Annotated in this window: 86 protein-coding genes and 4 tRNA genes (1 of these 90 running past the window's edge); 13 read left to right on the plus strand and 77 right to left on the minus strand. The window is 43.4% G+C overall.

Going from position 1 to position 115,343, the window contains the following annotated elements; translation table 11 throughout:
- Positions 1 to 202: 202 nt before the first annotated feature.
- The 30 genes from G4D82_RS00005 to G4D82_RS00150 all read right to left on the minus strand — a co-directional run bounded on the left by G4D82_RS00005 (position 203) and on the right by G4D82_RS00150 (position 45,125).
- Positions 203 to 2,125: a T9SS type A sorting domain-containing protein gene (locus tag G4D82_RS00005; protein ID WP_166333131.1), complete on the minus strand. Its 1,923-nt coding sequence runs from the start codon at positions 2,123 to 2,125 to the stop codon at positions 203 to 205.
- Between the two features lie 299 nt (positions 2,126 to 2,424).
- A complete protein-coding gene (locus tag G4D82_RS00010) occupies positions 2,425 to 7,860 on the minus strand; it encodes a T9SS type A sorting domain-containing protein (RefSeq protein WP_166333133.1) in 5,436 nt (1,811 codons plus the stop codon).
- 483 nt (positions 7,861 to 8,343) lie between these two features.
- Positions 8,344 to 15,033: a hypothetical protein gene (locus G4D82_RS00015; RefSeq protein ID WP_166333136.1), complete on the minus strand. Its 6,690-nt coding sequence runs from the start codon at positions 15,031 to 15,033 to the stop codon at positions 8,344 to 8,346.
- A 436-nt stretch (positions 15,034 to 15,469) separates the two neighbouring features.
- Positions 15,470 to 15,784 carry a DUF3467 domain-containing protein gene (locus G4D82_RS00020; protein WP_166333138.1) on the minus strand — a complete coding sequence of 105 codons (315 nt, stop codon included), beginning with the start codon at positions 15,782 to 15,784 and terminating at the stop codon, positions 15,470 to 15,472.
- Positions 15,785 to 15,787: 3 nt separating this feature from the next.
- Positions 15,788 to 20,095 carry a DNA-directed RNA polymerase subunit beta' gene (rpoC, locus tag G4D82_RS00025; protein WP_166333140.1) on the minus strand — a complete coding sequence of 1,436 codons (4,308 nt, stop codon included), beginning with the start codon at positions 20,093 to 20,095 and terminating at the stop codon, positions 15,788 to 15,790.
- Positions 20,096 to 20,208: 113 nt separating this feature from the next.
- Complete coding sequence (rpoB, locus tag G4D82_RS00030) at positions 20,209 to 24,021, minus strand: DNA-directed RNA polymerase subunit beta (RefSeq protein ID WP_166333142.1); 3,813 nt, start codon at positions 24,019 to 24,021, stop codon at positions 20,209 to 20,211.
- A 248-nt stretch (positions 24,022 to 24,269) separates the two neighbouring features.
- On the minus strand, positions 24,270 to 24,653 hold the full coding sequence (rplL, locus tag G4D82_RS00035) for a 50S ribosomal protein L7/L12 (protein WP_166333144.1): 384 nt from the start codon (positions 24,651 to 24,653) through the stop codon (positions 24,270 to 24,272).
- A gap of 65 nt (positions 24,654 to 24,718) precedes the next feature.
- Positions 24,719 to 25,234, minus strand: coding sequence for a 50S ribosomal protein L10 (gene rplJ, locus G4D82_RS00040; protein WP_166333146.1), 516 nt, complete (start codon positions 25,232 to 25,234; stop codon positions 24,719 to 24,721).
- Between the two features lie 10 nt (positions 25,235 to 25,244).
- The gene (gene rplA, locus G4D82_RS00045) at positions 25,245 to 25,934 is read right to left on the minus strand and encodes a 50S ribosomal protein L1 (RefSeq protein WP_166333148.1); all 690 of its coding nucleotides are present in this window, start codon (positions 25,932 to 25,934) and stop codon (positions 25,245 to 25,247) included.
- Between the two features lie 3 nt (positions 25,935 to 25,937).
- Entirely contained in the window at positions 25,938 to 26,384 is a 447-nt protein-coding gene (rplK, locus tag G4D82_RS00050) for a 50S ribosomal protein L11 (protein WP_166333150.1), read from the minus strand.
- A 63-nt stretch (positions 26,385 to 26,447) separates the two neighbouring features.
- Entirely contained in the window at positions 26,448 to 26,999 is a 552-nt protein-coding gene (nusG, locus tag G4D82_RS00055) for a transcription termination/antitermination protein NusG (RefSeq protein WP_166333152.1), read from the minus strand.
- 10 nt (positions 27,000 to 27,009) lie between these two features.
- Entirely contained in the window at positions 27,010 to 27,210 is a 201-nt protein-coding gene (gene secE, locus G4D82_RS00060) for a preprotein translocase subunit SecE (protein WP_166333154.1), read from the minus strand.
- A 10-nt stretch (positions 27,211 to 27,220) separates the two neighbouring features.
- Positions 27,221 to 27,291: transfer RNA gene (locus G4D82_RS00065), tRNA-Trp, on the minus strand.
- A 60-nt stretch (positions 27,292 to 27,351) separates the two neighbouring features.
- Positions 27,352 to 28,545, minus strand: a complete 1,194-nt coding sequence (gene tuf, locus G4D82_RS00070; RefSeq protein WP_166333156.1) for an elongation factor Tu — start codon at positions 28,543 to 28,545, stop codon at positions 27,352 to 27,354.
- Between the two features lie 57 nt (positions 28,546 to 28,602).
- A tRNA-Thr gene (locus tag G4D82_RS00075) sits at positions 28,603 to 28,674 on the minus strand.
- 274 nt (positions 28,675 to 28,948) lie between these two features.
- Positions 28,949 to 29,029, minus strand: a tRNA-Tyr gene (locus G4D82_RS00080).
- 32 nt (positions 29,030 to 29,061) lie between these two features.
- Positions 29,062 to 29,135 (minus strand) — tRNA-Thr (locus G4D82_RS00085).
- 93 nt (positions 29,136 to 29,228) lie between these two features.
- Positions 29,229 to 29,531, minus strand: coding sequence for a ribosome hibernation-promoting factor, HPF/YfiA family (gene hpf, locus G4D82_RS00090; RefSeq protein ID WP_166333158.1), 303 nt, complete (start codon positions 29,529 to 29,531; stop codon positions 29,229 to 29,231).
- Positions 29,532 to 29,562: 31 nt separating this feature from the next.
- Positions 29,563 to 30,459 (minus strand): tyrosine-type recombinase/integrase, encoded by an 897-nt coding sequence (locus tag G4D82_RS00095; RefSeq protein WP_166333160.1) that lies wholly within the window; start codon positions 30,457 to 30,459, stop codon positions 29,563 to 29,565.
- Between the two features lie 68 nt (positions 30,460 to 30,527).
- Positions 30,528 to 30,722, minus strand: a complete 195-nt coding sequence (gene rpsU / locus G4D82_RS00100; protein WP_166333162.1) for a 30S ribosomal protein S21 — start codon at positions 30,720 to 30,722, stop codon at positions 30,528 to 30,530.
- Between the two features lie 331 nt (positions 30,723 to 31,053).
- Entirely contained in the window at positions 31,054 to 32,223 is a 1,170-nt protein-coding gene (locus G4D82_RS00105) for an acyl-CoA dehydrogenase family protein (RefSeq protein ID WP_166333165.1), read from the minus strand.
- Between the two features lie 25 nt (positions 32,224 to 32,248).
- Entirely contained in the window at positions 32,249 to 33,115 is an 867-nt protein-coding gene (locus G4D82_RS00110) for a helix-hairpin-helix domain-containing protein (protein ID WP_166333167.1), read from the minus strand.
- Between the two features lie 67 nt (positions 33,116 to 33,182).
- Positions 33,183 to 33,410, minus strand: coding sequence for a PspC domain-containing protein (locus G4D82_RS00115; RefSeq protein ID WP_166333169.1), 228 nt, complete (start codon positions 33,408 to 33,410; stop codon positions 33,183 to 33,185).
- Between the two features lie 144 nt (positions 33,411 to 33,554).
- Positions 33,555 to 34,916 (minus strand): pyridoxal-phosphate dependent enzyme, encoded by a 1,362-nt coding sequence (locus G4D82_RS00120; RefSeq protein ID WP_166333171.1) that lies wholly within the window; start codon positions 34,914 to 34,916, stop codon positions 33,555 to 33,557.
- 252 nt (positions 34,917 to 35,168) lie between these two features.
- Entirely contained in the window at positions 35,169 to 37,112 is a 1,944-nt protein-coding gene (locus tag G4D82_RS00125) for a putative porin (protein WP_166333173.1), read from the minus strand.
- Positions 37,113 to 37,238: 126 nt separating this feature from the next.
- Positions 37,239 to 38,588 (minus strand): T9SS type A sorting domain-containing protein, encoded by a 1,350-nt coding sequence (locus tag G4D82_RS00130; RefSeq protein ID WP_166333176.1) that lies wholly within the window; start codon positions 38,586 to 38,588, stop codon positions 37,239 to 37,241.
- A gap of 99 nt (positions 38,589 to 38,687) precedes the next feature.
- A complete protein-coding gene (locus G4D82_RS00135; RefSeq protein WP_166333178.1) occupies positions 38,688 to 39,545 on the minus strand; it encodes a hypothetical protein in 858 nt (285 codons plus the stop codon).
- Positions 39,546 to 39,592: 47 nt separating this feature from the next.
- Positions 39,593 to 40,135, minus strand: a complete 543-nt coding sequence (locus tag G4D82_RS00140) for a hypothetical protein (protein WP_166333180.1) — start codon at positions 40,133 to 40,135, stop codon at positions 39,593 to 39,595.
- 10 nt (positions 40,136 to 40,145) lie between these two features.
- Positions 40,146 to 41,918: a SusD/RagB family nutrient-binding outer membrane lipoprotein gene (locus tag G4D82_RS00145; protein ID WP_166333182.1), complete on the minus strand. Its 1,773-nt coding sequence runs from the start codon at positions 41,916 to 41,918 to the stop codon at positions 40,146 to 40,148.
- 3 nt (positions 41,919 to 41,921) lie between these two features.
- Positions 41,922 to 45,125: a SusC/RagA family TonB-linked outer membrane protein gene (locus G4D82_RS00150; protein ID WP_166333184.1), complete on the minus strand. Its 3,204-nt coding sequence runs from the start codon at positions 45,123 to 45,125 to the stop codon at positions 41,922 to 41,924.
- Positions 45,126 to 45,320: 195 nt separating this feature from the next.
- Here G4D82_RS00150 and G4D82_RS00155 point away from each other — a divergent pair, with 195 nt between their 5' ends.
- Positions 45,321 to 45,917, plus strand: a complete 597-nt coding sequence (locus G4D82_RS00155; RefSeq protein WP_166333186.1) for a ribonuclease HII — start codon at positions 45,321 to 45,323, stop codon at positions 45,915 to 45,917.
- A 34-nt stretch (positions 45,918 to 45,951) separates the two neighbouring features.
- Here the strand turns inward: G4D82_RS00155 and lipB are convergent, their stop codons facing one another.
- Positions 45,952 to 46,650 carry a lipoyl(octanoyl) transferase LipB gene (gene lipB, locus G4D82_RS00160; protein WP_166333188.1) on the minus strand — a complete coding sequence of 233 codons (699 nt, stop codon included), beginning with the start codon at positions 46,648 to 46,650 and terminating at the stop codon, positions 45,952 to 45,954.
- Between the two features lie 276 nt (positions 46,651 to 46,926).
- Here lipB and lysS point away from each other — a divergent pair, with 276 nt between their 5' ends.
- Positions 46,927 to 48,636, plus strand: a complete 1,710-nt coding sequence (lysS, locus tag G4D82_RS00165; RefSeq protein WP_166333190.1) for a lysine--tRNA ligase — start codon at positions 46,927 to 46,929, stop codon at positions 48,634 to 48,636.
- 132 nt (positions 48,637 to 48,768) lie between these two features.
- On the opposite strand, the gene G4D82_RS00170 is transcribed toward lysS, so the two are convergent.
- The 4 genes from G4D82_RS00170 to G4D82_RS00185 form a co-directional block, all read right to left on the minus strand.
- Positions 48,769 to 49,719: a transporter gene (locus G4D82_RS00170; protein WP_166333193.1), complete on the minus strand. Its 951-nt coding sequence runs from the start codon at positions 49,717 to 49,719 to the stop codon at positions 48,769 to 48,771.
- A 12-nt stretch (positions 49,720 to 49,731) separates the two neighbouring features.
- A complete protein-coding gene (locus G4D82_RS00175) occupies positions 49,732 to 50,769 on the minus strand; it encodes a cytochrome-c peroxidase (protein ID WP_166333195.1) in 1,038 nt (345 codons plus the stop codon).
- Positions 50,770 to 50,954: 185 nt separating this feature from the next.
- Positions 50,955 to 51,740 carry an MbnP family protein gene (locus G4D82_RS00180; protein WP_166333197.1) on the minus strand — a complete coding sequence of 262 codons (786 nt, stop codon included), beginning with the start codon at positions 51,738 to 51,740 and terminating at the stop codon, positions 50,955 to 50,957.
- 112 nt (positions 51,741 to 51,852) lie between these two features.
- A complete protein-coding gene (locus G4D82_RS00185; RefSeq protein WP_166333200.1) occupies positions 51,853 to 52,230 on the minus strand; it encodes a hypothetical protein in 378 nt (125 codons plus the stop codon).
- 119 nt (positions 52,231 to 52,349) lie between these two features.
- On the opposite strand from G4D82_RS00185, the gene G4D82_RS00190 reads away from it, so the two are divergent.
- Positions 52,350 to 52,796, plus strand: coding sequence for a hypothetical protein (locus tag G4D82_RS00190; protein WP_166333202.1), 447 nt, complete (start codon positions 52,350 to 52,352; stop codon positions 52,794 to 52,796).
- 70 nt (positions 52,797 to 52,866) lie between these two features.
- Positions 52,867 to 53,193 carry a hypothetical protein gene (locus tag G4D82_RS00195; RefSeq protein WP_166333204.1) on the plus strand — a complete coding sequence of 109 codons (327 nt, stop codon included), beginning with the start codon at positions 52,867 to 52,869 and terminating at the stop codon, positions 53,191 to 53,193.
- Between the two features lie 50 nt (positions 53,194 to 53,243).
- Here the strand turns inward: G4D82_RS00195 and hemL are convergent, their stop codons facing one another.
- The 4 genes from hemL to G4D82_RS00215 are packed head-to-tail and all read right to left on the minus strand — an operon-like array spanning position 53,244 to position 58,345.
- Entirely contained in the window at positions 53,244 to 54,530 is a 1,287-nt protein-coding gene (hemL, locus tag G4D82_RS00200) for a glutamate-1-semialdehyde 2,1-aminomutase (RefSeq protein ID WP_166333206.1), read from the minus strand.
- A gap of 1 nt (position 54,531) precedes the next feature.
- On the minus strand, positions 54,532 to 55,593 hold the full coding sequence (locus tag G4D82_RS00205; RefSeq protein ID WP_166333208.1) for a glucosaminidase domain-containing protein: 1,062 nt from the start codon (positions 55,591 to 55,593) through the stop codon (positions 54,532 to 54,534).
- Positions 55,586 to 56,491, minus strand: a complete 906-nt coding sequence (locus G4D82_RS00210; RefSeq protein WP_166333210.1) for a 1-aminocyclopropane-1-carboxylate deaminase/D-cysteine desulfhydrase — start codon at positions 56,489 to 56,491, stop codon at positions 55,586 to 55,588. Before G4D82_RS00210 ends, G4D82_RS00205 begins: the two co-directional genes overlap by 8 nt.
- Before the next feature lie 3 nt (positions 56,492 to 56,494).
- The gene (locus tag G4D82_RS00215; protein ID WP_166333213.1) at positions 56,495 to 58,345 is read right to left on the minus strand and encodes a T9SS type A sorting domain-containing protein; all 1,851 of its coding nucleotides are present in this window, start codon (positions 58,343 to 58,345) and stop codon (positions 56,495 to 56,497) included.
- 177 nt (positions 58,346 to 58,522) lie between these two features.
- On the opposite strand from G4D82_RS00215, the gene G4D82_RS00220 reads away from it, so the two are divergent.
- Positions 58,523 to 61,174 carry a beta strand repeat-containing protein gene (locus tag G4D82_RS00220; protein ID WP_166333215.1) on the plus strand — a complete coding sequence of 884 codons (2,652 nt, stop codon included), beginning with the start codon at positions 58,523 to 58,525 and terminating at the stop codon, positions 61,172 to 61,174.
- On the opposite strand, the gene G4D82_RS00225 is transcribed toward G4D82_RS00220, so the two are convergent.
- Positions 61,171 to 61,497: a hypothetical protein gene (locus G4D82_RS00225; RefSeq protein WP_166334252.1), complete on the minus strand. Its 327-nt coding sequence runs from the start codon at positions 61,495 to 61,497 to the stop codon at positions 61,171 to 61,173. The genes G4D82_RS00220 and G4D82_RS00225 overlap by 4 nt on opposite strands.
- 20 nt (positions 61,498 to 61,517) lie before the next feature.
- Here G4D82_RS00225 and G4D82_RS00230 point away from each other — a divergent pair, with 20 nt between their 5' ends.
- From G4D82_RS00230 to G4D82_RS00240, 3 genes are all read left to right on the plus strand, one after another.
- The gene (locus G4D82_RS00230) at positions 61,518 to 61,685 is read left to right on the plus strand and encodes a DUF5522 domain-containing protein (RefSeq protein WP_166333217.1); all 168 of its coding nucleotides are present in this window, start codon (positions 61,518 to 61,520) and stop codon (positions 61,683 to 61,685) included.
- A 163-nt stretch (positions 61,686 to 61,848) separates the two neighbouring features.
- A complete protein-coding gene (locus tag G4D82_RS00235; RefSeq protein ID WP_166333219.1) occupies positions 61,849 to 63,840 on the plus strand; it encodes a urocanate hydratase in 1,992 nt (663 codons plus the stop codon).
- 111 nt (positions 63,841 to 63,951) lie between these two features.
- On the plus strand, positions 63,952 to 64,479 hold the full coding sequence (locus G4D82_RS00240) for a DUF4136 domain-containing protein (RefSeq protein ID WP_166333221.1): 528 nt from the start codon (positions 63,952 to 63,954) through the stop codon (positions 64,477 to 64,479).
- Positions 64,480 to 64,582: 103 nt separating this feature from the next.
- Here G4D82_RS00240 and G4D82_RS00245 read toward each other — a convergent pair whose 3' ends face one another.
- The 33 genes from G4D82_RS00245 to alaS all read right to left on the minus strand — a co-directional run bounded on the left by G4D82_RS00245 (position 64,583) and on the right by alaS (position 104,988).
- Positions 64,583 to 65,017 carry a VOC family protein gene (locus G4D82_RS00245; RefSeq protein WP_166333223.1) on the minus strand — a complete coding sequence of 145 codons (435 nt, stop codon included), beginning with the start codon at positions 65,015 to 65,017 and terminating at the stop codon, positions 64,583 to 64,585.
- 356 nt (positions 65,018 to 65,373) lie between these two features.
- A complete protein-coding gene (locus G4D82_RS00250; protein ID WP_166333225.1) occupies positions 65,374 to 65,817 on the minus strand; it encodes a PaaI family thioesterase in 444 nt (147 codons plus the stop codon).
- Between the two features lie 4 nt (positions 65,818 to 65,821).
- On the minus strand, positions 65,822 to 67,885 hold the full coding sequence (locus G4D82_RS00255; protein ID WP_166333227.1) for an alpha-ketoacid dehydrogenase subunit alpha/beta: 2,064 nt from the start codon (positions 67,883 to 67,885) through the stop codon (positions 65,822 to 65,824).
- A gap of 171 nt (positions 67,886 to 68,056) precedes the next feature.
- Positions 68,057 to 69,124 (minus strand): branched-chain amino acid aminotransferase, encoded by a 1,068-nt coding sequence (locus G4D82_RS00260; protein ID WP_166333229.1) that lies wholly within the window; start codon positions 69,122 to 69,124, stop codon positions 68,057 to 68,059.
- Positions 69,125 to 69,134: 10 nt separating this feature from the next.
- Positions 69,135 to 70,403 carry a dihydrolipoamide acetyltransferase family protein gene (locus G4D82_RS00265; protein WP_235924275.1) on the minus strand — a complete coding sequence of 423 codons (1,269 nt, stop codon included), beginning with the start codon at positions 70,401 to 70,403 and terminating at the stop codon, positions 69,135 to 69,137.
- 151 nt (positions 70,404 to 70,554) lie between these two features.
- Positions 70,555 to 71,151, minus strand: a complete 597-nt coding sequence (locus G4D82_RS00270; protein ID WP_166333231.1) for an acyltransferase — start codon at positions 71,149 to 71,151, stop codon at positions 70,555 to 70,557.
- Between the two features lie 68 nt (positions 71,152 to 71,219).
- Positions 71,220 to 71,969, minus strand: coding sequence for an enoyl-CoA hydratase/isomerase family protein (locus G4D82_RS00275; protein ID WP_166333233.1), 750 nt, complete (start codon positions 71,967 to 71,969; stop codon positions 71,220 to 71,222).
- Between the two features lie 154 nt (positions 71,970 to 72,123).
- A complete protein-coding gene (gene paaZ / locus G4D82_RS00280; RefSeq protein WP_166333235.1) occupies positions 72,124 to 74,628 on the minus strand; it encodes a phenylacetic acid degradation bifunctional protein PaaZ in 2,505 nt (834 codons plus the stop codon).
- Positions 74,629 to 74,828: 200 nt separating this feature from the next.
- Positions 74,829 to 76,037, minus strand: a complete 1,209-nt coding sequence (pcaF, locus tag G4D82_RS00285; protein ID WP_166333238.1) for a 3-oxoadipyl-CoA thiolase — start codon at positions 76,035 to 76,037, stop codon at positions 74,829 to 74,831.
- Between the two features lie 84 nt (positions 76,038 to 76,121).
- On the minus strand, positions 76,122 to 76,526 hold the full coding sequence (locus tag G4D82_RS00290) for a PaaI family thioesterase (protein ID WP_166333240.1): 405 nt from the start codon (positions 76,524 to 76,526) through the stop codon (positions 76,122 to 76,124).
- Positions 76,526 to 77,674, minus strand: coding sequence for a 3-hydroxyacyl-CoA dehydrogenase NAD-binding domain-containing protein (locus G4D82_RS00295; RefSeq protein ID WP_166333243.1), 1,149 nt, complete (start codon positions 77,672 to 77,674; stop codon positions 76,526 to 76,528). The genes G4D82_RS00290 and G4D82_RS00295 overlap by 1 nt, the downstream gene beginning before the upstream one ends.
- Positions 77,675 to 77,777: 103 nt before the next feature.
- The gene (locus G4D82_RS00300) at positions 77,778 to 78,563 is read right to left on the minus strand and encodes an enoyl-CoA hydratase-related protein (protein WP_166333245.1); all 786 of its coding nucleotides are present in this window, start codon (positions 78,561 to 78,563) and stop codon (positions 77,778 to 77,780) included.
- Positions 78,564 to 78,599: 36 nt separating this feature from the next.
- Positions 78,600 to 79,100 carry a 1,2-phenylacetyl-CoA epoxidase subunit PaaD gene (gene paaD, locus G4D82_RS00305; RefSeq protein WP_166333247.1) on the minus strand — a complete coding sequence of 167 codons (501 nt, stop codon included), beginning with the start codon at positions 79,098 to 79,100 and terminating at the stop codon, positions 78,600 to 78,602.
- Between the two features lies 1 nt (position 79,101).
- Positions 79,102 to 79,854: a 1,2-phenylacetyl-CoA epoxidase subunit PaaC gene (paaC, locus tag G4D82_RS00310; protein ID WP_166333250.1), complete on the minus strand. Its 753-nt coding sequence runs from the start codon at positions 79,852 to 79,854 to the stop codon at positions 79,102 to 79,104.
- 1 nt (position 79,855) lies between these two features.
- Positions 79,856 to 80,137 carry a 1,2-phenylacetyl-CoA epoxidase subunit PaaB gene (gene paaB, locus G4D82_RS00315; RefSeq protein WP_166333252.1) on the minus strand — a complete coding sequence of 94 codons (282 nt, stop codon included), beginning with the start codon at positions 80,135 to 80,137 and terminating at the stop codon, positions 79,856 to 79,858.
- Positions 80,138 to 80,206: 69 nt separating this feature from the next.
- Positions 80,207 to 81,160: a 1,2-phenylacetyl-CoA epoxidase subunit PaaA gene (paaA, locus tag G4D82_RS00320; RefSeq protein WP_166333254.1), complete on the minus strand. Its 954-nt coding sequence runs from the start codon at positions 81,158 to 81,160 to the stop codon at positions 80,207 to 80,209.
- A gap of 30 nt (positions 81,161 to 81,190) precedes the next feature.
- Positions 81,191 to 82,264 carry a 1,2-phenylacetyl-CoA epoxidase subunit PaaE gene (paaE, locus tag G4D82_RS00325; RefSeq protein ID WP_166333257.1) on the minus strand — a complete coding sequence of 358 codons (1,074 nt, stop codon included), beginning with the start codon at positions 82,262 to 82,264 and terminating at the stop codon, positions 81,191 to 81,193.
- A gap of 219 nt (positions 82,265 to 82,483) precedes the next feature.
- Positions 82,484 to 83,053, minus strand: coding sequence for a TetR/AcrR family transcriptional regulator (locus G4D82_RS00330; protein ID WP_166333259.1), 570 nt, complete (start codon positions 83,051 to 83,053; stop codon positions 82,484 to 82,486).
- Positions 83,054 to 83,136: 83 nt separating this feature from the next.
- Positions 83,137 to 86,709 (minus strand): Ig-like domain-containing protein, encoded by a 3,573-nt coding sequence (locus G4D82_RS00335; RefSeq protein ID WP_166333262.1) that lies wholly within the window; start codon positions 86,707 to 86,709, stop codon positions 83,137 to 83,139.
- 68 nt (positions 86,710 to 86,777) lie between these two features.
- Positions 86,778 to 88,241, minus strand: coding sequence for a formylglycine-generating enzyme family protein (locus G4D82_RS00340; protein ID WP_166333264.1), 1,464 nt, complete (start codon positions 88,239 to 88,241; stop codon positions 86,778 to 86,780).
- Between the two features lie 97 nt (positions 88,242 to 88,338).
- Entirely contained in the window at positions 88,339 to 88,962 is a 624-nt protein-coding gene (locus G4D82_RS00345) for a DUF4230 domain-containing protein (RefSeq protein WP_166333266.1), read from the minus strand.
- A 33-nt stretch (positions 88,963 to 88,995) separates the two neighbouring features.
- Positions 88,996 to 89,643, minus strand: coding sequence for a response regulator (locus tag G4D82_RS00350; protein ID WP_166333268.1), 648 nt, complete (start codon positions 89,641 to 89,643; stop codon positions 88,996 to 88,998).
- A gap of 12 nt (positions 89,644 to 89,655) precedes the next feature.
- Positions 89,656 to 91,584 (minus strand): tetratricopeptide repeat-containing sensor histidine kinase, encoded by a 1,929-nt coding sequence (locus G4D82_RS00355; RefSeq protein ID WP_166333270.1) that lies wholly within the window; start codon positions 91,582 to 91,584, stop codon positions 89,656 to 89,658.
- Positions 91,581 to 93,503, minus strand: coding sequence for a tetratricopeptide repeat-containing sensor histidine kinase (locus G4D82_RS00360; RefSeq protein ID WP_166333271.1), 1,923 nt, complete (start codon positions 93,501 to 93,503; stop codon positions 91,581 to 91,583). The genes G4D82_RS00355 and G4D82_RS00360 overlap by 4 nt, the downstream gene beginning before the upstream one ends.
- A gap of 65 nt (positions 93,504 to 93,568) precedes the next feature.
- Complete coding sequence (locus G4D82_RS00365; RefSeq protein WP_166333272.1) at positions 93,569 to 93,853, minus strand: hypothetical protein; 285 nt, start codon at positions 93,851 to 93,853, stop codon at positions 93,569 to 93,571.
- Between the two features lie 80 nt (positions 93,854 to 93,933).
- Positions 93,934 to 95,352, minus strand: a complete 1,419-nt coding sequence (locus G4D82_RS00370; RefSeq protein WP_166333273.1) for a PD40 domain-containing protein — start codon at positions 95,350 to 95,352, stop codon at positions 93,934 to 93,936.
- Between the two features lie 354 nt (positions 95,353 to 95,706).
- Positions 95,707 to 97,542, minus strand: coding sequence for an outer membrane protein assembly factor BamB family protein (locus G4D82_RS00375; protein WP_166333274.1), 1,836 nt, complete (start codon positions 97,540 to 97,542; stop codon positions 95,707 to 95,709).
- Between the two features lie 36 nt (positions 97,543 to 97,578).
- Complete coding sequence (locus tag G4D82_RS00380; RefSeq protein WP_166333275.1) at positions 97,579 to 97,950, minus strand: hypothetical protein; 372 nt, start codon at positions 97,948 to 97,950, stop codon at positions 97,579 to 97,581.
- Positions 97,951 to 97,959: 9 nt separating this feature from the next.
- Complete coding sequence (locus G4D82_RS00385) at positions 97,960 to 98,469, minus strand: hypothetical protein (protein ID WP_166333276.1); 510 nt, start codon at positions 98,467 to 98,469, stop codon at positions 97,960 to 97,962.
- 78 nt (positions 98,470 to 98,547) lie between these two features.
- Complete coding sequence (locus G4D82_RS00390; RefSeq protein WP_166333277.1) at positions 98,548 to 99,507, minus strand: GSCFA domain-containing protein; 960 nt, start codon at positions 99,505 to 99,507, stop codon at positions 98,548 to 98,550.
- Positions 99,508 to 99,598: 91 nt separating this feature from the next.
- Entirely contained in the window at positions 99,599 to 100,792 is a 1,194-nt protein-coding gene (locus G4D82_RS00395; RefSeq protein ID WP_166333278.1) for a DUF6252 family protein, read from the minus strand.
- 110 nt (positions 100,793 to 100,902) lie between these two features.
- The gene (locus tag G4D82_RS00400; protein WP_166333279.1) at positions 100,903 to 102,282 is read right to left on the minus strand and encodes a peptidoglycan DD-metalloendopeptidase family protein; all 1,380 of its coding nucleotides are present in this window, start codon (positions 102,280 to 102,282) and stop codon (positions 100,903 to 100,905) included.
- A 72-nt stretch (positions 102,283 to 102,354) separates the two neighbouring features.
- Complete coding sequence (gene alaS, locus G4D82_RS00405; protein WP_166333280.1) at positions 102,355 to 104,988, minus strand: alanine--tRNA ligase; 2,634 nt, start codon at positions 104,986 to 104,988, stop codon at positions 102,355 to 102,357.
- A gap of 265 nt (positions 104,989 to 105,253) precedes the next feature.
- Here alaS and G4D82_RS00410 point away from each other — a divergent pair, with 265 nt between their 5' ends.
- The 5 genes from G4D82_RS00410 (at position 105,254) to G4D82_RS00430 (ending at position 108,517) form a co-directional block, all read left to right on the plus strand.
- Positions 105,254 to 106,231 carry a M23 family metallopeptidase gene (locus tag G4D82_RS00410; RefSeq protein ID WP_166333281.1) on the plus strand — a complete coding sequence of 326 codons (978 nt, stop codon included), beginning with the start codon at positions 105,254 to 105,256 and terminating at the stop codon, positions 106,229 to 106,231.
- Positions 106,231 to 106,563: a MerR family transcriptional regulator gene (locus G4D82_RS00415; RefSeq protein WP_166333283.1), complete on the plus strand. Its 333-nt coding sequence runs from the start codon at positions 106,231 to 106,233 to the stop codon at positions 106,561 to 106,563. Before G4D82_RS00410 ends, G4D82_RS00415 begins: the two co-directional genes overlap by 1 nt.
- 56 nt (positions 106,564 to 106,619) lie before the next feature.
- Positions 106,620 to 107,201: a LemA family protein gene (locus G4D82_RS00420; protein ID WP_166333285.1), complete on the plus strand. Its 582-nt coding sequence runs from the start codon at positions 106,620 to 106,622 to the stop codon at positions 107,199 to 107,201.
- An 87-nt stretch (positions 107,202 to 107,288) separates the two neighbouring features.
- A complete protein-coding gene (locus G4D82_RS00425; RefSeq protein WP_166333287.1) occupies positions 107,289 to 107,729 on the plus strand; it encodes a TPM domain-containing protein in 441 nt (146 codons plus the stop codon).
- A 35-nt stretch (positions 107,730 to 107,764) separates the two neighbouring features.
- A complete protein-coding gene (locus G4D82_RS00430) occupies positions 107,765 to 108,517 on the plus strand; it encodes a TPM domain-containing protein (protein WP_235924289.1) in 753 nt (250 codons plus the stop codon).
- A 116-nt stretch (positions 108,518 to 108,633) separates the two neighbouring features.
- Here the strand turns inward: G4D82_RS00430 and G4D82_RS00435 are convergent, their stop codons facing one another.
- From G4D82_RS00435 to G4D82_RS00450, 4 genes are all read right to left on the minus strand, one after another.
- Entirely contained in the window at positions 108,634 to 110,010 is a 1,377-nt protein-coding gene (locus G4D82_RS00435; RefSeq protein ID WP_166333292.1) for an alpha/beta hydrolase-fold protein, read from the minus strand.
- Between the two features lie 60 nt (positions 110,011 to 110,070).
- The gene (locus tag G4D82_RS00440; protein WP_166333294.1) at positions 110,071 to 112,857 is read right to left on the minus strand and encodes an outer membrane beta-barrel protein; all 2,787 of its coding nucleotides are present in this window, start codon (positions 112,855 to 112,857) and stop codon (positions 110,071 to 110,073) included.
- 156 nt (positions 112,858 to 113,013) lie between these two features.
- The gene (locus G4D82_RS00445) at positions 113,014 to 114,804 is read right to left on the minus strand and encodes a 3-coathanger stack domain-containing protein (protein WP_166333296.1); all 1,791 of its coding nucleotides are present in this window, start codon (positions 114,802 to 114,804) and stop codon (positions 113,014 to 113,016) included.
- Between the two features lie 30 nt (positions 114,805 to 114,834).
- Positions 114,835 to 115,343, minus strand: the final stretch of a protein-coding gene (locus tag G4D82_RS00450; RefSeq protein ID WP_166333298.1) for an autotransporter outer membrane beta-barrel domain-containing protein. Its footprint extends 583 nt past the window's final position; 509 of the gene's 1,092 nt are visible here — the last part of the coding sequence; its start codon lies off the right edge, out of view; it ends in the stop codon at positions 114,835 to 114,837.

Genomic DNA, 115,343 nt, shown 5'->3' on the forward strand with positions numbered 1-115,343 from the left:
ACCCACGCCTACTGAAATTGCTTCGGTAACTAACACCAAAACTCGTTGAACTTACACTTTTTTCAAATCTGAAGTATTTCGGCTAAAAAAAGTGCATTTCGTGGAGCATTTTGCTGCTGCTAGGCGGTGAATGAACCTTTTTTAGACACAAAAAAACCTTTCCGTATCCGAAAAGGTTTCTTTTATTTAAATCAACTACAAGTTAACGCTTTACTATCCTAAGGGTTTTGACTTGTTGACCTTGTGAAACGATTACATTGTATACACCAGACGGATAACCTGCTCCGAGTTCATTTTCAGTAGCTAAAGCTAAACTTAGCGATTTGACCTCCACTTCTCGACCTAACATATTATATACTTTCAATCCAATAGCTTCATCACTGGAAGTATTGACAGACAGCTTAAAGGTGTCAGAAAACGGATTTGGATAAGATTTTACCTCAAACATCTCAACAGCCTGATTGGTTTGTCGAACCGCAGTAGGCAATATATTTAAAGTACACCATTGCAAGCCGGGCACATAACTGTTATCATAAAGCACATCGACACGAATAGTATAAGTAGTTCCGGGTATCGGGCCGCCAGGAATGCTGTGAATGCTAAACGAAGTACTCGATGTGACAATCTCATGGAATTGCACTCCGTTGTTAATCACAAATTTATAGCCTTGAGCACCGGTCACCGGAACAGCAAAAATCGTGGTCCAGAGGTTATTGGTGCTGCTACCACAACTCGGACTAGTCACTCGAGACGGGCTTGGTGTGGGTGGCGTTACAATCACGCAAGAATTGCCGTATTCTGTATCAGGCCGCCAAATGCCATTAATTTGCAACAAAACATCAACAGTGTAGGCTGTAGCAAAAGCCAGATTGTTGATTCCCACATTGGGTAAATTAAATCGATTCAAGGTAGTATCAAAAGTACCTATTAGGGTCGATCCTAATCTTACCCTAAATCGATAACCAGTAGCGCTTGGAATATTGTAACAAAATATGGTATTCCAGATATCATTCAGAAAAGAGCCACAAGCCGGACTGCTAATAGATGTAGAATTGGGAACCGGCTGAGTCGTCACAATACAAGGCGCGCCATAGGAACGCCAATAGCCATTGGTTTTAACCGCTACTCTCACCGAGTTTACCGTGCTAGTAGTTGAGTAAGTTACTCCAGGTGTAATATTAAGCAAATTAAAACGGCTTAGGGTAGTTTCATAAACGCCAATCGAGGTTCCGTTGGTGACTTCAAAACGATAACCTTGTGCACCTGATACAGACTGCGCAAACAAAGTAGCATTCAAATCTGAAATCGTTACTCCACAACTAGACGATATTAAGTTGGAAGTTGTAGTAACTTCATCGATTACGCCATCGCAATTATCGTCAATACCATTACCCAATACTTCCACCGCATTCGGATTCACGGTATTGTCGGTATCATTACAATCAGTACCGATATTTACAGCCGTATATCCGGTGGGAATAGCTGCTCCGTAACACATAGCGGCTGCCGGAAAACCATTATTATAACCATCCAAATCTTGATCGATGAATAGATTAGAACTTTTCCATTTATTAGGATCTGTTGGAGCACAATCGGTATTGTTGGTAGAAGTACCTGCGGGTTGCCCTGTACAAGAAACCGTTGCTACACCCGAACCATAGCCATCACCGTCGGTATCAGCATAATAATTGGTTCCTGAACTCACTGCTATGTAAATCACTTTGAGCGTAGAACCGCAAGGATTCACCAATATCACAGTGTAATTGCCCGAAACGTCTTCCGTAGGGGTTCCGCTGATGGTTCCGTTAGTCATGTTAAAACTCAAACCGGTAGGCAAATCTGGGCTGATGGTAATGCTTGTATATGTGGATCCGGAATAACTCAACACATTGGGAGTAATCGGAATGCCTGTGCAATAAAACGCATTATTCACACTGTAAGTCATGCCACTAGGAGCGACACAAGCTAATTCTGAATGCCTATCGTGGGTTGGTTCAAGATAGTTTTGCGCATTTTTAGACAACGGTGTTTGCGCCATGACTGTACTCCAAAAAGCAAAGAATAATAGAGCAGCTAGGGCGTTTCTGCCGGAATCTAAAACTACTAGAAAGGGAGACTTTAGCATTGTAGTAATTTTTGGTTCCTGTGTTCCTTAATCAGTTAAGGAAGTGAATGATTGACAACAAGTGTTAGGGCACTTGTGCTATCAAATTCAATTCAACAAACAAATCTATAACTATTTAGTTTGTACTGTAACTTAAAACATAAGAATAATTAAAAGTTTATCAACAATTAACCTATTGATAATGAAATTTATGAGATTTAACTCCTTGGAAATGATTTGCGCCTTTTAAAACAGATAAAACATCAAGAAAAAATAAAGCGCTCCGATTAAGAAGCGCTTCATTTCTATTGAATTAATAATTATCTTTTTATCACACGTAAGGTTTTAGTTTGCTCGTCTTGGCTGACAATCACATTGTAAACACCAGACGGATATTGTGAACCGATTTCAATTGTAGTCATCAAGTCAAGATTTCCTGATTTAGATTCTACTTCACGGCCTAACATATCGTAAACTTTTATGCTAACCGGGCCTTCATCTGAAGTATTGATGCTCAACTTGAATGACTCTGCACAAGGATTCGGATATGTAGCCACTTCGAAAATACGCAACACTTGGTCGATTTGACGACTCGCTGTTGGCAAAGTTGTAATGCTGCAAGTCGAAACACCTTCAACATAACTGCTGTTGTATAACACATCCACGCGAATGGTGTAAGTGGTGTTTGCCGCAGCAAAACCAGGAAGATTACGCAGAGAGAATCTTGGATGTGGCGTTGCATATTCTCTGGTCTGCACCCCATTGCTCACCACAAACTTATAGCCTTGTGCTCCCAAAACTTGTTGCGCAAAAATTGTAGTCCAGAAGCTATTAATGGTCGATCCACATGTAGGCGCAATGACTCTTGATGTAGCCGGAGTAGCCGGAGTTGTAATCAGGGCAGTTGGGCCGTACTCGCTATCGGGTCTGAATTGGCTGCCGAATTTCAACAACACATCAACAGTATATGTAGTTCCGAATTGAATGTTGGTAATTCCCAAATTCACTAAAGAGAAACGGTTGGTGTGACTGTTGTAAGTTCCTACTACAGTTTCGCCATTTCTTACTCTGAATCTGTATCCTGAGGCTGAAGGCACCATTCTGCAGAAAATGGTATTCGAGATATCGCTCAACGTACTTCCACTAATTGGATCTGTAATGTATGTGGCATTAGGTACAGCCGGAGTAGTCACGATACAAGGAGAACCATAGGCTCTAAAGTATCCACCTGTTTTGGCCGAAACCTCAACAGTATAAGCAGTTGCATAAGCTGCACCTCCCGGCAAATCAGACAATCTAAATCTACTTTCATTAGTAGTATAAACTCTCACATTCGAACCATCGGTCACTCGGAATCGATACCCTTGTACTGGACCAAGTTCGTTCATAAAATTGGTCAATTGGTAAGCAAAAAGAGTATGTGATAAACTTTGTAAAGTCACATTACAATTACTTTCGATTAAATAGGAAGTTGGAGTTACTTCATCAATTACACCATCGCAGTTGTCATCGATACCATTACCTAATACTTCTGAAGCATTCGAATTGATAGCCGCAGAAGCATCGTCACAATCGGTTCCGAAGTTCACCGCAACATATCCTGCAGGAATTGAAGCGCCGTAGCAGACTGGTATAGCAGGGAATCCGTTATTGTATGAATCGCCATCTGCATCGATAAACAAATTACCGGTTCTCCATTTAGCAGCATCATCCGGAGCACAATCGGTATTGTTAACGGAAGTATTTTCAGGTTGACCGCTGCAAGATAAGATTGCTGCACCTGAACCATATCCGTCGCCATCAGTATCCGCATAGAAAGTTTCTGGAGCTGTGTTAACTGTCAAGTTCAAAATCGCAGTATTACAACCTACAGTATGCATGTAGATTCCGCTTGAAGTATAGGTTTGTCCGTTTTCAGCCCATGTATAAGAAATACAAGCAGTTTCAGTAAGACTTCCGTTGGTAGTGCTTGGCGTTACCGTTAAATCTAGAGTTGCTGTGTTACAACCTACTACATGAGTATAAACTCCGCTAGTTGTATAGGTTTGACCATTTTCTGACCAAGTGTAAGAATCACATACTGAAGTAGTCAAGCTACCGGCAGTCGTACTTGGGGTAACCGTTAAATCTAAAGTAGCTGTATTACAACCTACAACATTTGTATAAACGCCGCTAGTAGTATAAGTTTGACCGTTTTCAGCCCATGTATAAGTATCACATACCGAAGTAGTCAAGCTACCGAAAGTAGTACTTGGTGTAACGGTCAAATCTAAAGTAGCTGTATTACAACCTACCATGTGAGTATAAACACCTGTTGAAGTATAGGTTTGACCATTTTCAGCCCAAGTATAAGTATCGCAAACTGAAGTAGTCACGTTACCGTTGGTAGTGCTTGGAGTAACCGTTAAATCTAAAGTAGCTGTATTACAACCTACAACATTTGTATAAACGCCGCTAGTAGTATAAGTTTGACCGTTTTCAGCCCATGTATAAGTATCACATACCGAAGTAGTCAAGCTACCGGAAGTAGTACTTGGTGTAACGGTCAAATCTAAAGTAGCTGTATTACAACCTACCACGTGAGTATAAACACCTGTTGAAGTATAGGTTTGACCATTTTCAGCCCAAGTATAAGTATCGCAAACTGAAGTAGTCACGTTACCGTTGGTAGTGCTTGGCGTGATAGTCAAATCAAGTGTGGCAGTATTACATCCTACAGTATGAGTGTAAATACCAGTTGCGGTATAAGTCTGTCCGTTTTCAGCCCAAGTGTAGGTATCACAAGCTGAAGCTGTCAAGCTACCATTAGTAGTTGTAGGATTAATGGTTACGGACAATTCGCTGGTTAAATTGTATGTCACATCGAGTTTAGGTGCATTGGCTCCTGATGAAAAACCAAAGAAATTATAGATGGCAGTTCCACCTCTAGCCAATCCCATGGCAATATAACCTTCATTGTCATATCTAGATTGGATATCAGCTATCGCATTGGCACCCAAAGTAAGATTTACGGTTCCGGTATTGCTCCAGTTGGTACGGCTATAAAAAGTACCACTGTTTTGAACACCGATTGCATTAAACAAAGTCGATGCAGTAGCAGTAGTTGGATCGGTATTTCCTAATGGTTTAATATCGTTGTTGGCCGAACTCAAAGTAGTGCTGGAATTGTTTACCAAACTCAAAGTCGACGAAACAATGGTAGCACCGCTTGGAATCGCTGTTAATGGGAACTTCACAAAACCTCTGCGTTCACCGCCTCCATTATTACATTGAATCCCATTTGAAGTCTTCGTGGAACTAGTCGTAAAACCGGTATTATTGGTTGCGTTCACAGGGAAGATACTAACGGTTTGCGTAGTTGTATTACCACAAGAATTGCTTGCTACTACTGCCACACTTCCTGTTCCGGCTCCGGCAGCTGTAGCGGTAATTGTAGTCGTTCCTTGACCATTAGTAATGTTCCAACCTGATGGCACAGACCAAGTATAATTGGTAGCGTTTGGAACGGCATCGATGCTATAAGTTAAAGAAGTTTCACCTGCACAAACCGATGCTGAACCCGTAATTGTTCCGGGAACCGCTGGTGCAGCTGGGCTTACAATTACTGAATAAGTCGCTGTAGCCACCGTACATGGGCTATTGGTAACCGTCATAGTTAAAGTTACTGTATTTCCGGCATCGCCCGCTACAGAAGTATAAGTTGGGGTTAATGAGGTTCCGCCGGCTGTAATTGAACCCGCGCCATCCTCTGTCCACGAGATAGTTCCATTAGAAGAAGACGCGCCACTAACTACAGTTGCCGTTCCCGGACAAATAGTAGCCGAACCACCGGCACTAGCTACAGGAGCCAATCTAATAGTGATAGTCATTGTATCAGAAACCGCATTACAAGGTCCGTCAGGATCATTTGTAGTTAAGGTGAGGACGACATTTCCTCCAGCTAAAAATTCTGCCTCAGAAGGCGTGTAAATTGCATTTAAAGTAGTGTTATCAGGACTAAATGTCCCAGAGCCTCCAGACCATGTAGCCGATGCAGCGCTTCCGCCAATCACACCTGCTAACTGCACATTTGGAGTAGTGGCACAGATAGTTTGTGCAGCTCCAGCATCGACAGTAGCTAAAGGATTTACTGTAATGGTGTAAGTATCGGTATCAGAGCTACAACCTGCTGCGCTTACCGTCATAGTCAAAGTGACCGTATTACCGGCATCGCCCGCGGCAGAAGTATAAGTTGGGGTTAAACCTGTACCTCCAGAAGTAATGCTTCCCGCTCCGTTTTCAGACCATGAAATATTTCCGTTTGCCGAAAAAGCTCCGCTTACTGTTGCTGCCCCGTTGACACATATCGTTTGGCTACCACCTGCAATAGCTATTGGAGCCGCATTCACCACTTGGTTCTTTGAGGCATTAGCAGTTCCGCAAGAGCCGCCGCTTGTAGTTAAAGTTAAGGTAGCGGTACCTGTATATCCTGATGGCGGTGTCCAAGTTGCGTTGAGTGTTGTGGCACTTGGATTGAATGTTCCACCTATACCACCGTCAGACCATACTCCGCCAGTAGCAGAGCCACCGACATTGCCTCCTAAAGCCGCTGATGTTCCTCCTTGACAAATTGCGCTTAATGCACTTCCGGCATTGGCTGTTGGAGCCGCCAAAACAGTAACACTAACTGCTAAACTATTTCTACAGCCCCCAGCGGTAATAATCGAAAGTGTTCCGTTGTAAGTACCTGCAGCAACGTTAGCTGGAATATCAACACTCGGCATGATGCCACCGGCACCAACAAATGTATGCGAAGTCACGCCCTGATCAGCTAATCCTGCAGTATTCGCAGCAGCATTCCAGTCTATAGAATATGAAGTTGGGCTACCCGTAGCAGCCGAATAAGGCATCGTAGTGGTTTGTGCACTAGTACTAAAACAAACTGGTAGAATAGAAGCCACAGGCGTTACTGTTGGATTCGAAGTACAAGGACGAAGCGCTAAAAACATCGCTCCGTTTGGATCGTTTTCGTTAATGCTTAATTCTCCTGCTCCATTTCCGGTAGCTCCTGCAGTAGTTCTCAATGCCCAAGCCATACCCATGCCCATATCGACACTAGCATTAAAAGGAACATCAAAAATTTCTGTTAACGACGAAGGATTAGTAGCAGTCCAAGAATCAACATTTCGGTTGTCGCCGATCATTCCAATCATAACAATAGCTGCTCCAGCGGTTGTGGTTGTAATACCAGGGGCACTTAAATCATCTGTATTGATGTTATTAATAGAACCCGGAGCCACATCAAATGGCCCGTCAGAAACACCACCAGTAACGGCTACGCCTGAAAAGGCTGCAATACCACCTTCGATATCGTCCGCATCAGTATCGCCTGTGAATGTAAAATTCGTAGCAGCAACATCAGCAGCTGTTGCTACTTTGTAAAAAATAGTGCCCCACCAGCTATCGCTACCAGCGCTACCGAACTGCTCTCCGGCAACAAGCGTCCAACCCGTTGCAGTTGCGTTTGATAAAGATTGACTCATAGAGTTCTCACTTTGAACAATATTAGCAATCATTAAATCGCCAACAGCTAAACCAGTAGGCTTGGTAATGGTAACCGATGTACTAGTGCTTGTGTTGGTTTGCGATCCTCTTAAAGCGATTTGCGCATTGATAGTATTCATCCCGAATACCATCAAGAGTAAAACGAACGGCCAGGCTAATTGCCGGGGTCGTAATGCTCTTTTGTAATTTGTTTGTTTAGTGGTTTTTTTCATTGCTCATCCATTTATTGGGGTTAAAAAAATTCAAAAAAAATCCTGTTCACACTATAGCGCATAGGTGAATATTATAAAACTAATTGACTAGGGAAATAAGCTTTCTTTAGCTTACCGACCGCAACTTATAAGAGTGGGTCATCGAGAATAAGTAGGTTTAGATTCATAGGCTTGTTTTTATTATTAACGTTTTGCTTTTGTTAATCCTAAGAACGTGTTGAACGGAATAACTAGATGTATTACAATCTACAGAGACAAAGTAAGTTCCTATATATTTCAGATTAAAAACAAACCGATAAAAACACCAAAAACTCGTTTAAAACATAGCCCGAAGTCGTTCATCCGTGGAAATTTGCATTTTATCCGACTACCAAAACAACAAAATGACCCGTCCGAACATAAAATTATAACTTACTGATAAACAGTATCTAAAAAAAAGCCCTTCCGTTTCCGAAAGGGCTTTCTGTTATAATGTGTCCATTTTTAGAATGGATAGTTCGCGAAAATAGAATTCTCGATGTTGATAAAAATATTATCAAGATCCGCGTTATCCACAACACCATCTCCGTTCAAATCCGTAGCTAAAACCCCGAAGTTTGAATTCTCGATATCTGGGAAAATCGAATCCAAATCAGCGTTATCGATTACCTGATCTAGGTTCAAATCTCCTGTATACATAGCAAACACTCCAGTTTCAATCTCTCTCATATTATCACCATAAGCTTGTGAAGCACCTGATGAGAAGTCATAAGAAAGTGGCGTAGTACCCACTGCCTGAGCAGTAGCTGACCATGTCTCGATGATGTTCGAACCTTTTACTACGATGTAGTAGGAACCTGCTGCTGCAGTATTGAACGTACAAGTTAAAGTACCATCGGTTTTCAAAGTACCAATCGCAGTATCAACCAAAGCATAACTTGTAGCATCATGCAACTCGATAGTCAAATCTTCTACTTCGTCTGCTGGTGATACATAATCTTGGTTCAACTTCACTGAGTTCATCGTGCTGCCTCCAATGTAGTAGCCTTCAATAAACAAGGTCAAGTTTACTACTGAACCTGCTGAACATGGGTTCGTTGGGTTAAGTGCTGGGTTAGTATCATCACAATCCAAATCATTGGTTGAATATCCGGCTGGCGTATTCACCCCTGAACAAACTGATGCGGTAGCTGTACTTCCGTATGTATCTCCATCTGCATCTATATAGAAGGTAGCGAATTGGTAGATAGCAGAGTTTGTATCGTCGCAATCAGTGTTGTTAGTAGAATAACCCACTGGGGCTAAGTTCGGATTAGACGTACAAACCATGACTAAGCTTCCTGCTCCGTAAGTATCTCCATCTGCATCCAGATAAAAATCAAATGTTTGGTATGCATTAGCATTGTTATCATCGCAATCAGGCCCAGATGAACTTAAAGAAGTTCCTACAGGCAATGAATTTCCGTAACAAACTGTTGCAGAACCGGCATCGTAACCGTCGCCATCTACATCAGTATATAAAACATCGGTTCTGTACACTTGCGCATCGGCATCGTCACAATCCTCAGTTAAAGATGGTGTGAGTGAGAATCCGTTAGGCAAGCTAGTGCCATAACAAATTGTTTGTGCAGCACCAAAAGTGTAGGTATCCGCATCGGCATCTGTATAAACGGTAGCGCTTTGATAAATGGTCGCATTGGCATCATCACAATCTTCTGTTGCAGATGGTGTTAAGGAAACTCCCAAAGGCAAACTCACCCCATAACAAATCGTGAAAGACGAACCAACTGTGTAGGTATCATTATCTGCATCGGTATATACACTGGCCGATCTGTAATAGACTGAATCACTATCATCGCAATCAGTATCGTTGTTAGAATATCCTGTTGGTGGCGTTGTCGCGTTAACTGCACAAACGGCTACCAAACTTCCGGTTCCGAAACCGTCGTTATCTACATCAGCATAAAACTCGAAAGTACTGTTTTTAGTAGCATCGGCATCATTGCAATCGGTGTTGTTACAAACGAATTTTTGCAAGGAAGTCGGACATTGGTCATAAGCCGTATTAAATGCTAAGAATGTAGCTGGCAAAACGACATTTCTGTTTCCGGAAGCCCCACAATCATTCGGGATGTTTTGCTCACTGAGTTGATTGCCATCAAACCAAGTATTGCCTCTAAGGAACTTGAATTCTAAAGTTTGTCCTGCCGAACTAGCTGGGAATAGCACCGTAATTTCGTAGATGTTATTTCCAATCGGTTGCAGTTGGCTATTAGCCGCATTAGGAGCCCAATCTGAAGTGATGGTAGTCGAACCACGAGTTGCAAAATTACCGGCGATATGAACACCGCCAGCAGTAATGGTTTGACCCGTCATATTTACTCTGAAATTGATTGCTATCGTATTGGAAGCACAACTTACAGGAGCACAAACCGTCATGGCTGTAACCGCTCCAAATCCGTCATTATCAGCATCGGCATATAATTCTGTGCTTTGGTGCACCGCTGGGTTCAAATCGTCGCAATCGCTTCCGACAGAAGTCAATGATTTTCCAGCAGGCAAAGTGGCTCCGTAACAAACTACTACTGAACCTACATCATATCCATCAGCATCCACATCAGTGTACAAGAGATTGCTCTGGAAAATGGCTGGGTTAGCATCATCACAATCTTCGGTTAAAGATGCGGATAAGGCAGTTCCGGCTGGCAAAGTATTTCCATAACAAACTTCAGTTCCTGAGCCTACGGTATAGGTGTCTTGATCGACATCCGTATATAAAACAGCACTTTGATAAACTAGTGCATTGTTATCATCACAATCAGTGCCCGAAGTAGTCAATGAAGTGCCCGCTGGCAAGTTAGCACCATAGCAAATTACGGCTGAACCTACGTTGTAGCCATCGGCATCAACATCGGTGTAAAGTGTAGCACTTCTGTATATAGCACTATCGTTATCATCGCAATCCGAATTATCGTTAGCGTAACCCGTTGGAGGTGTATTTTGGTCAATGGCACAAACTAAAGTAGCGGCTCCACTACCGTAATCATCACCGTCAAGATCGGGATGAAAATAGAAAGCGGCATGTGTGGCCGGATTGTTATCATCGCAATCAGTTGGGTTATTGAGCAAAGTGGTTCCCGCTGGAATCGTAGCACCAATACACGAAATAGGAGAAATACCGGCAGTATATGTATCGCCATCCTCGTCCACATAAAGATTAACGGGTTGGTAAATTGCCGGATTGTTGTCGTCGCAATCAATTCCCAAACTAGTCAGCGAAGTTCCCATCGGTAGCTCGGCTCCGTAACAAGTTGGCGTTACTCCGGCCAATGTATGACCGTCTCCATCGACATCAACATACAAATCTGCGCTTCTGTAGATGGTGTCATCCGAATCATCGCAATCTGAACCTAAGGTAGTCAATGAGCTTCCAAAAGGCAATGCACCGTAACAACTTGGCGGAAGCGTTCCGTTATCATATCCGTCGCCATCGAGATCTACATACAAAGTATCATTTCGGTAGATGCTGTCATCGCTGTCATCACAATCGGTTCCGTCAAGCGAGTAACCACTAGGCGGTGTCACACTATTCTGACCACAAACCGATGTAGGCGAACCGGCTCCATAGCCGTCTGCATCTTGATCTTCATAAAACAAATACAAATTGAATTTTAGTGGATCGTTGTCGTCGCAATCGGTATTGCTAACTGAATAACCCGAGGGCGGAGAAACCGCATCAACCGTACACCACTGAACTGTACTTAATCCGCCATAACTGTCATTATCTGCATCGACATAGTAAGGATACAAAACCGTTTTTAACGCATCGGTATCATCACAATCGGTGTCATTTACCGAATACCCCACTGGTGGCGATAAAGCATCTACAGCACAAACAAAAGCAGTTGCGGTGCTTCCGTAGGTATCACCATCAGTATCAATATAGAAAGAGAAAGTAGTGTGTTTCAATGCATCGGCATCATCACAATCAGTATTATCTAGAGAATAACCCGTTGGTGGTGCAACATCGTTAATGGCACAAACTTGAACCAAGCTTCCAGCACCAAAAGAATCTCCGTCTGCATCAGCATAGAAAGGGTAAGTAATGGTTTTTCTCGAATCAGTATCGTCGCAATCGGTGTTGTCTAGAGAATAACCCAGCGGCGGAGAAAATTCATCGCTAGCACAAGCCTCCACTAAAGAACCAAAACCAAAACCATCAGCATCAGCATCGAGATAAAAAGGGAAAGTAGTATGTTTCGACGCATCGGCATCATCACAATCAGTAGCATCAGCAACCGTTCCCTCGGGAGCAGAACCGGTACAACTGATGACCGGATTCGCCAGATCGCCGTAAGTGTCCATGTCAGCATCTGTATAGAAAGTACTCGAGGCATTCACCGTAATGGTCACACTACCAGAAGCCGAAGCCGTGCAACCGTTTGACTGAACGTTGACCAAATCATAGACAAACGTACCAGTGGCACTTGTAACCACGGGAACCGTAATGCTGCTTGCTGAGTTAGTACTCAAGGTTTCTAGGCTTGGAGGAACAATACTACCCACTTGGTAAAAAGAATATTGAATTTGATAAGGCGCAGTACCATCAGCTCCAGTTAAAGTTATAAAAGCCGGAGCATTTTGACAGACCGTTGCTGTACCTGAAATCGTAGCTGTAGGATTGCCATTGACAGTAATCGTTCCCGAAGAACCGCTGGTAATACTTGGAGCAGTGCCGCAACTTCCCGCGTAACTCACGACGCAATAGTAGGTGTTTGAACCCACAACATTTGTAGGTGGTGTAAAGCTTGAGGCTGTTTGTCCGCTGAGTAGAATCGCACCAGGATTACTATACCACTGATAGCCTAAATCATTGCCTGATGCCGTTACGTTTAATGCGGTTGCAGCTGCGTTCAAACATTGGTTTTGCGCACTAGTCGAAGGATGACTAATTACCGTAGGATAACCAATGCTCAGAGCGTTAAAGAAAACATCTCTGGTAGATCCACCGCCGGCATTGCTGTTGAAAAATTCAATTTGCGCCGGAACTTGTCCGCCAACTGCTGTAGCAAAAGTTCTTCCTTCTAAAACCGTGGTGACGCTACCTCTAGTTATTGAAAGTGTGTAAGTGTTGGCACCAGTGTAGGCAAAAGTTACTTTACTGAGACCGGTAGTAGTAAAGTTTACACCGGTATTTGTAGTGCTGGTTCCGTCGAATAACGAATATTGTGTATCGCCGCCGATAAAACGGAATTCTGATAAAATATTATTGCTGGAATTTCGCAAACGCACACCCACCTTATTCCCGTTGACTTCAATTTCACCGTTGTCAAAGGCAAAACTCACATTGCTACCAATGGATAATGGCGCTACAAACGGACGTACTGCCGAGGTCAAACCACCAGAGTTGGCCCAAATTCCCCAGGCTTGCCCGATGTCTGAACCACCATTGAAAGTACCTCCACTTCCACCACTAACAGCAAAGCCCCAAGGCCCAAAACCTTGCCCTGCATTTCCTCCGTTGGAAATTGTATAAGTTCCCGTATCAAATGGCAAACCGCCTATAGTAACTCCGCCAGACACATCACTTGTCACAGAAGTCGGAGCACAAGAACCCTCAACAACGCAATAATAATATTGGGTAATTCCGCCAGCGTATGTAGGCGTATAACTTGACGATGTAGCACCGCTAATCAAAGTGCCTCCTGAATTGCTGGCTGCAGTGTTGCTATACCATTGATAGATAAGCGAACCGCCCACTGCCGTAACAGATAATGGCGTAACCGAACCGCCCAAACATGCCGATTGTGAACTAGCTGAAGGTTGTGAAGTAATCGAAGTGGCGTCACCCACGGTCACAATTAACGAACTGGGCAAGCTGTCTCCGCTAGCGTTTTGAGCCACTACAGAAATACTTCCTCCCGGAGCGGCCACCGTTGTCGTAATACTATTGGTAGTGCTGGTTCCAGTCCAACCGCTCGGCAAAGTCCAGAGATAGCTCGTGGCGTTGGGATCATTTGTAACGCTGTAAGTTTGTGAAGTGCCATTGCAAACCAAACTAGCACCTGAGATGGCACTGGGTTGTGCTGGCGCTGATGAAGGTGGTGAATACACTAAATTAATAGTATTTCCGCCCGTTAATGTTACGGCAAATGTTCCGGTGAAAGTGGTAAATCCGGTTGTGTTGATAGTAAAATTACTCGAATTAAAACCTGAAATACTACTAGCTGAAACAATAGGCCAAGTATATGAATTGGCTGGATTGAAATTCGCCACAGATAAAGAAACTAACGTCAGCGTTATAGGAGAAGCTGAACAAGTTACCGCTCCAGTAGATGTGATTCTATCCCAACCGCTAGCTGAACCGGCAGTTCCTGTAGCATCGTTCATTTCAATTCTGTATGAGGAATTCGCGTTGAAAGTCGTGGCACCCATTGTAAGATTGGCGGTAGTAGCCGATGTCCCGCCGGGCGAAACGATTCCTGAAAGTGATACTGTGCCACCTATGGTTCCGTTTCCGGCTATGGTAGCTCCGTTGGCCACAGTTACAGAAGTACTGGAAGAAGTAGTACCGTTGACGAAAAGCGTTCCGGCTTGTACTGTAGCCGTACCGGTATATCCAGAATTATTTCCGGTGATGGTCACGCGTGTATTGGCCTGATTGGCATCGAGATTGTCCCGGCCGATGATGATGGGTTTAGAGCCTGAAAATGTATTGATACTGATGGTTCCGGCTGTGTTGGTTCCGGCAATGCGAAGACCGGTGATGTTGCCGCCCGTGCCCAGATTTCCAACAAAAGTTAATGGCCCTGAATTTCTGGTTGTAATCCAAGAAGATCTTGCTCCATTGTCGTTGAAATTGACAGCAAAATTAATGGTCTGCGAGACAGTAGCATCACTAAGAATCCAGCTGTTGCTACCGCCGTAATCGAAAAGGTTGACCGAACCACTTCCGGTAAGGTTGTAGGAAGCGCCGCCCGAAAAATACAAACGCCATTGGCTCATGCCGCTGACATCGTTTACACAGTTAGTAGTGTTTCCGCCGCCGGTGAACTGCAACTGTCCGTAGCCGGTTCCGCTAGACCAGTTGGCATTGTTGCTCCAGTTGCCCGAGCCTGTCCAGTTCGAGAAATTCTGCGACTGCACTGAGAAAAAAACTACTAGTAAACAAAGGGTAAATAGAATTCTTTTCATGTTTAATTGAGTTTAGTAATTGATATCCGATAAAAAGGACGTCTCAAACCCATACTGACTCGAAACATCCTTATAATCTTTGTTTTGACTTCATAAACTTAATAGTTTTTTAACATAAAGCGAATTGCGAGATTTAGGATGCGCCTAACTAAAACGTTTTCGTGTTGATAAATAATAGATTTTAAGTTAATTAATTCCCATATTGTCATTTTTTTGTAAGGAAATTTAGAGAAATAATCGAGCGCTTAACATCTTCATGAGCGCCAGCAAAACCGAAAAACAAAAAGTGCTTTTTAAAGCGTAAAAAAGTTTCAGACAGTCAGTTTGTTCGTAAATAGCTAAAACTGCTTTTAAATCGCTTTAAAACGTCAAAAACTATTGCATAAAAAAACCTCCCAGTTTCCTGAGAGGTTCTTGATTGTGTTTGAAAAAATAATTAAGCTTGTCCGGCTGTTCCAAAATTTAGCGGAATCGGCGGCTGTTCACTGTCTTTGATTTCTCCGTGGGAAACCTCGTAACGGTGTACGTTTTCTGCCAGCGCTTTCACTAATCTTTTGGCATGCTGCGGCGTGAGTACAATTCTCGACTTCACTTTGGCTTTCGGTGTACCTGGCATGATACACACAAAGTCTAAAACAAATTCTGATGCCGAATGGTTGATGATGGCCAGATTGGAATAAATGCCTTCCGCGGTGGCTTCATCGAGTTCGATATTGATTTGTCCTTGCTGTGGTTGTTTTGAATCGCTCATAGCTTAGTAAATATATTCTTCTTTATTGGCCATCATTTCATTATAGTCATCTTTCGACCCTACAATGGAGTTGTCATACTCTCTCATACCGGTTCCGGCTGGAATTCTATGCCCTACAATTACATTCTCTTTCAAACCTTCGAGTTCGTCTAGTTTTCCGGCCACCGCTGCTTCGTTGAGCACTTTAGTCGTTTCTTGGAACGATGCCGCAGAAATGAACGATTTGGTCTGAAGCGACGCTCTGGTAATTCCTTGCAAGACCGGAGTAGCCGTAGCAGTAATTACATCACGCGCTGTGATCAAGTTCTTATCGTTGCGTTTCAACAAAGAGTTTTCATCGCGCAACTGACGTGGCGAAATGATTTGACCCGGTTTGATGGTTTCAGAATCTCCGGCATCTTCAACGACTTTCATTCCGTATAGGTTATCGTTTTCGATGATGAAATCTTTGGTGTGGATCAATTGCTCTTCTAGGAACAAAGTATCTCCCGGATCTTCAACGCGAACTTTACGCATCATCTGGCGGATGACTACCTCAAAGTGCTTGTCGTTGATTTTTACCCCTTGCAAACGGTACACTTCCTGAATCTCATTGACCAAATACTGTTGAACAGCGGCTGGCCCTTGGATTCTAAGAATATCTTCCGGTGTGATCGCGCCATCAGACAATGGAACTCCTGCACGCACAAAGTCGTTCTCTTGAACCAAAATCTGGCTAGACAATTTCACTAGGTATTTCTTCACTTCGCCGAATTTAGACTCGATGATGATCTCGCGGTTACCCCGTTTGATTTTACCAAAAGTCACTACTCCGTCGATTTCAGAAACTACCGCTGGGTTCGATGGATTACGCGCTTCTAAAAGTTCGGTAATTCTTGGAAGACCTCCGGTGATATCGCCCGCTTTAGACGAACGACGTGGGATTTTTACCAATACTTTACCGGCTTTAATTTTCTCGCCGTTTTCTACCATCAAATGCGCCCCAACTGGCAAGTTGTAGGAACGAATAAGCTCGTTGTCTTTTCCGTAAACCAATAAGGTTGGGATGAGCTTTTTATTTCTAGATTCAGAGATTACTTTCTCTTGGAAACCGGTTTGTTCGTCGATCTCCACTTGGAACGATTGCCCTTGTTCCAAATCTTCGTATTCGATTTTTCCGGTGAATTCCGAAACAATTACCCCGTTATATGGATCCCATTTACAGATTACGGTTCCTTTGGTCACTGCATCGCCGTCTTTAACAAAAATGCTCGATCCGTAAGGAATGTTGTGCGTGTTCAGAGTGATTCCGGTCTTCTGGTCGATCAACTTCAATTCTGTTGAACGAGAAACCACGATGTCTACTGAGTTGCCTTCGTTATCTTCTCCTTTAACGGTTTTAAGGTCTTCGATTTCCAAACGACCGTCGAAACGCGTCACGATGCTTGACTCTTCAGAAATGTTACCCGCAGTACCTCCTACGTGGAACGTACGCAGCGTCAACTGGGTTCCTGGTTCCCCGATGGATTGGGCAGCGATAACTCCGACTGCTTCTCCTCTTTGGGTCATTCTTCCGGTGGCCAAGTTTCTTCCGTAACATTTCGCGCAGATGCCTTTCAAAGCCTCGCAAGTGAGCGGCGAACGTACTTCGATTTTTTCTACCGGAGAAGCTTCGATATCTTTCACGATTGATTCTGTGATTTGCTGTCCGGCGTATACCATAATTTCAGAGGTCAACGGATTGATCACATCTTGCAAAGAAACACGTCCTAAAATACGCTCTCCTAAGCTTTCTACAATCTCTTCGTTTTTCTTCAAAGCGGAAACTTCGATACCTCTCAAAGTACCACAATCGTCAACGTTAACAATAACATCTTGAGAAACGTCATGCAAACGACGGGTCAAGTAACCCGCATCGGCTGTTTTAAGTGCTGTATCGGCAAGACCTTTACGCGCACCGTGCGTCGAGATGAAGTACTCCAAGATCGACAATCCTTCTTTAAAGTTCGAAAGGATCGGGTTCTCGATAATTTCTCCACCTCCGGCGGTTGATTTTTTAGGTTTCGCCATCAATCCACGCATACCAGTTAACTGACGGATCTGCTCTTTCGAACCACGCGCTCCGGAATCTAGCATCATGTACACCGAGTTGAAGCCTTGCTGGTCTTCGCGGATGTTTTTCATGGCCAATTCAGTAAGCATCGCATTGGTCGAGGTCCAGACGTCGATGACTTGGTTGTAACGCTCGTTGTTGGTGATGAGTCCCATGTTATAGTTCATCGTAATACCATCTACTTGTTCGTTGGCATCAGCGATCAATTCTTCTTTTCTTTCCGGGATGATGATATCGCCCAAAGAGAACGACAATCCGCCTTTGAAAGCGAAACGGTAACCCATGTCTTTCATCGAATCAAGGAACGCAGCCGTTGTTGGAACGTCGGTTACGGCCAAGATTTTTCCGATGATGTCACGAAGCGACTTTTTAGTCAAGACCTCGTTGATATAACCTGCCGCTTCCGGCACCACTTCGTTGAAAAGTACACGGCCCGCTGTAGTCTGAATGATTTGGTAAACCAATTCTCCGTTTTCGTTGAAATCTTTCGCACGGATTTTCACACGAGCGTTCAATTCCAATCTTCCTTCGTTCAAGGCGATGTTGACTTCCTCCGCAGAATAGAACGTCAATCCTTCACCCAAGATTTGGTGACCCGGAACAGACAATCTTTCTTTGGTCATGTAGTACAGACCCAAAACCATGTCCTGAGAAGGTACCGTGATTGGCGCTCCGTTGGCAGGGTTCAAAATGTTGTGTGAGGCGAGCATCAAAAGTTGTGCTTCCAAAATAGCCTCTGGGCCAAGTGGCAAGTGCACCGCCATCTGGTCACCGTCGAAATCCGCATTGAACGCCGTACAAACTAACGGGTGCAATTGAATCGCTTTTCCTTCGATGAGTTTTGGCTGGAACGCTTGGATACCCAAACGGTGAAGCGTAGGAGCACGATTGAGTAAAACCGGATGTCCTTTGATTACATTCTCCAAGATATCCCAAACTACTGGTTCTTTCTTGTCGATGATTTTCTTAGCCGATTTTACCGTTTTTACAATCCCTCTTTCGATGAGTTTACGGATCACAAATGGTTTGTATAATTCAGCGGCCATGTCTTTGGGCAAACCGCATTCGTATAATTTCAATTCTGGTCCAACAACAATTACCGAACGTGCAGAATAATCAACACGTTTACCCAAAAGGTTCTGACGGAAACGCCCTTGTTTTCCTTTCAATGAATCTGAAAGTGATTTCAACGGACGGTTCGATTCGGTTTTTACCGCCGAAGCTTTACGTGTATTGTCGAACAATGAATCTACTGATTCTTGCAACATACGCTTCTCGTTTCTCAAGATCACTTCAGGAGCTTTGATCTCCATCAATCTTTTCAAACGGTTGTTACGGATGATTACTCTACGGTAAAGGTCGTTCAAATCAGAAGTCGCAAAACGGCCTCCATCAAGTGGCACCAGCGGACGCAATTCTGGCGGAATAACAGGGATTACTTTCATAATCATCCATTCAGGACGGTTCTCGCGGTTGATGTTCGACTCGCGGAAAGATTCTACCACCTGAAGTCTTTTTAAAGCCTCAGTTTTACGTTGCTTGGACGTTTCGTTGTTGGCCGAGTGACGCAATTCGTATGACAACGCGTCCAAATCGATACGCGCCAACAAATCCATGATACACTCTGCTCCCATTTTCGCTACGAACTTGTTCGGATCGTGGTCGTCAAGGTATTGGTTTTCCTGTGGGAGCGAATCCAAGGTGTTCAAGTATTCTTCTTCGGTTAAGAAATCTAATCTTTCGATTGGGTCGCCTTCTGCATTTTTTGCAATACCCGGCTGGATGACTACATATCTTTCGTAGTAGATAATCATGTCGAGTTTTTTCGATGGCAATCCTAAGATATAACCGATTTTGTTCGGGAGTGAACGGAAGTACCAAATGTGCGCAATCGGCACCACCAAATTGATGTGCCCCACACGGTCACGACGTACTTTCTTTTCAGTTACTTCCACACCGCAACGGTCGCAGATGATGCCTTTGTAGCGGATTCTTTTATATTTTCCACAAGCACACTCGAAATCTTTTACCGGGCCAAAAATTCGCTCGCAGAAAAGACCATCACGCTCTGGTTTGTGGGTTCTGTAATTGATGGTTTCCGGTTTTAGCACCTCGCCTCTTGATTCAGCCAGGATTGATTCCGGAGAAGCCAATCCGATAGAGATTTTGTCGAATCTTTTTACCAGATTTTTTTCTTTGTTATTTCTATTATTCATCATAGTCGTTACTATTGATTTATTGAAATTGAAAACTTTGTTGTATGTTGTATGTTGTATGTTGTAAGTTAAAAAGGATGAAACCTACAACTTACAACCTACAACTGTCAACTTATTTATTCCTCTAAACGAATGTCAAGGCCAAGACCTTTGAGTTCGTGCATCAATACGTTGAAGGATTCTGGCAAGCCTGGTTCTGGCATGGTTTCTCCTTTTACAATCGCCTCGTAAGTTTTGGCTCTTCCGATTACGTCATCCGACTTCACGGTCAAAATCTCACGTAGCGTGCTCGATGCACCGTAAGCCTCGAGTGCCCAAACCTCCATCTCTCCGAAACGCTGACCTCCAAATTGAGCTTTACCACCCAATGGTTGTTGCGTAATAAGTGAGTAGGGTCCGATAGAACGCGCGTGCATCTTATCATCTACCATGTGACCGAGTTTCAGCATGTAAATCACACCGACTGTCGCTGGCTGGTGGAAACGCTCGCCAGTACCTCCATCGTAAAGGTAAGTATGTCCAAAACGCGGAATTCCGGCTTCGTCTGTAAGTTTGTTGATTTCGTCTAGCGTTGCTCCGTCGAAGATTGGCGTGGCGAACTTCTTTCCTAGTTTCTGACCGGCCCAACCCAATACGGTTTCGTAAATCTGACCGATGTTCATACGCGAAGGTACGCCCAGCGGGTTCAATACGATATCGACTGGAGTTCCGTCTTCTAGGAATGGCATGTCTTCGTGGCGAACAATACGGGCCACAATACCTTTGTTACCGTGGCGTCCTGCCATTTTATCACCCACTTTCAATTTACGTTTCTTAGCGATGTAAACTTTCGCGAGTTTCAAAATTCCTGCTGGCAATTCGTCACCAACTGTAATCGTGAATTTCTCTCTGCGCAAAGCACCTTGCAAGTCGTTGAGTTTGATTTTGTAATTGTGGATCAAGTCATTGACCATTTTGTTGGTGGCGTCATCAGCAACCCATTGGCCTTTGCTCAAGTGTGCAAAATCTTCTACAGCGTAAAGCATTTTTTGGGTGTATTTCTTTCCTTTCGGTAAGACTTCTTCGCCCAAATCGTTCATGACTCCTTGCGAAGTTTTTCCGTTCACAATCAAGAATAATTTCTCGATTAGTTTGTCTTTCAATTCTACAAATTTGGCTTCGAACTCCATTTCAAGCGCGCCCAAATTGTCTTTGTCTTGGGTCCGTTTGCGTTTGTCTTTCACGGCTCTGGCGAACAATTTCTTGTCAAGCACTACTCCGTGTAATGATGGCGAAGCTTTAAGTGAAGCATCTTTCACATCACCGGCTTTGTCTCCGAAGATGGCTCTCAAGAGTTTTTCTTCCGGTGTTGGATCTGATTCTCCTTTTGGGGTAATTTTTCCGATTAGGATATCGCCAGGTTTTACCTCGGCCCCAATGCGAATCATACCGTTTTCATCCAAATCTTTCGTAGCTTCTTCTGAAACGTTCGGAATGTCGTTGGTGAGTTCTTCGTTACCTAATTTCGTGTCACGTACTTCCAACGAATAATCGTCTACGTGGATTGAGGTAAAAATATCGTCACGCACCACTTTCTCAGAGATCACAATCGCATCCTCGAAGTTGTAACCTTTCCATGGCATGAACGCTACTTTAAGGTTTCTTCCAAGGGCAAGCTCTCCGTTTTGGGTCGCGTAACCTTCAGACAATACTTGACCAGGAACCACTCTGTCGCCTTTTCTAACGATAGGCTTCAAGTTGATCGAAGTACTCTGGTTGGTTTTTCTGAATTTAATTAAGTTATAAGTCTTCTCATCCGGCTCGAAACTCACCATTCTCTCTTCTTCCGAGCGGTCGTATTTAATAGTGATAATATTTGCATCGACGTATTCTACGACACCGTGGCCTTCAGCATTAATCAAAACACGCGAATCAGAAGCGACTTGTCTTTCGAGGCCGGTTCCTACAATCGGAGCTTCAGGACGCAACAATGGTACAGCCTGACGCATCATGTTCGATCCCATCAAGGCACGGTTCGCATCATCATGCTCCAAGAAAGGAATGAGTGATGCAGAAATCGAAGCAATTTGGTTCGGCGCTACGTCAGTGTAATGTACTTGGTGCGGATCAACTACCGGGAAATCACCTTCCTCACGAGCGATGACTTTATCTGCAGTAATGGTCCCGTCATCGTTCATTTCGATGTTGGCCTGTGCAATCATTTTTCCTTCTTCTTCTTCGGCGCTCAAATAAATCGGCTCGGCATTCAAATCTACTTTACCATTAGTCACCTCGCGGTAAGGCGTTTCGATGAATCCCATTCCGTTCACTTTCGCATAAACCCCAAGTGACGAAATCAATCCGATGTTTGGTCCTTCCGGTGTTTCAATTGGACACAAGCGACCATAGTGGGTATAGTGGACGTCACGCACCTCGAAACCGGCTCTTTCTCTGGAAAGTCCGCCTGGCCCAAGGGCTGATAATCTTCTCTTGTGCGTAATCTCGGCCAGTGGATTGGTTTGGTCCATGAACTGAGACAACTGGTTGGTTCCGAAGAAAGAGTTAATCACAGACGACAAAGTTTTCGCGTTGATCAAATCAATTGGCGTAAATACTTCGTTGTCGCGAACGTTCATTCTCTCACGGATGGTACGTGCCATACGCGCCAAACCAACGCCGAACTGTTGAGACAATTGCTCGCCTACAGTTCTCACACGACGGTTGGACAAGTGGTCGATATCGTCAATTTCCGCTTTAGAATTGATGAGCTCAATCAGGTATTTCACGATGGTAATGATATCTTCTTTGGTCAAGACTTGCTTTTCCATTGGGATATCAAGGTTCAGTTTCTTGTTCATTCTGTAACGACCTACTTCACCTAAGTTGTAACGTTGGTCTGAGAAGAACAATTTATCGATGATGCCACGCGCCGTCTCTTCATCTGGCGGTTCGGCGTTTCTTAATTGTCTGTAAATGTGCTCGACGGCTTCTTTTTCAGAGTTGGTCGGGTCTTTTTGCAGCGTGTTATGGATGATTGAATAATCCGCTTGGTTGGTGTTCTCTTTGTGCAACAAAATCGATTTCACGTTAGAGTCGATGATTTCCTCTACGTTGTCTTTGTCGATGATGGTGTCACGATCCAAGATGATTTCGTTACGCTCGATCGATACTACTTCTCCGGTATCTTCGTCTACGAAATCCTCGTGCCAAGTGTTCAATACACGCGCGGCAAGCTTCCTGCCGATATATTTCTTAAGTCCTGTTTTTGACACTTTGATTTCTTCAGCAAGGTCAAAGATTTCAAGAATGTCCTTGTCTCTTTCAAAACCGATGGCACGGAACAAAGTCGTTACAGGTAATTTTTTCTTACGGTCGATATAGGCGTACATCACACTGTTGATATCGGTCGCGAATTCAATCCATGACCCTTTGAACGGGATGACACGGGCTGAATAAAGTTTGGTTCCATTGGCGTGGAAAGACTGTCCGAAGAACACACCAGGAGAACGGTGCAATTGCGACACCACGACACGCTCGGCACCATTAATCACAAAAGTTCCGCTCGGGGTCATATAAGGAATCGTACCAAGATAAACGTCTTGTACGATAGTTTCGAAGTCTTCGTGCTCCGGATCGGTACAATACAGTTTCAAACGCGCTTTGAGCGGCACACTGTAGGTCAATCCTCTTTCAATACATTCTTGAATGGTGTAACGTGGCGGATCCACAAAGTAATCGAGGAATTCCAATACGAAGTTGTTTCGGGTATCGGTGATTGGAAAGTTTTCCATGAAGGTATTGTAGAGCCCTTCGTTGCCTCTTTCGTCTGATTTGGTTTCAAGTTGGAAGAAATCTTTAAAAGACTTCACCTGAACATCGAGAAAATCCGGGTAATCAGGAATATTTTTCGTAGAGGCAAAATTCAATCTTTCAGTCTGATTTGTTATCATCAATGGACAAAATTTTGATTAAAAAAAAGTAGTTTTTTGTGTAAAACACTGCTTTCTTTATAAAGCCGGAACCTCTTAAAAATGAACCAAGCTCGCTCATTTTTTTCTTCGTACCCGACTTAAGAAGTAAAATATTTTGAATGATTTTATAATAAAATTAAGAACAGAATTTTATTATACGAAAAATGGTTTAGGCCTTTGAGCGTCGCTGCCCAAGGCCTAAACCTAGTTTTCAAAACCGTGTAAGCTTATTTTAGCTCAACAACAGCTCCAGCTTCTTCTAGAGATTTTTTAAGACCTTCAGCCTCATCTTTAGAAACGCCTTCTTTAACGTTTGCAGGAGCAGCGTCAACTAAATCTTTTGCTTCTTTAAGACCAAGACCAGTCAATTCTTTAACTGCTTTTACCACTGCCAATTTAGAAGCACCAGCATCTTTCAATACTACGGTAAATTCAGTTTGCTCTTCAGCAGCACCACCATCGGCACCACCAGCAGCAGGACCAGCAGCAACAGCTACAGCAGCAGCTGCAGGCTCGATACCATACTCATCTTTCAAAATTGTAGCTAGTTCGTTAACTTCTTTTACTGTCAAGTTAACTAATTGTTCTGCGAATTGTTTCAAATCTGCCATTTTTTCTATCGTTTTTAATAGTTTGTAAAAAATATAATTTATTTAAGTGCGCGCGTTCGCTAATGTTATCTTTCCGATAACGTTTTGACAATTCCAGCGATTTTTCCACCACCTGATTTAAGGGCAGAAACAACATTTTTAGCTGGAGATTGTAAGATTCCGATAATCTCGCCGATAACTTCTTCTTTAGATTTAAGTGCGATTAAGGCATCTAATTGGTTGTCACCGATAAAAACCGCCTGGTGGATGAAAGCACCCTTAAGGATTGGTTTGTCGGATTTCTTGCGGAACTCTTTGATAATTTTAGCAGGAGCGTTTCCGTTCTCTGCAATCAGGATAGAAGTGTTTCCTTTCAAAACTGACGGCAAGTCACCGTAGTCATTATCAACCGCTTCCATCGCTTTTTCAAGCAAGGTATTTTTCACTACCGCCAATTCGATTCCTGCTTTGAAGCAAGCTCTTCTCAAGTTAGAAGTAGTTTCTGCATTTAAACCAGAAATGTCTGCTAGATAAACAACATTCGTTCCCGCTAACTGTGCAGTTAAATCCTCAATAACTCTTGATTTTTCTTCTCTAGTCATGATTTCTAATTTATACCGCTTTAGGATCTAAGGCAATCGCAGGACTCATTGTGCTTGACAAGTGAATGCTCTTGATGTAAGTTCCTTTAGCCGCAGTGGGTTTAAGTTTAATTAATGTTTGAATGATTTCGTGGGCGTTGTCGGTAATCTTGTCGGCGTCGAAAGAAACCCTTCCGATTCCGGCGTGTACGATTCCGGTTTTGTCCACTTTGAAGTCGATTTTACCAGATTTAATTTCAGTAACTGCTTTACCAACTTCCATAGTTACAGTACCAGTCTTAGGGTTTGGCATCAATCCGCGAGGACCCAATACACGACCCAAAGGACCTAATTTACCCATAACCGCAGGAACCGTAACAATGACATCGATATCTGTCCAACCGTCTTTGATTTTTTGCAGGTAGTCATCCAAACCTACGTGGTCTGCACCAGCAGCTTTAGCTTCCGCTTCTTTATCCGGAGTTACAAGCGCAAGAACGCGAACGTCTTTTCCTGTTCCGTGTGGCAAAGTCACTACGCCACGTACCATTTGGTTCGCTTTTCTAGGGTCAACACCTAATTTCACAGCGATATCCACTGACTCGTCAAATTTCGCAGAAGCGACTGTTTTGATTAGTGCAGAAGCATCTTTCAAAGAATACAGTTTGTTCTTCTCGATTTTAGCCGCAGCCTCTTTTTGTTTTTTAGTCAATTTCGCCATGTCTTACGCTTTTTTAAGAGGAGAATCTCCTGATACAGTTATACCCATAGATCTTGCCGTACCAGCGACCATGCTCATTGCAGATTCGATAGTGAATGCATTCAAATCAGCCATTTTATCGTCGGCGATTGTCTTGATTTGTTCCCAGGTTACACTGGCAACTTTTTTACGGTTTGGTTCTCCTGAACCTGACTTCAGCTTGGCAGCTTCCATCAATTGAACGGCAGCTGGTGGAGTTTTTACGACGAAATCAAACGATTTGTCTTTGTATACCGTGATTTGCACAGGGCATACTTTACCGGCTTTATCCTGGGTTCTAGCATTAAATTGCTTACAGAATTCCATGATGTTAACTCCGGCAGCTCCAAGAGCAGGTCCAACCGGCGGCGATGGATTCGCGGCGCCTCCCTTTACTTGTAGTTTAACTACTTTACTAATCTCTTTAGCCATTGTTTAAAAAATGTGCATTGGTCTGTGGAAGCAAACCTTTGCGGTTTATAATAGTGTAACAAATTATACTTTTTCTACTTGCATGAAGCTGAGTTCCAGTGGCGTTTTTCTTCCGAAGATTTTCACCATCACTTCAAGCTTGCGCTTTTCTTCATTGATTTTCTCAACTGTTCCGTTGAAACCGTTGAAAGGACCGTCGATTACTTTAATCGTTTCGCCTACATTGAATGGAATTGCATGGGTGTCAGTTTTCACAGACAACTCATCTACTTTGCCGAGCATCCTGTTCACTTCAGACATTCTGAGTGGCACAGGATCGCCTCCTTTGACTTCTCCAAGAAAACCAATAACTCCTGTAATGGATTTGATGATATGCGGGATTTCCCCAGCCAAATTGGCTTCCATCATTACGTATCCTGGGAAATAGACTTTGTCTTTGGTAATCTTCTTTCCCTCACGAACCTGTACCACTTTTTCAGTAGGCACAAGCACCTGAGAAATATAATCGCCCATTCCCAAACGGTTGATTTCGGTTTCGATATAAGCTTTAACCTTATTCTCCTGACCACTTACCGCTCTTACCACGTACCATTTTTTCACATTACTGTCTGTCATCACCTAAATATTAAGCTTTCAACCAGTTAAAGAAACCAGCGATGGATTTTGCGAAAAGTTCATCAACACCCCAAGTCGCCAAAGCGAACAATACCGAGAACACGGCTACCACAATTGTCAGCCTTTGAACTTCTTCCCATTGTGGCCAGGTAGTGTTTGATTTCAATTCTTCAAACGCTTCTGAAATATAATTTCCAATTTTCATTGTCATCTTGTTTTTGCACGGGCGGGAGGATTCGAACCACCATCAACGGTTTTGGAGACCGCTATTCTACCCTTGAACTACGCCCGTAGTAAAAGCCAGCAGATGTCCAAACGGCTATCTGCTGGCTCTATTAAGTGTACTTAATAATTAGTCTAGGATTTCAGTAACCTGACCAGCACCTACTGTTCTACCACCTTCACGGATTGCAAAACGCAAACCTACGCTCATCGCGATTGGGCTCAACAATGATACTTCGATGGTCAAGTTATCACCTGGCATTACCATCTCTACACCAGCTGGTAAAGCAATAACTCCGGTTACGTCAGTTGTACGTACGTAGAACTGTGGACGGTAGTTATTGTGGAATGGCGTGTGACGACCTCCTTCTTCTTTTTTCAAGATATAAACCTCAGCTTTGAATTTAGCGTGTGGCTTAACAGATCCTGGCTTAATGATAACCATACCTCTTTTGATATCGGCTTTATCGATACCTCTCAAAAGAAGACCTACGTTATCTCCAGCTTCTCCACGGTCAAGGATTTTACGGAACATCTCAACTCCAGTGATAGTAGAAGTCAATTTGTCTGCACCCATACCGATGATTTCAACTGGATCTCCAGTGTTAGCAACACCTGTTTCGATACGACCTGTAGCAACAGTTCCACGACCTGTGATGGTAAATACGTCTTCAACTGGCATCAAGAAAGGCTTGTTAACGTCACGTACCGGCTCTTCAATCCAAGTATCAACTGCTTCCATCAATTCAAGGATTTTAGGAACCCAGTTTGGATCAGCATTCAACCCACCCAAAGCAGAACCTTGGATTACAGGACCATTATCTCCATCATACTCATAGAACGACAACAAATCACGGATTTCCATTTCAACAAGCTCTAAAAGCTCAGCATCATCAACCATATCCACTTTGTTCATGAATACTACCATTCTTGGAATACCTACCTGACGACCCAAAAGGATGTGCTCACGAGTTTGTGGCATCGGTCCGTCAGTAGCGGCTACCACCAAGATAGCACCGTCCATCTGAGCAGCACCAGTAACCATGTTCTTTACGTAATCCGCGTGACCTGGACAGTCAACGTGTGCGTAGTGACGGTTAGCTGTTTCGTACTCAACGTGCGAAGTGTTGATGGTGATACCTCTTTCTTTTTCCTCAGGAGCGTTATCAATCTGGTCGAAAGATTTTGCACCAGTTTGAGAGAAACCAGCCTCAGACAAAACTTTAGAAATTGCTGCAGTCAAAGTTGTTTTTCCGTGGTCAACGTGCCCAATTGTACCAATGTTCAAGTGGGGCTTATTACGGTTAAAATTTTCTTTTGCCATTTTACTTAATTTTAAACTTAGTTATATATTAGTGTTCGAAATTCTCTTTATTTTTTGAGCCAACTACGGGATTTGAACCCGTGACCTCTTCCTTACCAAGGAAGCACTCTACCCCTGAGCTAAGTCGGCAGGATTTTACTCTAATTTTGAATCCTAAACAAGTGGAAGCTGTTTAAGATTCAAAGGTTTAGAGTTTGATTTCCGAAGAAACCACAACTTCCAGCAGACACTGAAGGTTGATTTTTTTGTGATGCTTTGACCCCAAGATTATGAACCCTGCGCTCTAACAATCAGATGCTTTTCGGATTACCTTTGGCGATCCTGTAAGGCGGTGCCTTACTCAAACTTTTCAAACGTAATTTCATCGAAGCGAGATTCATGAAATTACTTAATAAAAATTTTGTGGGGAGAGCAGGATTCGAACCTGCGAAGGTCTCCCAGCAGATTTACAGTCTGCCCTCGTTGGCCGCTTGAGTATCTCCCCAACTTTTCTTACTGTCCTTAAACTCATTCCTGAGCCGGCAGAGGGACTCGAACCCACGACCTGCTGATTACAAATCAGCTGCTCTAGCCAACTGAGCTATGCTGGCTTGTAACAATAAAAAAAGTCCGCTATTTCTAACGGACTGCAAATGTATAGGATTTTGTTTTTTAAACAAAACATTTTTTATAAAAATTTTTATTTAAATATGAGCCCTAATTTTTTCCTTTCTTTTTACCAATAAACGTTCTAAAGATTCCGCTGAAAGCTCCACCGCTTCTTCAAATGTCTTGCATTGTTTCTTGACCATGAAATCATCTCCGGGAACGTGAATTTTCACTTCAACAATCTTATTCTCTTTGTCGCTAGTGTTATCCACTTTCAAAAAAACATCCGAAGAAACAATTTTATCGTAGTATTTTTCTAATTTATCCATACGTTCTTGGATAAAATCGACCAGCTTTCTGTCTACAGTAAAGTTAACTGCATGAACATTTACCTTCATAAAAAAATCATTTTAATGGTTACACTTTGAATTATCTGCGGTTTCTCGGATGGGCGTTACCATATACTTTCTTGAGTTCTGACAAACTGCTATGCGTATAAACCTGAGTAGATGCCAAACTAGAGTGCCCTAATAATTCTTTAACTGAATTGATGTCTGCCCCATGATTCAGCAAATGAGTCGCAAAAGTATGACGCAATATATGCGGGCTCTTTTTTACTTTCTCTGAGACATTACTAAAGTAGTGATTAATTAGCCGATACACAAACGAATCATTCAATTTAACGCCCTTTTGTGTCAAGAAAAAAATACCACCGTCTTTAATTTGCTCTAAACGAGAACGTTCAACTATATAATCCTGCAACTGCTTTTCAATGACAGGTAAAATCGGAATAACTCTTTCCTTATTTCTCTTGCCTAAGACTTTTATGGTCGATCCTGAAGTCAGCACATTAGCCATTTCCAAATTAATGAGTTCCGCTCTCCGAATTCCGGTGGTGTAAAACAAATCAATAATCAGTTTGTCGCGAACGCCTTCAAAACCTTCAGGAAATTGCAAATGATTCAGAACAGCATCAAGTTCTTTCTCTGAAAAAGGGATTTGAATTTTCTTAGGTGCTTTTAGTGCTTTGTGTTTCAGTAGCGGACTCACCTGAATCTGCTTCGACTTCAAAAGAAATTTATAGAAGCTTTTCAAAGACGAAGTCTTGCGGTTCACCGAAGCATTGGAAATGCCCGAATCAACCAACGAAACAATCCAACTTCTAATTTGACTATAGTTAGCCTCCAACAAATTTTCCTGATCAAACTCCTCGCGAAGAAACCGCTCAAAAAAATCCACATCGGCACAATAGTTCAAAACGGTGTGCACCGAATAATTCTTCTCGAGCTGCAAGTAATCGTGGAACGCCTGTTTGATTTTATCCATAAAAAAAACCGTTAGCCCAAAGGTATTAAACTTTGTAAACTAACGGTTCTATGCTTGAAAAAGTTGTATTAACTTTCTAAACGGTCTTTCAATGTTTGGATGTAAGCCGCTTTCTGGATTTTCATCCTGTGCGTTACAGAAGGTTTAATGAAAGCTTGTCTGGCGCGCAACTGACGTACAGTTCCGGTCTTGTCAAATTTTCTCTTATAGCGCTTTAGTGCTCTATCAATATTCTCTCCGTCTTTAATTGGTATAATCAACATAATATAGACACCTCCTTTCGTTAAGGCGGCAAATGTAATTAATAATTGATAATTAACAATGAATAATTAAAAAAAAAACCAAATTATTAATTATTAACTATTCATTATTAATTAATCTCGGGCGTGTCGGCGGCATTGAACTTCCGACTAGCTAAAAAGATTCCGCGCCGCCGTCAGGCTGTCCGCTGTAGTCCTCGCTGGGCTGCGGGCTGCCGCTTCCATCCTTTACGCAAAACAAAAGAAAGAAGCAAGACACCTAGCCCCACTCTTATCTCTTTCGATTATCTTGAAGCAAAGCGATCTTGCTTCTTGCAGCGTAGCGGTGTATTCTCTATTTCACCGCGGGCTTATAATTTTGTTTGTCAATAATCATCTTTGACAAAATCTCTCTCAAAATTTCAGAAGTTCCACCTCCGATTGGCCCTAAACGGCTGTCTCGCAGTAAACGTGCTAGCGGATATTCTTCCATATAACCATAACCGCCGAGCATTTGCAAACAACTATAAATCGCTTCGTCTGCAACTTTAGTTGATTTGAGCTTGGCCATCGTAGCTTCTTTCACTACATACTCGCCTTGATTCAATCGCGCGACTGCAGCATAATTGAATACTTTACAATGTTCTACTTCGGTCGCGTGATCTACCATTGTATGTCTTAACGCTTGAAACTTATTAATCTTGGTTCCGAAAGCTTCACGCTGCGACATATATTCTATAGTATAATCAATGGCGTATTCAGCGCGCGCATGGGCGTTAATGGCCATCACTAATCTTTCGAGCGCAAAGTGCTGCATAATGTATGGAAAACCTTTACCTTCTTCACCCATGAGATTCTCAACTGGAATTTCTACATTGTCAAAAGCAATCTCAGCAGTATCGGAAGCTCTCCAACCCAATTTATCGAGTTTGGTGGCAGATATTCCTTTCAGGTTGGTATCCATCAAAAAAATACTAATTCCCTTGTTGCCTAACTCAGGGCTGGTTTTGGCTGCGACCACATAATAGTCAGCATAAACTCCGTTGGTGATAAAAGTCTTTGAACCGTTGATGATGTACTTATCTCCTTTTTTCACCGCAGTGGTTCGCATCCCAGCCACATCGCTACCTCCAAAAGGTTCGGTAATACACAAAGCACCGATTTTATCGCCTGAAATGCTTGGTGCCAAATAATCCTGTTTGATGCGTTGGTCACCTTCTGCATTGAGGTGCGTCATCGCTAAATAAGAATGTGCCCACATGGCTGCAGCAAACCCCGAAGATTTAATTTTTTGAAGTTCCTCTAAAAACACAACGGTATAAAATAAATCTAAGTTTAAACCGCCATAGGCTTCAGGATAAGTAAGACCGAAGAAACCCATCTCGCCAAATTTCTTCCAGATAAACCGTTCAATGGTTCCTGTTTTTTCCCATTTTTCAATATGAGGCACTACTTCCACTTGGAGGAAATCGCGGAAACTTTTTCTGAACAATTCGTGTTCTTCTGTAAAGTAAACTGAATTCATTTTGGCTAATTTTTGTGTGTATTTTTTAGAATTCCAAATATAAGGCAATAATTTCTATTCTATCAACCGGAAAATTGGGAATTTTTGACAAATCCTCAATGCTCTTGATACCATTGTTCATGCTTCTAAAAGTAACGATAGACTTGGCAATTGGATATTTAAAATAAGGAAAAGTCATTAACTCTTTAATGCCAAGTTGGTTAATAGAATATTTCTTGACTTCAGGCAAAGCCGATACTTTGAAATCTTGATTTAGTTTTTCAATCACTTCGGGTGATAACCCCCAAATATCTTGTAATTGTTGCATACTTACAAAACCACCCAATTTTTCTTTTTCTTTCAGGATTCTAGCAGACAAGCCATCACCTATACCATACACTTTCTTCAAATCTTCAGCGGTAGCCAAGTTGATGTCTTTGATTACCTTAATTTCTTTCATTTGAAATGAATTGGATGCAGAAATTTTGTTGGTATTCCGCTTGTTTACCCAATCTGGAAATTTAAAATAAGGCGAAATGACTTTGAGCAGCGAATCTGAAACTTTTGTAACCTGTTGGAATTCTTCGGCCGAATTGACATAGCGATTGGTTTTTCTATACGCGAACAAACGATCGATTTCCTCAACAGACATCCCAAGTTTATAGCCCTTAAAATCAGTAATAAAATTCGGGTTGAAGGGCCGCATGACGTAACTGTGCCTAACGTACGAACTAGCCGTATCTGTTGGCAAAGCGACCCATTGCTGCTTGGAGGCAACCGGCTTAGGCTTCGTTCGGAAATCGACACTGAAATAAACAAGTTGAAAAACAACTATAACCGAGAACAAAGCAAAAATTCCGGTGCGTTGTGATTTGGAGAATTTAAAATACGAGTAGATTGGATTTGTTTTCATTTTGCATGGCGTTGAAATTAGTAAATGGCGTTGATAAAGAATGAAATTTCAAGAAGAAGATGGTAAGCTAGAGGTCAAAAACCGAACTGCGCTTGGCGCGAATAAGATCTTTGAGCCGAATCCAGAAAGCTAATGTCAAATAGACTCCGAACCAAAGGCCGGCGGTCACAAATGAAATATAAATAAAGAAAAGCCGAACACTATTGGCTCGCATTCCGAGTTTATCGGCCAAACGGGAAGACACATGAAAGCCGTGCTTTTCAAAAAAATATTTGAGATTAAGAATAAAAGACATGGAAGTGTATTGGAAGAATTTTCATAACTGATTTTGGATGGCGTTTATTGCAATACTAAGGTAATAAAATTAGCCCTAAAAAAACAATGAACCATCCACTTAAAAAAGCGAATCGTTCATTGTTATGGTGATGGATTAATCGGGTTATTTGATTGTCCCGATAATATCGTATTTGGTAATGATGTGGTGTTTGCCGTTTCCTAAATCAATCAACACTGCTTGGTTGTCTTTGGTGATGAGTTTAGAAACTTCTTCGATAGGCGTTCCCATTTTGACTATCGGGTAAGGTTTGCCCATGACTTCGCGAATCGGTTTATCGGCCGCATTTTTATCAGAAACATACATTTGGAACAAATCCGACTCGTCGATTGAGCCTACAAAACCAGAGGTGTCGATGACCGGAATCTGTGAGATTTTGTACTGGCGCATTCTTTCAATAGCATGTGAAACTAGTTCTTCGGTTCGAACAATCACTAAAGGTTTGTCAATATGATCTTTGATTACGTCTTCGGCCTTTTTGATTTCTTCGTCTAGGAAACCGCGCTCGCGCATCCAATCGTCGTTGAACATTTTGCCTACGTAACGGCTGCCGGAATCATGGAAAAGCACCACTACTACATCGTCTTTCTTGAAATGATCTTTAAGCTGAATCAAACCTTTTACTGCCGAACCGGCCGAGTTGCCTACGAAAATCCCTTCTTCGAGAGCGATTTTTCTCGTGTATACCGCAGCGTCTTTATCGGTCACTTTGGTAAAGCCGTCAATTAACGAGAAATCTACATTCTTGGGCAAAATATCTTCGCCAATACCTTCAGTGATATACGAATAGATTTCGTTCTCATCAAAAATACCCGTTTCGTGGTATTTCTTGAACACCGAACCGTAAGTATCAACGCCCCAAATTTTGATGTTTGGGTTTTTCTCTTTGAGGTATTTGGCCACACCAGAAATGGTTCCGCCGGTGCCTACCCCGACCACGAAATGGGTGATTTTACCTTCGGTTTGTTCCCAGATTTCTGGACCTGTTTGTTCGTAATGTGCTACGGCGTTAGATGGATTATCGTATTGGTTGACGTACCAAGAATTTGGTGTTTCTTCACCCAAACGTTTGGACACCGAATAATAGGAACGCGGATCGGTGGGTTCTACATCGGTCGGGCAAACGACCACTTTGGCGCCCACTGCGCGCAATATGTCCATTTTTTCTTTGGATTGTTTGTCGGTAATGACGCAGATGAGTTTGTAGCCTTTGACGATAGCTGCAAGCGCGAGGCCCATTCCGGTATTTCCAGAGGTTCCTTCAATGATGGTTCCACCAGGTTTTAAGCGACCGTCGGCTTCTGCGTCTTCGACCATTTTGACGGCCATACGGTCTTTAACCGAGTTGCCCGGATTGAACGTTTCTACTTTGGCCAAAACCAGCGCATCGACTTCGGCTGTGACTTTGTTTAGGCGAACCAGCGGCGTATTACCAATGGTGCCGAGTATGTTTTCTGAGTAATTCATTCTTGAAAAGGTGATAAAGTTCTTAGGCTCTGAGGCACTAAGTTTTTTTTTTAAGTTACAAATATATTGATAATATGAAGGTTTGCAAGTTCAGATAACGTTAATTCATGAAGGTTTGCGTGAGGGATTACCTCACTAAAGTTTTTATTTTCATAGGTGTTCGGTGAATGCTGCGCATTTGCAGCGGAAAGCCCGACGGTGGCGCGGATTGTTCAACCATTAGCTAATTTAGATGGCCGCCGGCACGCCCTATTATTGAAAGAAATTCCAGACCAAACCAAAACGCACGATGAAATCGCGGTAAGGATAATCGGGCGCGGAATAGAATTTATTCTTGCTGGAGAAAGCCGAATTGAAATGCTCGGCCTTGAGAAAAATGCGGCACTGACGAATCCGGGCGTTGATAAAGAAATCGAGCATCGGGAAATCGCCTATTTTTTGGTTGTTTTGCACAAAGAAATCGGAAACCACAGGGTTGTAGCCGTTGGCGTAATATTTCGTGAAATAATTCAGCGTAACACCGCTTTGCAGGTAAAGCGCCTTGGTAAAGAAATAGCCCGAATAATAAAGCGTATTGCGGGTTACAATTTTCGGCACATTAAGCACCTGGTCGTCTTGCTGGGTTTGCTGGTAAAGTATCGTATTGTCTAACGCGAAACGCCAGTACTTGATTTCCTTATTGACCTTAACCGAAAAGTATTGAATGGATTTTTCATACTGCTTGGGCGAAATGAGTTGCACACGCGGATTGGCACTGTCATCAGAGAAGAACAAATGGTTGTCATAGTTAGACAATTGCATCGAGACTTCTGCCCATTGGGTGCGCGCGGTAGCCGTCAGTGTATTGATTTTCTCGTTCTTGAAGTTATTAAACCAATTGTAGTCGATAAAACTGCTTTGGTGCAAATTATAAAGATGGTCAGGAAGTTTGTTCGTATTCTGGTAGCCGAGTAGCAGTTTGTTCTTGGCGTTGAACTCGTAGGCGAGATTAGCTTCAATGTTTGTAAGGGATTGGTTGGTAATGGAATTGGTGTAGGCCAGTGTTCCTCTCCATCTGTTTTTGAGATAGTCGTATTGGGCACCGAACCCATTTATTTTATCGTTGATAGCATTTGGAATCAGTTGATTTTCTCGAATGACAATGGTGTTGTAAAAATAGTTGTAACGGAAATCATCGAGGAAGAAGTGGAATTTTCCCAAAAGATTGCTTTCGTATATCGCACCGACTTTGTTGTACATGCGATTGTATCGAAGATGATCGTTAACTCCCGAACTTACATAAGCATCTCCAAAACGGTTAACGAACGTATCGCCAATGGTAGATGTTACGGTCGGTTGGTAGTATTCGTAAAACTTGGTTTCGTAGTTGAATTGGTGTGTAAGGTAAAGATTATTGTTGCCTTTGGTTGGGTTGATTCTGAACTGATGATCGAAGAAAAAACGTTTGCCTTTAAGGAACGAGGTAGCATCAAGCAAGTAAACTTCGAGTCGGGGGCGTTGTTTGAAGGCAGGATCTTTACTTTCGAAATCTTCTGGCGTGGTGATTCCTCCGTTTTCTCCGTTAAGAAAATCTTGTCCGGTGTAGTGGGTATCGATGGAATATCTAAAAGATTTAGTATGGTAGCTAGAAGTCACGCGAAAGTTTCCTGTGCTAGACAGTTGGTTGATATATTTACCCAGTGAACGAAGCCCTTTGTATGCTATTGAAAAATTGAACTGCTCAGAAGTATTAACGGTAAGAAAGGCATCTAGCGACTGGCCTTGCTCCATGACCGTTTTGAAATACAGGTCTGTAAGCGGCGTAGCGACTGAATAATACTTTACCTGATTGGCTTGGATGTAGTTAAAATGCTTCCCCTGATAACCGATTTCCGGATAGGGCGAAATCCGATTGAAACTATGCTGAAGCGTAGTGTACGTTTGGCCTTCATTGAGAAATGGCATCAATCCAAAAATATCTTTACGCAGGTAATTGTATTCGTACTCTTTTTTGATGGTCAAAGAAGTATCGACATAAGTAGTGTCACGGTCGAGTGAAATCATTCTGTAAGAAGTTATGGGTGCTTTTCGAGCTAATTCTTTATCTTTTTGCTCTTGGGATTTGAGTAAACTCTTCTTGGGCTCTTCTTGTTTAGGCTCTTGTGAATAAACCAAACTGAATGATAAGAATAGAAAAGAGATGAATAGGATTCTCATGGGAAAGTTATCTGAGACAAAAATAGCCATTTGTTTCTAAAATCCATTAGCTTGACACCAAGTTGTAGGTTTACTTAAAACAAAAAACCACCCGATTGGGTGGTTTTATATGAAAGAACTAATGAATTAGTTTTTTACCACTTTTACTGTTGAAGCAGCACCAGCGTTATTAGTAACTTTTACTAAGTAAATACCGCTGTTAAAGTTGTTAGCGTTTATAGCAACTGTGTCAACTGAAGCGAAGTTACCGTTGTAAACTTGCTTTCCTAAAACGTCGAAAACAGAAATAGAAGAAATATTCTTGCCATTAACTTCTAAGTTTCCAGTAGTACTGTTGATAAAAGCACTGTAAGCTTTATCTTTTGAGAAACTTGAAGTAGATAAAGCATTAGCTATCCATTTCCAAATACCTCCACTCACAGAAGATGCGGTAAATCCGCCTGATAAACCGTTTGTTGGATCATAGAACGATAATGAGTTAGCTCCATCGTTTGGAACTTCATCAGTTTCATTGATATCAATCCAATTAAGTCCACCATCATAGCTGTAAGAAGAACCTCTACCAATTCCATCTGGATCCTCACCAGTAGTTACATAAAAATCTTGGGTTCCAGGAACGAAAGCTACTTCAAAATTTCTGAAATAACCATTTGGCACTTCAGGATTCCATGTAACTCCACCATCAGAAGTTCTGAAGAATCTAAAATCTTGAGCTACAATAATACCGTTATTCTCATCTTTCATTGCTAAACCTCCTCCTGCATCGCCACTCCAATCAGTCAAAGGAGATTGTGTTACAGTCCATGTCAAACCAAAATCAGTTGACTTATACACTCTTCCTTTGTTAGTTTGAAACCATAAAACGTTATTATAAACTTCAAAATTGTGTGTGTATCCGTACTCTCCATCTAGAGGAGCTGGGATGTTAGCTGATGGCACTCTAGTCCAGTTTGTACCTCCATTAGTAGTAGTATAAATTTCGAAATACCCGCTTGCTGGATCTCCCATAGTCATTCCTTTTTGGGCATCCCAAAAATGAACAATATTCGCGAATGATTCAGTTCCTGTGTTATAAGAAGCAGTATTCTGTCTTTGCCAAGTAGCTCCCGAGTCAGTAGTAATCCAAATACCTCCTGTCACACCAGCTCCATTAGGGAATACAGCAATGTATGCTGTAGTTGCATTGATTGCACAAATATCACCAATAGCTAAATCAGTTGAACCGATTTCGATGTTGCCAACTGTCCAAGTTTCTCCACCATCAGTCGAACGACCCCATTCTTGATAAAAATCTCCGCTCCCGTCTCCAGCAGAAGCATAAATCCATACAACATTTGGATCATTTGGCGCATAAGAAATATCGGTTTCGTTGGTTGATGGGGTCAAAAATCCTGTTGATTTTTCTTCCCAAAAAACTTGCTGGGCATTCGAAGCAAACCCACCAAGAATAAAGGTTAATAGTAATAATTTTTTCATAATAAATTGAATTAAGTTAAAGAATAAAACAAATGTAGTTATTAAAATTAGTAAACACAAAAAAGTACAAGAATATCCTTATACTTTTTTGTGTTAAAACTATAGTTGACTAGAGGTATATTCGACTTCCGAACCGTTCTCAGTTTTGGTAACTTTGAAAATTGGAACTAGAGGCGAACTTTCAGTAAGCCCGTTATACGTTCCTTGATACACCTCAACCTTCCCGTCAGGAAAGACTAAAATAGCTCTGTAGGGCATATCAACTGGCTGACTCAAAAGCGTACCTGCACCATCACCCCCAATACTAAAAATATATTCCCCAGGAGCTGTTGATAAGGCAGAGCTGTTTGTTGTACCACTATTTCTTATTACGTGCTCTCTTCCGCTATTAAAAGCATTAACAACAACATCTGCTAGAGTAGGCCTATCAATACTCATTCTTAATTTGTTATTGCTTCTAGGATTTAGCCAAGTTACAAATATCTTCAATCGATCATCAGCTACCTCAGGGATAGAAGTACTGCCTGTATTCACCAAGACTTTATTGGAAGTCATCAGAAAATGCTTTCCAGGAACAACAGTTTGCAAATTAATGGCAGTAATAGAAAGTTCAAAAGTTGTATTAAAAACAAGCCCGCCTACTGCTTCGATTTTATCAGTAACTGAGGTTTCTCCGGGCATAATATCAAAATACTCACGAATTCTTCCGCCGTCAGACCTTAATGTTGTCACTTCAATGGTAGTGGTATCGTTGAAAGTCACACCAACTGGGAGCGAAGCTGTAAAATCAATTTCCTGACCTGTCAATGCATTCACAGCAGGAGTAGATATTGTTCCAACTAGTGTCTCAATTTGCATGTTTCCAACTGGGGAACCGCTAAATTTATCATCAGTTGAACAGCCTATAACCGTTAGCAATACTAACGAAACCATCATTACAATTATATTTTTTTTCATTATTTCAAATTTACGATTAAACATAATACCAAATCAAGCATCCAATTTTAAGGTGTTGTTTGATAATTATTAATAGGCGATGTAAGATTAGTCTCTACAGAAGTATTGAATTTGTAGGCTTGCTTGTAAGCAGGTTCACCACGAATTGTAGCAGACAAATCTCTATAACCAGCACGTACTCCTTTGGCATCATACGAATAAGCAATAAATCTAAGAATGTCTCCTTGTTGAATTGTGATTGTACGTCCAATTGCTGCATATGCATCTTGCACATCCTGAGCAGTAATAGCTAAATCCACAGGAAAAGAAGTTATAGTTTTCAATGGAATGTATTCAGAGGAAAGCTCACCTGATCTAACCCATCTTACAAATAATTCATAACGAACTACAGTATTTGAAGGATTTGTCAACATACCACCAAACGACGAAGTAGAAATATTATTAAAATCTATTCTGTCTCTGGTAATATCCAAACGCATATATTGACCATTTACAATCAATGGACGTGGATCTAAACTATCATCTTGCTCGCATGATGAAAAAGATAATAATGCAATCAAAAGAATGGGTATAAAAAATAATCTTTTCATGATATCTATATTAATGTAAAGTTAAACCTGCTTTATCCCAAAAAACTCTTCTAGTTCTAACATTTGTAGGCGTATTAGGGTTATTAACAGCACTGTCACTAGCATAGTAAGCTGTGTAGTAAAAATCACCTGATGCTGGTTCTAATGTAGGTTGTAAATTGCTTGGATAACCCGTTCTTCTGTATGCGTTATATGGCTCTATACCATTACCCCATGCTGCCAAAAAGTACTCCTTAATAATCAATTCAAGCTTATTAGTAGCAGCATTATTGTACTTATTCAATACGAAAGTAACATACTTATTCTCATGAGAAGTTAAAGTAGCAGGATTTGGCTCAGCTCCAGCAGCATAAGGATAGTCCGGTATAAGATTGACTGTTTTCTTAATTGATTCTCTAATACCTGCCTCCAACTCACCTGCTGCAGTTAATGAAGTACCCGCTACAGATGCAGGAAGCTCTAATGCAACCTCAGCAAGCATGAAATGAACGTAAGATGACAAAATCATTGGCATAATTCCAGCTCCTAAAGCTCCTTTATCACCTCCAGACTGAACAGAGCTGCTAAGACCGTAGGCGCCACCAATTGGATATATCCCAGCTACAGTTCTTTTATCAGCATCAGGCGGAATACCACTAGCATCACCGTGATCTCTACCTAAATAGCCATTCCCAGGCATTCCTGTTTGTCCAACCCAATTAGAAACCAAATAAGGTGTGCGAATATCATCTGCTCCTGTGGGGAAATAAAATGAAAAATACTCTTCATTATTATAATGATCGGGACGAGTTCTTCTAGGCAATGTGAATGAATCTAAACCAGAAGGATCAACTACCTGCTTACAGAAATAGAATGGAATTCTGGGGTCATAAGTAAGGTTTGCATCAGTTACCACTCCATTAGAACCTACAAGTAAATCAAACTTCTTTTCAGTAGTCATAGCCCATAACATATAGTTTGCTATGTATGCTCCACCACCAGCTTCATACTGATCATTGTATAGCGGGTGTCTGGTATTTGGAGTAAATCTTGAATTACCATACTTAAATGCAAAGTCTTCAGATTGTTGATCGATATAATTATTTGCAACAAGTATCTCATTAATCTTACTTGAAATATTAACTCCCAGATCATCACCAGCTAAACGTGCATTGCAATACATCTTTAGTTTAAGAGTATTTGCAAGAGTAATCCAGCTCGCTTGAGAAGAGTAATACAAATCTTGAATTGCACTTTTACTATTATTGGTTTGGCCTAATACTGCAATAGCTTCATCCAATTCTAATAACAATCCTTTGTAAACATCTTCACCTTTATCAAAATGAGGGGTAAGATTAGCATTACCCATTAAAGCCTCACTATAAGGAATGTCACCATACATGTCTACCAAAGTCATTAAAACATATACTCTTATAACCTTAGAGGCACCAAGAGCATAAAACTCACGGTTAGTTATAGCCTTAGGCTCCATAACTTTGACAGCATTCAATAGATTGTATCCAATATTCCAATTGGTATTGGAATTAACAGGAGCAAAAGCATTGTCATAAGTGTTCCCACTAGTCATGGCCATCTGCCTTGTTACACGTTGTGTAAATGAATTAGCTGAATCAACAAAATCTGGCAATTGCAACTGCACATAATTAAAAGCATAAACCGGATCGAGCAAATTTACAGAGGGCTGGCTCGGGCTTTCAAGTTGGTCTAAGTCCATTGTTTCACAACCTGCAAAGGCAAAGACCAAGGCACATAGTGACCATTTTAAAATATTATTCTTTTTCATTTTTTAGAAAGTTAAGTTAAAGTTGAAACCATACCTTTTAGCTGTTGGTCCCGTTAAGTAGTCAAATCCCTGACCATTCCCAACTCCTAAACTCATCACTTCAGGGTCAAAATTTAGATATTTAGGGAAATTAAATGCTTTGTACCACAAGTTTTGTCCAACAAACGAGATAGAAATCTTTCCAAAAGGAGTTCTTTCAAGCATTTTCTTAGGTAATGAATAAGACAATGAAACCTCTCTTAATCTCAAATTAGTAGCATCATATATAGCTTGTTCATTGATAAAGAACCCAGAGTTATTGAAACCATATTGAGTCCATCCGATTTGAGTAGTATTGATATTTCCTGTAGTAGTAACGCCTGGTAAAACAACCGTACCCGATCTATCGAAATCAGTATCTTTTGTCAAACCTCTAGACAACAATGCTGCAGCAGTAGTAGAATATATATCACCTCCTTTTTGATATTCTAATTGGAATCCAAGAGTGATATTCTTATATGAAATTTCATTAATCAAGGTTCCTCTCCATTCAGCATTTGGATCACCTATTTTCTTAAGTTCATTATCCACTAAGTAGTTCCCATCATTACCTACAATATAGTTTCCATTACCATCTCTCTTGATTGAGCTTCCATAAATAACACCATAAGCTTCACCTGGAACTGCAAAGTTACCAAGATTGGTAAAACCAGCAAATGGAAGCTGCTTTACATCACCCAACCCTAACGATTCAACAATATTTTTGTTCTTGGTGAATGCTGTTGTGACATCCCATGAAAATCCGTCATCTTCTTTAGACTTGAAAACTGCTAAATTAAGTCCTAACTCGATACCTTTATTACTTACCTCTGCAATATTGTCTGCTGTGGTATCGTATCCTGTAGCAGGATCCAATGGCCTATCGATAATCAAGTCTGTAGATATTTTACTGTAAATAGACAAATCAACTCCAATTCTGTTGTTGAAAAACTTACCTTCAAAACCAAATTCGGTTTCTTTCACTAATTCTGGCTTTAAGTTTTCATTTCCAAGTTCGTTTCTTGGTGCAAGTGTATTGATTACTGTTCCGTCTGTCTGAAGGAAGGCACTTGTACGTGCTATAAGACCAATTCTAGTTTTGTATGGGTCAGGAAAACCAGCTGAGGACCCATAACCTAAACGAAACTTCATAAAGTTAATGTACTTGTTTCCTTTCAAACTTTCAAATGCGTCTGTTGGAACAAAAGAAAGAGAAGCAGAAGGATAAAATAGAGATCTAGTATTGGTTGGTAAAGAAGAATAAGTATCATTTCTTCCTTGCAAGTTCAAGTATAAGTACTTTTTGAAACCAATAGTAGTACTTCCATATAGACCAATAATGTTAAAACTTTGACTTTCTGAATAACCATCGTGTTTTTCAAAGTTTTGATGTTCAAGAAAACCATACAAAAACTGAACTGTGCTAGCTAAATAATTGTATCTGTATGACTCAAGCCTTGGGTTAAAACCAATAGTTCCTTCTATATTCCAATTCTCAGACTTCCCAACCTTTGTATCAAAGTTATAACTCAAGGTATGGTCATAAATCAAGTTTTCATTCACTGTTGTTCTCATGAAACCTTCATCATCAAAGGGCTGTCCGTTACCTCTGTTGATATAGTAAACTTTAGTTTGTGTGTAGTTATCCGTAGACAATCTGTAAGACAAATTAGACCATGAATTCAACTCATAGGAAGCGGTAAAATTACCAAAGAAACGTCTAACTGATTCGTCGTCACTTGAGTTTTTCAAAGTCCACCGCGGGTTTGGAATATCAGTCCTGTAGTTCACAGAAGAACGATCTAGAGGATTTTCGTAAGGAATACCAAACAAGTCTAAGCTTCTAGGAGTATACAAAATATTTGCAAAAACCGATGGCGCTGCCGCATTTGACCCAAAACCTGCCGCTGTTGGCGGCGCAGACTTATCAGTCTTAACGTACTGCATGGTAGAACTTAAAGTCAAGCCATTAGAAAGTTTTGTAGTACCTCCCATGTTAAGATTCAAACGCTGGTATGTGTTATTTTCAATAAAACCTTCATCACGAGTATGACCTACGCCTAAATTATAAGTTGTATTTTCAGCACGACCTCCAATGTTCAATGAAGTAGTACTCACCACACCTGTTCTGAAAAAAGGCTCAACGTTGTTTTGAGGCGCGTACAATACTTTTTTAGGCGCTTGATTCGACTGTCCTACATTATCAAAGAACTGAGGAAATACTTCAGCACCATAATAAGCCAAAGGATGATTAACCATTCCATTCTCATCAATACCCTGAGTCCCTCTCGTTCCAAATCTAGGCCCCCAGTTAGAAAAAGCCTGAGTAAATGCATTATCAAAACCATTCCCGTAATTGTTTTGATATTCTGGTAAATCTGAGATTTCAGTCATATATAAAGACTGCGTAAAATTAACCGACATCTTTTTGTTGATGTCTTTAGTGTTTCCTGATTTTGTTGTAATCAAAATTACTCCGTTTCTTCCCGCAGAACCATACAAAGTTGTTGCACTCAATCCTTTCAAGATGTTTACAGTCTCGATACTGTTAGGATCTAAATCAAGAAAGCGGCTCGAAGCATTTGTTGCCCCTTCTAAAAAGTTACCATCAGAGTTTGTATCTGCGTTAAACGGAATACCATCTACCACAAACAAAGGCTGGTTACTACCTGTGATTGAAGAATAACCACGAATAATGATGTTAGTTCCCGAACCCGACAAACCGCTAGTTTGTTGAATATTTACCCCAGGAGCTTTCCCTGTAAGCGCACGAGCAACGTCGGTTGACGGTTTGGAAGCAAAGTCTTCAGCTTTAATAGTAGAAACCGCATAACCCAGAGCTTTCTTTTCTTTCTTAATTCCCTGACTGGTTACCACCACTTCACTCAACTCCATCCCTCCGGCTTTCATCGACATATTAACAGTATTAGATGCCCCTACCGTAGCAGATACATCCTTCATCCCGATAAAAGAGAAAACCAATACATCACCGGTTTTGGCTTTTATGGCATACTTTCCGTCTATGTCGGTCTGAACACCGTTTTTAGTGCCTTTAACTATTACGTTGGCACCCGGAAGCGGCCCAGTTTCATCAGAAACGACTCCCGTTACAGTTTTCTCCTGTGCAAAAGCAAACTGCATTGATAACGCTAGTAATAGCGCAAAAATCCATTTGAACTTCGATCTCATATAAATTATGTTTGAGTTAGATATCCCGCAAACTTCTTAATTAATTCTTAAATAAACAAATATAAATTCCCAATATATTTTTTAGCACGCTGTTAAAAACTATTGAAGATTGTTTATGTTATTCTAGATTACCCAATTAAAAAGCAATTAAATGATTAAATTTGTCTGCTTTTTTTTAAATTTCCACAAAAGAAGATGCTGCTACTGAAACACTCAGTCTTTGTTCTAGAAACCGGAACTGATGAAGCCGGACGGGGTTGCCTTGCAGGCCCGGTAACCGCAGCAGCCGTGATACTTCCCGAAGACTTTCAGAACGAAACACTCAACGATTCCAAACAACTTACCGAAAAACAACGCGAACAATTACGGCCCATTATCGAGCAACAAGCCCTCTGTTTTGCCGTCACGCATTTGGAACCGGCAGTTATCGACCAAATCAATATCCTAAATGCCTCCATCAAAGCCATGCAGGAATGTATCTTGAAGCTCAAACCCGAGCCACAATATATTATAGTAGACGGCAACCGTTTTAAACCTTTGCACATTCCACACAGTTGCATTGTCAAAGGCGATTCAAAATATATGAGCATTGCCGCAGCCTCGGTGTTGGCCAAAACCTACCGAGACGAATATATGAATCGAATTCACGAAGAATTCCCAATGTACAATTGGAAGCAAAACAAAGGTTACCCGACACCCGAACACCGTCAAGCCATCAAAGAATACGGCCCGACTCCATACCACCGAATGAGTTTTCGCTTATTACCCGAACAATTAACGTTCGAATTTTAGACAAACCTCAATACTTACCTAATATATAGTATTCTCAAACAAACTCACATTCAAACAAAACTCGAAAGTGCTTCAATATTTTCTGTTTGACTTCGGCTTCATCTACTTTCGCCAGACCAAGTTCGACATTTAAAGAAGTTACTGCCTTGCCGCGAATCCCGCACGGAATAATATTGTCAAAATAACCCAAATCTACATTCACGTTCAAAGCAAAGCCGTGCATCGTTACCCAACGCGAGGCCCGAACGCCCATCGCACAGATTTTCCGCGCAAACGGAGTTCCTACATCTAACCAAACACCGGTTTCTCCTTCACTCCGACTCGATTCCAGACCGTATTCCTTTAAGGTAAGAATGATGGCCTCTTCCAGAAAACGCAAATACTTATGAATATCAGTAAAGAAATTCTCCAAATCCAAGATCGGATAACCCACAATCTGTCCTGGCCCGTGATAGGTAATATCGCCGCCCCGGTTGATTTTATAATAAGTCGCACCTTTGGCCGCGAGCTGATTTTCATTCAGCAACATATTCGATTCATCGCCACTTTTGCCCAAAGTATACACATGCGGATGCTCCACAAACCAAAAATGGTTGGGCGTTTCCAATTGGGCTTCTTCCCGGCGGTTGCGTATTTTTAAATCAACGGTTTCCTTAAATGCCGCTTCCTGCAAATCCCAAACTTGCTTATAATCGCGCAGGCCCAAATCCTGAAGTTGAATCGTTTTGTTCATGGCTAAAAAATCATGCGCAAATTTACGCAATTAATCGGGCTGATGTGGTTTTAAATTTTCAGGAGCAGCGCTATTGTTTTCATAAGAGCAAATGTCCCGCTATCCGCTCTATCTTTTCCTGCTTAAAGAAAGCAGCAAAAGGATGCCGCTGCTATCGGGGCTAATCAGGGCACTTCATCCAAACGCCGACTTGCTTCTTGTTCTGCTATTAGAAAAAACGTTCTTGTCAACTATACAACTATTGCCTACATTTGCAGCTTCAAAACCAAAAAAATCATGGCTTTATCCGAACAAGAAATACTCCGCAGAGAAGCACTTACCGAATTGCGCAACTTGGGTATCGAACCTTATCCCGCCAAGGAATTTGTCACCACTGCCCATTCCAAAGATATCCTTGAAAACTTCGAAAAATACGACGGTAAAGAAGTAACACTTGCCGGCCGTTTGATGGGAAAACGCATCATGGGAAAAGCTTCTTTCGCAGAACTCAAAGATTCGGAAGGCCGCATTCAGGTGTACGTTTCGCGCGACGATATTTCTAACGACGAAGAAAAAACCATGTATAATGTAGTGTTCAAAAAACTACTCGACATTGGTGATTTCATTGGCGTACGCGGAAAAGTCTTCAAAACCCAAGTGGGCGAAGTATCCGTACATATTGAAGAACTCACAGTATTGTCAAAAGCTTTGCGCCCATTGCCGGTGGTGAAAATCGATGCCGACGGAAAAGCCCACGACGCTTTTGCCGATGCCGAACAAAGATACCGCCGCCGTTATGTTGATTTGACGGTAAATGATCACGTAAAAGAAACGTTCATCAAACGAACCAAGTTGTTCAATGCGATGCGCTCTTTTTTCAATAACAAAGGTTACCTTGAAGTAGAAACTCCGGTTTTGCAACCGATTCCAGGCGGAGCAGCCGCGCGTCCGTTTGTCACGCACCACAATTCGCTCGACATTCCATTATATATGCGTATTGCTAACGAACTTTACCTGAAAAGATTGATTGTTGGTGGTTTCGAAGGCGTTTACGAATTCTCGAAAAACTTCCGCAACGAAGGCATGGACCGCACGCACAACCCCGAATTCACCGCGATGGAAATCTACGTAGCCTACAAAGATTACCACTGGATGATGAACTTCACCGAACAGTTGCTCGAACATTGCGCGCTGGCTGTTAACGGAACGACTGAAGTTACTTTCGGAGAACACAAAGTCGATTTCAAAGCGCCGTATGCCCGCGTAACAATGACCGATTCGATCAAACATTTCACTGGTTTCGATATCTCGGGAAAAACCGAAACCGAACTATATGAAGCTGCTAAAGGCATGGGCATCGAAGTCGACGCCACGATGGGCAAAGGCAAACTGATTGATGAAATTTTCGGTGCGAAATGCGAAGGCAATTACATCCAACCGACTTTCATCACTGATTATCCGAAAGAAATGTCACCGCTTTGCAAATCACACCGCGACAATCCGGAACTCACCGAGCGTTTCGAACTCATGGTTTGCGGAAAAGAAATTGCGAATGCTTATTCCGAGCTAAATGACCCAATTGACCAACGCGAGCGATTTGAACACCAAATTCAACTTGCTGAAAAAGGCGACGACGAAGCCAACGGCCTGATCGATGAAGACTTCCTCAGGGCCTTGGAATACGGAATGCCACCAACTTCCGGTTTAGGAATCGGCATGGATCGTTTGATGATGTATTTGACCAACAATAGTTCTATTCAAGAAGTGTTGTTTTTCCCGCAAATGCGCCCAGAGAAAAAACAAGTCCAGATTGAGCTTACCGACGAAGAAAAACTCATAGTGGCGTTGCTAAAAAGCAACGACAACAAAATGGATTTGGCCGCCTTGAAAGTCAAATCAGAACTCAGCGGAAAAAAATGGGATGCGGCAATGAAAGGCTTATCCAAACACGGAATGACCAAAGTAGTTGTCGATGGCGAATTTAAAACCGTCGAACTCGCAGGATAATAATGCTAACACGAATTATCACGAACTAAGACTTCACAATTCGTGTAAATTAGTGTAATTAGTGTTAACCAAAAAAAAGGAACCCACTTGAGTTCCTTTTTTTTATTGTTTGGTAATCTGTGCCATCTGTGTTTATAAACTGTAATTCAGATTCACCGCCAAACGATATTGCGACTGCACATTTCCGCCCGCCAAATTTTGACGGATGGGCAACATCGTATTCACTCCAAAAGACCATTTGTCTTTACCCATTTCTACCCCAATTTTACTAAACAAAATATCGCCCGACGTATTCACAAGCTCTTGGCCGTGCTGGAAATTACTGGCGTAAACTTCTCCAGCCAAACCGATTTGCGGCGCCATAGAAAAGCTGTTTTTCTCATGCAAGTAAAACAAAGTCGCTGCATAATTGAATTGGTTGCCAAAACGATAAGCCCGTTCATTTTCGTATTTCATAATGTAGTTTAGCGTGGTGTTGAGCCCGAATTGCTTTCTGCGCAAGATATACTCGCTGGCCAAAAGATAATCCCAACTTCCGGTTCCGGCCTGAAAGCTTGGGTTTAAACTTCCTGAATTGGTTTCGTTGAACTTTCCCGTTGGTGCTTTGATTCCGCCGCCCAATTGCAAAGTATGCGTGACAATTGTACTGTCGCGATGGGTTTGATAAACGCGGTACATGGCCAACACGGTCACATCACCAAAACCTTCTAAACGTTGGTTCCCGGTTTTAGTATCGCGCGAATGAAAGTGATACGGAACCAACACCGAAACTTGAATGTTCTTTAGCACCGGAATTCTGGCCCACAATTGCAGCGTATTAAAGTTTTCTGTGTACCAAGCAGAGTTGCTGTACAAACCATCTGAACTTTTGTATTGCTGGTTCAAGTAACGAACCCCTACAAAATTAGTATTGAGCATCGAGGCAAAACCCATGCTGCCGCCACTGGCCGAACAGCCGCAGGCATCGCAATCGTCATCGTCGTCAAGAATTGCGTAACGGCTGAAATGGTATTTCGCAATGGTATCTTTCACCGCTGCTTGGGTCGCCACTGATAAAAGCAAAAAAAACAGTATTTTTCTCATGAATGCTTCTTTTTAAAACTCTGAAAACTTCGGATTAGTCAAGAATTCTTCATCAGTGAGTGTTTTTAAAAACGCAATGATTTTGGCTTTTTCCTCAGTGGTTAAAGCAATTCCTAAAGTGCCATTGGTGTTCAATATTGGGTCTAAATTCTCGGTATTACCGACACCAGACTGGTAGTGATTTAGCACTGCTTCGAGCGTAAAAAATCTACCGTCGTGCATATAAGGCGCCGTTTTCTCAATATTGCGCAAGCTCGGCACCTTGAACTTGAACTTGTCTTGTGGGATTTGCGTCACACGGTACCGCCCCACATCATTAATTTGCGGATTAATCGTAAGCCCGTTGTTTCTGAAAGTGTTGTCTGTAAATAAATCTGTGGCATGACACGTCGCGCATTTGGCATTGAAAAGCGAATAACCTGCTAATTCGGCTACAGTAAGAGCACCACCTGTTTCGCCTCTGCGATATTTATCAAAACGGGAATTAGACGAAGTAAGCACCGTCATGAATTGCCCCAAAGCCTTGAGTAGGTGTTCGGCATCAATAGGCGCGTTGGGAAAAGCTTGCTGGTAAAGTTGCTTGTACTTGGCATCATTCTTCATCATATTGATGATATCGATGATATTGCCATTCATTTCTATCTCGGAAGAAATGGGCGCCATAGACAGCATTTCGATATGATCTGAAGCGCCATCCCAGAAGAACTGAGATTGGTAAGCCATGTTTTGTACCGGCGGTGCATTCCGGGTTCCTGAAGCGTCGTTTACGCCATGACTAAAAGTGTGCCCGTGATGGGTAAAGGCATCGCTTTGTATGTGGCAAAAACCGCAAGAAATAGTTCCGTCTGAAGAAAGCCGGCCATCGTAGAATATTTTCTTTCCGAGTTCAAAACCTTTTTCGGTGAGCGGATTGCGACTCAAGTCATAGACCAAAGGCGGAAAGTTAGACGGCACTTGATAGTCAATGGGTAGATTCTGATACTCGGTATCATCGTCTGAACTGCATCCGGCTATGGCCAGAAAGGCAGTCAATAAAAGTATTTTTTTCATTTTAGGATTTTATGCTTTGGGACTTCTAGCCCAAATTAGCCCTGATTGTAATGAAAAGCCCGGAGTCTCAAAAACGTGACGGCAAGAGGTGGTGGTGGCGACCAACGGAAGCCAACAGCGCCCTGCACCGACCACTTTTGAGACGAGGACTTGTAGTGAAAAGCAGGAATCAGCTCCTGATCGAATTAGTCGTTATGCACGTGATGTGCTTCGAACATAGTGGGTACATTATTGGCCATGATTTGCTGCACTTTGGTACCGCCCATCACATCTAGACCTTCTTCAAAGTTAATGACGGTAGTGCCATCGATGATTTTTTTCACATCGGCCATAATATGAACCTGTGGCGTAATGTTGGTTCTAACCAAAGCATTGTTTGGAAAATCAAGAGTAGCCTCGGCATAATTGTAAATGCTTCCTGTTTTTCCGGTATGTACTTTATAAGGCGCGTCGGTATGCGTTGTAGAGGTTACTGTTCCTTCGAACTTCACGAACTTGTAGCCTGAAGCCCAAGACCAAGTCATTCCTAAACTAGGCAATGCAGCGGTGGTCCATAGGTCGCCTTGTCCGTCTGCACCGGCATCGTATTGCGCTTGATCTACGCCGATACCGAACTTGACTTTAGTGTAATCTCCGGCCGGAATGTTAGGCAAAGTAATCAGTGTGCTAGCCTCATCTGTTTCGTTCACAAAGAAGTAGCTGCTGCTTTTTGGAACCGTGTAAGTGGAACCATCTGCTTTTGTAAGCACGACATTGCTGATGATGTAAATCACGTTATTAGGTTTTACTTTCTCTCCGTTAGAGTTAGTATATTCGGTGTTGAGTGCTAAATCAGCCGCGCCGTATACGTTGTCGAATTCAAGTTTCAAACTTCCGTTTCCGGTAGCTGTTGTATCGTCTTTGCTATCGTTAGAACAAGAAGTAAGGGCAATAGTAGATATGGCCAAAACAGCCAAAAATATTTTTTTCATTTGGTTTTAAATTTAATGCGTGAATAGAATATCCTGCCTTTAAAAAGCGGATTGGTTTTTTGGATACAAATATCCGGTTGGCCTCAATCAAGTGGCCAACAAAAGGTTTCAATTACGCATTAAAAGTGGGCGGATGAAAAATAGCGCCGTCAAATTGATAGCAGTATAAGTTGCGATAAGAAGTTTTGGCAACTTTTGTATTTGCTGAGTAAATAAAGCTAGGTGTAAGTGGTGTAATGTCTTGAAAAAACAATTCTTCGATAGCTGATTTAGCGTGGTCTTTTTTGTCGGAAGAAAGTGGTTTCTCTGCCTCGGCTGCCTTGGCTAGTTCTTTCATTAAATGGCATTTACCATTACAATGCATTTGTGGTTTGGCTTTGTTCACGCAAAGGGTTTTAGTGATGTAGTCATAATTCAGGACGTATTCCATCACCGGGAAAACCGGCTTAAGAAATAATGCCAAAGCTATGAGAACTACTAAATTTTTCACGCAGCGAATTTACGAAATCAAAACTGTTTTTGTTTTGTTAAAAACAAATAAAATTTCCTAGGGTTTAAACTATCTTCGGGGCTGCTTGTCATAGCGTTTCATTTTAAAAAAACATCATTATGAAAAAACTAGCGTTAATCGCGTTGTTGGCTGTAGGAATCTCGGCCTACGCACAAGAAAGTAAAAAAGACAGAAAAGGAGCCGATATCGAAAGAATGTCGCCTGAGCAAAGAAACCAACTGATGCTTAAAAGGCTCACCAACGAACTAGACCTGAACGATGCCCAACAAAAAGAAGTTGGAAAAATCATTGCCCAGCAAAGTGAAAAAAGAGAAAAGATGAGAGCCGAGCGCATGGCCCAAAAAGAAAAAGGCACCAAACCGACCGCCGATGAAAAATTCGCCAGACAAAACCAAAAACTAGACGACCAAGCCGAACTCAAAACCCAACTGAAAAAAGTACTCAGCCCAGCTCAATTTGAAAAATGGGAGTCGATGAAAAAAGAAAAGCGCGAACACCTGCAAGAGCGCATGGAAAAAAGACGCGAGAAAAAATCTCAGGAATAATCGGGTGTAAATTTTGAGGTTTGGAAAATTAAAATTAGATTTGGTTGCTATTTTAAATCCAACAATTATTATGAAAAAAATCATTGCAGTTCTAACAATGGTATTGGCCTTCACAGTGAGTGCCAACGCTCAAGATAAAAAAGTATCAAGTCAAGATGCCGCTCAGAAAGACATCACTGCCCTAGCCGCAAAAGTAACTTTGTCTGAGACCTTAAAAAAAGACTTAACCACTTTAATGGTCATGAAGCACGATGCCAAAGCAGACACGAAGCTAACACCAGAACAAAAAGTAAATGCGCTGAAGCAATATGAAAGAAAACTGTTGAGCGCCTTGACCAAAGAACAAAAAGAAACCTTGATGAAAGATCCTGCTTTGTTGAAGAAGCTTACAAATTAGTAATCAAATCAATAACAAAAAGCCCGCTATGTTTAGCGGGCTTTTTGTTTTTATAAACTAGCAGCAACTTTTCTTACGGCTGCAATGGTAGCATCTAAATCTTCATAGGTCAATGCATCAGTAATGAACCAAGTTTCATATGCCGACGGTGCGATGTAAATACCTTCTTGCAACAAACCGTGAAAGAACTGCTTGAACCGAGCGTTATCTCCTTTGGCGGCGCTTTGAAAATCAGTCACCTGCTCCGCATCAAAATGCACAGAAATCATAGAACCCACTCTGTTGATGGTGTGATCAAGGTTGGCCTCAGTTAATGCTTCACGAATACCATTTTCAAGGTAAGCCGTCTTTTCTTCCAGCCTTTGAAATAGACCCGCATCTTCATTAATTGCTTTAAGCATTGCGTAACCGGCTGCCATCGCGAGCGGATTTCCCGATAATGTTCCGGCTTGATATACCGGCCCAAGCGGAGCCAAGTGGTTCATGATTTCAGCTCGGGCAGCAAAAGCACCTACCGGCAATCCACCACCTATGACTTTTCCAAAAGTGACGATATCGGCTTGAATGTTATACAATTCCTGAACGCCACCTTTGGCCAATCTGAAACCAGTCATGACTTCATCAAAAATCAATAAAATATTGTTTTCGGTACACAGCTTTCTCAAACCATGCAAAAATCCCGCTTTTGGAACAATACAGCCCATATTTCCGGGCACCGGTTCTACGATAATGGCGGCAATTTCGTTTGGATTGGCAGCAATCAACTCCGAAACGTTATTCAAGTCGTTATAGCACGCTAATAAAGTATCTTTTGCGGTTCCAGAAGTCACTCCCGGGCTGTTGGGTGTTCCAAAAGTGCTAGCGCCACTTCCGGCCTGAATCAAGAACGAATCAGAATGTCCGTGATAACAGCCTGCGAATTTGATGATTTTGTCCTTTTTGGTAAATCCGCGGGCCAAACGAATCGCACTCATACAAGCTTCTGTTCCTGAATTCACAAATCGGATTTTATCGATATTCGGCACCATCGAAATCGCTAAGGCAGCAATTTCTGTTTCCAGTGCTGTAGGCGTCCCGAATGAGGTTCCGAGTTGCGTACGGTCGATGATGGCTTTAACAACCGGTTCGTAAGCATGACCAAGAATCATCGGCCCCCAAGAATTAATGTAATCGATGTAACGGTTTCCGTCTTCATCTGTTAAATAGGCTCCTTTGGCACTCTTAATAAAAATTGGTGTTCCTCCTACGGCTTTAAACGCGCGCACAGGTGAATTCACACCGCCAGGAATCACTTTTTCAGCCTCGACAAATAGCTGACTGCTTCTTTGGTATAGCATTTTATTTTACTTTAATGTTTTGTCCGATGGAAATGGCGTTGTCTTGAATGTTGTTCATTCTCTTGAGTTCGTCGACCGAAATGTTGAATTTCTTGGAAATCGAGTAGAGCGTATCACCTTGACTCACTTGATACAAATCGGCGCTGGGTGCCAACTGTTGGTTGCTAAAATTCACGGGCGTGAACGGTTTACCCAAAACTTCTGCATCGTATTGGTAGAGTTGGTAACGCTCAATAATGGCGATGAGTTTCTCCGGGTATTTAGGATCTGTAGCATAACCTGCGTTTTTCAAACCTCTGGCCCACTGTTTATAGTCGTCCTTTTCGAGTTGAAACAGCGGCTCATACCATTTGCGCCCTAACAAAAACTGAGAATGGTCTTGAAACGACTCCATCGACTGGTCGTACTTTCGAAAACACTCTTGCGCTTCATCATCGTCATAGCGAATACTTGGACCGTTCCAATCTTTGTGGCATTTGATGCCGAAATGGTTGTTCGCAAGTATACTCAGTGGCCCGGTGCCTGCGCCTGATTCTAGAATGCCTTGCCCGAGAATGATACTGGCCGGAATACCGAATTGACGCATATTACTTTTGGCGATTTCACGGTACGTAGCAATATAATCGAACACCATTGCGGTAGTCACTTTCACGCGAGTCGTGGCTTCGAGGATCTCGTTTTTAGAGTAGACTTCAGCGTTGCCGGTAGATTTGTTTTCTTCTTTGGCCGCCTCGTACTTTTCTTCAATTTTTTGCAATTCTGTGGTGGTATTGCTTTGTTTGATTGGCTCCTCTTCTTTCTTTGTCGTCACTACTACCGGATTGGTTTTAGCCGCCACAGGTTTAGCCGATTTGGAAGGTGTCGGGCTGTTTTTAGAGACCGTCGTTTTAGAAGGTGTTGTCTTTTTGGGAAGTGGTTTGGCAGGCGCAGGTTTTTTTGTAGTGGTGGCTACTTTCGGGGCCGGTTTGCGATAAGTGGGTTTGGTAGTTCTAACCACTGTTTGCGTGGAGTTGCACGCCGCAAGCAACAGCAGAAAAACCAAAAGCAAGATGCGTTTATACATTGGTAATCAGTAAAGGTGATTGTTTGTTTTGTAGCCTAAGGTTCATTCCTTCGATACCCTGCAATCCGCCGGTGTGTATTATCAAAATCTTGGAACCTTCGGGGAAATATTTCTTTCGAACTAAATCCAAAACGCCAAAAACCAGCTTTCCAGTATAAATCGGATCTAGCGGGATGTGGGTTTTCAAATAAAAATCATTAATGAAATGAATCAGCGCTGTACTGACTTTACCATATCCGCCAAAATGATAGTCCAGAATCAATTCCCAGTTGTCGGCTGCGGCAAACTTACGAATTTCTTCTGTTAAAAAATCACCTTTAAGCGCAGGAAACCCGATGACCTTTTGATGGGGAAACGCACTATTGATCAGACCTGAAATCGTGCCGCCAGTACCGACCGCGCAGCAAATAAAATCAAACTCAGCATCGGCTGGCAGAAGTATTTCCTGACAACCTTTTACCGCCATATGGTTCGTACCGCCTTCAGGAACAAGATAAAAATCACCAAATTCTTGTTTGAGTTGCGTAATGAATTCTGGTGAAGTTTTGTTTCGATACGCTTCACGTGAGATGAACTTAAGTTGCATTCCTGAATCACGCGCCAAACGCAATGTTGGGTTTTGATCGATTTGCATCGCCAATTCTTCACCTCGAATCACTCCGACGGTTTTAAAGCCTCGAAGTTTTCCAACGGCAGCAACGGCAGCGATATGGTTAGAAAAAGCGCCGCCAAAAGTGAGCAGTTGTTGCTGGCCTTCTACTTCGGCCTGAATTAGATTGTATTTGAGTTTGCGAAATTTATTACCGGAAATCAGCGGATGAATCAAATCTTCACGTTTAACGGCGAGACGAACCTCTGAAAAAGTTTCGATAAATTGGTTGGGAATTGCTACGAGCAAGGCTTAACGACCATTATAAACTTGAATTTTCTTGCCAAAATCCTGATTGTTTTTAGTGATAATCTTTACGATATACATCGCATCGCTGTAGGCCGAAGTCGAAAGTTGGTATTGATCTTTCACTATAGGCTTATCGTCGGCAAAAACCAATTTTCCGGTGATATCATACAAGCTGATCGATTTGATCTCTAAACGATTCGGATTCGCAACAGTAAGGGTTTGCGTGGTGTTATTTTGCAAGACTTGAAAACTGTCGGCGGCCAAAGTCGGAATACTCAGGGCAGCATTGACAAAAGTAATTTCATATTGCGATTCGTTCGAACCTGCTGGCAAATTGGCTTCGAATTCACCGTTGACGATATCGTGATAAATATCGGTATTCTTATCGTGAACATACACGTTTTGTGTACCTTCGAAGTTGATGATTCCACCTACTTTCAAACGGAAATTAGCCGGAACCGCATTTTTAAAACCAATCGGAATGCGTTTGTTGATTTCAAAATCAATGACATCGATGACGTAAGGAGCATTATCCACTAGAAAATACATATCTAAATCGCTGCTGGTGTCGGGCGACTTGGCATCCATGGCAAAATCGGCTCCGTCAGTTGCAGCCGGATGAAAAGCCAATGCTACTTGTCTGATGGCCTGATTGTTCAACAAAGCATTGAGTTGGATTTGCGGAATCGGTTTCGTGCTCACTGTAGAATAATCAAGTCCGGCAACATTAGGAATCTCAGGCAGAAACTCACTTGCTTCTGAATTCAATCTACTTGGAGCCGCAACTCTATTGAATTGAGAATAATTTGCTGCACCTTCTTTCTGATACACTCTGAAATTATTAGTCATTGTTACGGTTCCGGTTGCCGAACCTTCGAGCATAAAACCTTGACCAATGGGGCAAAAACGTCTTTCATAATTACTGCCACTGCCCACACTGCCCAATTGCGTGCCTGCACCGTCATAAGCATAAAAAACAGCCGGAGTATAGACGCCCATATTACCATATGGCCCAACCACCGGACCGCCTACAGGTGAATAAGTTCCGTAACCGCCTTTGTATGCTGCCAAAACATGTGAATTAACACTTTGGTCTTGTTCCCAGAAATAAGCTACACCAGTAGAATTGGTAGCTGATAGAAGAAAAGCTTTTAAATCAATGGCCGAAGGATAAGGATTTCCGGTTAAAGTGCGCATACCAGTAGCCAAATTGATGGTAATATCGCCATCGTTCGGACGACCACGAAAATCATAACGTTGTTTGTTTCCCGGGTTGTTGTTCACGCCAGCATCAGCAAAACTAGCATCAGTACCTGCGGTGCCTTTCATAGTAAAACCTTCTCCCGGATTGATGGTACTAGCACCATACACTCCAAACCACTGCGAATACAACGAAGAGGATAAAAACTTAAAAATCCAGCCTTGAGAGATACTTAAAGGATTCGCGATTCCGTTGTAGGAATTCATTGGAAGCATGGTTGCTGGGTTACTCGATATGGCTGAAATGGGCTGGTGCAATTGCGTAATCCCGAAACTTTCATTTCCTGAAGCCAACAACGTATTTCCTACAGGCGAACACCAATAATTATAAGTGTAAGGCGTGGCATTGCCTTCCTGAAAAACCGACAATTTACCACTGCCTGAGTTGCTCGAACTTCCACTTTTAGCTTGAAGTAACTGCGATTCATTTCTCAAATAAAGATTGCCGCTACTCTGAAGATTCACGTCTTGTTTCACATACAAATACTTATCAGCCACATAAACATAATTGTTGTTTACATAGAGTTGCGCCCAGTTATTTTGACAAGCCAACAAAAACAAAAACAAACCACAGCAGTGGGTAAACTTTCTCATTTCCATAAATTTAGTGGATAAAAGTAAAAAAGATATTTTGAAAAAAAACGAAACTTTTTCAGAAAATATCCGCTTTCCGACGCTCGTCGAGTTTAACGGTTATTCGTCGATGAAAAGTTTAAAAAAAGCCTCCCGTTACTTAATTTTATTTTTCAATGACTTAATGCTAAATGCCTTGTGAGAAAAAAAATTTACCTCTTGTTGACTCTTGTCTTACTTTTAAATGCTGGAACCCCACTATGGGCTCAGGTAGGAATTGGCACCACCACACCCTTCAGCCAACTCGACATCCGTTCCAGCAACCAAGCTACACCAGCCAATACCGACGGAATCCTGATTCCTAAAATCGATGCCTTCCCGGCTACGAACCCAGGCGCAGACCAGCAAAGCATGTTGGTTTACCTCACTACAGCGACGGTTTTCTCCGGCAATGCGAAACCAATCGGTTTTTATTATTGGGACAATACTTCAAGCGATTGGATCGGCATCACATCCACAGCCAACAGCGACCACGATTGGTATGAAGAAGGCGCATTGACGGCGCCAAACGCCATTACTGACGATATGTTTCACACCGGAAATGTCGCTATCGGAAAAAATACTGCAGATTATCCTTTAGATATTGAAACTTCTGCATTGCCCACGGGAATCAATAACTTAGTGAACAGCAACACCTCAGGAACCACTAAAAACGGCATCAATAATACCCTCAATGGAACTTCTACCGATACTTATTATGGAATTAGCAATAATATTTTAAGTTCCGGTAGTGGCTTTCATTACGGAACATTCAACAATATTCCTAACTCTGGTAGCGGAACGCATTGTGGCACTTATAATTATTTAGGAGGCACAGCTTCTACTTTGCAATATGGAACTTATAACAGTATCACGGCGAATACCGCTGGGTTACACTCAGGCACAAGCAATAACTTTATTGGAAATGGTTCAGGCATCATCATTGGAACCGAAAACAACGTGACCAATAGCGGCTCCGGCGCTCATTACGGATCCAATACCATTTTGTCAGGCACAGGAACCGGCGACCAAATTGGCGCAAACATTACAGTAAATAATACCGGAGGCGGAAATCACAGTGGCCACGTCGTAACTTTATCTGCCTCATCGCCTACAGGCACCAAAACAGGATATTTTTCAACTATTACCAATGATGGAAATGGTATCGGGGCTGGATACAGGTCAATCTTGTCGGGGAACAGCAGTGCGGGAAACAGTGGCTTTTCCTCCACAATAAGTACTTCCGGAACCGGAAATGTATTTGGTTTCAACAACATCGTCACCAGTAGTACTTCAGGAACCAATTATGGCATTTTTTCTTCAATGACTGGGTCCGGAGCCGGCTTGAAATATGGTATTCGCAACGAGCTCTCCGGTGGAGGAAACCAATTCGGGGGCTACAACTTGTTAACAGGATCTGGAACGGGTATACAAACAGGCCTTTACAACGAAATTTCAAATTCAGGCGGTAATTCGCATTATGGTGTGGTGTCTAGTTTAAGCGGTGCCGGAACAGGCACGAAAATGGGGCTCTATTCCATCATTAATACTACTGCGGGCGGAACCCATTACGGTATTTACTCTGAAGCGCTCAAACCCGGAGCCACCAATTTCGCAGGTTATTTCTTGGGTAATGTCGGCATCGGAACCACTACCGGCAATACCTACACTTTGCCCGCCTCCCGTGGCACCAACAACCAGATTATGGTCACTAACGGAACCGGAACCGTGAGCTGGCAAAATGCCTCAGCCATCCAAGACCACGACTGGTATGAAGTAGGCAGTACTCTGGCTCCAGATGCGATTACCGACAATATGTTCCATACCGGAAACGTAGCCATCGGAAAAAACACGGCCAATTACGCCCTCGATGTAACTTCCACCGGAAGAACAATCCATTCTACTTCGTCTTCAGGAACCAATGCCGCCTTATGGGGTTTCAACACTGCTGCTTTGGGAACCGGAACCGGTGGGTACGGGATTGCTGGCCAAACCAATCAAAGCAATAGTGATGCGGTACGCGGCGAACAACTTAATCCGGCAGGCCAAGCCATCTCGGGAATTAATTTTGGTGCTTCGGGAACCGACGTCGGCGATGGAATATACGGTCAAACATCACAATCCAACGGCTTCTCTATTTTTGGATACAACGGCAATGCAGCCGGAACTGGCACTGTGGGCGCCGGCCAGAATGTCGCTGCCCAATATCTCACCACCGGAAGTGGAGGCGCTTTCACAGGGTACAACACCGGAGTTTATGCCAGGACTACTACCGCCGGAGTTTCAGAATGCCTTTACAGCAACAACTTCGGAAATATCGTCAGAGTTAATTATTGGAACGGCGCTACCCAATACAAGATCTTTGGTACTGGAACGGTTTCTACCATCGCCAAAGGCCTCAACGATGAAAAAGTCACCTTACATTGCACCGAAGCACCTGAAATTTACTTTGAAGATTACGGGCAAGGCCAACTTGTAAACGGCCGCGTCCATATAGAAATCGATCCGATTATCGCTAAGAATATTACTGTGAACGAGAAGCATCCCTTGCGTGTTTTTATTCAATTGGAAGACGAATGTAATGGCGTCTATGTCACCAATAAAACCGGAAACTCTTTTGATGTAGTCGAACTGGCAAAAGGCCAAAGCAACGCCAAATTCCAGTACCGGATTGTAGGCAACCGCGCCGATGAAGTGCTTCCCGACGGCCGCATTTCCAAAAATGCCGATACGCGATTCGAACGTGTTCCTGACGATTACGAAACCAAAGAGGCCAAAAGAATATTTGCCACCAGCCCTACAAAACCTTAACTAAAATACTTTAAAAAATTCCATAAAGGCCTTGATTTTAAATAGTCAAGGTCTTTTTCTTTGGCATAGGCCTCGCGCTCAAAAATAATGTTCCGATAAGCGCTACTCCTATCTCGGTAGCGGATTAATTGCACCAAAAATTCCAATGCATACCATACAAAAAAAGGCAGCACCAGCAACTCCAACTGTTGTCTCAAATGAATCCGTTCGTGGTTCAGCAACACGACAAAATCATCCACTTTCTTTTCACGTACCAAAACGAACGGAAAAACCGTCATCCCGCGATAGCCTTTCGGCACCAAAAATTTTGTAACGATAAGCAACATATTCATAGCTTTGCATCATGCCAGAACAAAATAACGAAAATAAACCCATCCCGGGCGAAGATTTCTACTTCACGCCCGAAGGCTACAAGTGTTTCACCGAAAAATACCACCTCAAGCGTGGCTATTGCTGCAAAAGTGGCTGTCGCCATTGCCCGTATGGCTTCGATAAAAGTAAAGGTTTTTAGTGGGGCGTTGCCTATCGGCCGGGCTTTCCGCTCTAGTCCTCGCAGGCTCCGGGCTGCCGCTGCAATCCCTAACGCGGCTATTTCCAAAACCAGAAAAATCTCTTAAATTAGCGACTCAAATTCAGTCAATCCACTAACCACATACAACATTCAACATAAAAAAATGACTTTCCAACAACAAATACAACAAGGCATCCCAAGCACTCTCCCACAACCCAAACCCTACGACACCGCGGTCAACCACGCGCCCAAACGCAAGGAAATCCTGACCGAGGAAGAAAAAAAACTCGCGCTTCGCAACGCCTTACGGTATTTCGAGCCGCAACACCACGCGACTTTGCTTCCAGAATTCAAACAAGAACTCGAAACCTACGGTCGCATTTACATGTACCGTTTCCATCCCGATTATAAAATCTACGCACGCCCGATTTCAGAATATCCCGGAAAATCAGAGCAGGCCAAAGCCATCATGCTCATGATCCAGAACAACCTCGATCATGCCGTGGCGCAACATCCGCACGAACTCATTACTTATGGCGGGAACGGCGCGGTGTTCCAGAATTGGGCGCAATACCTGCTCACGATGAAATACCTTTCGGAAATGACCGACGAGCAAACTTTGGTGATGTATTCGGGTCATCCGATGGGCTTATTCCCGTCGCACAAAGACGCACCGAGAGTTGTGGTCACCAATGGAATGATGATACCGAATTATTCCAAACCCGACGATTGGGAAAAATTCAACGCGCTCGGCGTATCACAATACGGACAAATGACCGCCGGGAGCTATATGTACATCGGCCCGCAAGGCATTGTTCACGGCACAACGATTACGGTTTTGAACGGTTTCCGCAAAATCAAAAAAAATCCGTCGGGTAGCCTATTTGTCACTTCCGGATTAGGCGGCATGAGCGGTGCTCAACCCAAAGCCGGAACGATTGCCGGTTGCGTGACCGTTTGCGCCGAGGTCAATCCGAAAATCACGCGCATCCGTCACGAACAAGGCTGGATTCACGAAATTGTGGAAGATATTAACCTGCTCGTAGCGCGCGTTCGCAAAGCACAAGAAAACAAAGAAGTCGTATCGATTGCCTATTTGGGCAACATCGTCGAGGTATGGGAACGCTTCGATGCCGAAAACCTCCACATCGATTTAGGTTCAGACCAAACTTCCTTGCACAATCCTTGGGCGGGCGGTTATTACCCAATCGGTTACAGTTTTGAACAGTCCAACGAACTCATGGCCACTGAACCCGAAAAATTCCGTGAAGAAGTACAGAAAACACTGCGCCGCCACGCCATCGCGATCAATAAACACACCGCTAAAGGCACTTACTTTTTTGACTACGGAAACGCCTTTTTGCTGGAAGCTTCCCGCGCCGGAGCCGATGTCATGTCGGACCATCCGACCTTGGGGCGCGAATTTAAATATCCGAGTTATGTGCAAGATATTATGGGGCCAATGTGTTTCGATTACGGATTTGGTCCGTTCCGCTGGGTTTGTACCTCGGGAAAACCTGAAGATTTGCAAAAAACCGACGATATCGCCTGTGCTGTTTTAGAAGAAATGGCGAAAACCGCACCCGAGGAAATCCAGCAGCAAATGCAAGACAACATCCAATGGATCAAAGGCGCACAACAGAACAAATTAGTTGTAGGCTCTCAAGCCCGGATTTTATATGCCGATGCCGACGGAAGAATGAAAATTGCCGAAGCGTTCAACCAAGCCATTGCCAAAGGCGAAATTGGCCCGGTGGTTTTAGGCCGCGACCATCACGACGTTTCGGGAACAGATTCTCCTTACCGAGAAACTTCCAACATTTACGATGGTTCGAGATTTACCGCCGATATGGCCATTCATAACGTGATTGGCGATAGTTTCCGCGGGGCTACTTGGGTTTCGATCCACAACGGCGGCGGTGTTGGTTGGGGTGAAGTGATTAACGGCGGTTTTGGAATGTTACTCGACGGTTCTGCCGATGCATCCAGACGTCTAAAATCAATGCTGTTCTGGGATGTCAATAATGGAATTTCACGAAGAAGCTGGGCCAGAAACGACGGCGCTTTATTCGCTATTAAACGCGCTATGGAAGCCGAGCCTTTGCTCAAAGTGACTTTGCCGAATCTGGTAGACGATACATTGCTGGGACAATAGATTTCAATTTTCGTTTTGACGGATTGTTAAACAATTTAGAAAGTCTGCGACCGCTTCAAGGTTTTCATTAATTTTGAGTGGCCTGAAATCTAACGTTTTAAATTCCTTCAAATGAAAACAATAAAATTATTACCGCTGGCATTTTTGTTCCTGGTTTCCTGCGCTTCGGTTCATGTGAATACTGACTACGACAAAAAAGCCGACTTTACGCAATACAAAACTTTCGCTTACTACAAAACCGGTATCGATAAAGTCGAGATTTCTGACCTAGACAAAAAAAGGATCCTGCGCTCGATCGATGAAGTGATGTTGGGCAAAGGTTTCACCAAAAGCGATACGCCCGATTTACTGGTCAACATCAACGCGAAGGCCGAAAAGAACTACAACGTCAATCAATTCTACGCCGGTTACGGCTATGGTTGGGGTTGGGGCTGGGGCCCGGGTTGGGGATACAACACCTCACTGTACACGACCACGGAAGGTATTTTGACCATTGACCTGATCGACGCCAAAAACAAAGAACTCATCTGGCAAGGCGTCGGAACGGGTTATCTGACCAAAGACACCAATGAAAAAGACGAGAACATCAAGAATTTTGTCGTGAAAATTTTAGAGCAATATCCGCCTGGAAAGAAATAGTAGGTAGCTCAAATTAAATAGTAAGCCGTAGCATCACGTTACGGCTTACTCTTTAATTTGAGCTGGGCTGTACTTAGTTTTCTGTAAAGTTGAAAAGTTAAGCTTAAACAACTGCATTGTTCGGATCGAACTCGATGATCCATTCGATGCCGAATTTGTCGCGGAACATACTGAAGTAGGAACCCCAAGGGCTGTCTGCGATTGGCATTTCAATTTCGCCACCTACCGAAAGGATATTGTATAGTTGATCAGCTTCTTCTTTACTAGCTGCACTGACTGAAATTTTGCTTCTGTTTTCACGCTCGTTTACTTTTCCAAGAAATTCAGGAACATCATTACCTATCAGTATATTCGGGCCGATGGGCAAAGAGATATGCATGATTTTGTGCGCGTCATTCGGGTCGACAGGAAATTCGTCGCTCGCCAAATCTTTTAAACGAACGACTTTTCTAAATTCTCCTCCAAAGGCCGCGCGATAAAATTCAAAAGCTTCTAAAGCATTTCCGTTAAAGTTGATGTGTGGATTAATGAGTGCCATAGTATTTGATTTTTTTGTTTAGTTTTCCAAAGATACCCGACTTTCATGACAGAGTTGGTACAAAAACGACAAAAAAGAGGCTTTCTGCGTCAATAGGTTTACACAAGTTTATTGCTTCAGATCAATTCGAACCCTTCTAAAAAAGTATAACTTTCCTTAAAAAATCCAGCAACCAACAACCAGCAACTCAAACCCTAGCCCGGATGGCAATGGAAAGCTTTTTATAAAAACGACTGAGTGGTGCTTGTTTTGGGAACGCAACCAGCGGAAGCGCTTGCCGGAACTTAGCAACACCAGACGGTTTTGTAAAAACTTGCAGTGGACAGCCGGATCAGCTTCTGAAACCGAAACCGTTTTTACTGATAACCCAGCTTTTCGTTGAGCTCCATTTTGCTTTTCATGAAGTTGCCGGAACCTCGGCCCACCACACGGCCTTTTTCGTCCCACAGCGTAGCATCGGCGATAAACAGTTCTTTAGATTTGAATTTGACCTCGCCCACCGCTTTGATTGTTCCGGAACTGACCGGCCGCAAGAGTTGGATATGGAACGAAACCGTGTATACGAAGGCATCCCGGACAATCGAATTCACCGCAAAAAAAGCGGCATCGTCGAGCAATTTGAAATACACCGAACCGTGAATCGCACCTGCCGCATGGAAAAATTTCTCCTCGACCTGAACAGCGATTTCGGCCTTTTCGTGTGTAACCGAAATATGAATGCCCGGATAGTGCTCGTGATTGATCGGCGCTGAAAGGTACATGCGCTCTAGTTTTTTGTAATGTTCCGCGGCGGTGTTCATGGATTTAGTAGTGGAGCAATTCGTCTATTTTGGCGCGGACTTTTTCGGCGCTCGGCACCATAGTTTGCTCCAGCGTGCTGTTGAGCGGAATCGCTGGTAAACTTTCCGAACCGATGACCATCACCGGCGCATCGAGGTATTTAAAGCACTTTTCCTGCACCAATCCGGCGAGGCTTCTGGCGAAAGTGTTATTGACCGGTTCTTCGGTTACGATTAAGCACTTTTTAGCCTTTTTTACCGATTTCATAATCGTTCCCTCATCGAGCGGATAAAGTGTCCTTAAATCGACGATTTCTACGTTTTCTTTGATATCGGCCGAAGCGTTGAGCGACCAATGCACGCCCATGCCGTAAGTAATCACAGAAAGGGTTTCGGCTTCATCTTGCGGCCAGATTTCCTGAACGATGTTGGCTTGCCCGAAAGGCAACACGTAATCTTCAGACGGTTCGTTCACGCGCGCGGCTTCGGTGCCTTTGACTTTGCTCCAATACAAGCCTTTGTGTTCTAAAATCACCACCGGGTTCGGATCGTAATAAGCGGCTTTCATCAAACCTTTGAGATCAGCACCATTGCTCGGATAAGCGATTTTAATTCCGCGGATGTTGGTCAGCACGCTTTCCACCGAAGAGGAATGGTAAGGCCCGCCACTGCCATAAGCACCAATCGGTACGCGCAGGATCATGCTCACCGGCCATTTTCCGTTGGTCAAGTATGACGAACGCGCGACTTCGGTGAACAACTGGTTCAAGCCCGGCCAGATGTAATCGGCGAACTGTACCTCAACAATCGGTTTCAAACCAACAGCAGACATTCCGACGGTCGAGCCTACGATAAACGCTTCCTGAATCGGCGTATTGAAAACTCTTTCGTCTCCGAATTTCTGCGCCAAAGTAGCGGCTTCACGGAACACACCACCTAGCCTTCCGCCGACATCTTGCCCGTAAAGCAAACATTCTTTGTGTTTTCTCATGAGTTCCTCGACCGCGAACAAAGCACAATCGACCATCACGACTTTGTCTTCGCGCTCGGGGTTTCTTTCGCCGGTTTCTTCAGTAATCGGAGTCGGGGCGAAATCGTGCGTGAACAAATCTTCGGGTTTCGGATCTTCGGCCAGTAAGGCTTTATCATAATCGGCTTTGACTTTGTCGATCGCAGCCTTTTTCAGTTTTTCTATTTCTTCCGAAGTAAATCCGGCATCTAAAAGTTGTTGCTGCAACACCGGATAAGGATCGCGGCTTTTAGCTTCATCAAGATCATCGCGGTACCATTCCATCCGGACACCCGAAGTATGGTGGTTCAAAAGCGGCACTTTCGCATGCACCAGAAACGGCCGACGCTCGGCACGCATCGTCTCTAACACTTTTTGAATCGCCAGATAACATTCGGTGAAATTCGCACCATCGATCGAAATCGCTTCGATGCCGTGAAAACCTTTCGCATATTCAAAAGCATTCTGCGCGCGGGTTTCTTTAGCGTTGGCCGAAATATCCCAGCCATTATCTTGTACCAAATATAAAATCGGGAGTTGCTTCAAAGCCGCCATCTGGAACGCCTCAGCTACTTCGCCTTCGGTGACCGACGCATCGCCCAAAGAGCAAACAACAATCGGCTTGTCTTGATTTTTATCTTCAATGCCTACATTTTCCTTGTACCAAAATCCCATCGCAGCACCGGTCGCCGGAATCGCTTGCATCCCAGTCGCCGAAGATTGATGCGGGATTTTAGGTTTATCGGCATCGCGCAAACTCGGGTGGCAATAGTAAGTGCGCCCGCCTGAAAACGGATCGTCGCGTTTGGCCATTAGTTGCAACATCAAATCGTAAGGCTGCATCCCAATACCAAGCAACATCGAATCGTCGCGGTAATAAGGAAACGCATAATCCTGCGGCAAAAGTTGCATCGCCAGCGCAATCTGGATCGCTTCATGTCCGCGCGAGGTCGCATGCACATATTTGGAAACCACTTTAAAATTTTCCTCATACAGCTCGGTCATCGCTTTGGCCGTGGCCATCGTGGCAAACGCTTTCTCTAAAATGGTTTTGTTCAAGGTCTTTTCGGCTACTTCCATATTTTTTGTTTAACACAGATTCCACTGATTTTCACAGATTATTTTTCGCATAAATCTGTCTTTAAATATTTTTTTCATGGCAGACAATTCATGCTATCCGCTATATCTTTTGCTCCATTACATTCCTCAAAAGGATGCCGCTGCTATCATGGCTGCACTTCGGTTTTTCAATTACGCTTTCACCGCCGAGTCCACTTCCACAATCCAACCGAATTTGTCTTCGATTTTCTGCGTTTTAATCGCGTCCATCGTGGCTTTGATGTCTTTGCCCACCGGTGCTTCTGCTGGAAACTTAATTTTCATGTCCTTGTATCCGATTTCTTCTACCGGTGCAATCGACACTGCAGTTCCGGCTCCGAAAGCTTCTTCTAAAGTACCATTTTCAAAAGCCTCGACAATCTCTTTCATCGAAATCGGCCTTTCGGTCACTTCAAAACCCTTGTCGCGCAATAAATCAATCACACTTAATCTCGTCACACCATTCAAAACAGAACCGTTCAGATTCGGCGTAATGAATTTCCCGGCAATCTTGAAGAAAATGTTCATCGTCCCTACTTCCTGTACATACTCAAAATCACGCGCGTCGAGCCACAATACTTGGTCGTAACCTTTGGCTTTGGCCATTTCGGTAGGTCGTATCGCTGCGGCGTAATTCCCGGCGGCTTTCGCTTCTCCCGTTCCTCCGTTAGCAGCGCGGATATACTGAGTTTCCGCCCACAATTTAATCGGCTTGCTGAAAAACGGCCCGCTCGGTGAAGCAAAAATGATAAATTTATACTTGGTCGCGGCGCGCATTCCGATAAACGCTTCGTCGGCATACATGAACGGACGCAAATAAAGCGCGGTGCCTTCTGCCGTTGGAATCCAGTTTTTTTCAATCGCCACAAAACGCTTCAACGCTTCGAGGAACATCGCTTCCGGAAACGCAGGCATTCCCATACGGTCGGCGCTAAAATTCAAACGCTTGGCATTCTGGTCCGGACGAAATAAAAGTGGCGTATCGTCTTTGCCTAAAGTCGCTTTCAAACCTTCGAAAATCGCTTGTCCGTAATGCAAAGCCATCGCTGCCGGATGTGTGGCAATGAGTTCCAATGGCTCGATGCGCGGGTTGTTCCACTGGCCGTTTTCATAATCGCAAATGAACATATGGTCGGTAAAGACCGTTCCCATGACGCTTGTATTGAGGTCGATGTTTTGCTCGCGGCCGCTAGGTTTGATTGTTTCTTTAATCTGCATCATAATCTTGTATTTATATTGTTGTGTTGTAGTCAAATTGTTCTAAATAATCGCCCACTTTTCGCAGGAACGAGCCGCCGAGAAAGCCATCTACGACGCGGTGGTCGAACGATAATGACAAATACATCATCGAGCGGATCGCAATCTCGTCGCCTTTGTCGGTCGTGATTACTTCCGGGCGTTTTTTGATTATACCGAAAGCCAAAATAGCGACTTCCGGTTGGTTGATAATTGGCGTGCCCATCAGGCTTCCAAAAGTCCCGACGTTTGAAATCGTGAATGTGCTGCCTTGAATTTCTTCGGGTTTAAGTTTATTGTTTCTCGAACTATCGGCCAAATGGTTGACGGTTTTGGCCAGTTCGGCCAAGTTCTTTTCATTAGCATTTTTCACCACCGGGACAATCAGGTTGCCGCTCGGTAAAGCGGTCGCCATCCCGATATTGATGTCTTGGTGCGCAATGATATTCCTGCCGTCGACCGAAACGTTGATCAGCGGAAAATCCTGAATTCCTTTCGCCACCGCATCGACAAAAATTGGGGTAAAAGTCAGTTTTTCGTTGTGTTTATTTTGGAAGGCGTCTTTGTTTTTATTCCGCCATTCAACCAAATTAGTCACATCCACTTCGATATACGAGGTCACGTGCGGCGAAGTCTGTTTCGAATACACCATGTGCCCGGCAATCATTTGGCGCATGCGGTCCATTTCTATGGTGCGGTCGTTTTCGCGTTTCACTACTTTCGGAGCCGAATAACCTAATTGTTCGTAGGCTGTTGGCAGTTGTCGGTCGGCAGTCGTCGGTTGGCTTTGTATAGAATACTTGCGGTTTTTCAGATAATTGAATACGTCACTTTTCTGGATGCGGCCGTCAGTTCCCGAACCGGGAATGCTTTGCACTTCTTCAATCGAAAGGTTTTCTTTTTGCGCGATGCTGATGATTAGCGGCGAAAGGAATGCGTCCGGATTGCTTTTTGGTCGTCGGTCGTCGGTCGTCGGTCGTCGGTCGTTGGTTGTCGGTTGTGAAATTTCAGTTGCTGGTTGATTTTTTGACTTATCGACAACTGTTGTGGCTCCGTCGAATTTAATCAGCGCCAATACTTCTCCCACTTTCACCACGTCATTCTTCCCAAAACGGATTTCAGTAATCACGCCCGAAACTGGCGACGGTACTTCACTATCGACTTTATCGGTCGCGACTTCTAAAATTGTTTCCTCTGCATCGACAGTATCGCCAACGTTTTTGAGCCAATTTATAATCGTGGCTTCGGTGATGCTTTCGCCCATCTTGGGCATTTTAAATTCTGTTATCATAGCTGTAAGCCATAAGCTGTAAGCTATAAGCCTCGAAGGCGTTCACTTACAGCATTTATAATTTCAGGTTGAACCCGACTTCAATTTCACAATCTCGCACAGCTTAAAGCCTATTGCCTGTAGCCTATTGCTTTTTAAATTCTTCTAATGTCTTATAAAACGCTTCTTGCGAGGGCCGGTCTTTCGGGATTTCCCTGAGCGGCTCTACTGCTTTTAGTGTTTCGTATAATTCTTTAGGTAACTGTTGGTACAATTCAGTGCCTTTGGTTTTCCACGCGATCATTTCATCCGACACCGTTTTGATAATGACTCCGGGATTTCCGACGACCATTCTTCTGGCCGGAATGATTGTTTCCGCTTTGATGAACGCCAGGGCCCCGATGATACATTCGTCCCCGATTTCGGCATCATCCATAATTACGGCATTCATCCCGACCAGGCAATTGCGGCCGATGTTCGCACCGTGGATTATTGCTCCGTGACCGATATGAGCGCCGGCTTTGAGCGTGATGTTCTTGCCCGGAAACATGTGGATCGTGCAATTTTCCTGAACGTTGCAACCGTCTTCGATGATAATGCCGCCCCAATCACCGCGAATGGCAGCTCCCGGACCAACATAAACATCTTTGCCGATAATCACATTGCCGGTTACAGCAGCTTGCGGGTGGATGAAACTGCTTTCGTGGATGACGGGAATGAAACCCTTGAATTCGTATATCATGGTTGTTGGTTGATAGTTGTTGGTTGTTGGTTTTTTGCTCTCAACTGAGAACTGACAACAGCCAACGGTTATTTAAACTTCTCTAACGTCTTTTTCGTAAAATCACTCAATACCAAACGGCCGCTGATGGCTGCTCGTTCTGCCAATAAATTGTCCCAATCGTCGGTGCCGCGCCAGAAGATTTTTTTCATCTCTAACATGGCTTCCGGATTATAGGTGCATAAGTGCTTTGCGAACGCTTCTACCGCTGTATCCATGGCTTCAATCGATTCGTAAACCTGAGCAAACAAACCTTTACTTCTGGCCCACTCGGCTTCGTAAAAAGTGTTGGCGTCGATTGCAATTTGCGACATAGCCGAAACGCCCATTTTTCTTTCAATCGCCGGCGAAACTACAAACGGCCCGATGCCGACGTTGAGCTCGCTAAGTTTGATTGCGGCGAATTTGGTGGCAAAGCAATAATCCGTTGAAGCTGCTATGCCTACGCCGCCGCCGACGGTTTTACCTTGGATTCTTCCGATGATGAATTTCGGGCATTTCCTCATGGCGTTGATGACGTTGGCAAACCCTGAGAAAAATACTTTTCCGGTCGCTGCGTCGTTGATCGCGATGAGTTCCTTGAAACTGGCTCCGGCACAAAATGTTCGGTCGCCGCCGCTTTGGAGGATGATGACTTTTACTTCTTCGTTATTTCCAACTTCGGTGATGGTTTGGGCGAGTTGCACTAAAATAGTTCCCGGCAGCGAATTCTGATCGGGATGAAAAAACTCGATTGTAGCGATGTTGTTTTGGATGTCTTGTTTAACGTATGCTTCCATTTGGTTGTTGGTTGATAGTTATTGGATAATTCCGTGAGGTTCAACCTTTATTTTCTGTTTGTAATTTATTCTGATGCTCTAGCCCTGATAGTAGTGGAAATCCTTTTGTGTCGGGGTTCGACGCAAAAGATTGCAACGAATAGCAGGTTCCCGGCTACTGATCTAAAAGACCGAATTGCTCGAAATGGTGGTTCAGGTGCTTCCTCTCGAGCAAATAGCTTTCGTAACGGTTCAGGTGGCCGAACACCATGTTTTTCATCAAAGCCTCCGGATTTTCCTTAAATGCGTTCAAATAAGCCTCGCGCGCTTCCCAGAATTTGGCCGTGGCCGTGGCAAAATCGGGATGGATCAAGTCTTCGAGTTCGCCTTTTTTCATCGTAGGGAAAGCCGTGCCTTTCGGAAACGGGTCGTAATTGTATAACGAGTTGTGTACTTTATCTAGGATTTTCTCAGGCGTGGCAATCTCGAAATCCTGCACTTCGCCCGACATGATGCGGTAGCCTTGCTCCAGATGTTCGAGCAGGTGCTGCGGCGTGAGGATGCCCCATTTTGGTTGTGCGTTCTCGGTGAGTTTGCTGAGGCATTCGGTGATTTTCTGCTCGGTCATTTCGGTGAAAACCGTTTGCTTTTTTTGCACCATCGTTAAAATGGTGGCTACAGCGACAAGTTCGTTTTCGGTATCGAATACTTCGACGAACCACTTGACAATACCGCTTGGATGTTCGGCTGAAGCCACATCGCGATCGATTTTCTGTTTGCAGGTCAGGCGCACATAAACCGTGTCGTTATGGTAAATCGGACGCAAGAAACGGCATTCTTCCAGACCGTAATTCGCAGCGACTGGGCCTTTGTTAGGATAGACAAACAAACCAGCAGCAGCGGCCAAAATAAAATAACCGTGAGCTGTGCGTTTCTTGAAAATGCTTCCGTCGAGCGAAGTGATATCGGTGTGCGCGTAGAAATGGTCCCAAGTCAGGTTGGCGAAGTTGATGATATCGGTGTCGGTAACCGTGCGGTTGTGCGTTTTGAGCGACATGCCCGGCTCGATGTCTTCCCAATGGTATTGGAACGGATGATCGGTGATGTCTTTGTATTTGGAATTCGGCTGGTAAATACCTGTGATTTCTGTCAGTGTGGTCGGCGAACCTTGAATCGCGCAACGTTGCATATAGTGTTTGATGCCACGCACTCCGCCCATTTCTTCTCCACCACCGGCGCGACCCGGGCCACCATGAACCAAAAGCGGAAGTGGCGAACCGTGACCGGTGCTCTGTTTGGCATTTTCGCGGTTGAGTACTAAAATTCGTCCGTGGTGAGATGCCGCATTCACAACATACTCTTTGGCTATCTGGTCGTCGTTGGTGACGATGGACGAAACCAAAGATCCTTTACCCATTTGCGCGAGCTCGATCGCTTGGTCTAAATTTTTATAAGGCATGATTGTCGAAACCGGGCCGAACGCTTCAATTTCGTGAACCGCTGTATTTTCAAACGGACGATCTTGGCGCAACAGAACCGGAGCCACGAACGAGCCTTTCATATCCGCGCCTTGTATATTCAGATTGTCCCAATCGCCACCGTAAACGAGTTGGCTGTGTTGGGCTAATTCATTGACCCTGTCTTTGAGAACCTCGACTTGGTCCTTGCTGACCAGCGCGCCCATGCGGACTTCTTTGAGCCTTGGATCGCCGATGGTGACTTTGTCTAATGATTTAGTAAGTGCTGATTGTACGTCGTCTATTAAATTTTCGGGCACAATCATGCGGCGGATGGCGGTACATTTCTGTCCGGCTTTAACCGTGATTTCGCTACGGGCTTGGTTGATGAACAAATCGAATTCTGGTGTTCCTGGAACGGCGTCAGCTCCTAGAATGGATGCGTTCAAACTATCGGCTTCCATGGTGAACGGAACGGCTTCCTGAATGATTCGCGGGTGCGCTTTGAGCAATCTTCCCGTAGCTGCTGAACCAGTGAAAGTAATTACATCCTGGCTTTCAACGGTATCGAATATATTTTTGGCAGTTCCGGAAATGAGTTGTAGCGCGCCTTCGGGTAAAATGTTCGAGGCAATGATTTCACGCACGACAGCTTCTGTTAAATAGGCTGTAACCGGCGCAGGTAAAACTACTGCGGGCATTCCGGCCATCCAGTTCACGGCGCATTTCTCTAACATGCCCCAAATCGGGAAGTTGAAGGCGTTAATGTGGATGGCGACACCTTTTTTCGGGACGAGAATATGATGTGCCATAAAACGGCCGCCTTTCGAGAGATCGATCGGGTCGCCTTCTACGTGGTAAGGCTGATTGGGAAATAACTTGCGCAAAGAAGCATTGGCAAATAGGTTCCCGAAACCGCCTTCGATGTCGATCCAGGAATCTACGCGGGTAGCTCCGGTGCGGTAGCTGATTTCGTAAAATTGTTCTTTGCGTTTAGTGAGATACAGCGCCAAGCTTTTGATCATATTGCCGCGCTCCTGAAAAGTCATTTTGCGCAATTTCTCGCCGCCTTTGGTTCTGCCGTATTGCAAAATTGCTGGGATATCCAAGCCTTCGACCGAGGTTGCTGCGATGAATTCGCCGGTGATGGCATCGAACGAGGGTTTTCCTTCTCCGGTGGGTGAAGTCCATTGGCCTAATACGTAATGCTGTGTTTTGTTCATATAGTATTTCTTTGGTCTTGCAGCGCAGCGGTCTTGGTTCTTACAGCGCAGCGTTCTATTTTTTTCCTCGCAAAGACGCTAAGGCGCAAAGCTTGGGTCGATTGTATTTTGATTTGTTTGCCCTAGCCCTGATGGCAGCGGCATCCTTTTTTTGGTTGCTAAACCAGAAAAAGATATAGCGGACAGCAGGTTCCCGGCTCCTAAAAATCAGCGTTCTCTAAAATAGCTGCATAGCCTTGCCCGACACCGATACACATTGTCACCAGTGCGTACCGCTTACCCGTGAGTTGCAATTCAAGCGCGGCCGAATACGCAATCCTCGCTCCGGTAACACCCAGCGGATGGCCGATCGCGATAGAACCTCCGTTGGGATTGAGTCGTGGGTCGTCGTCTTTCAAACCTAAAGCTCGGGTGCACGCCAAAACCTGTGCGGCAAAGGCTTCGTTGATTTCTATGATATCGATTTGATCGAGCGTCAATCCGGCTTTTTGGAGCGCTTTTTTGGTGGCTTCGACCGGGCCGATACCCATAATTCTTGGTTCCACTCCTACGACTGCCGAACTTAAAATTCTGGCGAGCGGTTTCAGATGGTATTTTTTAACGGCTTCTTCCGAGGCAATAATCGTGGCGGCGGCTCCATCGTTGAGGCCTGAGGCATTTCCGGCAGTGACGCTTCCGTCTTTTTTGAACGCGGCGCGCAGTTTTGACAAGCCTTCGAGTGTCGTGTTAGGTTTGACGAATTCGTCTTTGGAAAACACGATCGGGTCGCCTTTGCGCTGCGGGATTTCAACAGGAACAATCTCTTTTTCCAAACGTCCAGATTGTTGTGCTTTAGCAGCTTTCATTTGGCTGTTCATGGCGAAAGCATCTTGGTCTTCACGCGAGATATTATATTTTTCGACTAAGTTCTCGGCGGTTTCGCCCATTGCGTCCACGCCGTACATTTCTTTCATTTTAGTATTGATGAAACGCCAGCCGAAACTTGAATCGTACATTTTGCTGTCGGTTCCGTAAGCAGCTGAAGGTTTGGAAACCACTAGTGGCCCGCGGGTCATGTTTTCGACTCCGCCTGCGATGAACAGATGCCCGTCACCGGCTTTGATGGCTCGGCTTGCATTGATAATCGCCGACAAACCTGAACTGCACAAACGATTGACGGTTTCGCCCGGAACGGTTTGCGGTAAACCAGCCAAAAGCAAAGACATTCTCGCTACGTTGCGGTTGTCATCACCGGCTTGGTTGGCGCAGCCCATAATCACGTCGTCGTAGGCTTCTTTAGGAATATTCGGGTTTTTATCGGTAACAGCTTTGATGACCAACGCCCCGAGATCATCCGCGCGAACGGCTGATAAAGTGCCTTGATAACTTCCGATTGGAGTGCGTGCTCCGTCTATAATGTATGCTTCCATGTATTTTAATTAATAATTAATAATGAATAATTAACAATGTTGAATTCCAATTATTCATTATTAATTATTCATTATTAATTGATTTCACTCCCACTCTTTGCTGGTGCGATAGGCGACGCCCTTGAATAGTGCTACCAGAGTGTCTTGTTTTTTAACTTCTATGACATAAAACCCAACTTTGTTTTTCAGGCTTTCTAATTTGGCTGAGGCTGTAATGTAATCGCCGTCTTCAAGCGCTTCGATGTGGTTAATCGACGTATCGATTGAAACTGCGTATCTTCCGTTGGTATTTGCCGAAAAACCAAAAGCGGTATCAGCTAGCGAATAAGTGATGCCGCCATGAGCCTTTCCCATGCTGTTGAGCATTTCCGAGCGGATTTTCATCCCGATTTTGCAGTTGCCGATTTCACATTCCAATATCTCAATCCCGAGCCATTGGCTGAACGGGTCGAGCGAGAGCATTTTGTATGGTATTTTGGTGCCTTCCATTAGTAGAATGTTTGGTTTTCGCGGTTCATTCTTCGTAGAATAGGACTGCAACGGTAACGGTCTTCGTGGTATTCGTTGTATAGCGCATCGAGTTTCTCCACGCACCAGTTGATTCCTTTTTCATCTGCCCATGCTAATAATCCTTTGGGGTAATTCACGCCTTTGGTCATCGCATTGTCGATATCTTTAGCCGAAGCGATATTTAAAAATAAAGCATCGGCAGCTTCGTTAATCAGCATCACCAAAACGCGTTCGAAAATATTTTGCGCTAAAGCATCATTCGTGGTTGGTTGTGGCATTTCTTGGCTGTAATCGTAAAATCCGCGGCCTGATTTGCGTCCGAGAAATCCGGCTTCGAGCAATCGCTTTTGACTGAACGACGGCTTGTATCTCGGATCGTAATAGAACGAAGTAAATACGGTTTCGGTAACGATATAATTGACATCGTGGCCAATAAAATCCATGAGTTCGAATGGACCCATTCTAAAATTTCCATGGGTTTTCAACGCTGCATCGATGGTGGCAAAATCGGCCACACCTTCTTCGTAAATGCGTATTGCCTCACTGTAAAATGGGCGCGCGACACGGTTCACGATAAAACCCGGAGTATCTTTGGCTACGGCTACAACTTTTTTCCAACTAGTAATAGTTTCGATGGCTTTTTGTAAAGTAGCTTCACTGGTTTGAACCGCCGGAATAACCTCAACGAGTTGCATCAGCGGCGCCGGATTGAAAAAGTGAATCCCTACCACGCGCTCAGATTTTTGGCATGAAGCCGCAATAGAAGCAATCGATAAAGACGAAGTATTCGAAGCTAAAATCGTTTGTTCAGAAACGATGTTTTCGAGCTCTGAAAACAATTTGCGTTTGACTTCAAGGTTCTCAACGATGGCTTCGATGACCAAATCGGCATCAGATAAATCCGCAAGCGAGGAAACGTAAAGCATTCGGTTTTGGATACCGGCTTTGTCTTGGGCGGAGATTTTTTCTTTCTCAACTAATTTAGACAACGTGACTTCTAATGCATTTTGGCTTTTGGTCAAAGCTTCCTGATTCAAGTCAAATAATTTAACGGCACAACCGGCAGTCGCGGCCACTTGCGCAATGCCACTTCCCATAGTTCCCGAACCGATAACAGCTACTTTCATTTTTAGATTTTAGGATTTTAGGATTTTAGGATTTTAGGACATTCCGATTTGGAAACTCAATTCTAAATCTTACAGTCTTATAGTCTTGCAATCTTAAAATCAATTAATTCCCCTTAAATTCGGGAGTTCTTTTTTCCATAAACGCATTCACGCCTTCTTGATAATCGTAGGATGAACTCGCATCAATCTGAAGGTCTGATTCCATGGCCAATTGCTCCTGCAAGTTGTTGATCATCGATTTGTTCAATAACTTTTTGGTCAAAGCCAGAGCGTGTGTAGGCATTTGAGATAAGGTGACGGCCAATTTTTCGACTTCTTCCTCAAAGAAAGCTACTGGATAAAACTTGTAAATCATCCCGATTTCGAAGGCTTCTTTCGCACCGACTTTATCGCCAAGCATCATTAAGGCTGAGGCTTTCTGAAAACCGATGAGTCGCGGTAAAAAGAAAGTCCCGGCGCTATCTGGCACCAATCCGATTTTACTGAACGCCTGGATAAACGAAGCCGATTCGGTAGCCACGACAATATCGCAAGCCAAGGCTATGTTCGCTCCGGCTCCGGCAGCTACACCATTTACGGCCGCTACGATTGGTTTTTCGATGGTTCTGATCCTTTCGATGATCGGGTTGTAATGTTCTTCAAGGATTTTGCGGAAACCCGGCATGAGTTCGGGCGTCGTTACTTCCTTTAAATCCTGGCCGGCACAGAAAGCCTTTCCGGCTCCGGTGATGACAATAGCGCGCACATCCTCGTCAGTAGCGCACTGGTCAAGCGTGGCCTGCAGTGACAAAGCCATTTCACGGTTGAAACTGTTGAAGACTTCAGGCCGGTTGAGTGTAATATACGCGACCTGGTGTTCAATCTTGCATAAAATTGAATTCGTGCTCATACCTATTTTTATTACGTACTGCCGAAGCAGCTAATTTTATTTTAAACATTTAAAGTAGTCAAACGGCTCTTGACAATCGCGGCACTGGAACAAGGCTTTACAAGCTGTAGAACCGAACTGGCTCACGAGTTGAGTGTTCAGCGAACCACATTGTGGACATTGGACTAATTTTTTATTGCCGAGCAAAGCTTCTTTGTCTGCTTCGGGTTGTAAAGGCGCTGCAATGCCATATTTTTCAAGGGCTTCCCTGCCGCGCGAGGTAATCCAGTCGGTGGTCCAGGCTGGCGAAAGCACTAGCTGCACTTTAGCTTCGATTCCTTTTTCTTTGAATGCCAATCTGATATCGTCGGCCATCACGTCCATCGCGGGGCAACCGCTGTAAGTGGGCGAGATTTTTATCTCTGCGATATTCCCGTTTCGTCTGGCGGATCTCACTACGCCCATATCCAAAAGCGATAAAACCGGAATTTCCGGATCGTGTACTGTTTGCAGTACCTCCAGGAATTCGGGTTCTATTTGGATATCGGTGGCGGTCATCTTACCAAGTCATGTTAGGGAAAGTGCGTTGCATATATTGTAAATCGGTTAAAATATAACCCATGTGCTCGCTGTGCCGACCGGTCTTTCCTCCTTTTTGGAAGAATTCTAAGACTGGTGTTTTCAAAGTCGCTTCCGAAAGTACTTCGCTCACATTTTGATGATAAGCCTTTTTAAGTTGCGAAACGTCCACACCAATTCCTTGTACCACCATTTCAGAATCAGCTTGTGTCATCTCAAAAAGTTCTTCGGTGAATTGCCAAAGATGGCAAATAGCTTCTTGGATGCGCTCATGGCTTTCATCGGTTCCATCGCCTAAACGTCTGACCCAATCCGACGAAAAACGTACATGGTAACTGACTTCTTTGATACTCTTCTTGGCAATCGCAGCCAGGGTTTCGTCTTGGCTGAACTGCAATTTCTCCAGCAACAACAAGTGGAATTGGTCAAACAAAAACTGGCGCGCCATCACATAGGCAAAGTCCGTATTGGGTTGCTCCACGAGCAAAACGTTTTTGTAATCGCGTTCCAAACGAAGGAAAGCAACAGTATCTTCGGTGGCTACTCCGCCTTGCAATTGCGCAACATACTGGTAATAACTTCGGGTTTGTCCGAGCAGATCGAGCGCGATGTTGGTTCCGGCAATGTCGGTTTCTAAAGTCGGGCCGTGACCGCACAATTCGCCCAAACGCTGACCTAAAATGAGGGCGTTGTCGGCAATTCCGAAAATATATTGAATGAGTGACTCGTTCATCTTACATGTGTTTTAATTCGTCCGGCAATTCATAAAACGTCGGATGGCGATAGGCTTTGTCTTTGGCCGGCTCGAACATTTCGCCGTTGAGCTCCGGATTCGAAGCGGTGATATATTTAGATTCCACCACCCAAATACTCACGCCTTCCATGCGGCGCGTGTAAACATCGCGGGCATTCTCGAGCGCCATCGTAGCGTCTGATGCGTGAAGCGAACCGCAATGACGGTGCTCTAATCCGTTTTTACTTCTGATAAATACTTCCCAAAGTGGCCAGTTTTTCATGTTGTTTTGCTATAAGCTATAAGCCGTAAGCCATAAGCATATTGCCTGTAGCTTAAAGCCTAAAGCGATTTATACTGCTTTTTCTAATTTCATTTCTTGTTTTTCGGCATAAGCCATCGCAGCATCGCGCACCCAAGTTCCTTTTTCCCAAGCGGTGCGGCGAGCATCCAGACGTTGCTTGTTGCAAGGTCCGTGGCCTTTGACGACTTGCCAGAACTCGTTCCAGTCAATTTCGCCGAAATCATAATGTTTGCGAGCTTCGTTCCATTTTAAGGCCGGATCCGGAATGGTCAATCCCAAAATATTGGCTTGCGGAACGGTTTGGTCGATGAACTGCTGGCGCAACTCGTCGTTGGTTTTTCGTTTGAGCTTCCATTTGACCGATTGCTCAGTGTTAGGTGATTCGGCGTCTTTCGGACCGAACATCATCAGTGACGGCCACCACCAGCGGTTGAGCGCGTCTTGCGCCATGGCTTTTTGCTCGGGCGTTCCGTTACAGAGTGTGAGCAAAATTTCATAACCTTGACGTTGGTGAAAACTTTCTTCTTTACAAATGCGAATCATCGCACGCGAATAAGGTCCATAGGAAGTACCCATCAAAGCCACTTGATTGATGATAGCTGCTCCATCAACCAACCAACCCACTGCGCCCATATCGGCCCAAGTAATGGCTGGATAATTGAAAATGCTGGAATATTTAGCGGCTCCGCTGTGCAATTGCTCGTACATTTCATCGCGGGAAATTCCCAAGGTTTCGGCCGCGCTGTACAAGTACAAACCGTGTCCGCCTTCGTCTTGAATTTTGGCCAACAAAGCGACTTTACGACGCAACGATGGCGCGCGTGTAATCCAGTTGGCTTCGGGCAACATGCCGACGATTTCAGAATGCGCGTGTTGCGAAATCTGGCGGATGTGCGTTTGGCGGTACTTCTCGGGCATCCAATCTTTGGGCTCGATTTTCTCGTCGTTGGCAATGCGCTTCTCGAATATTTCTTCTAAACTTTTGATTTCTTTTTCAGACATAATCTTCAGTTTTTAGTTTGAATAGTTAAATTAGACGCCAAAATCAACGACCACTTTTTTAGAAGTCGGCACGGCTTGGCAGCTCAATATGTAATTTTTAGCAATTTCTTCTTCTTCGAGCGAATAGTTGAGTTTCATCTCCACGCTTCCGTCGACTACTTTGCAACGACAAGTACTGCAAACACCGCCTTTACAAGCAAAAGGCAAATCGGCACCGGCAGCGAGTGCTCCGTCGAGAATGTTGTCAAAATCTTCGCCCATGACAAAGTGGAATTCTTTTCCGCCGTCAATGATAGTCACTTCGGTACCTTCGACTTTTTTCTCTACGATTTTACTGATGCGCTGTTTGTCTTCATCCGATAAGCCCGTATTGAAAAGCTCGTAATGAATTTTCTCTTTGGGCAATCCGGCTTTAGTTAGTTCATCACGCAACAAATGAATCATGTCTTCGGGTCCGCAGATGAAGCAATCGTCGGTATGGGGAATGTCGATGATTTTATCGGTGAGCACTTGAATCTTTTCAGCGGTAAAACGTCCGTTGTAGAGTTCGATGCTGCGGTGTTCTTTAGTCAAGAAATAAAAAATCTCAAAACGGCCAAAGTAGCGGTTTTTGAGTTGTTCGATTTCTTCTTTAAAGATAATGGATTTGACTGTACGGTTCAGGTAAAAAAGCTTAAAAGTACTCTTCGGTTCCGCAGCCAAATGCGTTTTAATAATAGAGAGAATGGGCGTGATTCCGCTACCGGCAGCAAAAGCGATGTAGTTCTTGGCTACCATTGGATTGACTTCCGTGTGGAAAGCGCCGTGTGGCGGCATTACATCGAGTGTATCGCCTTTTTTGAGCGTATCGTTGACAAAGCCCGAGAACAAACCTTCGTTGATTTTTTTGATCGCGACTTGCCATTTGTTTTCGGCCGGACTGGTGCACAGCGAGTACGAACGACGAACATCTTCGCCATTAATGGTTGAACGCAAGGTTAAATGTTGTCCTTGTTTGAATTGAAAATCATTTTGAAGTTCAGCAGGAACCTCAAAAGTCACCACCGAACAATCTTTGGTGGTTTTGTAAATATCGGCAATTTTAAGAGGGTGAAATTTAGCCATGCAACTTGAAATTTAAAAACTAACAATTGTTAGTTTACATTGCAAATTTAAAGAATATTTCTCAAAAGTTACGACAACGTTTGAAATTTTATAACTAATTGTGATTTAAGCACTTTAGCCCTAGCCCTGATGGCAGCGAAAATCCTTTTGCTTCGGGGTTCGAAGTAAAAGATTGCAGCGTACAGCAGGTTCCCGGCTCCTAAAAATCTTACTGAAAGTTTAGATAATTCCGTTGAGTAAAGCTTCGGTCATGGCTGATTTCAGTACCGTTTCGCTCGGGCTTTTTTTCTTTCCGTACCATAAATACAGCGTTCTGAGCGTGGAAAGTGTCGAGAAAATTATCACCTCAACATTAAGATTTTTTAATTCTTTGCTGGCAATTCCTGCTTTGATGATTGTGCGGAAATGTTCTTCATATTCTTCGCGCATCTGGACAAAATAAGCGAGTTTATCTGCTTCGAGATGCATCCAGTCGTTGTTCAAGCAAGCCAGCGCGTCGGGATTTCTCACGGTAATGTCGATGTGAAGTTGAATGACTTTCTTGAGTTTTTCGATGGTGTTTTCCTCGGAACTGACAATTTGCAAAATAGTACTGGTGAATTCTTCGGCAATCTCGATGATGATCAAAACCAAAATTTCTTGCTTGGATTTGATGTGGTTGTAGAGGCTCGCCGCTTTGATATTCATCGCTTGGGCAATATCGCGCATGGTCACGGCACTGTAACCTTTTTCTTTGAACAGGCGGGCAGCGACAGTGATGATTTCGGTTTTGCGGTCGAGTGGCTTCATGGGTTTCAAATATAGAATTTATTCGCATAAAAAAACCACGTCTTTCAACGTGGCTTCTTTCCAAAAAACTAACTATAAAAACCCTATTTCTTGATGACTTTATAAGTTTTGATTTGGTGGTCAACAGTTACTTTCACGAAATAAGCACCCGCAGCATAAGCCGACAAATCTAATTTCGCTTCCGTGGCATTGACGGTCGTAGACTGAATGTGCTGTCCGAGCATATTGTACAGCGCCACTTTTGAAATCGGTTGGTTCGATAGGATATTCACCACATCAAAAGTTGGGTTCGGATACAATTGCAAGGCATTCATTTCAAAGCCTTCCGTACCGAGACAATTGCCAAGGCTAACGGTAATCGCGAGTCGGGTCGGGCTTTCACAACCGGTTTGCGTTTGCGAAGCGTAATATGTTGTTCCGGCAACTAATAGTGTGTTGTCTGCTAATAAATTCCCGGATGTCGGTGCATCGTACCACTGGATTTCCACACCTTCCACATGCAGTAAGCCTACCGATTCGCCTTCGCAGAAAGTTTGGTTCGCAAAACCTGTAGGAGCAGATGTTGGAATAATACTCGCCGTAACAGCCGTTCTTGTAGAAGTACAGGTTCCGTTAGTTGCTTCGACGTAATAAGTTGTGGTTGCTGCAATATCCGGTGTAGCGAAAGTACTTCCAGTTCCCAGAGCCGTTCCGCCAGAAGGCACATCGAACCAACTGATGGTTCCTTCATTGGATACCGCACTTAGGGTTAGACTTCCTGCATCACATCGGGTAGCTCCGTTAACCGAAGTAATCATAGGCAAAGCAAGACTGGTGTAACTCACCGGAACTCTTGCCGAAGTACAACCATTGCTGACTGCCTCGACATAGAATGTAGCCGATGCGCCACTCACGGGAATACTGTTTCCGGTAGCGAACGCTATTCCGCCGCTGGACAAACTATACCAGTAAATGGTTCCTGCGCTGGCCGTAGCCGATAAAGTTCCAGTTTCATTAGCGCATATTGTCGTGTCGGTAGTGGAAGTAATTGTTGGAATCATATTTACTGTAGCCAAAACCGGCACACGAACAGAAGTACAACTGTTATTGACCGCTTCCACATAGAAAGTAGTAGTTTCGGTAATCGACGGTGTGATGAAAGTATTACCTGTTCCTAAAACGCTTCCGCCACTAGCAGCATTATACCAATTCAACTGACCTGCATTGGCAAAGGCCGACAAAGTTACGGTGCCCGAACCACAAACTTGCGATGGAGAAGTTGAAGTGATGCTTGGTGTAACATTGATGGTCGCTAAAACTGCCGTTCTGGACGAAGTACAAGTACCGTCATTGGTTTCTACATAATAATTGGTCGAGCCTGAAAGGGACGGCGTGGTGAAACTGTTCCCGGTTCCGAGCAATGTACCTGCAGTCGGCACATTATACCAACTCAAAGTTCCAGCCGATGCGGTAGCAGCTAAAGTCACTTCTCCGGCATCACAACGGCTACCCGGTGAGGTGGTAGTAATCGTCGGCACTTCATTTATGGTAATGGTTACCGGAATTCTGACCGAAGTACAACCGTTGGCCGTAGCATCTACATAATAAGTGGTCGTGACCACAACGCTCGGGGTAAAATTTGTACCGATTCCTAAAGCACTTCCACCTGTTGCAGAAGCATACCAAGCCAAACTGCCGGAACTAGCGGCTTGCAGTGTAGCCGAACCTGCACCACAACGACTAGCAGGCGTGGTCGAAGTAATTGTCGGAGCAGTATTGACCGTAGCGATTATAGGAATTCTGGCTGAAGTACAACTTGTGTTGACCGCTTCTACATAGAAAGTAGTAGTTTCGGTAATTGACGGAGTAGTAAAGGTGTTACCCGTTCCCAGGACACTTCCTCCACTAGCTGCACTGTACCAGTTCAATGAACCTGCATTTGCGAAAGCCGACAAAGTCACTATGCCTGAACCACAAACTTGCGAAGGCGTGGTCGAGGTAATGCTTGGCGTGATATTGATTGTCGCCAAAACTGAGGTTCTCGGTGAGGTACAAGTGCCGTCATTGGTTTCCACATAATAATTGGTCGAAGTGGAAATAGACGGTGTAGTGAAACTGGTTCCCGTTCCGATCAATATGCCTCCGGTTGGCGCGTTATACCAGCTCAAAGTTCCGGCCGATGCCGTCGCGCCTAGAGTGACAACACCCGAGTCACAGCGGCTTCCCGGCGAAGTAGTAACAATCGTTGGAATACTATTTACCGTTAAGGTCACTGGTGTTCTCGCCGAAGTACAACCATTGGCCGAAGTTTCAATATAATAAGTAGTTGTTCCGATGACATTTGGAGAAAAATTGGTTCCCGTAGCTAGAGCAATACCACCGGTCGCGACAGCAAACCAACTGATGGTTCCCGCGCTGGTCGAAGCGCCTAAGGTTGCTACACCTGAACCACAACGGCTCGCAGGAGTTGTTGCAATAATAGTTGGAACAGTATTGATAGTCGCCACCACCGGAATTCTGGTCGAAATACAGTTTTGTGCTGTAGTGGTTTCCGCATAATAGGTCGTAGACACACTGATATTTGGCGTGGTGAAAGTACTTCCGGTGCTAATTAAGTTCCCTCCGTTAGCTGCATCATACCAACTCACTGTGCCGGCACTTGGGTTTGCACTTAAGGTCAAAACACCCGCACCACAACGACTGGCCGGTGTTCCGGTAATCGTCGGAACTGTATTGATTGTCGCTAAAACGGCAGTTCTTGAAGAAGCCACGCAACCATTGTAAGCTTCAGCGTAATAAGTCGTATTGATGCTGATACTTGGCGTGGTGAAAGTAGCTCCGGTTCCGAGCAAAGTGCCTCCGGTAGCTGCCGCATACCAACGCACGATTCCGCCACTGGTCGCGCCAATGGTTACTGAACCTGCTCCACATCGTGAACCTGGAGTCGTTGCAGTAATTGTGGCAGTTGCTCCGATGGTGATATACGCAGTTTTGGTTTCGATGTCATTTCCGTCCTCGTTCAGCGCTTTGAGTGTGACGGCGTAAGTACCGGCTGTGGCATAGCGCACCACAGGATTCTGGCTGTAAATGGTTGACGGAGCGACAACAGTGCCGCCGGTGAAAGTCCATTCCCAAGCCACTGCATCAGTCGATAAATTGGTAAAAGTAACGTCGGTATTCACACAAGCAGTAGTCGGACTCGCAGAAAAATCGGCTACCGGTAAAACAATGGCACAATTGCGATTTTTGTCCACAGCCGCACCGCTGCCTTCAGCTCCGAAATAAGCATAAAATTGAGGTGGAATCGGACAAACCTGACTCAATAAAGTATGAACGCCTTGCCCGTCACCATTACCTCCGGTATAAGCAAATGCTCCTGGAGGCAAGCCGCAGGAAGTAGTCGAAATAGTTTGAGAAGCACCTCCGTGCCCGTTGCCACCCAGATAAGCGAAACCTCCGGGCGGTGTGCCGCAACTGGTTCCTGTCAGGGTATGAATACTGCTGCCATCGCCGCTTCCGCCAAAATAGGCATAAAAGTGTGCCGGATTGCCACAAATAGAATTGGTGAGTTCTCCGAGCGAAGTTCCGGCAGATCCGCCAGTATACTGAGCATACAGCGGAAAATGAGCCAGCAGCAATACCATCAAGAGTTGATAGATATATTTGGTTGATTTCATCTGATTAGATTTTAATTAATAGTAAACTTTAGCGCATTGCACGCAGGGTAATGAAAATCTAACAAATGCTATCTCACGCCTCTGCCTCCGATGCCGTAGCTTCTATTTACAGATGAATTGATAATGCTATAACGATCTGAAGTGCATATATAAGGTGAAATGTTGTAATACGCTCCTCCTCTGTAGCCTACTCCATTGCTAGCAGAATTAGTTGTCGGCCAAGTGGCTTGGTTCGCAAAACCGATGGCATCCAAAGTACCATCGCCCAAAGTTCCTGTGTAAGTCATACCAGCGGCATGATAAGTTCCGATTACAGTTTCCCATACGTTTCCTGACATATCCATGACGCCATAATAAGCTGCTCCCGAAGACAATCTTCCAGAAGTTCCGCTGGCCATCGCTCCTACTCTCATTGGCCCGTAAATGCTGCTGGCACTATTAAGATTGTACGCACACATTCCGTTGTTTACTGCAATACTGGGCACTTCATTCGATTGAAATGAATTGTTCAGAGCATTGCTATACACGGCGGTAGCTTGCGTACTTCCCCAAGCGTATTCTCCAGAAACTCTAGGTTGTGGGCCACGACAAACTTTTTCAAACTCCAATTCGGTCATCGGACGCAGTGCAGCCCAATCCAAATAAGCAGCTAGGTCGAACCAGCTCAATATATTCATCGCGATGTCTTGCCCATCATTCACGCTGTTGGGCGTTCCCGGAGTAGCATCGGAACCAAAAACCGCCGGAATTGCTCCGTTGCTTCCCGGAGTAACGATTGACAATCCGCAACGGTATTGCAATGCTGTGCCGCTATACATGGCGTAACTTCCAGTGGCACTGATAGGATCGGTCACCACGCGGTTCTTCTGCTGGTCGAAAGTAAGCGAATTCAAAAAATCAGCATATTGCTCTACAGAAACTTCATACTTCATGCAATAGAACGAATTATATCCCATCGGGAAAGTAGCCGGAACAGCCGAAGAATAAGAAGCGCTGATGGCACCTGCAGTCAATCCGCTGGTTTGTGCCGTATTGTTGATGGTAATGCTGTTGTAAGTGTAGGAACCAGCTGCATCGCCAATCTGGAAATCACCTTGCGGAATGTTGACCATCTCGACACCATAAACCTTGAAATTATAGGTTCCGGCTGGTAAATTCATGCTCAACGTTACCGCTGTGGAAGCGATATTTCCGCCACCGACAGCACTGCGATGGATAAAAACGCCTTTGTTGTCGGTCACGGTATCTACTTGCAAAGGCGAACCGGCGCTGTGACCGGAAGTATTTAAGTTAACGTGGTTCCACAATTTGGTGTTGCAATCTTGGTATTTCACAAAAACCCAAACCGCGTCCCAATTGGCCGGAGCGGCACTGGCATACCAACTGTTTTCCCAACTGATGTTAAAAGTAATATTAGAACCGCTAACCGAAGTCCCGGTAATTTGGACATTATTTGCCCGGCTGCTCAACGCAAAAGCAAATAAAAAGAAAAACCCATAAGCGAGGTTTGAAAATAATTTTCCCGTTTTCATTTTGTTGTTTTTTAAAAGTTATAGCGCAAATGTAGAAGCGCCACCTACGCTAAGAAATACGCAGATTTTCGTATTTTAAAAAACGACAACGAAAGTGCTACCCTTTGATTTCCTCTGAAAGATCGGTTTCTGAGTCAATGACTTTTCCGTCATAACGCAAGGTCCAACCTAACGAATGGGTCAGGATGAGCATTTTGGAAAGTTCCGAAACCAACCGGTTTTTAGCATTTGACTTTAACGACGATTTTTCAAGCTTCTTCGCTAAATTTTTTCGAACCGATTGGTTGATTTTGTTGTAGTCGTCGCCCGTAAAAGCGTTGAATTTGCTTTGGTTGACATCGTAGAAACGAATGTCAGGGCTGATTTTGATTTCTTCTTTCGGAATGCTCTTGATTGTGATGATTTTGTTTTTCTCATCGATATCGTATTGCATTTGGTGCAAATCATAACCCACAGTAACCTCAGCATTTACGATTATTAGTGCCTTTTTTTCAAAGGAAAGTACGCCACCGAAATATTGGTCTTGGTCTTTATAAGTGAGCACTTCGGCAAAATGGCCCTCAGTAACCACGAGTTTCCCAACGTTGAGAATTTGCTGCTGTATCAAGTTCGAGTTGTATTCGATCGTGGCCAGGTCATCGTCTTTGCGGAACTGACAATATCGGAACAACAGAAACAAAATAATTCCGGCCGCAACGGCAATAGCGATTCTCTTGAGCATGATGATTTTTTGATAAAAATAACAAAAAGAACCTTAAATCAAATTGTTGTTCTTGGCTTTCTGAATGGCTTCGAGCTTATTGTGCACCTGAAGTTTGGCGTAAATATTCTCGATATGCTTGCGAATGGTGCCTACCGAAAGAAACAAATTCTCGGCAATTAGATGGTATTTCAACCCTTTGCTGAGTTGCTCCAAAACTTCGATTTCGCGCGCGGTGAGTTGAATATCTTCTTGTGGTGCAGCCGACTCAAAATCAATCGGATTGCGGAACAATTTCAGGGTTTTCAACGCAATAGAAGGAGTCATGGTTGCGCCTCCGTTGAGCGTATCGATAATGCCTTGCTGCAAATCATTCGGGTTCACTTCCTTGAGCAAATAACCGTCAGCTCCGGCTTTGATGGATTTGAAGATATTTTCGTCGTTATCGAAAACCGTCAGCATGATGATTTTAATCTGCGGAAATTTCTGTTTGATGGCATAAGTGGCGTCGATTCCGTTCATTACCGGCATTTCAATATCCATCAGAATCAAATCAATGGCGTGGTTTTTTTCGAGTTTTTCAACCATTTCAGCACCATTGACTGCGGTAAATTTAATCGTAAAATCGTCAAAAAATGAAAGCTTTTCCTGAATGGTTTTAATCAGGAACGAATTGTCGTCGGCAATCGCAATTTTTATCATAGCAACTCAATATTAAACGGTGAACAAAATGGTGATTGAAGTGCCTTGGCCCGGCGCGGCTTGCAGTGTAAAAACGCCGCCAATGCTCTCGATGCGTTGTTGCATGTTTTGAAGCCCGTTGCCCAGGATGGCAGTTTCTTTGTCGAAACCGATACCGTTGTCTCGAATTTGAATCGAAACCGAAGCGTCTATTTTTTTAGTAACGATACTAATTTGTGTGGCATGGGCGTATTTGAGCGCATTATTGATGGCTTCCTGCATGGTTCGGTACAGGTTCATTCCGGTAACAGAACCGAGTTCGACGGTGTTCAAATCAGGGTCAATCTCAAAACGGAAATCGATTTGTTCTTGGGCCAGCTTGGCATTTTCGAGGAAATTGAGCATCCGCGCGCGCAAATCCTCAAAAGTCAGTTCGTTGGCATTCATCGCCCAAATGGTGTCGCGCAATTCTACAATAGTCGATTTGGTGAAATTGCTGATGTGCTGCAGTTTTGCGTCGAGCTTTTCGTTGCCGATATTGAAGGCGTATTTGATGTTATCGACCGAGGAAATAATGAAAGTAAGTTGCGCCCCGATGTTATCGTGCAAATCCCGCGAAATGGTAAGCCGCTGCTGCTGAAGCTGGTTTTGGGTTTCAATCTGGGCAATGGCCGATTTGAGCTGAAATTCCTGCTGTTGCTGGCGGTTGCGGAGTTTTTGCTGGCGGTAAATCAGATATCCAATCAAGGCGATAAACACCGCTAATAGCGAAAGAATCAAAATGACATTTTTTTGCTGGCGCGCCTGAGATTCTTTCTCTAACAATAACTTTTCTTTCTTGGCCGTTTGGTATTTGGCTTCAAGTTCTGCTGTGATTTTCTGCGTGCTGAGTTGCAGTATTTTGTCGTTGGTTTCAGCGTATTTTTCGTTGTAATAAGCCACACTATCGGGCATTTTCAGATAAGCATAAATCGGCACAAGCAACTTGTAGGAAATCATCAAATCGTTTCGGGCATTGTTCTCATCGAAAACTTTCAGCCCGGAAAGCAGCAGTTTTTTGGCCTCAGCGTATTTCTTGGCTTTCATCAAATTGCGAGCGATACTGATGTTGAGATTGGCCAAGTCATAAGTCGAACTCACTTGCGTATTGATTTGCCTAGATTTATCGAACAAAGCCTGCGACTGATTAATATTATTTTTGGGTTGCATCAAACCTTTGTTTTGCAAGGCAATCGCCTGTGCCTTTTTGTTAGAAACAAGTTCACAATTTCGGATGCTTTTGTCGTAATAAGCCACAGCTTGAACCGTGTCGCGCATTTCTTTGTAGGCATTTCCGATGTTGAGATAAAATTCACACAAACGGTCAGTAAGTTTGTTTTTTTCGGCAAATTCTATCGACGGTTTCAGGTATTTGATTGCGTTCTTGTAATTTTTAAGCTTAACAAACAATAACCCCAAATTGCCTTTGTTCACTGCGACATTGGCAGCATCGCCCACGCTTTCAAAATACCGCAAAGCTTCTAAAAAGGCTTTCATGGCTTGCGGAAATTGTTGTTGATCTAAATAAACACTACCCAAATTGTTGTTGATTTTGGCCAAACCCTTTTGATCATTCCTGAGTTTTCTAATCGCGTAGGATTTTAAGTAACTTTCCTTAGAATGGTTCAAATCGTTGTTGCGCAAATACACGGCGCCCAAATCGCTATATACTTGTGCCAGCAAAGTCGAATCGCCTAATTTTTTCGATTCCTGAATTGCTTTGCTTCCATAATACAACGCCGAATCCAGCGAAACGTTGGCATAATACCAAGTCAAATCGGAATAAATCACGGCGGTTTTCTGCGCGTTGGGCTTCGCTTTGAGTTCTGTTTTTAGCCCGTCTATAATGTCTTGCGCGTTCTGTGAAACTGCCCACATCGGCAACAGCAACAAGAAAATGGCTATTTTAAAAAACTGTTTCATGTGAGTGGAATATCTATGATGACCGAAGTGCCTTGTCCGATTTTAGAATTTACCTGAAGGGTTCCGCCAATATCATCAATCCGTTTCTGAATGTTGTGCAAACCATTGCCCGCTTCAACTTTCTGCAAATCGAAACCTTGGCCGTTGTCTCGGACGATAAATCGCAATTGGCCTTCGGTTTTTTCTACGACCACCAAAACTTCGGAAGCCCGGGCATATTTAATCGCATTGTGAATCGATTCCTGAATGGTGCGATAGCAGTTCATCCCGACTACAGCGCTGAGCTTGATTTGGTGCAAACCTTCTTGAATTTCGAATTTAAAATCTACTGCATCTTGGGCATCTTTGGCCTTTTCGATGAAATTCAAGATGCGCGATTGCAATTCTTCGATACTGATTTCGGTGTAATTCATCGCCCAAATCGTGTCGCGCAATTCGCCGATGGTAGCTTTGGTAAAATTACTGATTTTGCTCAGTTTAGATTCTAGCTTTGGGTTTTCGATGTTAAAAGCGTATTTCAAATTATCGACCGAGGAAATAATAAAAGTGAGTTGCGCCCCAATATTGTCGTGCAAATCACGCGATATGGAAAGCCGCTGCTGCTGCAACTGGTTTTGCGCCTCGATCTGCGCAATGGCTGACCGCAATTGAAATTCCTGCTGCTGCTGCCTGTTGGTAGTTTTCTGTTGACGGTATATTAGAAATGAAACCAAAGCGATAAAAACAGTTAGAAAAACGGCGGCCACCAGCAAATAATTCTTTTGTTTGGCTTCGGCTTCTTTCTTCAGCAATAGCACTTGGTTCTCGGCGAGTTGTTGTTCTTTTTTTTGGGTTTCATACAAAACTTTAAATTCTGCCAAGGCAGCTTCTTTTTTCTCTGAAATCAATTCGTTGGTAATTTTTTCCTTTTCGAGTTGCGCCGCGAGTGCCTTTTCAAACTTCTTTTGTTCATGGTATAAATCGACTAGATGCGTATAAGCGCTAATTAAGTTGGGTTTCTGACGAATTTCGCGACAAATATCCATACTCTGTTTGAGGTAGCTCTCTGCTTTGGGATACTCTTTTTTCAGCATCGCGAGTTTACCCAAATTGGAATAGGTATCGGCAATTTGCTTTTTCTCGCCCACGGCCAAATCAATTTTGAGACATTCGTTAAAGTAATACGCCGCACTATCGAGTTGGTTCGAATACATGAAACAATTGGCCTTGTTGTCTAAAAAAGTAGATTTATTGCGCTGTGAATGAATTTTATCGGCTATTTCAATTCCATGTTTATCAAGCGCTAATGCACTTTTGTAATTGCCTTCCATACCGTAAACGTTGGCCAGCGTGTGCAATGAAATCAGATAAAACCGATTGTATTTGTCCGGCCCCAAAATATCGATGGATTTCTTCAGGTGTTCTTCGGCTGAAGTCAAATCGTTTTTCTGTAAATATATTTGTGCCATACAACCATAAGCACTAGCTATTCCGTATTTAATGCCGTGCTTTTCGTAAATTTTAAGTGACCGGTACAGATAATCGAACGCTTTCGGATATTCGCCGGTATTCTTGTAACCGTTGCCCAAACCTATGTAGGCTTTGGCTTGAATAGTATCATAGCGAGCATCGGAAATCATTTGGGCACATTGCTGGTAATATTTCTCCGATAAATTATAACTCGAAGAATTCAAATAATAAGTACCGCGCACAAAAGTGGCCATGGCCTTGAACAACTTGGGTTCACTGATAGCCAAGCGTTCCATTTGGTCAGCATAATAACCTAAGGAATCTGGCTGTTCGATAGAAACTGTACCGATGTTTTTATACCAACGAACGATTTGTTTTTGCTTGGGTGAGAACCCTTCAGAAGCTTTCTTTTTGGTTTGGGTACAACTTAGAAAGAGTAACAATAAAGCCAATAGTAGCGGGTTTTTCATGACATTGATTTACTTTCTAAAAATAGTAAAAACAATTTAGCAAGTAAGGTTTCTATCGGATTTTATCATCGCAATAACTGATGATCGGAAAGCCGTTGGAAAAGTTCGAAGTTGAGCTCGAAAATCATTTCGCCCAATTGGGGTTTTCGCGCCTTGATTACTTTTTCGAATTCTTCGTTGATTTGCAACTGCCGGCCTTGCACTGCCGATTGGGCATTGAGCGCCGCCAAGGTTTGTCGCAAATTTTGCATTTGATGGGCAAATGTTTGCTGCTGCCGATGAAACTGCCATTGCAAATAGCCAATCACCGAAGCAAAAACACCTGCTAATATCAAAAAGAAGAATACCATTGTCAACTTGTTTTAAGCTGTGAAATCTTTGCTAAACTTCGTAAGTTTTCACTCGCAAAAAAATACGCATTGTTTCGTATTTAATGCTTCATTAAATCTTGCGCCGCTACCTTTACCGAATGCAACCGAAGTTTTCCAGCTACCGACCGGGTGAAATACAATAGCTCTTGTCGCTCATCGTAAAACGGGCTGCTTTCAAATGAATCGCTATTGATTTTGCTGCCCAGGTTGATGGGCGCTGACCAATTTTTCCAAGTATCGTCTAAACGGTAACTCACAAACAAATCATAGTTGCCCAAACTGCTGAATCCGCAGGAAGCAAATAACAAAGTTTTTGTGTCTGAAAGTAATTGTGGATTCACTTCGTCATCGGCCGAATTGATAGCTTTGCCCATATTTTGCAATAAGCCGTAACTACCGTCGTCTTTTTGGTTGGCGAAGTAAAAATCAGTGCCGCCTTGGGTAAAATCAGATTCTACAGCCAAGACAATAGTTTTCAAATCAGCCGTTAGCGTAGCATCGGCAGTTTCTCCATAATTCGAATAAGCCGTGATGCGAATCGGTTCGGCTGGTTGGAAATCATCTCCGCTTATTTTGTAGAGCTGAAAACCGGTTTCGCCAGTGCCTGTAGTATATCGATTTCCGCCTTTAAGCATTTGGGTTGCCGTGGCAAATTCTACAAAATTGTAATTTTCGTTTTGGCTCAATACCGATTGCAATTTAGGGGCAAACCAGCTTCCCGATGGATTTCGCAACGCACAATACACTTGATCTTTTTGTTCGTCGTTACTGGTAAAATAAAGGCGTTTGCCGTCTGAATCTACTACTGCGGCAGAAATATCAGTGTCGATTAAAGAAAGTTCTTCAGGTTGGGATATCGATTCGAATGCCGCCACAGTATTGACTTGCGCTTTGAGCGGCACATCGCTGTCTGAAATGCCAATCGCGTCTACTTGCTTTTGGCCGGGCAACAACGAAAAATCAAATTCGACTTTAACCGAAACAATATTCGGGTAGCTTTGGTCTAAAATCGCGTTTTCAATTCCGGGGTTGAAAAGTTCCGGCGCTTCCTGAATTTTGCGGCGTTTGCGGCGGTAATAATAATTTCTGTCGGCTGGAATCGAGGCTTTGAACGTTGGGGTTTTCCAATCCCGTTGGCGCGACCAAACTGTTTGATATTTTCCGGATTCATCGGCTAGGGAAATTCGCATCACGCAGCCGGCATTGACATTTTCGAACACCGCGACTTGTTTGACGCTTTGTGGTTTTTCAAAACTGACCTCAACGATTTCGCGTCCGTCTAAGGCGTTTTTCGGTGTCCAGGCGTTGGGCGAAATTCCGGCTTGGGGAAATGCATCGGGTTGGCCGAGAATTCGTTTGATGCCGTATTGCTTGCCGCCGAGATCCGAAGAATATTTGATGAGCTTGTTGGCCCATTGTATTTGTTGCGCATTAGCTGCTAATGAAAACAACCAAAGGCAAAGGATATATTTTTTCATATTGTTGTTCTTTTAGCGCGGGTTCAACCTAGGATAAGGCTCGCGTGAGGGATTGCAGCATTGTCTGAGCTCTTTTTGCGCTGGCGTTCAGCGTAAAAAAGCGAGTGCATTTGATATTAAGAGGAGGAAGTCCATTGGACTTCAGGTATTTTAAATGTTCAATGGCAAGATAAAACTTCCTCGTTGAGAGAGATTTGCGTGAGGGATTGAGCAACTGTTTGAGCTCTTTTTGGGCAGCGCAGCGGAGCAAAAAAGCGAGTGCGAAAGCCCGACCCTTGTGGTCACGCCATCTAGATTAAAAAAAGGCTGCAGAATTGCTTCCACAGCCCGAAACAAATTAAACGTTCAACCTATTTAATTGTTTACTTTTATCTTCTCTACTTTTCTGCCTTTGAAAGCAAAAATGTATTCGCCATCTTCGGTGATATCGATACCGTCGCCGTATTTCGGGCTTCCGCCTTTTCCTTTAGACTGCACAGAACCTTTGGTTTCGCCGTTGGTCATATCGATGCCGTAAATGATGTTCTTGCTGTTGCGTTGGTCGCGCAAAAAGTAGTTGTCGCCGATGTGGTAGAAATAGTCCACGCCTTTGATTTTCTCGGAGGCATAAGCCCGCGTTCCGTCTTTTTTGTTGTAGGCCGCCAATCCTTTTTCGGAAAGTACGACTACCTTGTCATTGAAGTCGATTACGTCGGCTGCTTTTCCTACTCGGGCATCGTTGTGCTTCACGTCGAAGAGTTGTTTGCCTGATGCGATGTCGTAGCTGTAGAATTCATCACCATCACCCACAAATACGGTTTTGTTGTCGTCGAGGATGAAATCGGTGATGCGTTTGTCGAAGCGCTCTGAACGCCATGCCGTTTGGCCAGTTGCATCGTCAAGACACAACACAGAGTTCTTTTGGTTTTTGTAATCCCAGTAGATGTAAGGCACCCAGGTTTTCACTGTTCCGCCGCCACCGAAGCCGCCTAAAGCCATTCCTGCTCCGAAACCTCCGGAAGTTTCCTCCAGACGATACTCTTGTACTTGCACTTTTCCGCCTACTTGTACCAAAACGCGGTTACCTGATTTGTAGATGTTCGGCATACAGAAAGCGCCGGTGATTTTCTCTGAAGCCCAAAGCAATTTTCCGGAATTCAAATCGTGTTTTTCAATGTATTTGGTGCGGTCTCTGCCGCCAAGGATGACCAGATAAACTGCATCGTTAGTAAATAGTGGTTCAGCAATCGCACGGTAAATTTTTGACCTTCTGCCACCGCTGAACAAGCCGCCGTTGGCTCCGTTGATATCGTTGTCGTAGTTCACGTTCCAGATTTTTTGTCCGGTCGCATAATCGTATACTGTAAGTCCGTTCATGTACATCACCACTTTGTCGCCTTTGATCCACATATCGACGATGGCTCTTTTGGTCACTAGTTCTTTTTCGATGGCGCCGACAAAAGTAGCATCCCAAAGGATATCGCCATTAACGGCATTGATTCGAACCAATTGGTTTTTAAACCCGGCGAACAAAGCACCCCAGCCGGTTGGCTTGTAGTTGACCATGATGATTTCTTTTTTCTGGGCATCGTAAATGTATTTTCCGACACCACCTTTGAAACGGTTGGTTTCCCAGATTTTCTCGCCGGTATTGGCTTTCACCAAGATTACCGAGTTCTTTTGCGAAATCAGGAATGCATCCATTTCGCTAATGTATTTCACGGTTTCGAGTTCGCCTTGGTCTTGGCCTTCGAGTCCTTTGGCATCTTTCGGAATCAAGTCTTGGTAGAGCTCTGAATTCCAGAGTTCTTTTCCGGTGGCCAAATCCAGTACGGCTACTCTATCAGTTCCTAATTTACGAGCGTCGAACAGAAATAGATAACCGCCTTTGTCTTTCCAAATCGTGTATTGGTATTCCGAATTGTTGGTTTTGTTGGTTGTGAGTTTTTTGTAATCACCGTTCCAGATGGCTTTACCGTTAGCGTCAAGTACTGATGCCGAATTGTCGTCGGTACCAATAATGTACTGCCCGTCGCCGTCGCAAAGTGCTAAGCGAGTCGCTTTATTGTCGAATTCTGATTCCCATACGGTAGCAAAACTACCTGATTTTTTGCCTGCGCTTTTTTTGCCTAATAGTCCGCCAAGTTGCGCTGAAGCGGTAAATGTTCCGAGAAGGCAGATGGATACTACTGCCAGATTTAGCTTTTTCATGATAATTAAATTTGGTTGAACTTAGAGTTGTTGAACTTAAAATGTAATGCTGTAGCGGATTTTGTACCGCTGTTGTTTTTGTAGTTTGAATTTGAATTTGTGCTGCAAGATGTAGTCTGACATGAAATTGATGAAATCGATGTTTTTGATTTCGCTGTCGACTTTAAAAAACGAAGACACTTTGCCATTCTGTACTACTCCGATATCGACGGTCATGGCTCCGTGCACATCGGCGAATTTTTTGTTTTTGCGTTTGGTAAAATCCTCACCGCGGAACATTTCGTCTACTTCTTTGGTGACCGTTTCGGTGATTTGTTCTTCATCGGTAAGCACCGGACGTTGGGCGTGTAACTTTGCTGAAGTCAACCCTAGAAAGAAAACCAACAGGAGAAAATATTTTGATTTCATAAGATTCTTTTAGGGTTGGTGTGTGATTTCAGAAACCACCAATTTTCCTTCGGTAATATTCTTGGTCGATGTAGTATTGTTTCCTACAAAATTGAATGTGCCTCGAAGCTCATCAGCAGTCAAATCGCAAGTAGTGAGATTCATCGTTCCAGAATCGGAATGAAAATTATCTGCTATCGGATCGGTACCACCACTTTGATAAGTGAGCCAAGAGTTAGTCATGGTAAAACCTGCATGCTGGGCAGGATAATTTCCTACTGTTGCAGGCATGTGAAGTTCGAGTACTTGAACTCCAGCTTTGTAAGCAAACACATCGATGTATTGACCGCCAGCAATTGCGTTGGTATATACAGTGGCTTCGGTTTCGTCTGCAGTGATGAGCACACCGTCGAGTTTGAAAGTGGTTTTGTCTGCCGAGGGTGTTCCGCTAGTAGAGCTTTTAGAATCGTTGCTGCAACCGGTTAAGGAAAATACCAGCGCTAGAACCATTGTTTTTGCCAAAATGGAAAGAGTTTTCATGGGGATTTGATTTATGATTAATTACATCACAAATCTGTGGCAAAAAACAAGGTGCATCAATACGAAGAAATACGTATTTTAAAATTGCAGGTGTGGGAATTGGTTTTGAAGGGTGCTTTTCTGCACCTGCAATTGTTGAAGAAATTTCCGATGGCTTTCGGAGTCGGCATTAAAAGGTCGGTGCGCCATTGCCTTTTGAATTTGACACACCGCTTCCATGGTCGGCAAAGCTTTCGGGTCGATATAAGCTACAACAAATCGCTCCCAAATATAATCGATGGCTGTTGCATTCGGATGAATCATATCGGTATCGTAAAAACGGTAATCGCGCAATTCATCCATCATGATTTCATAGCTAGGAAAATAGTTGACCATGGCTAATTGTTGGTGATTGGTAACCAGTTGCTCGTGGATGGCAGCAATTAAATGGGCCTTGCTGCGCTGGTTCTTTACAAAACCGTCTTTGAGATGCCGCACCGGTGAAACGGTAAAAGTAACGGCGGCTTTCGGATTGATTTGAGCTAGAAAACCCAAAGTATCCGCTATCGCTTTTTCGATTTGGTCGATGCTAAGCAGTTGCTTTTCAAAATGGGTTTGTGGCAACTTATGACAATTGGCTACTATTTTTTGCGAAGATTTCTCGCGGTACACCCAAGCTGTTCCGTAGGTTATGATGATAAGTGTCGTTGATTCGAGTTGCTTTTTTAAATCAGTCAGTTTTTGATTGAGGTTTTGCAGTAAAGCCCCAGCATCGATAGTACTCAAATCGGAATGCGCGTCGAAGCAATGCCAACGCTCATTATGGAAGAACAAGTCGCTTTCGGTGTAAAAATCTTCCTGCACCGCACGCCGAAGCAGTTCACCAATAGCCAACGGATGGAACAAAATCCCGAACGGATTGACCGTGTTTTGAAATTTGTAGTAATCCAGTTTGGCGGCCATATTCACCGCAAAGCAAGAACCTAAACTAACGATTTTCGAATCGTAATCAATCGGAAAAACATTTTTAGAAATCGGAACTGGAGTGGTGAATTGCATGGTTACAACTTATAGATAAACTGACAAATAAACTAAAAATAAAAAAACCCAAACGGCAAAGTCTGGGTTTTAGATATTTAAAAAACTTGATTTATTCATAAAAGAAAGTAGATACTACTTCCGGCAAAGTACTAGTCAAAGGATAATTGTCTGTATTGTAGGTGTAAGTAAAATCAAAATCTGGAGTGCTGCCGGTAGTTTGCAGGATATTCTTAGAAATTCCTCTAGCTTCACCATCTACAAAAGCAATCTTGCTGAATCCGACTACGTTTTTGAACGGATTGTTTTTATTGTCATAAGTATAAGTTATTGTATTTCCGGCTGAAAAGGTAATCCGATCAACTTCGCCATTGGCAAAATAAATCGTTGAGGTGCCGTCGTCTTCGGTTTGGGTATCCAAATCACCTATCAATCTGGTTACATTAATACTGCCGTCAGGGTTGTGAACATAAGTTTCTTTGATGCTGGTATCTTCCCAAAAATCAACTGCTATGTAGGTCTCTAATTTATTGCTAGTGTTGTACTGGAAAGTTTCTCTGTAAACCAATTCACCTTCTTCGCGCTCTTCAATCAGCGTAATATTATCTCCATCGTAGCTGTAGGTTGTGGTGGTTTGCAAACCTTGAGAATCAGTATAAATTTCACTGACTATTTTATTACCATTATAGCTATATACAGCCGTTTGGTCAGCAATTCCTGCACCTGGATAAGTATTGACAATTCTTCGGAGCAAAATCGACTCGGTAGGATCAACTACAGCCGTTGAAGTATAAGGCAAATTCAAAAAAGTTCCGTTGGTAAAGACTTTAGTATTGATGGCCGTTTGCAAGGCATCGGCAAAACGAACGCCAGTGAATTTGAATGTTCCTGAAATCCTTTTGTTTACACGGTCTATTTTGGTGATAACCAATTGAGCCGTGTTGGTGTAATCTGCAAAAGGAGCAAAAGGACCAACGTTGTCTTTGGCCGCCACATAAGGATCTGAACCATTGTTTTGATTGTACTCTAGGACCAGACCCGGCACTTCTTCTGAGGTGTAAGTTCCTAGAATCGGTGCTTCAGGAATACTGATTCTGAAAAACGCACCGGTTTCGTTGGTTCCTTTGATAGTCAATGAGGTTTCATTAAGCACCACAGCCGTGGTAACAGAAGTAAACTGACTGCCGTCAAAATCCACTTTCAAGTCACCAATTGGAGCTACCGGATCCGGATCTTCCTCAGGATTCTCTACGCAAGAAGTTAAAAAACCAATGGAAAGAAACCATATAAACAATATTTTTTTCATGAGTATTTTTTTGAATTTGAATTGGTTTGCACAAATAAAATTAAAAATCGTGAGATAAAAAAAGAAAAAAACAAATTCACCAAAGAACAGCTCAAATCTATTACTTGGATTTATTTTCTGATCACCTTCTCTTTGAAAATACCTTGATCAGATTCAATGGTTAATAGGTAAATGCCTTTTGAAAACACTGACATGTCGATTTGATTAATATTCTCGCTAGTGCTGAAAACTGCCTTTCCGGTCATGTCGGTCAATTGGGCTTTGTTGATTTTGAAATTGTTTTTAGATTGAATTTGAACTGTGTTCTCGGTTGGGTTCGGCAATACCTCAAAAGCTCTATTTGTAAATTCCGTGTTGGAGAGCGTTCCATAGTTAAAAAGATGATCGACCGTGTTGCCCAAATAAGTGAATCGCAAAGTCCAGACACCAGCTTGGTTGAAGGTCGAGGCGGCATAAGTCCAATACCAATAGGCAGCATAATAAAAACCTAAAAAATCATAGTTAAAAGAAACAGCGATGGAATTATCAGGCCTTATTAGCTGAATCAGTCCAGAAGTATTTGCCAACTGGTCTGCAAGATAAACTGAAATGATAACCGGAGCACCCGCAGGAAAATTATCACTAAAGTAAGTCGATTCCGTTTGCGGACATGTATTAAAATTATACAATTGGCTATGGGTTAACACCGCATTGATTTTAGGATCGAGGTAAGGTTTTTGGTTGAGCCACCACGAATCGGTGCTCGAAGTCCAGGTATTGCAATCGCCAAGGTAAGTATCGACCAATTGATTGCTTGCGTTATAAACTTCAAAATGCAAGTGTGGCCCGGTAGAATTTCCTGAGCTTCCCAAAACACCAATATACTCTCCGGCACTGACAGTTTCGCCAACTAGTTTTGAGGTCAATGAACCGCTTTTCAAATGTCCGTACCAAGCGGTGCTTCCGTCGGCGTGTTGAATATACACAGCATTCCAGTTACCGCTGTTGAAGGCACAATTGCGGTCGAAATTTCCATCACTTTTATAAATAATAACACCATCTGCTGCAGCCACAGCCCAAGCCTGATTGTTATCGAGCATGTACCAACTAAATGGCCAAGTAAAGATATCGATGCCTTTGTGGTTGTATCCGCCGGAAGTATCATAAGTACGATCTCCGCAAGCCCAGTCTTGTACTTGATTCGGAAAAGAAGGATTATGATCTACATAATTACTGATGCTCCAAACGTTATTATAAGGTGCACTAGGACTTTTAGTGACTGGCCAAATAAATAACGGGTGCGGCACAATTTGCGGGCTTCTCTTGAGAATGTTGGCTTGTTCTAACTGGGTTCGGCTTTTTTGGATTTCGGTAAAAATGGATTGCCTTTGCGCCTCAGACAAACATTCTCCGTTGTTGAAATGGTATCCGCCGCCACCGCTATCGATTGGCTCTTGTTGTGAATAACAGCAAACGGAAAATAATATTAGTAACGAGTAAAACTTTTTCATAAGGCACATCATTTACATTAGTGAACTGCTAATGTAACAAAAACTCCTTAATAAAAAATAACCCTTTGATTTTCAGATAAAATCCGCCGCTCTTTCCAAAGCTTCCGAAATCCCTAAAACGTCTTTTCCGCCAGCCGTGGCAAAAAACGGTTGTCCGCCGCCACCGCCTTGGATGTATTTACCCAACTCGCGCACCACTTGTCCTGCGTTTAAATTCCGTTCGGTCACCAATTCCTTGGAAATATAACAAGTCAACATCGGCTTTCCTTCTTCAGCGGTAGCCAACACTAGGAAAATATTTTTTGCCGTATTGCCGATTTCATATGCCAAATCTTTCGCGCTCGCTGGGTCAATATCGACTAATTTGGCCAAGAATTGCACTCCGTTGATAAGTTCTAATTGCGGTACCAATTCGGCAGTCATGTTCTTGACTTTGTCTTTCATCAAAGCTTCGATCTGCTTGGCGAGTTTGGCGTTTTCTTCCTGCAAACTCGTAACGGCCTTCATTACATCCTGTGGGCTTTTGAGCGCTTCTTTAATCTCATGCATCATCTTTTCCTGCTGTGCGTAAAAATCGCGAACACCTTGGTTGGTAATGGCTTCAATCCTACGGATTCCCGCTGCTACCGCTCCTTCACTCAAGATTTTGAAATGCCAGATTTCGGCCGTGTTCTTCACGTGGGTGCCGCCGCAAAGTTCCATGCTCTCGCCGAATTTAATGGCCCGTACCGAATCGCCGTACTTTTCGCCGAACAACGCCATCGCGCCTTCATCAAGGGCTTGCTGGAATGGAATATTTCTTCTTTCGATCAGCGGCAAATGTTCTTGGATTCTGGCGTTGACGAAATCTTCAACTTGCTGTAATTCGGCATCCGTGACTTTGGCGAAATGCGAAAAATCGAAACGCAGGTAATTGGGCGCTACGAGTGAACCTTTCTGCTCTACATGCGTTCCTAAAATCGACCGCAAAGCCTGGTGCAACAAATGCGTGGCCGAGTGGTTGCTTTGGGAATCCGCGCGGAGTTTCGCATCGACTTTAGCTACAAACTGAGCCGTCAAGTTCTCCGGAAGTTGCTTGGTGATATGAAGAATTAAGTTGTTTTCTTTTTTGGTATCGATGATTTCGATGGTTTCGTTGGCTGAAACCAAAACACCTTTATCGCCTACTTGGCCACCGCCTTCGGGATAAAATGGCGTATTGTCTAAAACGATTTGATAAAGAATGCCGTCTTTCTTGCTGTCGGTTTTGCGGATGCGCGTGATCTTGACTTCATTTTCAAGCTGATCATAACCGACGAATGTTTCCACATTACCCGGAACCAATACGTTCCAATCTTCAGTGGCAACTTCAGATGCCGCCCGCGAACGGGTTTTCTGCTCGAACATCGATTGCTCGAATTCGGTTTCGTTGAATGACATGCCTTTTTCTTTGAGTATCAAGGCTGTCAAATCTTTTGGAAAACCGAAGGTATCGTATAGTTCGAAGGCTTTCACACCGGAAACTTCTTTAGTGGCGGTTTGAGCGACGACATTTTCAAGCAATTGCAAGCCTTGTTCGAGCGTGCGCAAAAACGACGCTTCTTCTTCCTTGATGACGTTGGTCACGAGGTTTTGCTGCAATTTGATTTCCGGGAAAAACGCGCCCATCTGGCTGGCCAAAACTTCAACGAGTTGGTAAATGAAAGGCTCTTTGGTACCGAGGAAAGTAAACCCGTAACGGATCGCACGACGCAATATTCTGCGGATGACGTAACCCGCTCCGGTATTCGATGGCAACTGACCATCGGCGATTGCGAATGCCACAGCACGCACGTGATCGACCACCACGCGGATGGCGATATTGGTTTTGTTCTGCTCTTCGCTGATATGCTGAACTTCGTTGGAAGTATATTTCAAACCGGTAATCTGTTCGACTTTGCGAATCAGCGGCGTGAACACATCAGTGTCATAGTTGGACGTAACGCCTTGTAAGGCCATGCACAAACGCTCGAAGCCCATACCGGTATCGACGTGTTTGGCGGGCAGTTTTTCTAATGAACCGTCGGCTTTGCGGTTGAATTCCATGAACACGTTGTTCCAGATTTCTACCACTTGCGGATGGTCGTTGTTGACCAGGCTTTTACCGGAAACCTGTGCTTTTTCTGCCTCGCTTCTCAAATCGACATGGATTTCAGAACACGGACCACAAGGCCCTTGATCGCCCATTTCCCAAAAGTTGTCTTTTTTATTGCCGAGGATAATTCTGTCTTCTGAAACGAGTTCCTTCCAGATGTCCCAAGCTTCCTGATCGAACGGAACATTTTCTTCAGCGTTGCCTTCGAACACCGAAACGTAAAGGTTTTCTTTTGGAATTTTATAGATTTCGGTCAGCAGTTCCCACGCCCAATGGATTGCTTCTTTTTTGAAGTAATCGCCGAAAGACCAGTTGCCGAGCATCTCGAACATGGTGTGGTGATACGTATCGAAACCGACGTCTTCCAGGTCGTTGTGTTTTCCCGAGACGCGCAAACATTTTTGAGTATCTGCGATGCGCGGGCTTTTCGGGGTGCCGTTGCCCAGGAAAAATTCCTTGAACTGCGCCATGCCGGAATTGTTGAACATCAGGGTTGGGTCGTCTTTAAGCACGATGGGTGCCGATGGGACGATTAAATGTCCTTTGCTTTGGAAAAAATCTAGAAACTGTTTGCGGATGTCTTGCGAGGTCATTGGAATTTGAAAATTTGAAAATGGATTGATTTGAAAATGATACGGACGAGTCATCTTCAAATTGGCTCATCTGCAAATTTTCAAATCTGCCCCGGATAGTAGCGGCATCCTTTTGCGCCGGGGTTCGGCGTGAAAGATACAGCGAATAGCCGGATCAGGCCCTAAATATTATTATTCTCATAAAAAGCCACAGTACTGGGAAACATTTTATAAATTTGTTCGACCAACTGCGTTTTTGAGCTGCAAAAATAGTTTTTTTTAAAACATGGCGAAGGTAAAATATTATTACGATCCGGAAAAACTGGCCTATCGGAAAATCAAGATCCGCAAGCGTACCAAATTCGCTTATGCCGCACTTTTTTTGGTCGCCGCCGCGCTTTTCGGAGTGCTGAGTTTCGTGGTTTTGCTCAACACGCCTTTTTTTGAAACACCGAAAGACCGATTGCTCACCCGCGAGATCGAAAACTACAAATTGCAATACGCCATCCTGAACAAAAAAATGGACCAGATCGACGAGGTGCTGGAGAACATTGCCGAGCGCGACAACAATATCTACCGTGTCTATTTCAACACTTCGCCGATTCCCGAGGAACAACGCAAAGCCGGATTTGGCGGCGTGAACCGATACAAACAACTCGAAGGTTATAACAATTCGGAGTTGGTGATTAATACCTCGAAACGTGTGGACGTGATTTCGAAAGAACTTGTAATCCAATCCAAATCGCTTGATGAAATTTTGAAACTGGCTAAGGAAAAGAACAAACTGCTTTCGGCCATTCCGGCGATTCAGCCTATCAAAAATGAAAACCTACGACAAATGGCTTCAGGTTTTGGTTATCGCACGGATCCGTTTACTAAGGTGCGTAAATTTCACGAAGGCATGGATTTCTCAGCCAAGACCGGAACTCCGATTTATGCCACTGGCGATGGTGTTGTGCAGCGCGCAGACAATACGGCTTCGGGTTACGGAAACCACATTGTCATCCGTCACGGTTACGGCTATGAAACACTTTACGGGCATTTGAGCAAATACAATTGCCGTGCGGGCCAAAGGGTAAAACGCGGCGACATTATAGGCTATGTGGGCAGCACCGGACGTTCGGAAGCGCCCCACTTACATTACGAAGTACACAAAGGCGGCGAGGTTGTAAACCCGCTGAATTTCTATTACGGAAATATTTCGGCAGCAGAATATGTAGCCATAACCAAACTAGCGAATCAAGAAAACCAATCTTTAGACTGATGCATTTAAACTTATCTCCAGACAAACGCTATTACAGCATTGGCGAATTGGCCAGAGCCTTTAATGTGAACGCTTCCCTGCTCCGTTTCTGGGACAAGGAATTCGAAGTCCTCAAACCGAGAAAGAACGCCAAAGGCAACCGAATGTTCACGCCCGAAGATGTGAAAAACATACAGTTGATTTACCATTTGGTGAAAGAACGCGGCTTTACTTTGGAAGGTGCGAAAATCCATTTGAAAGAAGGCCAGAAAAAGACACTCGACAAATTCGAAATCATCAGCAAACTAGAAGGCATCAAAGCGCAATTGCTACAGATTAAAGGAGAATTGTAAGCTCTGAACCGAGAAATTAAAATAAAACTAAATACTAACATTAAATTTAAACAAACATGAGAAGATTTTTGCCTTGGATTATTATCGGCGGCGTGGTGCTGCTTTTGGTATTTTATTATATCAACGTGAAGAACTCAGCTTTGAGATACAATCAAGCGGTCGGCAAGGAATGGGGAAATGTAGAAACCGCTTACCAAAGAAGAAACGATTTGATCGGCAACTTGGTGAACACCGTAAAAGGTGCGGCCGATTTCGAGAAAAGCACTTTGACTGCGGTGATTGAAGCGCGTGCGAAAGCCACTTCGGTTACTATTGACCCAACAAATGTTACGCCGGAGCAGATGGCACAATTCCAGCAGGCACAAAGCGGCGTGACTTCAACTCTGTCGAGATTATTGGTTTCAGTGGAGCAATATCCGCAACTCAAAGCCAACGAAAATTTCTTGAAACTACAAGACGAATTGGCGAGCACCGAAAACCAAATTTTAACCGCCAGAACGCGTTTCAACGAATCAGTACAAGCTTATAATGGTTATGTGTTGGCGATGCCGCAGAGCATGTTCTTGGGCGCTTATCCTGAGAAACCATACTTCAAATCAGTAGAAGGCGCAGAGAAACCTGTAGAGGTGAAATTTTAAATTAAACACAGATTGCACAGATTTACACAGATTATACTGATTTTTTTTAGTGTGAATTAGTGCAATCTGTGTTAAAACAAATCTTTTATGTCTAAAGTTGAAGATTTCCTAACCCAAGCCGAAGAGCAAGCTATAGTGGAAGCCATTCGTGTGGCCGAAACCGCTACTTCTGGCGAAATCCGGGTGCATATCGAAAAATCGTCGGAGCTTCCGGCTTATGACCGCGCTTTGGAAGTGTTTCACTTGCTCGGTATGGACCAAACCCAACTCAAAAATGGCGTGCTGATTTATGTGGCTGTGAAAGACCGCGCTTTTGCCATCTGCGGCGACAAAGGCATTAACGATTTAGTGCCTACAGATTTCTGGGAAAGTACGAAAGAAATCATGGCGTCTCATTTCAAAAACGGCAATTTCAAACAAGGTTTGATCGACGGAATCACCAAAGCAGGCGAACAACTCAAGACTTATTTCCCTTGTCAGGAAGACGACCAGGACGAATTATCGAACGAAATTTCAAAAGGCGAATGAAAAATTACCCAACTTCTTGTCGTGGGCTGCTATTGATGGTCTGCCTATTGGTTTCTGCTTTTAGTTTTGCCCAGTTCGATATTCCGCCCAAACCCCAATTCCAAACTAGCGTTTATGATTACGCCAATCTTCTGAGCGCCAATGAAAAAGCGCAGCTCGAGGAAAAACTCGTTAAATATTCTGATTCCACTTCATCGCAAATCGTGGTCATTACTATCGAGAGTTTAAAAAACGAAGATGTTTTGGCACTCGCGACCAAATGGGGCCATGCTTGGGGATTGGGCCAAGCCAAAGAAGACAACGGAACCATCGTACTGGTAGCCAAAGACGAACGCAAAATCGCGATTGCCCCGGGTTACGGACTTGAAGACCGTTTGACTGCCGGCCAAGGCGGAGAAATTATCCGGAACATTATCGTGCCGGAATTCAAAGCCGGAAGTTATTACAACGGGCTCGACAAAGGTACAGACGCCATCATCGACGTTTATAAAGGCAAATACAAAGGCGAACGCAAAAGCAATAAGAAAGATTCGTTTCCGGTACTTCCATTTATTATTGTTGTTATTATTATTCTGGTGATTATTTCCAGAGGCAAACGCAATGGCGGTAATTCAGGAGGCTTGGGCAGTGCGCCTAGTTTACTCGATGTGATTATCCTAAGTAATTTAGGACGCAGCGGTGGCGGCAGTTTCGGCGGTTCTTCCGGAGGTGGATTTGGCGGTGGCGGCTTCGGCGGCGGTTTCGGTGGCGGCGGATTCAGCGGTGGCGGGAGTAGCGGCGGTTGGTAATTACAGTTGATGGTTGATGGTTGTTGGTTAATGGATCACGCAGTCTCAATAGAAATCGAAAATAAAAAAAGCTACAATGTTACCGTTGTAGCTTTTATTTTTTAAACCGGTTGATCTCAATTCCTGATGAGCTTAACAGGTGCTAATCTATTGGACGTGCTTTTAAGGATGTAGATTCCTTGTGCCAAGTCTGGTAATTCGTAAATGCCAGTAGACAAAGTCATTGATTGAATCTTATTTCCGAGCAGGTTATAGATTTCGAAATCACTCGCAGACGGCAGGCCTTCCACATAAATTTTGCCGGAAAACGTTTGTGTGATCGCTGGCTTTGTAAAAGTTGCATCCGATGTACTTAAAGTTTCATTCTGGAACAGCCAAGTGTAAGTAGCTCCGAATTCGCCTTTCCAATAATTCTCGGAATGAGTGCCATAGCTGTCAAACTTGGTGAAAGTGTTGGCAGCGGTCAGGCCTTTTCCCATCAGATTGTTCTTTACGGTATTGACATTCGGAACCATGGTGGAGGATTCGGTGGTGCCGCAAACAAAATACATCCGGTGGTTTTGCAAAACCGAAGGCGCAAATGTGTTGATGTAGGCGTTCATATCATTCAGAGCAAACCAATAAGCCGGGCTTAGGTTGCCCACTTTCCGGAAAACATTTGGATATTCACAGGCGGTATAAGTAGCAATCAAAGCGCCCATTGAACTTCCAATCAAAGCGCTCATCGCGGGTTCTGGTCGTGTTCGGTAATTGGCGTCAATGTAGGGTTTCAAAGTATTGACCAAAAACGCAGCATACTCCTCTCCGTCGCCACCACCATAACTCGGGTTGACCCACGGAGAATATTCATTGAGCCTTTCTCCGCCGCCGTTGTCAATTCCGACAACAATTGCACCGTAATCACCTTGATTGAAAAGGTTGTTCAAAGTTTCGTCTACTTGCCATTCGCCAGAAAATGACGTCAGGTTGTCAAACAAATTCTGTCCGTCTTGCATGTACAGCACTGGATAATTTTTAGCCGAGGTATCATAATCCGGTGGCAGATATAACCAAATCCTTCTGGTAGTACTCAGTTGTGGAATACCAAATGCGTTACTTAAAATTTGAACATTGGAGGCCGCCGTTCCGCTGGCACCAGTACCTAAATCTTCCCAAGACTGGATCGTTAGGTTGATGGTTTGCGGAGCACTGGAAAAAGTAAAACTGCGATTGGGCAAATAACTCCCGGTGGCATTTCCTTCCACACTAGGCCAACTGCCACGAGTGAATTTATATTCGACCGTTCCGGTGCCTTGTGGAATAACAATCTGTAGATTTCCCAAACCATCGGGTTGCATGGCATAAGCCGGATCGGCAGGATTCCAGGTATTAACACTTCCCGCAAGATAAATCGTTGCACCCACTGGAGTATTGGCAGGCCAACCCGTAATTTTCAAGGTAACTTGTGCGAAAGTAGCAGACGATAATAGCAGAAGAAAGTAAATCTTTTTCATTGGAATCAATTTCAATTTCATCCAAAAGTAAACGATTTTGAATTCCTGAGCAACGTCGCTTTAGTGCATCATGAACCGACTTCCGCGTGAAGGCTTTTCTTTTCCGGCGAATTTCTCGATTTTATATGTAAGGGAAAACATCACGTAGCGCTTCAAGACTATGTTTTCTTCATCACGAATCATCGTTGAGGTAATGGTTCGGCTGTTGCTTTGGTTCTGATTGAGTAAGTCGTAAACTTTAACTTTAGCCGTAAACTTCTTCTTATAAAAATTGTAAGCCAAGCTAGTGTTCCAGAGGTAAAAGTCTTTTTTGAAACCGTCGGCGATTCTGGAATTGTAGGTGTAGCCGAAGTCATTTCCGAAAACCCAGTTCTTTGGCCAGTAAGCGGTAGTCTGCAAATTAAATTTGTGCAACGTGTTCGAAGTGGCACTAATCACGTAATTGCTATATTCAGTATGATCGAAAGTCACGTTATAAGTTGGATTCAGCGTGAATAATTCACCATATTCGTAGGTGAAATTGAGCCTTGGCGTGATTTCCCAGCCTTTAGCGGTAAAGGTTTCATTGTTGGTAAATCCTTTTGTTTTGTTGAAACCAGCATGACAGCCTATGCCTATTTTAAAAACATGCGCTTCTTTCTTGTACGATTTGTTCCAATTGCCACCAAACCATGCCTCGTAATTCCCTTTGATATTTTCATAAGTAGTGGTGCGTTTCCCGCTGGCATCATAAACTGTCGAAGCAACGATTTGATTTTCGTAGAAATCACCGCTGTAAAACAAGTTGTAACCCGATCGCGTGGCGTAATCATAATCGCTAAAACGTGTATAAATACTATGGCTTTTAATCAAACCAACATTAGGATTTCCCAGATAAGTATTAAGTGGATCGGCACGATTTTCTACAGGCAAAAGTTGGCTCGCGGCGGGCATTTCCCCGTTGAATTGATAATTCATCCAAATGGACTTCGACTTCTCGAAACGAAAACTACCGTATGCACTTGCATAAGGAAAAAGATAATTCTTGTTCAAAGTAACCGTATTGGAAAGGTAATCTGAAAAATTGTCTTGCTGCACAATGGTAGTTCCGCCAGTAAAACTCAAGTCGAATTTCTTCTTTTGAATCGAAAAACCCGATTTAGGTGTAATCATTTTGATATTCGAGAACAGGTAATAAGTGAGTTCCGGATTGTCATTGGTATAGCTTTGGGTTGTGGTATCGAAATCAAATGCTTTGCGGTCTTGGATGGATTTTTCCCTTCGCCAATAAACTCCGAAGATAATCGCGGTCGAATCCCGAAGTGGCTCGCCATACTCAATTTCCGATTCGTAAACGTCTTTCAGCTCGCGGTTGTTTAGCACCTGATTGCGAATGTCATCTGCCACTGCACTTTGGTAAAACCTTGATACCGATTGGTTTTTGGTATTGGTTTTCTCTTGGTTGTTCTCGTTGCCGAACATCAGATTCAAGTAACGGCCTTTCTTTTTGAACGCTTTATTGAAGTTGATTGAATTCCCGAAGTTGGTGACGTCGTTTTCTTCTTCGTAGCGCGAATCGCTGTCATTGAGCAACAACCCATTCTCGTCTTTTGAATTTTGTGCAGAAATATTGCTGTAGCGACTGTGCGCTTTAGTGAATTTCGGGCTGATAAAAAACACCGCAGTCGAATCAAGTTTGTACTCGAAATTCATACTTGCATTGTGCCCGTATCGATCATCGGTGGTTTGTGCCTGCGAAGTGGTATTGAGATTTCCCGTCGGCAACAACGAAACTTGCTGGGTTCTGTTGGTGTTGCGCGTATGCGAATTCGAAAACAAATAACTCACGTTCGAACCAAAATCCTTGAACCATTCATCGGCGTAATTCGCCCCGAACATATTAGATTGCACGATGCCTTTGTTGCCGCCAAAACGCAAGCTGCCAATGCCGTATGAGCCATCGCGGTTGAAATAATAAGCCACGTTTCGTCCGCCGCCCATATTGTCGAAAACCTCGTCCATGGAGAAACCAGTCGAGTTGATGTTGTTTGAGGAAGCCAATACACTGATCTTGCGTTTGTTTTTGAAATAATTCACCAGAGCACTGCTTTCATAACGTTTATCCGAGCCATAGCCACCCATAAACTTGCCGAACAAGCCTTTGTTTTTGTCTTCGTCGATGGTCAGGTTGATGCTCGCCTTGTCTGAACTTGCCGTTTGTTTGGTGAGTTCTTCTTTCTTGGTTTTGGTGTCTGAAATCTGGACTTTGTTGATAATATCGGAAGGCAAACTTTGCAAAGCGATTTTTCCGTCGCTATCGAAAAAAGGTTTGCCGTTGACCAATACTTGATTCACTTCTTTGCCATTGACGGTAATTTTTCCTTCGGACGAAACCTCTACACCGGGCAATTGTTTGAGCAAAGTTTCAACATTAGAATCGGGTCGGAGCTTAAACGAAGCCGCATTGAATTCGAGCGTATCTTTTTTGACCCGAATGGGCGGTGCTTCTGTTTTGATAGTGACTTCACCCAATACGTTGGCATTGTCTGTTAGATACAAAACGCCAAAATCTTGGTCTTCGGTAATGTTTTTTAATGGTTTGACCAAAGTCTGAAAACCGACAAAAGACACTTTGAGTTCGAGGGGTTTATCGAACTTTCTGGTCTTGATGGAGAAATTGCCGCTTTTATCGGTAATGGTATAATCGATCATCGTGGAATCGGCTACTGAAGTTAAGTAAACCGTAGCGGATTCTAACGGCACTTGGGTGTTCTTTTCGAGTACTTTGCCATTAATGGTAATATTGTTTTGCGAAAACGCGAGGGTGCTACAGCATAAAGTCACGAAAAACAGAAATCGTTGAAGCATAAAGTTTTATTTGAATCCAAAAGTCGGGATTTCCGTTGAAAGAAAAAAAATCTTACAATAAATCAGCATGAAATAAAAAAATCCCGAGGGCTCGGGATTCTTAGGAAAGGCATATAAAAAATCTAAACGTTATTCCAATTTTTTAAAAGTTGAAGGCTAGTTCTTGATAACCTTTTCGGTGAAAAGACCATTTGGTGTTTCGATTTTCATTAGATAAATTCCTTTGGGCTGGTTTTGCAAATTGATTTCTATTTCTTTCTGGTCGTTTACCTTTGCTTTAAAAACCATACGTCCATAAAAATCGGCTATTGAAATCAGACCTTGTGATATATTATTTAGAGAAACTCTGAAAACACCGTCATTTGGATTAGGAAATACTTCTATGTGCTTGACCGGTATCTCACGTCCTGTTTGTTCATAATCTGTTTCCGCTAATTCGTTTTGTTGGTTTCTAGCCAAGAACGTACCGGTGCAGCCTGCAATATATGCGTGGAATCTTGCTCCACCGGTAACACTGAACGACGGCTTCAATAGTACCGAATTACCTCCGTGGTAGATGGCCAATGATGTAGTACCGCTGATACTGTTGCTGGCTTCAATGGTGTTGGCAGCTTGCCGGTTATCTGAGCCCGAAGACACGTTTTGAGTTATTACCAATGTATTCGGGCATGCGGACGTAATGGTAGGAATAGGCTGAGGCATTTCTGAAATCGGATGTGCATTCAACGACACAGAATTCAATATGACGGAAGAATTACTATAGGAATCTTGACTGTCAATCTTGTGCAAATAGAAATTTCTGTTGTTGGTCGTGTATGTTGAGCTCAACCAAATGTTGTTGTATTTATCCCTTTGTATATAATTGAAATTGGCCGGAAACGAGGATGTATTCCCAAACTCATTCAAGGTCCTGGCGGCCGCAGCAATATTGCTCAGGTTCTTTACAATAATTTCCCCTAAAGGTGAACCCGGATTGTTTAGGTAAAATGGGAATCTCACCAAATAAACATTGTCTGAATTGGCTGAAAATTCAAACTCCTGTACCATTTTAGGAATTGTAATCGTATTTTCCGAATGAACTTCGACAAAATTGCTGAACTGTCCGGTAGCGCTATTGAAATTAAGGGTGTAAAACGAGCTAGTGTAACTCGGTGCATTTTGGCGTGAAGTAGTTATCAATCCGCCGAGTTTAGCATTGTTGGGCGACATCTTGAATACTGATTCGACCCTGCCCCGCAAATCAAATCCGCCATAGCCTGGGTTAGCAAGATTGACTGCCGGATCATAGATTTGCGCATTGGTAAAAGTTGACTCCACAGGAACAACACTAAAGCCGGTGGTGTCAAGCTTATAGCTAAGCACCTTGTAGATACTTTGCACAATAACCCAATAACCATCATTGGCCGCATTTTTCGCCACAGTTATCGGGCTAAAAGAATAAGCATTTGAAAATTCACTTCCGCTGGCATCTTTAAGCCTTAATGAATAATTCGTTGTAATTGAATTGTCGGGAAATGTATTGATATTCAATAAAATACCCAACGGATTGGCCGTGTTAAATTCAACTATCGAATAGGTGTACATACATGTTGAGGTTGAGCCCAAAGTATTATATTGGATTGCCCTGAAAATATAATACTGATTGCTGTTTGCCGGATTGGGCACAATCATCACATTGTTTATGGAGAGCGGAACCAATGCGCCGCCATTAGTCATTACAGCATGGTTTTTATTCCATACGGTTATACCATTGGTGTAGAATAATAAATTACCGTTGACATCGCTTATCGTAGCGTTTCCATATTGACCGGAATTGGAAACAGTTCCTACCACTGGAGGGTTCGTTGTAAAATCGATATCCGACACACCCAATTGCCAGTGGTTGTTTTGATTCTGTGCCCAACTAGAAATACAGCCTAGAATCAAGGCTAAAATTAACTTTCTCATAATTTCATATTTTAACGATTAAACATGAAATTACTTCTGATTCATTTTAGCTTCAAGCGCTTCGATTCTTTTGTTCTGAGCAATGATATACAAAGTCAACTCTTCGATTTTCTCTTGTTGGATTCTGGCCATTTCCGCTACATTGATGCCATCTTCTTTCACCTGATTGGCTGAAGGAACATTAGGCAAATGTTTGTTTTTGGCTATAAAAGCTTCTAGATCAGACAATGGTTTCAATTCGTAATCATTGGCAAATACATAATCTGCCCATGTGGAGTTTAGCGCTACTCTAACTTCATCGCTCAAAATTCCACCTTTAACAAATAAATTGTAATTGCTTACGCTGGCACTACCAGCCAAAGTTGGAAAATTTCCGAATCCGGTTGTGCCATTGCCGCCGATTCCCACTTTGCCCTGCAGTTTGAGTTGATCAGCCGAAAAATCGCCCCAGATAAGAGGATTCCCAGCTTGTGCGGCCACATTGGCATCTGCAACGACATCGATATACAACTTGTTGTTTCCGGTTTCATTGTAGCCCG

Origin of the sequence: Flavobacterium lotistagni (genome assembly GCF_011392125.1) — a bacterium.
Classification (GTDB): Bacteria; Bacteroidota; Bacteroidia; order Flavobacteriales; family Flavobacteriaceae; genus Flavobacterium; species Flavobacterium lotistagni.

Coding starts and splice junctions, on each gene's coding strand:
- G4D82_RS00260 (WP_166333229.1), bottom strand. CDS start 69,124: ATGATGCAGATTAAAGAAACAATCAAACCTAGCGGCCGCGAGCAAAAC.
- alaS (WP_166333280.1), bottom strand. CDS start 104,988: ATGACCTCGCAAGACATCCGCAAACAGTTTCTAGATTTTTTCCAAAGC.
- G4D82_RS00205 (WP_166333208.1), bottom strand. CDS start 55,593: ATGTATAAACGCATCTTGCTTTTGGTTTTTCTGCTGTTGCTTGCGGCG.
- G4D82_RS00435 (WP_166333292.1), bottom strand. CDS start 110,010: ATGAAAAAGATTTACTTTCTTCTGCTATTATCGTCTGCTACTTTCGCA.
- G4D82_RS00245 (WP_166333223.1), bottom strand. CDS start 65,017: ATGGCACTCATTAATCCACACATCAACTTTAACGGAAATGCTTTAGAA.
- G4D82_RS00180 (WP_166333197.1), bottom strand. CDS start 51,740: ATGAAAAAAATATTTTTGGCTGTTTTGGCCATATCTACTATTGCCCTT.
- rplL (WP_166333144.1), bottom strand. CDS start 24,653: ATGGCAGATTTGAAACAATTCGCAGAACAATTAGTTAACTTGACAGTA.
- lysS (WP_166333190.1), top strand. CDS start 46,927: ATGGCTTTATCCGAACAAGAAATACTCCGCAGAGAAGCACTTACCGAA.
- rpoB (WP_166333142.1), bottom strand. CDS start 24,021: ATGATAACAAATCAGACTGAAAGATTGAATTTTGCCTCTACGAAAAAT.
- G4D82_RS00400 (WP_166333279.1), bottom strand. CDS start 102,282: ATGAAAAAGTTTTACTCGTTACTAATATTATTTTCCGTTTGCTGTTAT.
- lipB (WP_166333188.1), bottom strand. CDS start 46,650: ATGAACAAAACGATTCAACTTCAGGATTTGGGCCTGCGCGATTATAAG.
- G4D82_RS00395 (WP_166333278.1), bottom strand. CDS start 100,792: ATGAAAAAAATATTGTTTATATGGTTTCTTTCCATTGGTTTTTTAACT.
- G4D82_RS00115 (WP_166333169.1), bottom strand. CDS start 33,410: ATGTCTTTTATTCTTAATCTCAAATATTTTTTTGAAAAGCACGGCTTT.
- G4D82_RS00445 (WP_166333296.1), bottom strand. CDS start 114,804: ATGAGAAAGTTAATTTTAGCCTTGATTCTAGGCTGTATTTCTAGTTGG.
- G4D82_RS00385 (WP_166333276.1), bottom strand. CDS start 98,469: ATGAAAACTCTTTCCATTTTGGCAAAAACAATGGTTCTAGCGCTGGTA.
- G4D82_RS00155 (WP_166333186.1), top strand. CDS start 45,321: ATGCTGCTACTGAAACACTCAGTCTTTGTTCTAGAAACCGGAACTGAT.
- G4D82_RS00415 (WP_166333283.1), top strand. CDS start 106,231: ATGCATTTAAACTTATCTCCAGACAAACGCTATTACAGCATTGGCGAA.
- G4D82_RS00215 (WP_166333213.1), bottom strand. CDS start 58,345: ATGAGAAAGTTTACCCACTGCTGTGGTTTGTTTTTGTTTTTGTTGGCT.
- G4D82_RS00145 (WP_166333182.1), bottom strand. CDS start 41,918: ATGAAAAAGAATAATATTTTAAAATGGTCACTATGTGCCTTGGTCTTT.
- G4D82_RS00130 (WP_166333176.1), bottom strand. CDS start 38,588: ATGAAAAAATTATTACTATTAACCTTTATTCTTGGTGGGTTTGCTTCG.
- rpoC (WP_166333140.1), bottom strand. CDS start 20,095: ATGATGAATAATAGAAATAACAAAGAAAAAAATCTGGTAAAAAGATTC.
- G4D82_RS00290 (WP_166333240.1), bottom strand. CDS start 76,526: ATGGAAGGCACCAAAATACCATACAAAATGCTCTCGCTCGACCCGTTC.
- G4D82_RS00430 (WP_235924289.1), top strand. CDS start 107,765: ATGGTCTGCCTATTGGTTTCTGCTTTTAGTTTTGCCCAGTTCGATATT.
- G4D82_RS00330 (WP_166333259.1), bottom strand. CDS start 83,053: ATGAAGCCACTCGACCGCAAAACCGAAATCATCACTGTCGCTGCCCGC.
- G4D82_RS00175 (WP_166333195.1), bottom strand. CDS start 50,769: ATGAAAAAAATACTTTTATTGACTGCCTTTCTGGCCATAGCCGGATGC.
- paaZ (WP_166333235.1), bottom strand. CDS start 74,628: ATGAACAAAACACAGCATTACGTATTAGGCCAATGGACTTCACCCACC.
- G4D82_RS00240 (WP_166333221.1), top strand. CDS start 63,952: ATGAAAACAATAAAATTATTACCGCTGGCATTTTTGTTCCTGGTTTCC.
- G4D82_RS00110 (WP_166333167.1), bottom strand. CDS start 33,115: ATGAAAACAAATCCAATCTACTCGTATTTTAAATTCTCCAAATCACAA.
- G4D82_RS00380 (WP_166333275.1), bottom strand. CDS start 97,950: ATGAAATCAAAATATTTTCTCCTGTTGGTTTTCTTTCTAGGGTTGACT.
- paaE (WP_166333257.1), bottom strand. CDS start 82,264: ATGGCTAAATTTCACCCTCTTAAAATTGCCGATATTTACAAAACCACC.
- G4D82_RS00255 (WP_166333227.1), bottom strand. CDS start 67,885: ATGGAAGTAGCCGAAAAGACCTTGAACAAAACCATTTTAGAGAAAGCG.
- G4D82_RS00010 (WP_166333133.1), bottom strand. CDS start 7,860: ATGAAAAAAACCACTAAACAAACAAATTACAAAAGAGCATTACGACCC.
- rplK (WP_166333150.1), bottom strand. CDS start 26,384: ATGGCTAAAGAGATTAGTAAAGTAGTTAAACTACAAGTAAAGGGAGGC.
- nusG (WP_166333152.1), bottom strand. CDS start 26,999: ATGACAGACAGTAATGTGAAAAAATGGTACGTGGTAAGAGCGGTAAGT.
- paaD (WP_166333247.1), bottom strand. CDS start 79,100: ATGACCGCCACCGATATCCAAATAGAACCCGAATTCCTGGAGGTACTG.
- hemL (WP_166333206.1), bottom strand. CDS start 54,530: ATGCTATACCAAAGAAGCAGTCAGCTATTTGTCGAGGCTGAAAAAGTG.
- G4D82_RS00375 (WP_166333274.1), bottom strand. CDS start 97,542: ATGAAAAAGCTAAATCTGGCAGTAGTATCCATCTGCCTTCTCGGAACA.
- hpf (WP_166333158.1), bottom strand. CDS start 29,531: ATGAAGGTAAATGTTCATGCAGTTAACTTTACTGTAGACAGAAAGCTG.
- G4D82_RS00190 (WP_166333202.1), top strand. CDS start 52,350: ATGAAAAAACTAGCGTTAATCGCGTTGTTGGCTGTAGGAATCTCGGCC.
- paaC (WP_166333250.1), bottom strand. CDS start 79,854: ATGAACGAGTCACTCATTCAATATATTTTCGGAATTGCCGACAACGCC.
- G4D82_RS00015 (WP_166333136.1), bottom strand. CDS start 15,033: ATGAAAAGAATTCTATTTACCCTTTGTTTACTAGTAGTTTTTTTCTCA.
- G4D82_RS00360 (WP_166333271.1), bottom strand. CDS start 93,503: ATGAAAAACCCGCTACTATTGGCTTTATTGTTACTCTTTCTAAGTTGT.
- G4D82_RS00350 (WP_166333268.1), bottom strand. CDS start 89,643: ATGATAAAAATTGCGATTGCCGACGACAATTCGTTCCTGATTAAAACC.
- G4D82_RS00095 (WP_166333160.1), bottom strand. CDS start 30,459: ATGGATAAAATCAAACAGGCGTTCCACGATTACTTGCAGCTCGAGAAG.
- G4D82_RS00370 (WP_166333273.1), bottom strand. CDS start 95,352: ATGAAAAAATATATCCTTTGCCTTTGGTTGTTTTCATTAGCAGCTAAT.
- rplJ (WP_166333146.1), bottom strand. CDS start 25,234: ATGACTAGAGAAGAAAAATCAAGAGTTATTGAGGATTTAACTGCACAG.
- G4D82_RS00135 (WP_166333178.1), bottom strand. CDS start 39,545: ATGAAAAAAAATATAATTGTAATGATGGTTTCGTTAGTATTGCTAACG.
- G4D82_RS00420 (WP_166333285.1), top strand. CDS start 106,620: ATGAGAAGATTTTTGCCTTGGATTATTATCGGCGGCGTGGTGCTGCTT.
- G4D82_RS00275 (WP_166333233.1), bottom strand. CDS start 71,969: ATGGAAGCATACGTTAAACAAGACATCCAAAACAACATCGCTACAATC.
- pcaF (WP_166333238.1), bottom strand. CDS start 76,037: ATGGAAGCATACATTATAGACGGAGCACGCACTCCAATCGGAAGTTAT.
- G4D82_RS00300 (WP_166333245.1), bottom strand. CDS start 78,563: ATGAGCACGAATTCAATTTTATGCAAGATTGAACACCAGGTCGCGTAT.
- G4D82_RS00230 (WP_166333217.1), top strand. CDS start 61,518: ATGCCAGAACAAAATAACGAAAATAAACCCATCCCGGGCGAAGATTTC.
- G4D82_RS00250 (WP_166333225.1), bottom strand. CDS start 65,817: ATGAACACCGCCGCGGAACATTACAAAAAACTAGAGCGCATGTACCTT.
- G4D82_RS00335 (WP_166333262.1), bottom strand. CDS start 86,709: ATGAAATCAACCAAATATATCTATCAACTCTTGATGGTATTGCTGCTG.
- G4D82_RS00440 (WP_166333294.1), bottom strand. CDS start 112,857: ATGCTTCAACGATTTCTGTTTTTCGTGACTTTATGCTGTAGCACCCTC.
- G4D82_RS00005 (WP_166333131.1), bottom strand. CDS start 2,125: ATGCTAAAGTCTCCCTTTCTAGTAGTTTTAGATTCCGGCAGAAACGCC.
- G4D82_RS00195 (WP_166333204.1), top strand. CDS start 52,867: ATGAAAAAAATCATTGCAGTTCTAACAATGGTATTGGCCTTCACAGTG.
- G4D82_RS00390 (WP_166333277.1), bottom strand. CDS start 99,507: ATGCAATTCACCACTCCAGTTCCGATTTCTAAAAATGTTTTTCCGATT.
- G4D82_RS00355 (WP_166333270.1), bottom strand. CDS start 91,584: ATGAAACAGTTTTTTAAAATAGCCATTTTCTTGTTGCTGTTGCCGATG.
- G4D82_RS00265 (WP_235924275.1), bottom strand. CDS start 70,403: ATGGGCGAAAGCATCACCGAAGCCACGATTATAAATTGGCTCAAAAAC.
- paaB (WP_166333252.1), bottom strand. CDS start 80,137: ATGAAAAACTGGCCACTTTGGGAAGTATTTATCAGAAGTAAAAACGGA.
- G4D82_RS00140 (WP_166333180.1), bottom strand. CDS start 40,135: ATGAAAAGATTATTTTTTATACCCATTCTTTTGATTGCATTATTATCT.
- G4D82_RS00410 (WP_166333281.1), top strand. CDS start 105,254: ATGGCGAAGGTAAAATATTATTACGATCCGGAAAAACTGGCCTATCGG.
- G4D82_RS00340 (WP_166333264.1), bottom strand. CDS start 88,241: ATGAAAACGGGAAAATTATTTTCAAACCTCGCTTATGGGTTTTTCTTT.
- G4D82_RS00150 (WP_166333184.1), bottom strand. CDS start 45,125: ATGAGATCGAAGTTCAAATGGATTTTTGCGCTATTACTAGCGTTATCA.
- G4D82_RS00295 (WP_166333243.1), bottom strand. CDS start 77,674: ATGAAAGTAGCTGTTATCGGTTCGGGAACTATGGGAAGTGGCATTGCG.
- G4D82_RS00235 (WP_166333219.1), top strand. CDS start 61,849: ATGACTTTCCAACAACAAATACAACAAGGCATCCCAAGCACTCTCCCA.
- secE (WP_166333154.1), bottom strand. CDS start 27,210: ATGACAATGAAAATTGGAAATTATATTTCAGAAGCGTTTGAAGAATTG.
- G4D82_RS00425 (WP_166333287.1), top strand. CDS start 107,289: ATGTCTAAAGTTGAAGATTTCCTAACCCAAGCCGAAGAGCAAGCTATA.
- rplA (WP_166333148.1), bottom strand. CDS start 25,934: ATGGCGAAATTGACTAAAAAACAAAAAGAGGCTGCGGCTAAAATCGAG.
- G4D82_RS00270 (WP_166333231.1), bottom strand. CDS start 71,151: ATGATATACGAATTCAAGGGTTTCATTCCCGTCATCCACGAAAGCAGT.
- G4D82_RS00170 (WP_166333193.1), bottom strand. CDS start 49,719: ATGAGAAAAATACTGTTTTTTTTGCTTTTATCAGTGGCGACCCAAGCA.
- G4D82_RS00365 (WP_166333272.1), bottom strand. CDS start 93,853: ATGGTATTCTTCTTTTTGATATTAGCAGGTGTTTTTGCTTCGGTGATT.
- paaA (WP_166333254.1), bottom strand. CDS start 81,160: ATGTCTGAAAAAGAAATCAAAAGTTTAGAAGAAATATTCGAGAAGCGC.
- rpsU (WP_166333162.1), bottom strand. CDS start 30,722: ATGTTGATTATACCAATTAAAGACGGAGAGAATATTGATAGAGCACTA.
- G4D82_RS00020 (WP_166333138.1), bottom strand. CDS start 15,784: ATGAGCGATTCAAAACAACCACAGCAAGGACAAATCAATATCGAACTC.
- G4D82_RS00345 (WP_166333266.1), bottom strand. CDS start 88,962: ATGCTCAAGAGAATCGCTATTGCCGTTGCGGCCGGAATTATTTTGTTT.
- G4D82_RS00105 (WP_166333165.1), bottom strand. CDS start 32,223: ATGAATTCAGTTTACTTTACAGAAGAACACGAATTGTTCAGAAAAAGT.
- tuf (WP_166333156.1), bottom strand. CDS start 28,545: ATGGCAAAAGAAAATTTTAACCGTAATAAGCCCCACTTGAACATTGGT.
- G4D82_RS00120 (WP_166333171.1), bottom strand. CDS start 34,916: ATGAATTACTCAGAAAACATACTCGGCACCATTGGTAATACGCCGCTG.
- G4D82_RS00125 (WP_166333173.1), bottom strand. CDS start 37,112: ATGAGAATCCTATTCATCTCTTTTCTATTCTTATCATTCAGTTTGGTT.